Origin of the sequence: Kribbella sp. NPDC000426, from assembly GCF_040300265.1 — a bacterium.
Lineage (GTDB): Bacteria > Actinomycetota > Actinomycetes > Propionibacteriales > Kribbellaceae > Kribbella.
This window is the reverse complement of sequence record NZ_JBEPDK010000001.1, coordinates 1522503-1605450: the sequence shown is the minus strand read 5'-3', so window position 1 is coordinate 1605450 and position 82948 is coordinate 1522503. Positions and strand designations below refer to the sequence as shown.

Below are 82948 nucleotides of genomic sequence, written 5' to 3'. Positions count from 1 at the left end.
AGCCCTGCCACCTACGAATCAACCCACGCCACCCACCAACAGGTAGCGTGAACCAACCTCACACCAACCCTGTCCGTCGAACCGGGTCAACGCCAGGGTGCGTCCGCTGACCCACGGCCTGCTGTAGGCGAGCGGATACGGAACGCCGAACTCCGTGCGGAGGACGCCGATGAAGGTACGCAACTGCGACATCGGAATCTGCTTCCGGCGGCGGTATGCGCTGAGCCAGCCCGCTTCGATGAACTCTGCCCAGCTGACCGTACGACGACCGACGGGCTCGCTCCGGATGATCGGGTCATACTGCACACCGCTGCGCTGGCCACCCTCAAGCCAGTAGTGGAGCGTCGCCGCCGGCAGGCCGAGCAGGCGTGCTGCCTCGACCTCGGAGAACAGCTCGCGCTCGAGCGTAGAAGGTGCGGTAGCCACATTTCCAAGTCTGCCAGACAGATCGACGGTCACTGATGGCTCCTTTCTGGTGTCGAGGGCAACCAACGCTGTGGCTCGTGACTTAGGCGAGGTCGGACCATGGCGCGGGTGGGGTGGTGGTGAAGAAGTGGAGGATGTTGAGGAGGCGGCTGGTGGTGGGGGCGGTCCAGTGGCGTTGGGCGGGCCAGGGTGGGGCGGGGAGTTTGGCCAAGGCCCAGGAGAGGTGGAACCAGAGGATGGCGGCGGCGAGGTCCTGCTCGGTGGTGGGGGAATGGGCTGCGTAGGTGGGGAGGAGCTTGGCCACCTGGGTCAGGGGGAGTTTGGCGAAGTCCATGGCGCGTGGGGCCCAGGCGGCATCGCCCCAATCGATCAGGGCTCGGAGTTCGTTGTCGGGGCCGGCGAGAAGGTTGTGTGCGGCAACGTCTCCGTGGATGAGGACCTTGGGTCCACTGTCGTCGAAGCGTTCGGCGAGCCGGGTGAACCAGCCGGTCAGCCAGCTCGCGGTTGCCGGGTCCACGTAGCCGCGGGTGGCTAGGTCGTCGACCGTCCGCCACGGATCGCCCCAGTCGTCCTCCGGCACGCCGGGCAGTTCCACAACCCGTCCCGGCCGGGACGCGCGGCCATCACCGTGCTGGTCCAGTGCCCGTCCCGCCTCGGAGCCGCTGCCATCACCGCCCGCATGTGGTCGATCAGGATTCGTGCCAGGCTGCGGCGGACGCTCGAGTTGGTGGAGGCGGGCGAGTTCCTCGGCGAGGCCGGTCGGGACGTCGGTTGGCTCGGCGCCGTGGACGCGTTCCATCACGACATACGGAGCGGCGAGGAGGTGGTTGGTTTCGTCGTACTCGACGATCTCGGGGGTCAGGACGCCGACGAGCCGGGCAGCGGGGACGACGTGGGTCTCTTTGCGGAGGTCGTCCTCATAGCCGGGGCGGGAAGCCCGGAGGAACAGGTCGTCGCCGAGGACGAAGGCGCGGTTGGCCACGCCGCCCGCGACCTCTTTCACGTGTTCTGCGTCGACGCCGTGCCGGCGGGCGACAGCGGTCACCTGGTGCAGGAAATCGTGATGCTCGGGCAATCCACTTCTCCGTCGCGCGCGGGACTCGCCACTCATGCCCTCAGGGCGGGGTGAGGCGGCATCCACCGAGTTTGATGTACTGCGGGCGTGCGTGTCGATGTAGATCCGGAGACCGTCGGGCGACGAGAGTTCTACGCACTGCTGAACTCTGTGGTGGTACCGCGACCGATCGCGTGGGTGTCGAGCCGCTCGGCCGACGGCGTGCTGAACCTCGCGCCGCACTCGTTCTTCACGGTCTCGTCCGTCAAGCCGCCGATGGTGCAGTTCACCTCGGTCGGGCGGAAGGACAGCCTGAACAACGTCGAGGCAACCCGCGAGTTCGTGGTGAACTTCGCCGCGGAGCCCCTGTACGAGCAGGTGAATGCCTCCGGGACGAACTTCCCGCCGGAGGTCTCCGAGTTCGAGGCGATCGGCGTGACCACCGAACCGTCGCGAACGGTCTCCGTCCCACGCGTCGCGGAGTCCCCGGTCGCGATCGAGTGCACGCTGCACACCACCATCGAACTCGGTGACTGCACGCTCGTAATCGGACAGGTCCGGCACATCGCGGTCGACGCCGCGATGATGGACGGCGATCACCCCGAGGTACGTCGACTGCGCCCGCTCGCCCGTCTCGGCAAGGACGAGTGGACCACACTCGGCGAGGTCCGCTCGATCACGCGCATCCGCCATTCCGACTGGCCTGGTCACTTCACACCTCCTGGTACCAAGGATTAGTTGCTAAGGGCACCTGTCAGGCCCGCGACGGCGGCTCGGACGTGGCGAGGACCTTCGTGAGCGATTCGAGCTCAGCGGACAACCGCAATGGCGTGTAGTCCGGCGATACCGTCGTCGCCGGAAACCAACGGAAGTCCGGCGTCACCAGGAAGACCTCGGGTGACAGCGGGCCGGGGTCGTGGGCGTGGCTGCGCGCCGCAACGTTGAGCAGCAGACCCAGCGCAGGGATGACGGACAGGTCCCGAATTACGTGCAGCATGAGGGTGTCTCGCGCCGGCACAGCCGCGAGCACACCGTGTGGCGCATGATCCACACGCAGGGACTCGCGCAGAACGGTGTCCAGGACCAGCGCGCGCGAGGCTGCGAATGGCGTACCGGTGATGAAGTCGACCTGGAGATCCTCGTGGTCGACATGCTCGACGTGGTCGGTCAGGTCGCGCAGATTCGCGAGGCCGAAGCGCTCGGCATCGGCCCAGGTGATGCCCATGTCCGCGGGCTCGAGGAACATCGTCACGATCCCGTCGTCGGTCGTGGACGGCACGGACAGCAGACCGGGCAGGAAGTCGGGCCGGTCCGCGGTCCACTCGGCAGGGAGCGCGTCGCGGGGGACGAGGCGTTGGATCAGCTCGCGCTCGGGATCTGTCGGCGGTGTCGGTGGACCCTGCCGGAGCTGCTCCAGCAGTTGATCGAAGTGCTCCTCGACGAGCACCGGCCAATCGCCTTCGTCGAACTGGGCGACGATGCGGGCGAGGTTGCTCAGACCGAGCACCGGGTTGTCGGCGGAGCGATCGGCCGGCACCAGAGCCGCGCCGCCCTGGTACGCGAGATCGAGCCCGCGCTCGGCCGCCGTGGACAGGGCGAGGTGAACAAGTCGGTTGGCCTGGCGTCGGGACAGCGGTGTCAGGGTGGGGTCGGGACGGTCGGAGTTGTTGCCCTGGGCATATTCGGTGATTGCGTGGATGGTCATCGTGATCCTCCTTCTCGGCAGAGAAAGTACGAGGATCGGCGCCCGCCGGAGACTGTGATTCCGAATCTGTGGACAACTCCCGGGATACTCTGCGCAGACCCGTCCGGGAGCCCGAAGGAGCCTGTATGTCCAGCAGCCCGTCGTCGCGGCCGACCTCCGAGACCCGGCTGTCGCTGTCGCACATCACCGCCCAGAACGAGACCAACCTGCTGGGCACCGTGCACGGCGGGGTGATCATGACGCTGGTCGACTCGGTCGCGGGTGTCGTCGCCGCTCGGCACTCGGGCGGGCCCGCGGTCACGGCGTCGATGGACGAGATGGTGTTCCTCGTCCCGGTGCGGGTCGGCGATGTCGTGCATTTCAGCGCGCAGGTGAACTGGACCGGGCGCAGTTCGATGGAGGTCGGCGTCCGGATCACGGCCGATCGGTGGGACGCGGTAGGTCCGCAGATGCACGTGGCGTCGGCGTACCTGGTGTTCGTCGCGGTGGACGAGGAGGGCAAGCCACGCGAGGTGCCGCAGGTCGTCCCGGTGACGGACGAGGACCGGCGGCGGTTGCGCGAGGCCGAGATCCGCCGGAGTCACCGGCTGGCCCGCCGCGCGGCGATCATCGCCTCCCGCGAGCAATCGGACGAAGACGAAGCCGGTGGCAGATGAAGATCATCAGCGATGCGCGCCGGAACCCGTCGGCCGTGTTGCTCGTGGTGCAGTTGCTCGGCGTGCTGGTCTACCCGGCGATGGAGGGATCGCGGCCCGGCCGGGTCGCGTTCGAGATCCTCGGCATCGTCGTCCTCGTCCTCGCGGTCTTCTCCGTCCGCGCGACTCCCGGACTCACCTGGGTCAGCATCTGCCTCGGCATCCCGGCCGTCGGACTGTCACTGCTCGACGCGTTCGATCCGACCGATCCAGTGGTCGCGATCTCCGCCGTACTGCACGCGGCCTTCTACTTCTACGCGGCGTACAGCCTGCTCCGCTACATGCTGTCCGATCATGACGTCAGCGTCGACGAGCTCTTCGCGACCGGCGCGACTTTCACCTTGGTGGCTTGGGGTTTCGCCTACCTGTACGTGTTCGTGCAGGTCCTCGTCCCCGCCAGCTTCACCGCGGCAGTTGACCCGAGCAACGATCGCACCTGGATGGAGCTGCTCTTCCTCAGCTTCACCACGCTCTCGAGCACCGGCCTCAGCGACGTCGTCCCGATCACGTCCTGGGGACGATCGGTGGTGATGATCGAGCAGCTGGCCGGTCTCGGGTACGTCGCCATGGTCGTGTCCCGCCTCGTCGGCCTCACTCTCACAAAACGCAGCAACACCTAGACGCGCCGCCACCCGGCCAACAGATCGGCCGCTGCTCGTGCGGCGACTTCCGGCGCCTTGGTCATGGCGGCGACCCGGTAGCTGACTAGCGCGCCCTCGTGGAGCAGCAGAAGGCGATCCGCCAGCTCGCCCGGATCTGCGAGACCGGCGGCTCGGGCCTGCGCTTCGAACTCGGACCGCATCCACCGCTTCTGGCCAACGATCACCGGCATCGCCGGGTGGTCCGGCGCCGCCAACTCCACGCTCGCGTTGATGAATCCGCACCCGTTGCGCGATCCGGCCAGCCAGTCCGTCAGTGCCGCGAACAGTGTCATGATCACGTCTTCAGGCGTTGCCGGCCGCCGCGTGGCGAGCTGCTCGTCGAGGAACAGATGCCAGGCGCGGTCGCGCTCTTCGAGGTACGCCGCGATCAGCCGGTCCTTCGACCCGAACCGGTCGTACAGAGTCTTCTTCGTGACGTCCGCCGCCGCAGCGATCGCATCGACGCCGACCGTCCGGATGCCTTGCTCGTAGAACAGCGTCGACGCGGCTTCGAGAATCCGCTCGCCGGCGGGCGTCAGCCGGGGCGCTGCACGCACCTGCCGGTCCACGATCAGTCTCACCTGCTGGTCAAGCATACTGACAGTATACCGACCGGTGTGGTTACTGTCGCTGTCATGACCACGCACAAGGCGCTCACCCTGGCCGCCGGAGCCGGGTTCGTCGTGTTCTGGAGCTGCGGATTCATCGGTGCCCGGTGGGGTACGCAGTACACGAACGCGTTCGACCTGCTCGCCTGGCGATTTCTGGTCGCGGGCGCGATCGCCGCCGCGGTCCTTGTGGTCAGGCGGCCGCGGATCTCCGGCCGGGATCTGGCGACGCAGATCTCGATGGCGTTCCTGACCCAGTTCGTCTACCTCGGCCTGATCTTCACCGGGATCGACCACGGGATCACGGCCGGGGTGACCGCGCTCATCGGCTCGCTGCAGCCGCTGCTGATCGCGACCGTGGCCGGGCCGCTGCTGGACGAACGTGTCAGCCAACGCCAATGGCTCGGTCTGGTCCTCGGCCTGGCGGGTGTCGGTCTGGTTGTAGCCGACGACTTGGGTGCCGGTCACGGATCGCCTCTGTTGTTCCTCCTCCCGATCGGTGGCCTGCTAGGTCTCGTCGCAGGGACGTGTCTGGAGCGCTCTCGCAAGCCGAGTACGAGATCGCTGGATGCACTGGCCGTACAAAGTCTCGTATCGGCTGTTCTCTTCACCGCGTTGGCGACCTCGACCCACAGGATGACTGTGCCGGAGCAGCCCGGCTTCTACGGCGCAGTGCTTTGGCTGGTGCTGCTGGCGACGGGCGGTGGCTGGGGTCTGTACCTGGTCAACCTCAAACTCTCCGGCGCAACGCGCATCAGCTCGCTGCTCTATCTCGTGCCGCCGACCACGATGGTGTTCGCGTTCCTGCTGTTCCACGAGACGATCGGCGCACTCGCCGTCGCAGGCATGCTGGTGTGTGCGGTCGCCGTACTGCTGATCCGGATCGGTGAACAAGTACGCTGCGGGGATGGCGGAGACCCGGTGGCTGGACCAGCGAGAAGCACAGGCCTGGCGCGCGTACATCGCGGCGCAACGAGTAGTGAGTAGCCGCATCGAGCAACAGCTGCAACGAGATGCCGGAATTCCCCACACGTACTACGAGATCCTGGTCCGGCTGTCCGAGGCGCCGGGCAACCGGCTGCGGATGAGTGAGCTCGCGGTTGCGACACAAGGCTCGCGCAGCCGGCTCTCGCACGCGGTCAACCGTCTCGAGCAGAACGGCTGGGTCAAGCGCGAGGGCATCGAGTCCGATCGCCGCGGCCAGGTCGCGATCCTCACCGAGCTCGGCCGCCAGAAGCTGATCGACACGGCGCCCGGCCACGTGGAGGAGGTGCGCAAGTCGATCTTCGACGCCCTCACCGCGGAGCAGGTCGAGCACCTGTACGACGTCTGCGCAACGCTCGCCCGGCACTCCGGGGACACCGTGGACCGCGCCGCGTGGGAGCGAAACTGAGATGAGACGACCGGTCGCGCTGATCGCGCTGACTGCTCTCGCGGTCGCCGGCTGCGGCGACAGCAACTCACCAACCGCAGGGCCGAGCACCGTGCCGTCCTCGTCGACGCCTGTCGAGCTGCCAAGCCAGGAGCCCAGCACTCCAGCGTCCGAGACCCCATCCCCGACGGCGTCCGACACGCCCACCGACTCGCCGAGCTGCATCGACCAGAAGCTGCAGAGCCTGACGCTGCGCGAACAGGCGGCCCAGCTCATCATGACCGGCATCGACGCGAGCGGTATGACGTCCGCCCAGAAGGCCGTCGTGCAGAAGTCCGGCAGCGTCTTCCTGATGGGCAGCAGCGGCAGCCTCGCCCATACTCACACCGCCATGAGCGCAGTGAACACGGCGGCCACAGTGAAGGGCATCAGGCCGCTCATCGCCGCCGACCAAGAGGGCGGCCAGATCCAGCGTCTCAAGGGCCCTGGCTTCGACCGCATCCCCGCAGCAACCGTCCAGGGCACCTGGTCCAGCTCCAAGCTGACCGCGCAGGCGCAGTCGTGGGGCAGCCAGCTGAAGCAGGCAGGCGTCAACGTCGACCTCGCACCGGTGGCGGACGTCGTGCCCAGCTCGCTGAAGTCGCAGAACGCCCCGATCGGCCAGCTCGACCGCGAGTACGGCAACACGCCGGCGGACGCGAGCCGCGGCGTACAGGCCTTCGTGCAGGGGATGCGTCAGGCCGGAGTCGCCACGTCGGTCAAGCACTTCCCCGGTCTCGGGCGGGTGCGCGGCAACACCGACTTCTCAGCGGGTGTCGTCGACAACGTCACGGTGCGCGGTGATGCCTACCTGCAGCCGTTCGCCGACGGGATCAAGGCCGGTACGTCGATGGTGATGATCTCGACGGTCACCTACACCAAGATCGATCCGAAGAACCGCGCGATCTTCTCGCCGACGGTCATCCAGGGCATGGTCCGCGGCGACCTGGGCTGGCAGGGCGTCGTGATCACCGACGATGTCGGCGCAGCAGCCGAGGTCGCATCGGTCCCCGCCGGCGCCCGCGCGACCCGGTTCGTGGCGGCCGGCGGGGACATCGTCATCAACGCCAAGGCCGGGCTGACCACGACGATGGTGAACGCCCTCGTCGCCAAGGCGCAGGAGGACAAGTCGTTCGCCGCGAAGCTGACGAGTAGCGTGCGGCGTGTGCTGACGCTGAAACAGGATCACGGCCTGGTGAGTTGCGGATGACGGAGGAGGAGCCCGACTACCGCTTCACGCTGGCGAACGAGCGCACCTATCTCGCCTACCTGCGGACGTCGCTCGCCTGCTACGCCGGTGGACTGTCCGCCGTGCAGTTCCTCGACCTCGGCCCGGATCGCTGGCCGGCCCGGATCATCGGCGTGATTCTGGTCTGCGCCGGGATCGTCACGACGGCCGGGGCCTTCCGCCGCTGGCAGCAGAACCTGATCGCGATCCGGCGCGGCGGCGCGCTCCCGGTCACCCGGCTGCCGTTGATGCTCGGGGCAACGATCGCGGTCGTCGGGCTGATCGGCCTGCTGTTCTCACTGTGGCGATGAGCACACCGGATCCCGGCCGGCAGCCGGAGCGGACCTTGCTCGCGTGGCGTCGTACGGCGCTCGGACTGATTGCCAACGGCATCCTGCTGCTTGCCTCCGGCCACGGTTCCTCGGACGTCCGCACCGGGCTCGGAATCGTCGTACTGGTGCTGTCCCTGGGCTGCTGGACCGCTGTCAGCGCCGTCTACCGCCGGACCGCGGGCGGCGCGACCCACTTCCTCGGCCACCAGAACGTACTGCGGGTCGCGGCCGGTCTGGTCCTGGTCGTCGGGCTCTTCGATCTGTACGCCGTGGTAACACGATGAAACCGATCGGTTACCGACTGTGCAACGCTGCGCGGCCCAGTTCATCAACACGCGATACGTTGCCCCGGGCGGATGCCGCATCGACCGGATGTTCCCCCTAGCATGTTCACGGTTTGTCCCTCGTTCACCCGGAGCTTGAAGTGCCGTTACGTCTGCGTCCGAACGACCCGACGTTCTACGACCTTTTCACCGAGTCCGCCAACCACCTCGTGGACGGATCCCGGATCCTGGCCGAATTGCTCGGCAGTACGGCGGGCACCGGGCTGTCCGCGAGCCATCAGATCGCCGCCCAGATGAAGGACGCGGAACACGCGGCCGACGAGACCACCCACTCGATCATCCGCCGGGTGAACTCGACGTTCGTCACCCCGTTCGACCGCGAGGACATCTACCGGCTGGCCTCCGACCTCGACGACGTGATGGATTTCATGGAGGAGGCCGTCGACACGGTCCACCTCTTCAACCTGGAGAAGTTGCCGGAGGAGATCGCCGAGCAGATCGAAGTACTCCAGCGGGCCGCTCAGCTCACCGCCGAGACCATGCCCCGGCTGCGGACCATGAAGGACCTGGCCGAGTACTGGATCGAGATCAACCGGCTGGAGAACACCGGTGACGCGGTCCACCGCAGGCTGATCGCGAAACTCTTCAGCGGTGACTACGACGCGCTCACCGTGATGAAGCTCAAGACCGTGGTCGACCTGCTGGAGGCCGCGATCGACGCGTTCGAGCACGTGGCCAACACGGTCGAGCAGATCGCCGTCAAGGAGAGCTGAGCGTGGAGCTCGCGCTCGTCATCGCAGTCGTAGTCATCGCGCTGTCGTTCGACTACACCAACGGCTTCCACGACGCCGCCAACGCGATCGCGACCTCGGTCTCGACCCGGGCGCTCACCCCGCGGGTGGCACTGGCGATGGCCGCGGTGTGCAACTTCGTCGGAGCGCTGGCCGGCACCGAGGTGGCCGAAACCATCGGCGAGGGCATCATCAGCATTCCGGCCGGCGAATCCGGCCTGGTGATCGTGATCGCCGCACTGCTCGGCGCGATCACCTGGAACCTGATCACCTGGCGCCTCGGCCTGCCCAGCTCCTCGACGCACGCGCTGATCGGCGGACTGGTGGGCGCCGGACTCGCCTCGGCGAGCGTCGTGCAGTGGTCCGGGATCGTCGACAAGGTCGTCGTTCCGATGGTGCTGTCGCCCGTGATCGGCTTCGCCGGGGCCTTCGTGCTGATGATCGCGATCCTCTGGATCTTCCGGCGGCGCAACCCGGGCAGGACGACACGAGGCTTCCGGATGGCTCAATCGCTGTCGGCCGCCGCGGTCGCGCTCGGGCACGGTCTGCAGGACGCGCAGAAGACGATGGGCGTGATCTTCCTCGCCCTGCTCGCCACCGGGCACGTGAACGAGAGCGACGGCATCCCGCTGTGGGTGAAGGTCTCCGCCGCGACCGCGATCTCGCTCGGCACCTACTCCGGTGGCTGGCGGATCATGCGGACCCTGGGCCGCCGGATCATCCACCTCGACCCGGCCCGAGGGTTCGCCTCCGAGTCCGTAGCGGCAGGAGTCCTCTACGTGATGGCGATCGGCCTGCATGCGCCGGTCTCCACCACCCACACGATCACGTCGGCGGTGATGGGTGCCGGTGCGACCAAGCGGCTGTCGGCGGTCCGCTGGGGCGTCGCCAGAGGCATCGTCACCGCATGGGTGCTGACCATCCCCGCCGCCGGGTTGGTGGCCGCACTCGTCTACGGCGTTGCGCATCTGATCTTGCAGTAAGTCGCAGCCGAGAGTTCATTTCGAATTCACCCACTAGGCCTACCGTCGATCGACGGTATCCGTCCGTCCGCCTAGGGGGAGTGATCGCGATGGACCTCTCGTTCCTCGTCGTCGTGGTGATCATCACCGCGTTGGTGTTCGACTTCACCAACGGCTTCCATGACACCGCCAACGCGATGGCAACATCGATCGCCACCGGCGCCCTCAGACCCAAGGTCGCGGTCGCTCTCTCCGCGGTGCTCAACCTGGTCGGCGCCTTCATCTCCACCGCGGTGGCCAAGACGATCTCGGGCGGCCTCGTCGACGACTCGAAGATCACCGTGCCGATCATCTTCGGCGGCTTGGTCGGCGCGATCCTGTGGAACGTGGTGACCTGGTACTTCGGCCTGCCGAGCTCCTCGTCGCACGCCCTGTTCGGCGGCCTGATCGGCGCCACCTGGGTCGCGGCCGGCCGCGACGCGGTGAACTTCCAGAACGTGGTGCAGAAGATCATCATCCCCGCGGTCGCCGCGCCGGTCGTGGCCGGCGGGGTCGCGCTGCTGGGCACCTTCCTGGCCTACAAGATCACCAGGCGGGCCCGGAAGACGTCTGTCCACGACGGGTTCAGGAGCGGTCAGATCGCGTCCGCGTCGATGGTCTCGCTCGCCCACGGCACCGGTGACGCGCAGAAGACGATGGGCATCATCACGCTGGTGCTGATCGCCTCGGGCAGCCTCACGAAGGGTTCGGGGCCGCCGCTCTGGGTGATCATCTCGGCCGGCCTGGCGATCGCCCTGGGCACCTACTTCGGTGGCTGGCGGATCATCCGGACGATGGGCAAGGGCCTGACCGACGTCGAGTCGCCGCAGGGCTTCGCCGCCGAGACCAGCTCGGCCTCGGTTCTGCTCGCCTCGGCCCACCTGGGCTTCCCGCTGTCCACCACCCAGGTCTGCTCCGGCAGCATCCTCGGCTCCGGCTTGGGCCGGCGTCGCGCACAGGTGCGCTGGTCGGTCGCCGGGCGGATCGCGATGGGCTGGCTGTTCACGCTGCCGGCCGCCGCGGTCGTCGGCGCACTGTCCGGCGAGGTCGCCAACTCGGGCAACGCCGGAGTCGTCGTTGTCGCGGTCGTTTCGGTCGCCGCGGCTGGTGCCATCTACGCCGCGTCCCGGCGCAAGCCGGTGACGGCGAAGAACGTCAACGAGTACCCGAGCCGCGCGCCCGCCACGCCCGCCACGCCCGCCACGCCCGCCACGCCCGCCACGCCCGCCACGCCCGCCACGCCGGCCGACCCGGCCGACCCTGCCGCGGCCGCCTGAGAGGAGTACGGCGATGCACATCAACTGGAACGCACTGAGTCATGTCGCTCTGGTCAGCCTGCTCTTCGGGGCCGGGCTGCCGATCCTGTTCGCATTCGGTGTGGCCGCAATATCACGGCGGGCGGTGGCGATCGAGGAGAAGAAGCCGCCGTCGGTCGTGGACAGTTCGGTGGCCGCGTTCTGCTTCGCGGCCTGTGTGGCGGCGGTGCTCTACGGGCTCTACCTGATGATCCCGCAGTTCCACTGACACAGGCACGACCGTGTACGGACTCGCACATCTGATCTTGCAGTAAATTCCCCGGATCCATTCATTTCAAATTCACTCACCGGGCCTACGGTCGATCGACGTTGCTGACCGTCCGCCTAGGGGATGTGATCGGGATGGATCTGTCGTTCCTTGTCGTCGTGGTGATCATCACCGCGTTGGTGTTCGACTTCACCAACGGGTTCCATGACACCGCCAACGCGATGGCGACGTCGATCGCCACCGGCGCACTGAAACCGAAGATCGCAGTGGCCATCTCGGCCGTGCTGAACCTGGTCGGTGCGTTCATCTCCACCGAGGTCGCCAAGACGATCTCGAGTGGGATCGTCGACGACACCAAAGTGACCGTGCCGGTGATCTTCGGCGGCCTGGTCGGCGCCGTGCTCTGGAACCTGATGACCTGGTACTTCGGCCTGCCGAGCTCGTCGTCGCACGCGCTGTTCGGCGGCCTGATCGGCGCGACCTGGATCGCCTCCGGGAGCAGCGCCGTGCACTTCACCACCGTCGTACAGAAGATCATCATCCCGGCCGTCGCCGCTCCGATCGTGGCCGGCGTAGTCGCGCTGCTCGGTACCTTCCTGGCCTACAAGATCACCCAGCGGTCGCGGCAGAAGTCGGTCAACGACGGATTCCGGGGCGGCCAGGTCGCGTCCGCCTCGCTGGTCTCGCTCGCCCACGGCACCGGTGACGCGCAGAAGACGATGGGTGTGATCACGCTGGTGCTGATCACCTCGGGCAGCCTGGCCCCGGGCTCAGCGCCGCCGGTCTGGGTCATCTTGTCCGCCGGTCTGGCGATCGCGGCCGGCACCTACCTGGGCGGCTGGCGGATCATCCGGACCATGGGCAAGGGCCTGACCGAGATCGAGTCGCCACAGGGCTTCTCGGCCGAGACCACCTCGACTGCGGTCCTGCTGGCCTCGTCCCACCTGGGCTTCCCGCTGTCCACCACGCAGGTCTGCTCGGGCAGCATCCTCGGCGCCGGTCTCGGCAAGCGGCTGGCCCAGGTGCGCTGGACGGTGGCCGGCCGGATGGCTGTCGCCTGGGTCCTGACTCTGCCGGCCGCCGCGATCGTCGGCGCGCTGGCCGGCCGGGTGGCCGCCTCCGGCACCCTCGGTGTGGTGATCATCGCGATCCTCGCGGTCGTGGCCGGTGGCGCCATCTACGTGGCGTCGCGGCGCAAGCCGGTGACATCGGAGAACGTGAACGACTACCCGAGCTCCACCCCGGCCGCCACCACGGCCGCGGCGGCCTGAGAGGAGTACGGCGATGCACATCGACTGGAGTTCACTCGGCCAGGTGGCACTGGCCAGCCTGATCTTCGGGGTCGGCCTGTCGGTCCTGTTCGCGCTCGGGGTCAGCGCGATGGCGCGGCGTGCGGTCGCGATCGACGAGAAGCGGCAGCCGTCGGTCGCGGACACCGGCGTCGCGGCGCTCTGCTTCGCGGCCTGCCTGGCCGCAGTGCTCTACGGGCTGTACCTGATCATCCCGCAGTTCCACTGAGACCTGTCCAACAGCAGCTCTGAGAGGTACGACGGGCGGTCTGGCGGCTGCCCGTCGTACGGCTTCTCAGAGGCTCAGCGGTTCCAGCGCCGGACCGACTTGGCCACGTCCTTGGCCCGGATCGAGCCGAGGTTGTACTCCCACGCGGCCAGCAGCCGGTCACCCAGCACCTCCGCGTCGAGGTACATCCGCGGCCGTACTGCGACTGCCCACGTCGCAGCGGCGGCGTGGCCCTGCTGATGCAGCAGGTGGTCCACCGTCGCCTCGATGCGGCCCACCTGCTCGTCCCGCAGGCCGTCACAGGCCCACTCCTGCAGGATCCTGGGGTCGTCGGCCGTCATCCGGGCCAGATAGGTCAGCGGGCCGCGCCAGAAGCCCCTACTGCCGATGCTGTCCAGCGTCTCGAGCGGGAACCAGCCGTTCTGGTTGCGCCGGCCGTTGACCGCGGACTCGATCTCGCGGGCACGATCCTGGTTCAGCCCGCGGATCGCCCAGTCGACGAAGAACGCCCCGGCGTCCGGGATGTGTTCGGCCACATGCGGCGCCGGTGTCATCGCGCCCGGGTCGAACAGATGCAGCTCTTCCGGTGAATCGAACAAAACCTTCCCCGCCCGCTCGTGTCCGCGGGCCATCGGCACCCGCCGCACAGGGACCCCCCAGGTTCCTGCTCTCTCAACGAAAGCCTTCGTACCCTCGTTCCGCCCCGAGGGTCAAGGTCCTGTCCGCCGTCTTAACGGCGTTTGGCAGCCCGGCGGGCGAGCTCCTCCTGGTCCAGTCGCTCGGCCTCGGCCGGGGTCGGCGCGCTGCCGCCGTACGACGCGGGCAGCCACCAGGCGCCGGCCGGCTGCTCCGGGTACGCGCGGATGGTCTCGTCGAGCATCCCGGCCATCGCGGACCGCAGTTGCGCGGTCGCCTCGGCCGGGTCGTCGTCCCGGGTCACGGTCATCGGTGCGCCGATGGTGATCGAGATCGGGCGGTGCCGGGAGAAGTCCCGCGGATGGTCCTTGGTGAGCATCCGCTGCGTGCCCCACAGGATCATCGGGACGACCGGTACGCCGGCTTCCGCCGCCATCCGGACCGTGCCGGACTTGAACTCCTTCAGCTCGAAGGAGCGGCTGATCGTGGCCTCCGGGAACACGCCGACCACCTCGCCCGCGGCCAGGTACTCCAGCGCCTGCTGGTACGACGCAGCGCCCGCGTCGCGGTCGACCGGGATGTGGTGCATCCCGCGCATCAGGGGGCCGGAGTACCGGTTGCGGAACAGCACCTCCTTGGCCATGAACCGGACCAGCCGCTTGCTCGGCAGAGCGCCGTACCCGCCGAGGACGAAGTCGACGTAGCTGATGTGGTTGAGCGCGATCAGTGCACCGCCGGTCCGGGGCACGTTGTCCGCACCGGTCACGCGGAGCTTGAGGTCGAGGACCTTGAACGAGGTCCGCGCGAAGGCGATGACAGGCGGATACACAAGGTCGCGCATCCCTAGACGCTACAGGCTTCGTCTAGAGTGCTGGTGACAACTTGAGATCGCGGGAGCTCGCACCGTAGTGGGCTGAGAGGGCGGCTGGACCAGGATCTGACCTGGCCGGCGCCGCCGACCGCCGAACCTGTCCGGGTAATTCCGGCGTAGGGAGCACCAGCATGGTGAATGTCAGCACGATCCGTCCGGCCGTCACCACGGGTCCGATCTCGGGCTCGGAGAAGATCTATCGCGGGGAGCTCGGCGTACCGGCTCGCCGCGTGCATCTGACCGACGGCGAACACTTCGACCTGTACGACACCTCCGGCCCGTACACCGACGCGTCGGCGCGGATCGACGTACAGGCAGGGCTGCCGGCGTTGCGGCGGGAGTGGATCGCCGGGCGTCCGGACCTGACCCAGCTCGGCCACGCGCGAGCCGGGACGATCACCGAGGAGATGCGGTACGTCGCCGTCCGGGAGGGCGTCGATCCGGAGTTCGTCCGCGCCGAGGTGGCGCGCGGGCGGGCGGTCATACCGGCGAACCGGCGGCACCCGGAGAGCGAGCCGATGATCATCGGCAAGAAGTTCCTGGTGAAGGTGAACGCGAACATCGGTAACTCCGCCGTCACGAGCTCGGTCGAGGAAGAGGTCGAGAAGCTGGTCTGGGCGACCCGGTGGGGCGCGGACACGGTGATGGACCTGTCCACCGGGAAGAACATCCACGAGACGCGGGAGTGGATCCTGCGGAACTCGCCGGTGCCGATCGGGACGGTGCCGCTGTACCAGGCGCTGGAGAAGGTGAACGGCGATCCGGCCGCGCTGTCGTGGGAGGTGTACCGCGACACGGTGATCGAGCAGTGCGAGCAGGGTGTCGACTACATGACCGTGCATGCCGGCGTACTGCTGCGGTACGTGCCATTGACCGCGCGGCGCATCACCGGGATCGTGTCCCGGGGCGGGTCGATCATGGCGGCCTGGTGCCTCGCGCATCATCAGGAATCGTTCCTGTACATGCATTTCGCGGAGTTGTGCGAGATCCTGCGCGAGTACGACGTGACGTTCTCGCTCGGTGACGGGTTGCGGCCCGGGTGCATCGCGGACGCGAACGACGAGGCGCAGTTCGCGGAGCTGCGGACGCTGGGTGAGCTGACCCGGATCGCCTGGGAACACGACGTCCAGGTGATGATCGAGGGTCCCGGTCATGTGCCGATGCACAAGATCGCCGAGAACGTGCGGCTCGAGGAGGAGCTGTGCGGCGAGGCGCCGTTCTACACATTGGGGCCATTGGCAACTGATGTGGCGCCCGCGTACGACCACATCACGTCGGCGATCGGCGCCGCCCAGATCGGCTGGCTGGGTACGGCGATGCTCTGCTACGTCACGCCCAAGGAGCACCTCGGGCTGCCGGATCGCGACGACGTGAAGACCGGCGTGATCACCTACAAGATCGCTGCCCACGCAGCGGATCTGGCCAAGGGGCATCCGGGTGCGCAGGCCTGGGACGACACGTTGTCCAAGGCAAGGTTCGAGTTCCGGTGGGAGGACCAGTTCAACCTCTCGCTGGATCCGGACACGGCCCGCTCGTTCCATGACGAGACGCTGCCGGCCGACCCCGCGAAGACCGCGCACTTCTGCTCGATGTGCGGGCCGAAGTTCTGCTCGATGCGCATCACCGCCGACATCCGCGCGTACGCCGAGGAGCACGGCCTCACCTCGACCGAGGCGATCGAGGCCGGCTTTGCCGAGATGTCGGAGACCTTCAAGGCCGCCGACCAGAAGCTGTACCTGCCGCTGGCCGACTGAGAACCCTGGTCCGGCCCGGTTCACCGTCCTCCCGGGCCGGACACGGGGAGTAATCGGGTGAAGCGATTCAGGTTTTGTCCTTCACTCTACGTGAATAAGACTGTAGCCTTAAGCCGTTCAGAAGGAGGTGCAGGGCGATGGTCTTCGTTCTCACGGTAGATCAGCGTGGCAGCCGAAGCACGAGCGATCTCGTACCCGAGCTACTGAACTCCCTGAACCGCCGCCCGCGCCGGTCCGGACTGCTGCGGAAGTTCGAGCGGACCGCCGGCGACGAGGTGCAGGGCGTGCTCTCCGAGGCCCGGCCCACCGTCGACGTGATCGTCGAGCTGCTCCGCGCGGACTCGTGGTACGTCGGCCTCGGGGTCGGCGAGGTGACCGAGCCGCTGCCCCGCAGTACCAGAGCCGGCAGCGGTGCGGCGTTCGTCTTCGCCCGCGAGGCAGTGACGCGGGCCAAGTCCAGCCCGCACCATGTGAACGTGGTCGGCGCGGACTCGCGGGTCGCGGAGCAGGTGGAGACGGTGCTGTGGCTGATGGCGTCCGTACTGCGGCGCCGGAGCGAGCGTGGATGGGCAGTGGCGGACCTGTTGGCCGAAGGACTCACCAGGCGGGAGATCGGCGTGAAACTCGGCATCAGCCAGTCAGCGGTGACCCAACGTGCGCAGGCGGCGGGGTTCGCCGAGGAGCAGCGCGGACGGGTGCTGGCCGCGGATCTGCTCGGTGCTGGAGCCGCTGCGTGACGGCGCTGGTTCTGTCGTTGACGGCTGCGGGTCTGATCCTCGCTGTGCTCGCCTGGGTGCCCAGATCCGGTTCCAACCTCGAGATCGCGATCAGTGGCGTCATGCTGGCCTGTCTGGCCGCTGTCGGCGTACTGCTGCTCTCAGGTCACGGAGTGGCCGGCTGGGCCGAGCGCTGGTGGAATGTGCTGCTCCTGCTCGCAGGAGGACTGGCGGTGACGGGCGGCGGTCCGCTGACAACCTCTGTGCTCGCCTTGGTCGACCGGAACAACACCAGAGCCCAGTCGACCCAGAAGGCCGGCGAGGTACTGCGTGGAGGCGCGCTGATCGGGTCCCTCGAGCGGACCGCGATCTACGCCTCGCTTGTAGCGGGCTGGCCGGAAGGCATCGCCGTAGTACTGGCGATCAAGGGCCTCGCCCGCTATCCAGAGCTCCGCAGTCCGGACCAGCCTGCGTCGGTCACTCCGCAGGCCGTCGCCGAGCGCTTCATCATCGGCACCTTCACCAGCGTCCTCTGGGCAGTGACCTGCGCGGGTCTACTGCGCTCACACTGACGTCAGCCGCGGATGACGATGTCGCCTGCGACCTTGTCGTGCCAGGTCTGGCGTTTGTCGTCCCACAGCGGCCAGAGGACGTTGAGGACGCAGAGCTGGTTGAAGATCTGGGCGCAGACCTCGCGGCCCAGGTTCTTGCCCATGCCGATCAGCTGACCGGAGTGCGCGTCCACGACGCGCAGTCCGGTCACCTTCTTCCCGAACGACTGGCCTGTGCGGCCCTGCTGGACGATGCGGTTCCACACCCAGATGCCGAAGGCCACCAGGAATCCGGCGATCATCGCGATCCCGCCGCCGGCGCCCAGTTCTTCCTGGTCGCCGTCGATCACCAGTGCGGCCAGCACTCCGGCGACCGACGGAATCGCCAGGATCAGCGCATCGACCAGTGAGGCGCCGACCCGGATCGGCCAGTCCGCCAACCGGCCGGGCGGCGCGTAGCCGTACCCGCCGCCCGGAAAGCCTTGCCCGTAAGGGTTGTAGCCCTGCACGGGGTACTGACCAGGCGGCGGGTACTGACCGTCGTACGGCCCTGAGGGAGGGGTGCTCACGGCAGGTCAGAGCTTGATGACGTAGGTGTTGTTGATCTTGTCGGCGAACGTCTGCCGCTTCTCGTCCCACAGCGGCCACAGGTAGCCGATGTAGCAGGCCGCGCCGTCGAGGATGTGGGTCAGCTGACGCAGGAACGTCTTGCCCGCACCGATCGGCTGACCGGTGTCGGCGCCGACGAGCTTCAGGCCGAGCACCTGCTTGCCCACGGTCTGGCCGGTGCTGCCCTGGCGGATCAGGATGTTCCAGATCGCCAGGCCGACGCCGACCAGGTAGAAGATCACGCCGATGATTGCGAGCGCGGAGTTGTTGGTGTTACCGGCGATCGCGGAGCCGATGCCGCTCGGCACGCCGATGATCAGCGCGTCGACGAACCACGCGCCGACCCGGTTCGGCCAGGCCGCCAGGTTGCCGGGGGTGCCGCCGAAGCCCGGCTGGCCGTACGGCCCGAAGCCCGGCTGCTGGCCGTACTGACCAGGCTGGGCGTACTGACCCGGCTGACCGTACTGACCCTGCTGCTGCCCGTACTGACCGGGCTGCTGGGGATAACCCGGCTGCTGCTGCCCATACTGGCCAGGCTGGCCGTACCCCGGCTGCTGACCGTAACCCGGCTGGCCGCCGTACCCGGGCTGCTGCCCGTACTGGCCCGGCTGCTGCCCCGGCTGACCGTACTGGCCGGGCTGGCCGTACTGACCCGGCTGCTGTGGGTCCTGCGGGCCGTAACCCGGCGGTGGCGTCGGAGTGCTCACGACGATCCCTTCTACTGAAGACATATTGAGGAGTGAGTTGCAGGCTACGGGTCCGACGGCTCAGACCCGTCCACGGATCCCACCGGTTGGGAGTTACCGTTGTGGGGTGAGCGTCTCGCAGAGCGTCGTACTCCGGCCCGCCGGTCCGGTCCAGCCGTTGGACCGTCGGGTGTGGGGCCTGTCCGCGGTCGGTGTCGGCGGGTTCGCGCTGGCCGGGCTGTACCAGCTGTCCGGCGACCGGATCGGCGTACCGTGCATCCTGCACGCCACCACCGGCCTGAACTGCCCGCTCTGCGGGTCGACCCGGATGGCAGCCGCCTTGCTCCGCGGCGATCTGGACGCCGCCTGGCACTTCAACCCCGTGATCCTGGTGCTCGGCCCACTCGTCGGTGTTGCCGTCGGCTACCAAGTGCTTGCCTGGAGCCTCGAATCGCTCCGGCTGGTGCGGCTGCCCAGGCTGTCGATGAGCCCGCGGGTCGCCGACTGGCTGATCAAGGGCGTCATCGCCCTGCTCGTCGTGTACGGCGTCGCCCGGAACCTGAACTGACGCCGTCGCGGGGCCGGGCCGGCCCCGCGACGAACGAGGTCAGTTGGACGCGAGTCCGATGATGTAGAACAGCAGCCCGAGGCCGGTCAGGGCGGCGCCGCCGATCCACGCGACCTTCGCCAGCGTGTCCGAGCGGCCCTGCTCACGGAACTTGCCCTGGGCAATCAGGCCCAGCACGATCGAGGCCGGCGTACAGATCACCAGGCAGACGATGCCGATGATCGCCAGCGTCTGCGGGGTGTTGTTCTGCGGTACGGCGCCGCCGCCGTACCCGTAACCGCCCTGCCCGTACGCGCCGTACTGGCCGGGCTGCTGACCGTAGGCACCCGGCTGCTGCTGTCCGTAACCGCCTTGTTGCTGGCCATAGCCCGGCTGCTGCCCGTATTGACCGGGCTGCTGCTGGCCGTAGCCCGGCTGCTGCTGCCCATATTGGCCAGGCTGACCAGGCTGCTGGCCGTACTGACCCGGCTGACCCGGGTACTGCTGCTGGCCGTACTGCCCGGGCTGCTGCTGGCCGTACTGGCCCGGCTGGGGCTGGCCGTACTGCCCCGGCTGCTCGGGCTGGCTCTGGCCGTACGGATTCGGCTGACCGTACTGGCTCGGCTGTTCACCCGGGGTCTCGGGAGTGTCCTGCGGCCGGTTCTGGTCGTTCTGGTCGTCGCCGGGAGGTGGCGTCGGAGTGCTCACCGCGGTTCCCTTCTGAGAACGTCGAGGAATCCCCGAAGGCTATCTTTTCCACAGGTTCGCGGTCACGTCCCCACTCCGGTCCGTGGAACCCTTAGGGTCTCGTCTGTGACTGAGACCCCTCGTGAACCCGCGCCCGGTCAGGGCCCTGGCGGCGATCCCGACCGCCATCTCCCGGTGCAGTACCCGACGCCGCCCACTTTCGAGGCCGCCCCACCAGCCCAGCCAGGTCCCTACGGGATGCAGCCGGGCGCGTTCCCGCCGCCGGTCGGCGGTCCGTACCAGCCGCAGCAGCCGTCGCAGCCCCAGCAGCCGCCGGGCGCGTTGCCGGCCGGTCCGGTGCTGGTGACGATCGGCGACATCTCCGTGGAACAGCAGCGGATCGTCACGCCGGCCGGCGTCCTGCCCACCCACGGGACGAACTGGTCGGCGATGGACATGTCGCGGACCGAGGAGAAGATCCCCGGCTGGGCGATCGTGCTGGCGATCATCTTCGCGCTGGCCTGCCTGCTCGGCCTGCTTTTCCTGCTCTGCAAGGAGCGCCGGACCACCGGCTTCGTCCAGGTCACCGTGCAGAACGGCAACCGCACCCACAACACCCACGTCGGCGTGAGTTCGCCGCAACAGGTGGCCGACGTCCTGGCCCGGGTCAACTTCGCCCGTTCGCTCTGCGTCTGACCCAGGTCTGAAACGCCGACGGCCGCCGTGACGAGCTCGTCACGGCGGCCGAGGGTAGCGCAGATCAGCCGAAGCGGCCGGTGATGTAGTCCTCGGTGGCCTTCTCCGACGGGTTGGAGAAGATCTGCTTGGTCGGGGCCATCTCGATCAGCCGGCCCGGCTTACCGGTCGCGGCCAGGTTGAAGAACGCGGTCTGGTCCGAGACCCGGGCCGCCTGCTGCATGTTGTGCGTGACGATGACGACCGTGAACTGGTCCTTGAGCTTCTCGATCAGGTCCTCGATCGCCAGCGTCGAGATCGGGTCCAGGGCCGAGCACGGCTCGTCCATCAGGATCACCTCGGGCTCGACCGCGATCGCCCGGGCGATGCACAGCCGCTGCTGCTGACCGCCGGACAGGCCCGCGCCGGGCTTGTCGAGGCGGTCCTTGACCTCGTTCCACAGGTTCGCGCCGTGCAGGGACCGCTCGACCACCTCGGTCAGCTTCTTGCGGTCCTTGACGCCGTTCAGTTTCAGGCCGGACGCGACGTTGTCGAAGATCGACATCGTCGGGAACGGGTTCGGCCGCTGGAACACCATGCCGACCACGCGGCGGACGGCGACCGGGTCGACCCCGGAGCCGTACAGGTCCTGCTGGTCCAGCAGCACCTTGCCCTCGACCCGGGCGCCGGGGATCACCTCGTGCATCCGGTTCAGGGTCCGCAGGAAGGTGGACTTGCCGCAGCCGGACGGGCCGATGAACGCGGTGACCGAGCGGGGCTCGACCGTCATCGACACGTCCTCGACGGCCTTGAAATCGCCGTAGTAGACGTTGAGGCCGCTGACCTCGATGCGCTTAGCCATATCGACTCAGAACCTCTCAGACTATTTCGACTTGATGGTGCTGAACCGGGCGACGAGCCGGGCCAGCACGTTGAGGACAAGGACCAGCAGGATCAGCGTCAGCGCGGCCGCCCAGACGCGGTCGTTGGCCGGCTGGAGCGCCATGTCGTTGCGGTCCTGGTTGATCATCGTCGGCAGCGCGCCCATGAATCCGCTGAACGGATTCAGGTTGATGTTCTTCGAGTAGCCGACCAGGATCAGCAACGGCGCGGTCTCACCCATCACGCGAGCCAGACCGAGCATCACGCCGGTGACGATGCCTCCGAACGCGGTCGGCACGACGACCTTCAGGATCGTCTTCCACTTCGGTACGCCGAGCGCGTACGACGCCTCCCGCAACTCGTCCGGTACCAGCTTGAGCATCTCCTCGGTGGACCGGAGCACAACCGGGAGCATCAGCAGTACCAGCGACAGCGACACCGCGAACCCGACCCGGTTGAAGCCGAGCACCGTGATCCACACCGCGTAGATGAACAGCGCGGCGACGATCGAGGGGACACCGGTGAGGACGTCGATCATGAAGCTGACCACCCGGGCGGCCCGGGTGCCCTTGGCGTACTCGACCAGGTAGACCGCGCCGAGAACCGCGATCGGGACCGCGATCACGGCGGTGATCAGGCCCATGATCAGTGTGCCCATGATCGCGTGGTACGCGCCGCCGCCTTCGCGGCGGACGGTGATGCCGCGCTGCGACTGACTCCACCAGTCGGCGCTCAGCAGCAGGTGGTAGCCCTTGGAAACAACGGTGTAGAGGATCCACAGCAGCGGGATCATCGCCAGCACGAACGCCAGCGTCACCAGCACAGTGGCCAGGGTGTTTCGGAAGGCGCGGGAGCCTGACTTGCCGGTCAGATCCAGCGCCTTGCCCTCGAACGCCGCCGTGTCGGCGGTCGCGGTGGTCATGATCCAGCTCCTTCGGCAGCAGTGGCGCCGGCCTTGCGGTTGCGGCGCGGCCGCTTCGAGCCCGGAGCGCTGCGCTCGACGATGATCCGGGCCGCGGAGTTGACCAGGAACGTGACGACGAACAGCACCAGGCCGGCCGCGATGTACGCGCCGGTCTTCTCCGGCGAGTCGAACTCGGCGGCGTTGTTGGCGATCTTCGAGGCGAACGTCTCGCCGCCGGCGAAGATCGACGAGTTCCACGGGTCGTTGCCGTTCGGCACCGACAGGATGATCAGGACGGCGACGGTCTCACCGAGCGCCCGGCCGAGGCCGAGCATCGAGGCGCTGACCACGCCGGAACGCCCGTACGGCAGGACCGCCATCCGGATCATCTCCCACTTGGTCGCGCCGAGTGCCAGCGCGCCCTCGCGGTGCGAGATCGGCGTCTGCGCGAAGATCTCCCGGCTGATCGCGGTGACCACCGGCAGGATCATGATCGCCAGTACGACCGACGCCGTGAAGACGACGCCGACGTCGCCGCCGGCCGGCGCCTTGAACAGCGGTATCCAGCCGAGCGCGTCCGAGATCCCGCTGATCACCGGACGCAGGATCGGGGCGAAGAACAGGATGCCCCACAGGCCGTAGATGATCGAGGGCACGGCGGCGAGCAGGTCGACCGCGTGCGCGACCGGGGAGGCCAGCCGCTTCGGGGCGTAGTACGTGACGAACAGCGCCACACCGATCGCGATCGGGACCGCGATGATCATCGCGATGATGGAGCTGATCAGGGTGGTGTAGAACAGGGCCGCGATACCGAACTGCGGGTTGTCGCCGCCGGGCTGCCAGATCCGGGAGAACAGGAAGCTGCTCTTGTCGTCGGCCAGTGCCGGAATGGCCAGTGCCAGCAGGAAGATGCCGACGAACGCGACGATCAGGACCACCAGGCCGCCGGATCCGCGGGCGAGCCCGCCGAACAGCCGGTCGCCGAGATGGCCGACCGGGCCGAGTTCCATCTTCTTGCCCGGTTCCGCCGGCATCGTGGTCGCGGGCTCGAGGCCGGACTCGGTCATGACTTCGGCGGGTTGCTGTGCCTCGTGCTCGGCGTGTTCCTCGGCCAGGCCCTCGAACCGCGGGGCCGGTCCCGCATCCTCGTGGACCAGGTCCTCGATCGCGGGATGTTCCTGTCCGGCGGCCGTGCCGTCCGGCCGGTCGGGCGGTGCCGTGCCGTCTGGACTACTCATCGATGGTGCTCCAAGCGCCTCGGTCGTGAATCTGTCACGTCTGGATCTGACGAGGCGAGCCCCGGCCGTCCTCCGATGAACAATCGGAACGCCGGGGCTCGCATCAGTTACCGCTTCGAGGTCAGCTGATCGCCTGGATAGCGGCCACGACCTTGGTCTGGATCTCGTCCGGGAGCGGCGCGTAGTTCAGGTCGGTCAGCGATGCCTGGCCGTCCTTGCTCGCGAAGTAGCTCAGGAAGCTCTTCACCATCGCGGTCTTCTCGGCCGTCAGGCCCTTGGTGCAGGCGATCTCGTACGTGACCAGGACGATCGGGTACGCGCCCGGGGCCTTGGTCGCGTAGTCCAGCTTCAGGGCCAGGTCCTTGCCGGACGCGTCGGCGGGCTGGGCCGCGGTCAGCGCCTTGCCGGCGGACTCGGCGCTCAGCTCGACCGGAGTACCCGAGCCGTTGTCGATCAGCGCGATGCCGAGCTTGTTGTCGATCGCGTACGACCACTCGTCGTAGGTGATCGAGTTCTTGGTGCTCTTCACGGCCTCGGCGACACCGGAGGACTTCTCCTTGCCGGAGCCGGTGCCGGCCCACTTCTTGGCGGGCTCCTTGGTCCAGGCGCCACCGCCGGCGGCCTTGAGGTACTTGCTGAAGTTCTCGGTGGTGCCGGACTCGTCGGAGCGGAAGAACACCGAGATCGGAGCCGACGGGAAGGTGACGCCCGCGTTCAGCTTGGCGATTGCCGGGTCGTTCCAGGTCTTGATCGTGCCGGCGAAGATCTTCGCCGCCGTCGGGCCGTCGAGGACCAGCTTGTCCACACCGTCGACGTTGTAGGCGATGGTGATCGGGCCGACCACCATCGGCAGGTCGATGGCCGGGTTGCCGCCGCAGCGCTTGGTGGCAGCGGTCATCTCGTCGGGCTTCAGCGCCGAGTCGGAGCCGGCGAAGTCGACCTGGTTCGCGTTGAACTGCTTGATGCCCGCACCGGAACCGGTCGGGTTGTAGTTCACCGTGACGTCGGCGCACTTCTCGTTGTACTTGCTGATGACTTCCTCGATGGCGTTCTTCTGCGCCGTGGAGCCTTCAGCGTTCAGAGTGCCCTGCGGGCAGTCTGCACCGGCGGACGACGTCGAGGAACCGGGGCTCGAGGAGCCGGACGGCTCAGGGTCACTGCCACAGGCGCTCAGAGCGAGAACGCCGAGGGATGCCACGGCGACGGAGCCGACGCGGAGCAGGCGATTGACGGACACGAGAGTGTTGCCCTTCTGCGGGAATCAGACTTCTTGAACTTCCACAGACGGTAGGGAGAGCAGGTGACCGACCGGTCCGTCGCTGGTGAACGAGCGGTGAACGGTTCCAGTAGCGTGTGCGACGCCCGGCATGCCGACAGGCAGCCATTAGGTGAACTGAGTTAAGAGCCGTCACTCTCCGTCGATGTAAACGGCTGTTGGCTCACGTTCCGGTAACGCTCAGCGCACTGTCAACGTGAACGATCGACTGCCTGTCGTCTGGATCGGCAGCCCGTAGTACGTCATCCCCGGGACGGCAACACGGTACTGCGTGGTCGTGCCGCGCCCGGCGGCCCGGATCGACATTGTTGCCTTACCTTTAACAACCGGCACGGTCAGCACGCTGCGCCAGTACTTGCCGTCCCAGCGCTGCAGCGCGCCCTTCACGGTCCCGCCCGGCTTCACATCGACGGTCAGCTTCACCATCTGACCGACCTGCGCGGTGGACACGTTGAACCCGGCAACAGCGAAGTTCGCCAGCGTGGGGATGTACTTCGTCCCCGAGGTCGCTAGCGCCGTGACGATCGAATAGCCGTTCCAGGCCGGGGCGTAGAAGCGATACTCCCGGCCGCCGACCGCGACCGGCTGTGCCTGGAACCCGGACAGGTCGTACGAGGTGTAGCGCCCGGCGTACTCCCACGGCTTGGCGGAGTTCGCCCTGGTCTGCATCGTGATCGGGATCCCGGCCCCACCGAACAGCCGGCCCTTGCCGCAGTTGCCCGGGTCGTCGCACAGCAGCGCGCCCGCGATACCGGAGATCGTCATCGGCTTGCCGAACACGCCGTACGCCGGTCCGGTTCTCAGGGCGAACTTCATATCCGTGTAGTAGACGTCGTCGGGTGACGCCCCGCCCCACTCGTTCGTCGCTATCGCCCTGACCGACTGCGGACGCGGGAGCGGCGGCACGACCGCCGTCGTGGTGCCGAACGGGTGCGCGAACCGCTCCGTCTTGTCGGCGGGGTCGGACCAGACCGTCACGACGACCTCGCCGACCTTGCCGACCGGCACGTCCAGCGGATCGCCCGGGGTGCTGTCCTTCGGAGCGGGTGGGGTGGTCCAGGTGAGCCGCAGCGAACCGTCAGCCTGCGGAACCGCGGCAGTCACGGTGGGTGCCCCGGGAATGGTCGTGTCGAACCAGGGGGAGTACGCGGCTGGACTGTCGCCTGTCGCGTCGGTCGTCAGGACGGCGACCCGCGCGATCTTTCCCCACTGGACGGCCCAGCGGTGGTTGAAGTCGTTGTCCTGCGTTGTGAACCATTCCGTCGGAGCCGTGCCGTCCTGGTACTCGATGCGCAGCTTGTTGGCAGCCCCGGCGTCCGTCCACGTCACCCGCATCAAGCTGGTCGCCGGATCCGACCAGCTGACCTGCACATCGGTCGGTGGCGCCGGTGCGGCGTGGGCGGTGGTGGTCTGGAGCGCGGCGAGAAGTACGGCGGCGGTCGCGGTCGCGACGGTTCTGCGCATGGCTGAGTCCCCCAGGTGAAGTCGCCTGGAGGTCACCCCTGCCACCAGTGCGAGATCGGATCGTAGCGCACGGTGGATGTGAGGGTCAGCTGGAGAAATCCTCCGGGGCGACGCTGTCGAGGAACTGACGGAAACGTTCGAGCTCGGCCTGTTCCTCTTCGGGGGTGGCGATACCGGCCTCGCGGAGTACCTGTTCGGTACAGCGGATCGGCGTACCGAGGCGGACGGCGAGCGCCACCGAGTCGCTCGGTCTGGCGGAGACGCGGGCGCCGTTGGCGAGCACGAGTTCGGCGTAGAAGACGGCGTCGCGCAGCTCGACGATCTCGACTGCCTCGATGTGGACGCCGAACGCCTCGATCAGGTCGCGCATCAGGTCGTGGGTGAGCGGCCGCGAGGGACGCAGGCCCTGCTCCTCGTACGCGATCGCCGTTGCTTCGACCGAGCCGATCGAGATCGGCAAGTAGCGGTAGCCCTCGGTCTCGCGCAGCATCATCACCGGGGCCCGGTTGGGCGATTCCATCCGGATCCCGATCAGTGTCAGTTCTCGCATCATCGTCATGGTGCGCCCCGAACCTCTCCTCAGACCGGCACCCGGTGGGGCGCCGGTTCCTCGGGTAGGAACATACCCGTCACCTCCAGTGTCACCCGGCCGCCCCGTCGGGTGTGCCTGGATCGTCACCGAGCCGTGTCGCAGAGCTACGGCGGACCGAAGCGTTCATGCACCAGACGGCCGTCGGCGAGCCGGTGAGCGACCAGGAACGACCCGGTGGAGAACTTGCCCACCTTGAGCCCCAGCTCCCGGGACAGCGCCGGCAGCACCGGCCGGTGCGAGCAGACGACCGTCACCTTGCCTGCTCGCCACACCCGCTCCGCCAGGCCGCGCAGGCAGTCCGGGTCAGCGTCGTACCCGCGCTCCGAGATCTCCGGCCACAGGTGGATATGCCGGTCGATAGAGGCGGCGTACGGCGTCACCGTGGCGACACAGCGCTCCGCGTCGCTGCTGATGAGCCGATTCGCGCCCAAAGCCGCCAGTACGTCGGTCAGCCGCTCCGCAACCGCCGCACCGTTGCTGGTGAGCGGGCGGATCGTGTCCTTGGCGTCCCAGTCCTTCCGCTTCACCGCCTCCGCGTGCCGGACCACCACGACTGTGGCCACCACGGGTACGGCGTGCTCCAGTCCGTCGAGGATGTCCACGTCGCGCGGGTAGCTGAGCTTGTTACGGGCCTTGTCGACCGGGAGCCAGCTGATCTCGTCGACCTCGTCGTTCGGCTCGAAGTCGCGGTCGTCCACCGGTACGGCGGACCAGTAGTGGACCAGCTTCTCCGCGGTCCCGCCGTTCTTGCGTACGGCGTACCGCTGCACGCCGAGCGGGGGACCGAGCAGGACCTGGACTCCGGTCTCCTCCTCGATCTCCCGGCGCGCTGCGATCAGCACGTGCTCGTGGGCGGTCAGCTTGCCTTTCGGGAGGGACCAGTCGTCGTACCTGGGGCGGTGCACCAACAGCACCTCACGGGTGTCGCGGCGCTCTCGCCAGACGACACCACCCGCGGCGATAACGGTCGCCGGGTTGCTCATACCTTCACCTTAGGAAATGTGCTCCGTCGGTCAGCTGATTGGATCGATCGCCCGGCGGCGTCCGCGTGTCGCGATCAGGCGCTCCTGCAGGTCGCGCAGCGGCTGGCCGTCCGGGCCGTTCAGTTGCGGATCCCAGCTGTCGTCCGCCTGCAGCCACCAGGAGCCGGTGGTGTCGTCCATCGCCAGGTCGAACATCTCACCCAGCTCGATCACGTGATCCGGCTCCCGCAGCTGCACGAGCACCTCGACCCGGCGGTCCAGGTTGCGGTGCATCAGGTCGGCCGAGCCGATCCACACCTCCGGCTCACCGCCGTTCTCGAACAGGAACACGCGGCTGTGCTCGAGGAACCGGCCCAGGATGCTGCGGACGCGGATGTTCTCCGACAGGCCCGGTACGCCGGGACGCAACGTGCAGATACCGCGGATCCACAGGTCGATCGGAACGCCGGCCTGGGACGCCCGGTACAACGCGTCGCACACTGCCTCATCGACCAGGCTGTTCACCTTGAACCGGATGCGCGCGGGGCGACCGGCCAGGTGGTGCTGGACCTCGCGCTCGATGCGCTCGAGGAGGCCCCGCCGTACCGACTGGGGGGCGACCAGGATCCGCCGGTAGCCGGCGCTGCGGCCGAAGCCGGACAGGTGGTTGAAGAGCAGTGCGACGTCCTCGGTGACCACCTTGTCGCTGGTGAGCAGGCCGAGGTCCTCGTACAGCCGGGCGGTCTTCGGGTGGTAGTTGCCGGTCCCGATGTGCGCATAGCGGCGCAGGCCGTCCGGCTCGTCGCGGACCACCATCGACAGCTTGCAGTGTGTTTTGAGACCGATCACGCCGTACACGACGTGGCAGCCGGCGTGCTCGAGCTGGCGGGCCCACTTGATGTTCGCCTGCTCGTCGAAGCGCGCCTGGATCTCCACCAGCACCAGGACCTGCTTGCCGGCCTCGGCCGCGTCGATCAGCGCGTCGACGATCGGCGAGTCACCACTGGTCCGGTACAGGGTCTGCTTGATGGCCAGTACGTGCGGGTCGGCGGCGGCCTGCTCGATGAAGCGCTGGACGCTCGTGGAGAACGAGTCGTACGGGTGGTGGACCAGCACGTCGCGCTGCTTCAGCGCGTGGAACATGTCGGCCGGGTTGGAGGTCTCCACCTCGGCCAGATGCGGATGCGTCGACGGGACGAACCCGGGGTACTTCAGCTCGGCCCGGTCCAGGCTGGCGATCGTGAACAGACCACGCAGGTCCAGCGGGCCGGGGAGCTCGAACACCTCGGACTCGGTCACGCCCAGCTCGGACAGCAGCAGCGCCTTCACCTGCGGGTCGATCGACTCCTCGACCTCGAGCCGGACGGGTGGGCCGAACCGGCGGCGCAGCAGCTCCTTCTCGAGCGCGGCCAGCAGGTTCTCCGCGTCGTCCTCTTCGACCTCGAGGTCCTCGTTGCGGGTCACCCGGAAGGTGTGGTGCTGGGTGACCTCCATCCCCGGGAACAGCTGGCCCAGGTGGGTCGCGATGACGTCCTCGAGCGGGACGAACCGGCCGTCGGCGACCTTCACGAACCGCGGCAGCAGCGGCGGCACCTTGACCCGGGCGAAGTGCTCGCCGCCGGTGTCGGGGTTGCGGACCACGACCGCCAGGTTGAGGCTCAGGCCGGAAATGTACGGGAACGGGTGTGACGGGTCGACCGCCAGCGGCGTCAGCACCGGGAACACGCGCTCCCGGAAGAAGCGGGTCATGTCCTCGCGTTCGCTGTGCTCCAGCTCGTCCCAGCGGAGGATCTCGATGCCCTGGTCGACCAGCGCCGGCTGGACGGACTTGCGCCAGGTCTCGGCCTGGCGGTCCATCAGCTCGCGGCTCCGGGCCAGGCTGCGGTCGAGGACCTCGCGGGGGAGCAGACCACTGGCAGCCCGTACTGCGACGCCGGCCGCGATGCGGCGCTTCAGACCGGCGATCCGGACCATATAGAACTCGTCCAGGTTGCTGGCGAAGATCGCGAGGAACTTGGCCCGCTCGAGCAGCGGGATCCGGTCGTTCTCGGCGAGCTCCAGGACGCGCTGGTTGAACGCGAGCCAGCTCAGCTCCCGATCCGAGAACCGGTCAACGGGAAGATCGCCGGCCGCACTGATGTCGTACGGCGGCTCGACGTCGTACTCCCGGTTGTGGGATGCCAGCAAGTCTCCAGCCACGCTGACCAGGATCGCACCCTTTGGTGAACTCCGGGTAGCCGTCCGCGCGTTGGCCGATGTGACTTTTCCTGGCCCGTTCGTCGCTTGCGGAGGGCGCCCCGCGGCTGCGGTTGCTAGCGTCACTCCTTGTGAACTCACGACTGGATTCGGTACTGCGCGACACGGTGACCGGTTTGCAGGCCAACGCCCTCACCCCGCTCTACGCCCTGCCCGCGGCCGTCCGGCGCCGCCTCGCGGGCGCACCGATCCAGATCGACGGCAACATCCTCGACGCCGACCTCCAGTTGCTCCTCCGGGTCGACAACCTGTTGCCTCGCACAACCAAAACCGATGCGGCCACCGCCCGCGCCCACTTCCGCAGCCTCTGCCGACTGATCCCCGGCACCCCCGCGGAACTACAGCGCGTAACCGACCTGACCGTCCGTGGAGCCGACGGCCAACTGGGCGCCCGGCTCTACATACCGCGTGAATCCGGCCGGGGCCTGCTGGTCTTCCTCCACGGTGGCGGCTGGGTCGTCGGCGACCTCAACACCCACGACGGCCTCTGCCGCGCGATCGCCGCCGACGCCGGGATCCGAGTCCTGTCCGTCGACTACCGTCTCGCCCCCGAAGCCCCCGCCCCCACCGCTGCCGAGGACGCGATCGCCGCCTTCACGTGGGCCGTCGAACACGCCGACGACCTGGGCGTCGACCCTGCCCTGGTCGCTGTCGGCGGCGACAGCGCGGGCGGCAACCTGGCCGCCGTACTGACCCAGCAGACCGTACGCCGAGGCCTCCCGCACCCTGCCCTCCAAGTGCTCCTCTACCCATCGGTCGACCTGGTAGCCCGCCGCCCCAGCCGAGACCTCTTCTCCGAGGGCTTCATCCTCAGCGAGAACGACATCATCTGGTACCGCGACCACTACACCCCCGACCCCACCATCCGCCCCGACCCGATCGTCTCCCCCCTCCGCGCCGAGGACCTCACCGGCCTCCCACCGACGTACCTCACCACCGCCGGCTTCGACCCCCTCCGCGACGAAGGCATCGAATACGCCCAAGCCCTACGCGCCGCCGGCAACCACCTCACCCACCTCCCCCACCCCACCCTCTGCCACGGCTACGCCAACCTCCTAACCGTCCCCGGCAAAATCCGCCAAGCCCACACCCACCTAACCAACCACCTCAGAAACGCGCTGTATTAGCCCGTCTCGTCTTCCTTGATCTCCATCTCGTACATCACCCAGTTGCCGTCGCTCGGAGACAGGGAGAACTCCATCGTTCCGGTGCCACCTGCCTGTGGGACGGGCGAAGCGCCCGGCGAACTGCGCTCGAAATATGTTCCGGCTTTCACCGCGGCGGACCCACCCAACCGCCCGCCTTCGCCCCGATAGATCTCTTTGACGGCGACCAGGTGATCGGCATAGTCGCCCTCCAGGCCGCCGTTCTTCACGTTGATCTTCCGCGAGTAATCCGCAATGCCCCTGCAGCCCTCGCATCCCTTGTCGCTCTTGGCCAGGAGCGGGACCGTGTCCCCAGTCGCGTAGCCGTAGTTCAGCAACTCGACGTAATAGCCGATGAATGCCGCCCCGGCAGCCAGACTCAACCCGACCGCCTTCACTGGCCGCACCGGCACCGACGTCGGCAGTCCGCCACTCACGACTGCCGCGCTCGAGGCCCCCAAGGTCGGCGACGGCGACACCGTGTTCGCCTGCCAGGCTCCAGAACTCACCCGTCCGCAGGCCGCCAGGAGTGTGCAGACGCTCAGGCAGACGACGAGACGACGAGACTGCCTCTTGCGGAATCTCACCTGTGCAGGCCTTCCGTCCGCGCTCAGCTCAGCGCCCGGGATCCACAAGCACAGGCACAGCCTCACGAACCAGGAGCGGGGTGGCTGGTCCGGTGATGGCGACGGTGCCTTCGACGTACTGCCAACCTGTACCGGCTACGTTGAATCGGGCCGCGTAATCGGTAGTCACCGTGAGACTGACGTTGCCACGGTTCATGTACTTGTGAGTGATCTCCTTGGACGGGTACGGCTTCCCAGGAGTGCTGGTCGTCAAGGCAGGACTACCGTCCCCAAATCGCCAGGTGTAATTGATGGGCGTAGCCTCGACCACCACCGGGAAACCGAGGAGTGTGACGGTTGTCCGCGCCACCCCGTTGTCCTCGGTGTAGACGATCGTGTCCAGGTTCACCAACGTCCGCCCGTTCGGCTGCACCTTCACAGGAAGCCCTGGAAACATGATGTCCTTCGTCTCTGACCGGACCTCCTCCCAGGTGACATCCTGGGGCCTCGGAGTCACCACCCGGGGCTCACGGCGGCGAGACATGTTGCGCTCATCCACGCCCACCGGTTGACACCGACTGGGACCAGGCACAGTGCCGTCCGGCTGCATCCGACCACAGACACCGATGTTGAGCTTGATGTCGTCCCGATCCGAGATCGTGGTTGTCAGATCATCCTTGGAGCGGCGGGGTTTGCTGGTGCCTGCTGCCGGGTGTTTGGGTTTTGACGAGGTCTTCTTCTCGGGCTTGCCTAGATCCAGTCGGTTGGTCGTGCGTTGCGTCGCGCCGGCCGTCACCTTGTCCTTGTTGTTCTTGACCTTCACAACAGGAGGCTTGACCGGATCCCGCGTAGACGTCGTGGCCACCTGCGAGACGCGTGCCTGGTCAGGTGATGCCCAGACACTCACCGACGCCGTCAGGGTGGCGATTGAGAACGCGGCAATGCCGACTATCGCTTTCATTGCTTTGTCTGCTTCATCTCATACATGACCCAATTGCCGCCCTTGGCAAACAAGGCAAATTCGCGCGTGTATGTCGATGGCTTGCTGGCCAGCGGCGTATCGGCCTGCGTCTCCTTGCTCGTGTACGCGCCGACGCGCAGGGTGGCCGATCCACCAGCAAATCCAGGTTTTCCCTTGGTCAACTCCTGTACATCGGTAATGTGCTCGTGGTAATCACCGGCCAGCAGACCGTTCGCCGCGTTGGACTTCGCAATGAAGTCTGCATATGCCTGGCAATTCCCGCAGCCCGCATCGCTCGCGCTCAGCAGTGCGGCCGTGTCGCCCGTGTCGGCTGCATAATTCATCAGATCGCTGTAGTAGCGGACGAACTGGTCTGCTGCCGCGAGCGTCACCCCCTGCGCGGGCTTCGGTCGCTCCGGCGCAGTTGTTGGTGTCGCGGATCCAGATCCGGGACTCGTGGTGCTGGTCGGTGCGCTCGCGGATGAGCTACTACTCGTGCCGGCTGACGGGCTCGGTGGGGCCGTGTTGGGGCGGCCTGCTGCTGGGCTGCCGTTCGTGCAGGCGGTTAGGAGTGTGGTGGCGCATAGGCAGGCCAGGAAGGTGAGGGTTGGCCTGTTGCGGTGTGTCACGAGTGTCTGCCCTCCGTAGTCGAAATGATCGTAACGGGGGTGTGGGGCTCGGTTCGATGTCAAAAGGTGCAGTTGTGGATAAGTGGGTTGGGGGCCAGGAGCCGCCCGGCTGGGGGGTTAGAGGCTCGGACGGCTCCTGGTTGGTGGTGGGACGGGTGGGGGCGGGGGTTATGACGCGAAGTGAGGGGGTGACTTCGGTGTGAGGTCGTTCACAGGCATCTCGCGCAGGCGTCGTCGTGGGTTCGCGCCTTCCCCGGGACCTCGGTAGGTCGCGCTGGTAGGTCGCGTTGGTGGCTCGTGCCGCCGGCACCTCACGCAGGGGTGTCAGGCGATGGCGTCGGGCAGGCGCGCCACCCGGATGCGTCAGGTGGGGGCATTAGGCGGTGGCGTCACGGAGGCGCGCCGCGCAGGCGCGACACCCGGGGGGCATCAGGCGGGGGCGTTAGGCGGGCGTCAGGCGGGCGCGCCACGCGGGGCATCAGGCCGGGGGTGTCAGGCGGGTGGCGTCAGGCGGGGGCGTTATGCGGTGGGGTCAGGCAGGCGCGTCACACAGGCGCGTCACGAGGGCGGGCCACGCGGGGGCATCAGGCGGGGGCGTCAGGCAGGCGCGTCACGCGGGGGCATCAGGCGAGGGGCATCAGGCGAGGGGCATCAGGCGAGGGGCATCAGGCGAGGGGCGTCAGGTGGGCGCGCTGCACGGGGCGTCAGGTGGGCGCGCCGCGCGGGGTGTTAGGCGGGGGTGTTGGTGGGGGCGTATTGGACGTCTAGGGCGGCTGTGGTGAAGGCGAGGGAGGTGTAGAGGGCTCGGGCTGGGGTGTTGGTGCCGTCTACGTAGAGGACGATGGAGTCTAGGTTTCGGTCGTCCTGTAGGTGGTGGAGGCCTTGGAGGGTTAGGGCTTTGCCTAGGCCGGAGCCTTGGTGGGACGGGGAGACGCCTACTACGTAGACCTCGCCTACGCCGTCCTCGACCTTGGTCCAGTGGAAGCCGGCCAGGGCGTCGGTGGTCGCGTCGACGGCCAAGAAGAAGCCAGCAGCGTCGAACCAGGGTTGCTGGATCCGCTCGGTCAGGTCCTCGGCGGTCCAGCTGCCCTGCTCCGGGTGGTCGGCAAACGCCGCCGCATTCACCGCCAGCCAGGCGGAGTCGTCCTTGCCGGGGACAAACGTTCGTACGGCGATCCCGTCCGGCCACACCGGTTCCGGCAGCGAGGCCCTGGTACGGCGGAGGAAGTAGAGCTCACGTGTTACCTCCAGACCGAGTCGCCGGGCCAGCTCGTCCGAGCCAGGCAGGCGTCCGTGGGCCCAGACGCGAGTGCGGGAACCGCCGTGGTCGAGCAGCATGCGCAGCAGCGCCGTGCCGTAGCCCTGCCGACGGGCGGAAGGGGCGACGACCAGTTCGGCCGAGCCGTCGGGGGACAAGGCGGCGTACCCGACGAGGTTGCGGGCGCTCTGCAGGCCGGTGACCTCGATGGTGCCGGGATCGCCTTCGTACGCGAGGACGTGGACGTCCTCGGGGTGCTCGCCGTCGAGGTGCAGGAGGGTGCGTTCGGACAGCGGGTTCACGCCGTCGCTGTGTGCTGCCGCGCGGGCGAGTTCCGTGACGGCGGCGGCGGTGGCCGAGGGCAACGGTGAGGGAACGGCTTCGAGGGTCACCGGAACACAGTAAAAGAGTTCAGCTGAGTTCATTCTCAGGTTCTGGAAAGAAGGTTTGCTGCTCAGGTAACTTCAGCGGACTCACAACCACAACAACGGAGTTGACATGGCCCTGACAGGACGGGACAAAGCGCGGCCGGGGGGACGTCGAGCGGTGGGACTGCTCGCCACCGGGACGGCCGTGGTGCTCGCCTTGGCCGCGGGGGGATCCGTGAGCCAGGCAGCCGGCGCCGCACCGACCGGCACCCAGGCGGCCCAGGCCCAGGCGCAGGCCCAGGCACAGGCGCAGGCACAGGCACAGGCGCAGGCACAGGCGAAGAAGCCGAAGCCGACCCACACCCAGATCCAGCTGCTCGCGATCAACGACTTCCACGGCAACCTGGAGCCGGCGACGGGTTCGGGCGGCAACATCAACGGCATCCCGGCAGGCGGCGCCGCGTACCTCGCGACGTACCTGAAGGACCTGCGGGCCGCCGCGAAGGCGAAGGGCCAGGACTCGGTCACGGTCGCGGCCGGTGACCTCATCGGCGCCTCGCCGCTGCTGTCGGCCGCGTTCCACGACGAGCCGACGATCGAGGCGATGAACGGGATGGGGCTCGAGGCTGCGTCGGTGGGTAACCACGAGTTCGACGAGGGCTGGCACGAGTTGCTCCGAATGCAGACCGGCGGCTGCCTGCCCGACGGCGACGGGCAGAACAACCAGAACTCCTGCCCGGACCTGAAGCACCCGTTCACCGGCGCCAAGTTCAAGTACCTGTCGGCGAACGTGTTCTTCACCAACACCCAGAAGACCCTGTTCGCGCCGTACACGATCAAGACGTTCGCGGACGGCCAGAAGGTCGGCTTCATCGGTATGACGCTGGAGAACACCCCGAACATCGTCACGAAGTCCGGTGTCGAGGGCCTGACGTTCAAGGACGAGGTCGAGACCGCGAACGCGCTGGTCCCGGTGCTGAAGAAGAAGGGCGTGAAGTCGATCGTCGTACTGCTGCACGAGGGCGGTTTCCCGGCCGACCCGAAGGCGTACAACAGCTGCCCGGGCATCTCCGGGCCGATCGTCGACATCAACGCCGGCCTGGACCCGGAGATCGACGCGATCATCTCCGGCCACACCCACCAGGCGTACAACTGCTCGCTGACCGACAAGGCCGGTAAGCCGCGGCTCGTCACCAGCGCGTCGTCGTTCGGCCGCGTCGTCACCGACGTCCGGCTGAGCATCGACAACGCGACCGGCGACGTCGACCGGGTGAACACGCTGGCGAACAACCAGATCGTCACCCAGGACGTGGTGCCGGACCGTAAGACGGCCGACCTGATCACGAAGTACAAGACGCTGGTCGCGCCGATCGAGACCAAGGTGATCGGCCACATCACCACCCCGTCGGTGGTACGGACGCCAGACGACTCACTCGAGTCGCCGCTGGGCAACCTGATCGCCGACGCGCAGTTGGCCGACCCGTCCGTGGTGTCCGGCGGGAAGACCCCGGTCGCGGCGTTCATGAACCCGGGCGGCATTCGCGCGGACCTCGCGTCGAACGGCGGTGAGGTCACCTTCGGGCAGGCGTTCACCGTGCAGCCGTTCAACAACTTCCTGGTCTCGATGGACATGACCGGCGCGCAGATCAAGACCCTGCTCGAGCAGCAGTTCTCCGGCGTGAACGGTCCGGACGCGCCGAAGTTCAAGGTGCTCCAGGTTTCGGGTATCACCTACACCTGGAACCCGGCGGCCGCGGCGGGCTCGAAGATCGTGGCGGACTCGATCAAGATCGGCGGCCAGCCGCTGGTGGACGGTACGTCGTACCGCATCGTCACGAACAACTTCCTCTCCGACGGCGGCGACGGCTTCCCGGCCTTCACCACCGCGACGAACAAGTTCTTCGGCGGCCTCGACATCGACGCCTTCGCGAACTACCTGACCGCCCACGACCCGTACACCCCGGTCGCCACCGACCGGATCTCCATCGGATCCTGACCCGCACCGAGAACCGGTACGTCGCACACCCTGTGCGGCGTACCGGTTTTTCGTCCGCACCGACCTTCCTGGTACCTTGCGTGCTCAGGCACTTACGGAAGGTGAGTGAATGGCGCACGTTGCTCCGACCTCACATCGGCGGCCCGCTCGGGCGTCGCATCGTGGGCACCGCAGCGATGCAGGTGATGGGTCGGTTCGGACCAGCAGTTGGCTCGGGTTGGCGTTCGCGTTCGTGGTCGGCTGGCTGCTGACGTTCCAGGCGCACGTCGGGGTGCACGCGGCCGGGGTCACGTTGCTGGTGATGCTCGTGCCGGTCACGATCGGGACGTTCGTGGCGGGGTTCCGGCAGGGCGTGGGGTCCTGGAAGGCAGCGCTGTGCGCGGCGGCCGGCCTCGCTTTTACGCTGCTGAAGTTCTTCTTCTGAGCGGGCCGGGCTCAGGCCTTAGCCTCGGCGGGCTCGCGGGTGGTCGGCGGTACGACGAAGCGGTAGCCGACGTTCCGCACGGTGCCGATCAGCGACTCGTGCTCGGGGCCGAGCTTGGCGCGCAGGCGGCGTACGTGGACGTCGACGGTCCGGGTGCCGCCGAAGTAGTCGTAGCCCCAGACCTCCTGGAGCAGCTGCTCGCGGGTAAACACGCGGCCCGGGTGCTGCGCCAGGAACTTGAACAGCTCGAATTCCTTGTAGGTCAGGTCGAGCGCGCGCCCGTTGAGCTTCGCCGTGTACGACGCCTCGTCGATCACGACGTCGCCGCTGCGGATCAGCGTGGACTCGGGCTCGTCGTTCCGGGTCGCGGCGAGGCGGCCGATGACGAGCCGCAACCGCGCCTCGATCTCGGCCGGGCCGGCGGTGTCGAGCAGCACGTCGTCGGCGCCCCAGTCGGCGTTGACGGCGGTCAGACCGCCCTCGGTGACGACCAGGATGAGCGGTACGTCGATGCCGGTTGTGCGGATCAGCCGGGAGGCGCTCCGAACGGCGACCAGGTCGCGGCGGGCGTCCAGCAGCACGGCGTCAGCGTCCGGGGCGTCGACCAGCGCGGCGACCTCGGGCGGCAGGATCCGGATCTGGTGCGGGAGCAGGGCGAGCGAGGGCAGGACCTCGGTGGAGGCCTGCAGCGCGTTCGTCAGCAGAAGCAACGTGCTCACGCCGTCTCCTTGTGCTGATCATCGGATCCAGAGGATGCGATGCGGTCCTCGTGCACGTCAGGCCCCGGCGGCGTCGTTGCCGGGGGCCTGAGACACACTGGGCAGAACAGCAAGCTGACATAATAGCCGAAGACTTAACCGATTAGTGAGGCGCCGACCAGATGCCGGAAGTCACCATCAGGTACTTCGCTGCCGCTCGTTCAGCCGCGGGGGAGTCGTCTGCGACCGCCGAGGCAGGCTCGATCCGCGACCTGGTCAGCACCGTTTCGACGGACCGGCCGGAGCTGGCGCGGGTGCTCTCGATCTGCACGTTCCTCATGGACGGCGAGCGCGCCGACCCGGCCACGCCGCTGCGGCAAGGTGCCCTGGTCGACGCGCTGCCGCCGTTCGCCGGCGGCTGAGGAGAGCTTCCGCCGGGGTACATTCGGCGCCGTGGCGATGGAGTCGGGGACGCTACTCACTACGGTGGGGCGGGCGGGGGTCCTGTTCGGCAAGGCCTGGCCGCGCCTGTTCGCGGTCTTTCTGGTGGCCCAGCTGGCCCACCGCGGTCTGCAGTGGGTCGCCGTACAAGCAGGGGCCAAGGCTGAGGCTGCCGGTATCGCAGTACTCGCTCTGCTCGTCGTGGTCTCGCTCGCGATGTACGTGGGCATGTTCTTGGTGCTGCGTGGCGAGTTGCCGTTCCACCGGCGGGCTGTTGCCGAAGGCACCCTCGCACCGGACGGCATGGAGCCCGGCAACGAGCACAAGCCCCTCGACGCGCTGGCTGCGGCGCTGCTGCCGTTCCTGGCGTTCTACGCGGCGTACAAGTTCCTGCAGAACGAGGCGCTCGACTACGAGTACCAACTGGCGGTTCACAAGGTCAACGAGACCGCTGCGACCGTTCTGACCGGCGGTACGGTGCCGCAGCCGTCGGAGGGACTGCAGTCGTTGTCCACCTGGCTGTTCATCGGCCTCGGCCTCACGGCGTACCTGCTCCGCTTCGCATTCAAGAAGTGGAAGAAGGAGAAGGAAGGGCCGGTCCGCAAGCTGTTCGTCACCTACCTCGAGGCGCTGTGGATCTTCGTGGTGGTCTACCAGGCCACGTCGGTCATCCCGCCACCCATGACGTGGCTGAAGGAGCGCGTGGTCTGGCAATGGCTCCACGACGGCTACACCTCGGTCCTGGACCAGGTGCTCGGTGTCGACCAGGTCCGCGCGGTGTGGGACACGGTCACCGGCTTCGTCGCGGCGGGCATCGCCGACCTGTGGGACGCCGCCGTACTGCCGTTGATGTGGATCACCATGACCGCGGTCATCTACGGCCGCGTCGTGCAGAAGCTCGACGCACCACGCTGGAAGTTCGACCGGATCACGCATCGCTGGCAACAGACGCCGCGGATCGTCCGCATCGCCGGGAACTCGGTGGTCTCCGACTGGAAGGACCGCTGGATCCCGGTGGCCAATGCGTTCCGGCTGGTCGTCCGATCCGGGCTGCGGCCGATGCTGGGGTACTTCCTGGCCTGGGCGGTTGTCACGTTCGCAGCCAGTGCAGTGTGGATCGCGCTGAAGCTCTGGGTGCTCGGCCCGCACACGCTGCAGTTCTGGCTGGTCATCGACGAGCCCCTGAACCTGCTCACCGACGGGCTGAAGATCTCCCTGCAGGTCAGCCTGCTCGCCGCGGCGTACGACCGGATGATCGGCGGACTGGCCGGCTACCTGACGCCCCGGACCCGCGCTGTCCACGAGCAGTCGGCGGGAGACCACGGCGTCACCGACCTGAGTGCTGCTACCTCGGGAATGCCAAGTACTGAGGGAGCTTCGTAGCGAAGGTGATCGTCGGCTGCACGCTGCCGGCGACAGACGTCGGTACGACGAACACCGCGACCGTCTCGAACGGCTTCCCGGCGACCGGCTTCACGTAGTACTGCGCCAACTTCCCGCGCCAGCTCTCCGGCTTGTCGTCGTACCCGCCCGTGCAGCCGGTCGGACGGTCCTGGTAGTCGTCCGCGATCAACGTGTCGTCCCAGATACGGCCGTCCGGCGCGCGCAGGTGGAGCTGGCAGCCGCCGAGCCCGTCGAGCGCGGACAGCTGGTTCACCTGGATCCGGAAGTACACGCGGATCCGCGTGGTCCCGTCCGGCAGGGCGTCACCCGAACCGGCCCGCACCGGCCGGGGATCCTGCTCGACGCTCGCGCCGTACCAGATCGCGTTGTTGTACGACGTACCGCCGGCCGACACGACGACGGGGTCGCGGGGCTCAGCGTCGTACCAGGACTTGTAATCGCTCCGGGTGGTCCACCAGCCGGCGAGCGGGATCGCCAGCACCAGGGTCGCCAGCGCGGCCGTGTTCTTGCTGAACCAGCCACGGCGGGCCCGTCGCGCGCCGGTCATGTGTCGCTCGCAGGGGTCAGCTCCACGACATCCTGGACGTTGACCGTGTCGGGTCCGAGCGGGACGGTGACCTGCGGCTCCAGGTCGTTGAGGATCGACTTCTCCATCACCAGCAACGTTGCCCCCGGCACCTTGCCGGCCGGCATCTCGACCACGAACGACCCGCGGACCGGGATGTCCGGCGAGAGCTCGGTGCCGGTCAGGTCGACCTCGTCCAGACCGTTGCGGTTGGCACCGAGATACGTGACGCCGTCGGACGACCTGATCCGGACGTTCGCGACGTGGATCGGTTCGCGGGTGGCGGTGATCGTCGCGTCGACCACGACGAAGTCGGTGAGCGTGTCCCGGTCCGGCGTCGAGTGCGGGATGCGCAGCTTCTTGCCGACGCGGACGTCGTTGACGGTCAGGTCGAACCGCGGCGTCTTCACGGTGCGGCCGATGATGCCCTTCACCGGCGTGGGGTCCTGGATGTCCTTCTGCGTCGGGGTCAGGCGGTACAGGCCGACGATCGTGACCAGCACTGCCAGCGTGAGGCCGAGATTGAGTATCCTCCGCTCGGTCACCGGCGGATCACCTTCACGGTGCTGTCGGCAACCACCTTGTCCGGGAGCCACTTCTCGTGGTGATCGAGGATCGACTCGTCCTCGTGCTCGTAGCCCTGCACGGTCAGACTGACCTCGGTCGGGAGTTGCGTGGCCTTGGGCAACTTCCAGACGTACGCGACGTCCTCGCCGGCGTCGGGTGTGAGGACCGGGTTCATGGTCGCGTCACGCGCGTTGGTGGTGCCGAGCGGCGGATCGGTGTCCTTCACCCCCGGTACGCCGATCAGCCGGATCAGGTCCGACGGCGGCGTCGTACCGGTGTCGTCGGTCACCTTCAGCTTGGTCACGACCGCGATCAGCGCACCGCCGTCGTCCGGGGTGAACAGCGGCTTCAGGTCCTTCAGCGTGACGACGCGCTGGATCGTCACCTCGAACTGGCCGGCGTCGATCGCGGTGCCCGCGGCCACGTGCGGAGTCTCCGCTCCGGCCTTCTTCAGACCGCCGAACGCCGCGGAGACCGCCAGCAGCACGACGGCCGCGCTGACCGACCACGTCCGCAGTGAGCGACCGCGCACCTTCAGATCCTGGAACTCCGGGAGCTCTTCCGGCTCCTCTTGTTCCGACCCCCCGCTCCCCGTTTCCTGCACGGCGGAAGCGTAACCAGCCAGAGGGCCGCGTCAGTCGTCCGGGCGACCGCGCAGGCGCTTGGTCTGGCCGCGGCGCTTCTTGTCGTCCAGACGCCGCCGTACGGACGCCTTCGAAGGTTTCGTCGGCCGCCGCTTCCGGGGCGGCGGGGCGATCGCGTCACGCATCAGCGCGACCAGGCGCTCGCGGGCAGCCTCCCGGTTACGCCACTGCGACTTGTACTCCGAGGCCGCGATCGTCACGACCCCGTCCACCAGCCGCGACTCCAGCCGCTCGAGCGCGCGCGCCTTCAGTACGTCGCTCAACGCCGACGTCCCCGCCACGTCGAAGCTCAACTCCACCCGACTGTCGGTCGTGTTCACCGACTGCCCACCCGGCCCACCCGACCGCGAGAACCGCCACGCCAACTCCCCCTCCGGAATCACCACCCCGGCCCGCACCACCAACCCACTCTCCACATGCCCATTAAGACAGACGGGTTCTCAGTGGGTGAAACGGGTGGTTGAGAGGTGGATGAGGGGTCGTACCGTGGATGATTGTGAGTCTTGGAGTGTGGGTGCTGGTCGGGGCTGTGGCCGCCGGCGTGGTGCTGAGTGTGCTCAAGGCTTGGGTTGACGGACGGTTTCGTGGGAAGAGCGAGGACGACGTGGAGCGGGTGACGGCCGCGGAGGTCGGTGGGGAGCTCGGGGAGCGGGCGACGCTGCTGCAGTTCTCGTCGGCGTTCTGTGCGCCGTGCCGGGCGACCCGGCGGACGCTGGCCGAGGTCGAGAGCATGGTCGACGGAGTACGCCACGTCGAGCTGGACGCGGAGTCCCACCTCGAGCTGGTACGCCGGCTCGACATCTTGCGTACGCCGACCACGCTGGTGCTGGACAGCACCGGAGCCGTGGTGAAGCGTGCCAGCGGAGCACCGCGCAAGCCCGACGTGATCGCCGCGCTGGCGACCGCGATCGACCGCCAGGCGAGCTGACCACCGTCCGGTAGGTGCAACCGAATGGCGCATGCACCTGCAGGTAAGTAAGACTCTCCGCGTGAGCTCTCCAGCCGGTTGGTACGACGACCCCGCGGACCCGACCCAGCAGCGGTACTGGGACGGCAGCACCTGGACCGACCAGCGCCGCGCGCAACAGGGCCCGGCGCCGTACCAAGGGCAGTTCGGCGCCCCATCGCAGTACGGCCAGGCAGCCCAGCACGGCCAGGTGTACGGCGGTGGCGCTGCGCCCACGGAGCCGACCCGTCCGGCGCAACCGCAGTACGGCCAGTACGCCCCGCCGCACCAGCAGCCTCAGCAGCAGCCGCAGTACGGGCAGTACGCCGGACCGCAGCAGCCGCCGTACGGCCAGCAGTACCAGCAACCGCAGTACGGGCACCCGCAGCAGCAGGGTTACGGCTACCCGGGCAAGCCTCCGCACACCACCCCGGACGGCCAACTGCTCTCGGGCTGGTGGCGGCGGGTGTTCGCGCGGATCATCGACTCGATCATCGTCGGCATCGTCGGGCTGCCGCTCACCGGCTACTTCTACTACAAGTACTCGCAGGTCCTCTGGGACTACTTCAAGTCCACGATGGACGCGGCCGAGGCCGGCACCCCGACGACCTCGACCACGCTGCCGCCCGAGGTCTACAAGTGGATGATCCCGGCGATCCTGATCGGTCTCGTGGTGTCGTTCATCTACGAGTACCTGTTCCTGACCAAGAAGGGCGCCACCCCGGGCAAGATGCTGCTCGGGATCGCGGTCCGGCTGCGGGAGGTCCCCGGCAACCCGCCCGGCTCGGCGGTCGCCAAGCGGTACGGCTTCGAGATGGCGCTCAGCGTGCTCGGCGCGATCCCGCTGGTCGGCACGCTGGCCGGCTTCATCGCGCTGATCAACTACCTGTGGCCGCTGTGGGACGACAAGAACCAGGCGCTGCACGACAAGGTAGCGGCTACCAACGTTGTCCGCGTCTGATATCACCATGTGATCAGTTGTCTCAAGTAATGGGACCACGGTCGGCACACCCGGCCAGGTTCCGTACGCTCGATCCGTGGTTTACACGACATGGCTGACGAAGCGCAGGGCAGTGGACAACTGCCGGGTGCGCTCATCGCTGTGTCGACGCCGCTGACCAGGCGGCGTCCCGAGCGCTGCGGAACCGGTCGCTGAGCACGGTTCCGCGTACGTCGTCTCCCCGCACACCCGGGCGGGTCCGGCTCGACAGCCCTCCTCCTCGCAGGAGTTGTCATGTCCGAATTATCGGCGGCACAGAAGGTTGATCCGCGCGGGCTGCGGTTCGCGGCCGGGGTGACCACGGTCGTCCTGGCGTTGACGCTCGTACTGAACAACCCGTGGCCGCTGGCCGTGCAGGCCGTGGTGTTCGCGATCTCGGTCGCGTTCGGCGTGCAGGCCTCGCCGTACGGGCAGCTGTTCAAGCGGCTGGTCCGGCCCCGGATCGGCCCGCCGCAGGAACTGGAGGACGCGGCCCCGCCGCGGTTCGCCCAGCTGGTCGGCCTGGTCTTCGCGGTCGCCGGTCTGATCGGGTACCTGACCGGTGTCACCGTGCTGGGCGTGGTCGCCACCGGATTCGCCCTGGTCGCCGCGTTCGTGAACGCGGCCGTCGGGCTCTGCCTCGGCTGCGAGGCCTATCTGCTGATCCACCGCATTCGTACGCCAACCACCGCTACCAACTGAGAGGCAGCACACATGAGCAGGGAATCCGCGCTCGTCTCGGCCGACTGGGTCGAGGAGCACAAGAATGACGACGGCGTTGTCCTGATCGAGGTCGACGAAGACGTCTCGGCGTACGACGCCGGCCACATCGCCGGCGCGATCAAGCTGGACTGGAAGGACGACCTGCAGGACGCGGTCCGTCGCGACTTCGTCAACCAGGAGCAGTTCAGCGCGCTGCTGTCCGAGCGTGGCGTGAAGAACGACGACACGGTCGTGCTGTACGGCGGCAACAACAACTGGTTCGCGGCCTACGCGTACTGGTACTTCAAGCTCTACGGCCACGGTGACGTCCGCCTGCTCGACGGCGGCCGCAAGCGCTGGGAGCTCGACAGCCGCGAGCTGACCGACGAGGTCGTCAAGCGCGACGCGACCGAGTACGCCGCCAAGGCCCCGAACCTGGACATCCGCGCGTTCCGCGACGAGGTCAACGAGGCCATCGGCGTGAAGAACCTGGTGGACGTGCGGAGCCCCGACGAGTACGCCGGCCGGCTGCTCGCCCCGGCCCACCTCCCGCAGGAGCAGGCGCAGCGCGCGGGTCACATCCCGACCGCGGCGAACATCCCGTGGAGCAAGGCGGCCAACGACGACGGCACCTTCCGTGCCGACGACGAGCTGAAGACGCTGTACGCCGACGCCGGCGTGGACTTCGGCAAGGACACGATCGCGTACTGCCGCATCGGCGAGCGCTCGGCGCACACCTGGTTCGTGCTGCACGAGATCCTCGGCCAGGAGAACGTGAAGAACTACGACGGTTCCTGGACCGAGTGGGGCTCGCTGGTCGGCGTACCCGTTGCCCTCGGCGACGAACCCGGAAAGGCCTGACACATGTGCGGAGCAACGAAGGGCGGCCTCGACCTCAAGGGTGTCGACGTCGACAAGGAAGCAGTGATCCAGGGCCAGGTGCTGCGCGGCGAGGAGCCGGTCGGCGGCGCGTACGTGCGGCTGCTGGACTCCACCGGTGAGTTCACCGCCGAGGTGCCGACGTCGGCCACCGGGCACTTCCGGTTCTTCGCGGCGCCCGGCAGCTGGACGCTGCGGACGCTGGCCCCGAAGGCCGACCCGGTCGACCGCCAGGTGGTCGCGCAGTACGGCGAGGTCGCGGAAGTGGCCGTCACCGTCTGAGCAGTCGGTCGTTACACAAGGTGCCACCACCACCCATCGGTGGCCCACCCTGAAGTAAGCACGAAGGGCCCGGACCTTGCGCGTCCGGGCCCTTCGGCATGCCCGGGATCGCTTACCCGGCAGGGATTTGAGGTCATCGCATCCGGGTTACGGGTCGGCGGGGGAAATCTCGTGGGCCGAGCAGCAATGTAACGGTTAGGTCTCAGAGCGCGGTCGGCTCGTCACCTACCGCAATCGGCTGAGTTGTGTCTGTGTCCTGACCCGCGCTTCGGGTCACGTCATCACTCAGGGAGGAGGGGTCAATGCGACCCCGCATCGGATACAAGAAGCTCGCTGCCGTCGGAGTTGCGGCGGTCGTCGGCGTGGCTTCTACGATCGCGCTGACCTCGGGTTCGGCGTCCGCCTCGCCGGTTTTCGGATACAGCGGTTACTCGTACGGCACCGACGTCGAATCCGGCCTGGCGAACAGCGGTCCGCAGGTCATCAGCAAGTTTGGTTGCACCACTGACGCCACCAAGCACGACAAGAACGACCTGTCCACGGCGAACGTGAACAACCAGGCGATCGCACGCTCGGTGAAGACCGACACGCACGCGTTCAACAACAAGAGCGGAACGGGCGTCACCAGCACCGCAACGGCGGCCGACATCCGCGTCGGCAACCTGGTCACGCTGACCGGCGTGAAGACCACGACGACGGCCAAGTACTCCAAGGGCCAGCTGTCGTACACCGGCGACACGACGTTCGCGGGCGTGCGGATCGGCGCGATCTCGGTGCCGTCGCTGCTCAAGCCGAAGTGGAACACCAAGATCGCGGTTCCGGGTCTCGGTTACATCGTGCTGAACCGGGTCGGCGGCGTGAAGACCGCTTCCGGTATCTACTCGTACGCGCAGGCCGTTGTGCTGCACGCGACGGTGAAGAACCAGTACATCCCGCAGGGCGTCGACGTCGCGGTGCTGAAGACCCGCGCGGAGATCTCGAAGCCGGCGACCGCACTGGTCATCGGTGACGCCTACGGCACCAAGGCCACGGCCGACAAGCTGGTCGTCTCCGACGCGACGTCCCTTCAGACCACCTGCCAGGGCACTGAGGGCAAGACGGTCCGGGTCGCGGTCGGCGAGCTGAACATCCCGAAGGTCGCCTACGTCGGCGGTGTCTACACCACCAAGAACGGCGCCATCGGTGCGGACAAGTCCTACATCAACTTCACCTCGCACGTCGCGGGCGTGAAGGTGGGCAGCCTGTCCATCGGCGCGATCGAGTCCTCCGCCTCGGCGTGGAAGACCAAGGACAACAAGGCCGGCGTGAGCTCGTCCTCGACCATCGCCTCGATCCGGGTCGGCGGCAAGTCCTACGCGGTTCCGACCGGCGAGAACAAGACGCTGGAGATCCCGGGCATCGCCCGGCTGACCTTCAACCAGGTCATGCGGCAGAAGCGCTACATCTCGGTGAACGCGCTGGTTGTCGAGGTTCAGGGCCTGAACACCAAGGTCGTCGTCGGCCACTCGGCCGCGGGCGTCGTCAGCTGACCTCGGCAGACGCCATCTGAGTCGAACCTCACCGACCCAGAACACCCCGGCCCCCGGATCCCGCACGGATCCGGGGGCCGGTTCTTTATGCGTCCAGGATGAGCGTCACCGGGCCGTCGTTGGTGAGGGCGACGTCCATGTGGGCGCCGAAGCGGCCGCGTTCCACCTTTGCGCCGAGGGATTCGAGGGCGTCGCAGAAGGAGTTGTAGAGGGGTTCGGAGACGGGGCCCGGCGCGGCGTTGTTCCACGACGGGCGGCGGCCCTTGCGGGTGTCGGCGTACAGGGTGAACTGGCTGATCGCGAGGATCGGGGCGTGCTCGTCGGCGGCGGAGCGCTCGCCGTGGAGGATGCGCAGGGTCCAGATCTTCGCGGCCAGCGTGGCCGCCTTCTCGGCGGTGTCGTCGTGGGTGACACCCAGCAGGACGAGCAGTCCGGGCCCGTCGATGGCCCCGACCACCTCGCCGTCGATGGTGACCGATGCCCGGCTGACTCTTTGTACTACGGCTCTCATGAGGCCATCCTCTCCTGCCGGAGATCGTCCGGTGATCGGACCTCAGGACCGGCAAATATCCGCTTTCGCGACCGATCTGGCAGGATTCGTCCATGGCGTCGACTCTGATCACTGTTGCTCCCACCGGTGCCGAGACCGCGAAGGCGGACTGCCCGGCGTTGCCGACCACGCTCGACGAGCTGGTCGAGACCGCGAAGCGGTGCGAGGCCGCGGGAGCGGCGATGATTCACATCCACATCCGCGACGGGGAGCACAAGCCGACCCTCGACCTCGGCCGGCTGACCGAGACCGTCGCCGCGGTCCGGGAGAACACGGCGCTGATCGTGCAGCTGTCCACCGGCGGTGCGGTCACCGATCCGTACGATCACCGGCTGCGCGTGCTCGACGCCGTACCGGACTCCTGCTCGTTGACCATGGGCACGGTCAACTTCGGCGACGACGTGTTCATGAACCCGTGGCCGTTCGTCACCGAGCTCTACCAGCTCACCCAGGAGCGCGAGGTCGTGCCCGAGTTCGAGCTGTTCGACCTCGGCCATGTCGCCGCGTTGCACCGGCTCCTCGGCAAGTACGGCCTGCCGTACGGCGGGCGCGTGCACTGCGACCTGGTCATGGGCGTCCCCGGCGGCATGCCCGGTACGGCGGATGCGCTCGTTGCCGCGGTCAACGCGTTACCGGACGCCGTGACGTCCTGGTCCGCCACGGGCATCGGTCGTACGGCGATCACCGTCGCGCTGGCCGCGCTGTCGAAGGGCGGCAACCTCCGCGTCGGCATGGAGGACACGCTGACGCTCGCGAAGGGGCAGCCGGTCACTCACAACGCGGAGCTCGTCGAACGCGCCGCAGCCCTCGCCACGCTCGCCCAACGGCCGCCGATGTCACCGGACGAAGCGCGCTCCCTGCTGAACGTGAAGCGATGAAGTAGCTGACGATCCCGGCCGCGACAATCGTTGCCTCCAGCAATAACCAGTCGCGGAGGTAGTCGCGCGGCAGGATCGTCGGGTTCACACCTTTGCCCTGACGCAGCAGCAACGGGACTGCGATCAGGCTGGTGATGCCGACGTACAACAGCGTCGTCCGGACGGCGCCGATGGTCCGATGCCCGTCCGGTCTGCTCGCCCACCGCGTCACCAGCCAGCCGGCGGTGACGGTCAACGGCACCAGGAAGAAATCGTCTGCCACGACCGCTCCGGCCAGCCACAGCGGTAACCGGATCAGGCCGTGCAGGTCGACCGTAGTGGCCAGCTTCCAAACACCCCATAGGCCTAGCAGTACGCCGGCGCCTGCCAATCCGATCCGGGTCTTCATGCGATGACCTCCAGCCGATGAACCCACTTGGTTTGGAGTACGCCGGGCCGGTTGGGGGCGATGATCCGGGCCGGGAAGCCGTGGTCCAGCGCCAGCTCCTCCCCGTTCAGCCGCAGTGCGAGCAGCGTCAGCGGGTCGGACGCAAACTGCTCGGGGAGCTCACTCGTCGCGTAGAACCCGCCTTTCTCCATCGACACCACCCGCACTCGCGAGTCCGCCGGCGCGCCACACAGCTCGAGCAGATCCTTGATCCGCACGCCTTCCCAGCGTCCGCCCTGGCTCCAGCCCTCCACGCAGGCGATCGGCAGCGCCGAGCGGCTCTGCGGAAGCTGCTGGAGTTGCTCGAGGCTGAGCGAGAGCTCGCGTGCTCCTCCTCGGACCGTGAAGCGCCAGCTGTCGTCGATCCCGGTGACTCCGGCCGCTTCCGCCGTACGGTTGATCGGAAGTCCTTGTGGGCCGATGTTCGGCTTGCGTGGCGCGAGTATGGCGACCGGTCCGAGCGCGGGCACCGATTGGCCGACCGAGGTGATGCCTACCAACGTGGCGGCGCCGGCGACGGTACGGAACAGGCCGCGGCGGGTGAGGCCCGAGACTGCCGGGGGCAAGGAGGTCGGCACGATCTCGGCGATGCGCCGCCAGTTCGCCCGGATCAGCGGGAGCTTGACGGCGATGTGCACGAGGAGTGCGCCGACGATGATCCAGGCGAGTGCATAATGCGTCTGGCGGAACGGGAACGGCCACGGGTACCACTGCAGTGTGTTGAGGAAGCCGGTGAACAGCTCGAGGGCCATCGCCGACACCAGCACCAGGATCGATCCACGCTCGAGCATCGTCTCGAGTGCCTTGCGGCTCGGCGGCCACGGAAGCTTCGCGAACAGCTTCGGATAGACGGTCCACAACTTTGCCAGCAGCAACGGAACGGCGACGGTCCCGCTCAGTACGTGCAGGCCCTGCGTCACGCGGTACAGCGTGGCGGGGCGGCTGGGGATCGCGAGCCAGCTCGGCGTGTCCTGCTGGAAGTGGCTGTAGAGCCCGGTCAGGAAGCAGATCACGACCGCGGTGCCGAGCCAGCGGCCGATGACCGTCGCCACCCTCGGGTGGTGCAGGGACGACGGGAACGACTTCTCGGTCGGCGGCGCCGGGAGCTTCATGTTCCTACTACAACCCCGCCGGGGACGTCTGTACGGCGTACACCGGTTACTGCTCGCGAACGTCGTATTACTGGTCGCGAACGAGATCCGCCGGGAACAGTTATCCACAGGTCTGCGTCTGTACGGCGGATGGTGATACCGATCGGGGCATACTCTGAGCGAACTGATCGGTGGCTGGAGTGATTTCCGCGGGCTGATCCCTCTTGGCGGACGGGGCGAAAGGAGTGCGGCGGAGTGAAGACGCAGGAGCGGTCGTCCGAGGAAGACGAGCGTGCGATGGCGGACCTGGCCGAGGTCGCGGACTGGCGATCGGTCTGGGGCCCGCCGGACACCGGCATGGACGCGATCCGTGCGCTGGTGAACCGCGTTACCGCCGCCACCGGCTGGCGTCCGTGGGCGCCGGGCAACATCGACCCCGATCGGTACACCTGGGGTCTGGTGACTCAGCGCGAGACCGTGATGCTCGTGCTGCCGGACGCCGTGCTGCCGGAGAGCCCGCGAAGCGGCTGGTCGGCGTACGACATCGCTTCCGGTGAGCTGCCGCTGGCCGAGGACGGTCTGGACGACCATTGGCCGGGTCAGCTCGAGCTCGCCCGCCGGTACTGGGGGCCGCCGGTCTTCGTCGGGCCGGGGAGCGATCTCCGCGTTCCGCCGGAGTGGCGCAACCGCCGCCGGCACCTGGCCGTCTGGCTGCGTCCGGGAGCCGAGATCCACCTGTACGCGTCCCAGCCGAGCCCGGACGACACGGCTGCCGGATTCGGGTACTCCGTCTATGCCAGCGAGGTGGCCTGATGGCTGAGGAAGAAAGCGCCGAACACTACCTCCAGATCCTCGTCGCCAAGGGCCGTGAAATCTGGGACCAGTGGAAGCGGATGACCGGCGCCATCAGGGACAACTGGGGCCGTCGGCAGGGCACACGCGCCGTGGTCGAGGAGGGTCTCAGGCGACGGAGCTGGGACCAGGACCAGTACAACGCGACGCAGCAGCAGGACCCGCGCGAGCGCACCCAGGACTACGAGCGCACGGCCGCCGAGGTCCGCGCGGCCGAGGAGATGGCGGCGGAGAACCGCGGCCTCGAGCAGCAACGGCAGGCGCTCCAGGCCGAGGTGGACGACGCCCAGCAACGGCTCGATCAGCAGGACGCCCAGCTGAACAACGACCGCGACCGGGACGGCATCCCCGACGACTACGAGAACCGGACCGACCGCGACCGGGACCACCGCGACGACGCGACCGAGCGCCGTGACGAGATCGACGAGCAGAACGACGCCGCCAACGACCGCGACGGTGACGGCGTCGACGACGCGGTCGAGGATCGCGAGGCACAGCAGGCCCGCGACGACGAGGCGAGGCGGAAGCAGCAGGAGGAGGACCGCCGCCGCGATCAGCAGCGCGAGGAGGGCGTCGATGCCGCGGATGCCGTGCCGGCCGCCGTCGGCGCAGCCGAGGCCGCCAACGCCCTCGACGACGAACTGAACGACGAGCGCGCCGATGGTCTGCAGGAGCAGCCCGCAGCCGAGGCCGAGAACCTGCAGCAGGCCGAGACCGACGCCGCCGAACAGGACCAGGCCAACCCCGGCACGGCCGAGCAGGCCGATCTACAGCAGCAGGACCTCGGGACCGACGGCCAGCAGCAGAACGGCCAACTCCTCGACGAGAACGGCGCACTCCGCGACTCAACAATCGGCGCCGACCCCCAGCAGCAAGCCCCGGACCTGAACCAGCCCGGCGAATTCGTCGACCAGGACGGCGCCGTACGGAACCAAACGCTTGGTGCCGAGGCCGAGCAGCAGGGCACGGATCTGGACCAGGGCGGCGAGTTCGTCGACCAGGACGGAGCTGTGCGGAGTCAGACGATCGGTGCCGAGGCCGAGCAGCAGGGCACGGATCTGGACCAGGGTGGCGAGTTCGTCGACCAGGACGGCGCCGTACGGAACCAGACGATTGGTGCCGAGGGGCAGCAGGAGGATCTGACGCAGAGCCAGCAGACTGCTGGTCCGGATCAGCAGTTGTCGGAACCTGAGGTTGCTGCGCCGGAGCCGCAGGAGGCGCCCGAGCAAGGACAGCAGCAGGTGCAGGCGGCCGAGCAGGGGATGGGTGAGCAGAACGCCACCCAGGCGGGGCCGCGGGTGAACGCGCAGCAGGTCGGGAACGCCGCGCAGTCGGGCGTCGACCAGAGCGCGTCGCTCGGTTCCGACGAGCAAGGCCAGAGCCAGGGCGGTCAGGAAAGCCAAGCCCAAAGCCAATGGCGCCCGCCCGCCGAGGAACCACTGCTCGATCAACAACGTGCATCGAGCGGCCCGAACCAACCCGGCAGCGAGATCCCACCAGGCGAGCGCGACACCCTGACCCGCACCCAGCAGGGCCACGCACCCGCCGCCGGCGCAACCAGCCGCGAAGGTGGCGGCGTAGCCACCAGCGAACGCCCCGGGACCCCGTCCCAGCAACGCGGCCAAGACCGCAACCGCGCCGACCGAGGCCGAGACGACGGCGGCCGAGAACGCTAACTCACCCAACCACCATCGGTCCCCCGCCACGCACTACAGGCGGGGGACCGCCGCCTTTCCCGACCTCCCACCGACGGACCTCTCCCGGGCCCCTCGGCCGCCTCCGCGGATCAGCCTGAGTGCGTCGAGTCGTGGGAATTGGCTGCTAGGAATCGCCCATTTTCACGACTCGTGGTTTGGGGTGTCAGCCGAATGCCACGAGTCGGCGGGAGCGGGTGAGCTGGCCGCGTGGGGAGTTCAAAGGATTCGGCGCGGCAGAGTACGGCGAACCAGACGGCCTCGCCGGTCAGCCGCAGACCGTGGTGCCGGCTGCCACAGCTGGAGCGGCGACGGTGAAGGCCTGGTTGGCACGCTCGGCTTCCTAGGCGCCTGCGGTCAGTTGGATCACCAGCGTGCCTGACATCTCGCCACGCCAACCGAGCCTGCAGGAACCCGTTCGCGGGGGAGCGGGGTCCGGGGAGTCTCGTGCGGGAGGTCACGTCGTGGGGGGCGGGGTGGGGGGGAGGGATCCTCTAGAGTGGGGGCGTGCTGCATGTTGTGTTCACCTCGTTGCTGGTGCTGGTCTGTGTGTTCATGGGCTGGTTCTCGGCGTTTGTCGTCTATCGGCTGTATCGCGGCCGCCACGCGGGCTGAGTGATTCGATGGCGTTCGAGATTCCGCAGGACCTGCACCCGGACCTGATGCCGCTGGCGTGGCTGCTCGGTCGGTGGGAGGGGCGTGGGCACGGCGACTACCCGACGATCGAGAAGTTCGAGTTCGGGCAGCAGATCGACTTCAGCCACAACGGCAAGCCGTACCTGCACTACGTCAGCCAGACGTTCGTCGTCGGCGAGGACGGTACGAAGGTGCGACCGCTAGCGGTCGAGACCGGGTTCTGGCGGCCGCAGCCGGACAACAAGGTCGAGGTGATCCTGGCGCACCCGACCGGTTTCGCCGAGATCTGGTACGGCGACATCGACGGCGCCAAGATCGAGCTGCAGACGGATGTCGTCGCACGCACCGTCAGCGCGAAAGAGGTCACCGCCGGCCACCGCCTCTACGGCCTGGTCAACGGCGAACTGCTCTGGGCCTACGACATGGCCGCCGAGGGCCAAGCCCTCCAGCCCCACCTCTGGGCAACGCTCGTCCGCTCGTAGACCCCGTCCAGAGCTACCCGGCCTCGGCCGAGCACGAGCCCGGGCCAGGGCGTCGGCCCGGCCCGGGCTCTCGTCCTGCCCTCAGACCTTGGGGCGGCTCGGAGTGATGCGTGTCGCGAGCGAGGTCCAACTGACGATGTCGCCGCGCTTGTACTGCATCGGGTCACCGTCACCGTTGAGCGGTGCCGTGACCGTAGCGACCTCACGCAGACCGATGAACTGGCCGGTCTTCGAGTCGATGATCAGCTCCTTGCGGATACCCCAGAGCTCCACCAGACCGATCGCCCGGCCGGCCTTCCCGTCCAGATTGACCGTGTCAGGGAGGAGCTGGATGCCATGGATGCCCCGCAGCGCCTTGTACAGCGTGGCCCGCTGCTCTGACGTCGCGAACCCGGACACCAGGATGCTCCCGGCGCGCTCGAACGCCCTGTAGTCGCCCTGTGCCGGAGCATCCCCCAGACCCGGCCAGGCGTGGTCGTTCTTCCGCAGTGCCGCGAGCAGAGCGGCCGGGTCCCGGGGCAGCCCGGCGACGAAGGAGGTCGACGGGCTCAGCCAGCTGCCCTTGCAGTTGTTCGTCGCACCCTTCGGTTGCATCAGGATGCCACCGCCGGTCATGACGGCGCAGGCGTCCGCGGTCTTGATCTTCTGCGGCTTGATGTTCAGCGGATCTGTCCTGTGCCAGAGCTGCTCGGCAGCCTTGCTGGAGAACTTCTGCTCGGCGCCGAGTACCGAGATCGCGGTGAACGGCGGCGTCTGGGTGGAGGGGATCCACCAGTCGCTGACCGAGAGTCGAGTGCCGTGGTAAGCGTTTCGCGGGCCGAAGTTCCATCCCGCCAGGCTCCGCTGGGTGACCTGCCGGTACTGACCGGCCGGGATCGGCGCGTCCGGGGCGCCGGTCGACTGGTCGGCGGCGGTCGCCAGGAACGTGCCGGCGTCGGCCACCGCGCCGGGTGCCACCGTCCCGTCGTTCTTGGTGACGACGTCGTTGACGAGGAAGCCGACGGCGAGCGTTCCGGCGAGGGCGCCGGCGAGTACCATCCGGCGGCGTCCGATGGAGCGGCGTTCGGCGCGCCGCGGGGTCAGCGCCCGCTGACGGGCCTTGGCGAGGGCCAGCGGGGTGGCCGGCGGTACGTCGTCGTTCAGGCGCTTGAGCGCATCGATCTCGGTCATGAGAGGTCCTCCTGGAAGTCGGGGCCGAGCGCGGCGCGCAGGACTCGACGGGCACGGTGCAGGCGGGACGCAACCGTCCCGGCGGGGATTTTCAGGGCAGCGGCGATCTCGGGATAGCTGAGGTCTTCCCACGCGTAGAGCAGTAGGACGTCCCGGTCGGTCTGCCGGAGGCCGGCCAGTACGCCGGCCAGAGCGCGGGAGGTCGTCTCCGCGTCGACCCGATCGGCGACCTCGGCGGAGAGCGTGTCAGCTTCGGCTGACGCAGTGCCCGCATCCGAGCGCGAGTACGCGCGGTACTGACGGATCTCGTCACGTCGTCGGCGGCGGATCAGATTGGTCGCGATGCCGTACAACCACGGCAGCACACCGGACGACTCATCGAATCGGTCTCGGCGCTCGAAGGCGATCAAGAAGGTCTGGCCGACGAGGTCATCCGCCTCGCCGGTACCGAGCCGGCGAGCGATGTACCGATGGATCGCGGGCGCGTGCCGGTCGAACACCAGCGCGAAGTCGCCCGGCGTCCGAAGGCTCGTGGAAGCTGGTATCGGGGCTGGTATCGGGGCTGGTATCGGCGGCGGGCCATGGATCTCAGGTATGCGTTCGCGACCGAGCGACGCTGTCCGCGGTTGGTTCATATCTGCTGTTGCCCGATCCCCTCGCCGCGCTTCGCAGACGCTGAAATTGCGGACGATGCCCTAGCTCTCCGCCACCCAGGAGTACTCGACCTTCGGGCGGCCGCTGCGGCCGTCGTAGCGTTGGGTTCGCAGGGCTTGGCCTTGGTCGGCCAGGTGCTCCAGGTAGCGGCGGGCCGTGATGCGCGAGGTGCCGAGGGAGGTGGCGACCTCCTCGGCGGTCCAGCCTTCGCGGTCGGCGAGGAGTTGGACGACGCGGTCCAGGACCGAGCCGGCCAGGCCCTTCGGCACCGACGAGACCGTTGCTGGATGCAACAAACGGTCGACCTCGTCCTGATCCGCGACGACCTGGCCGGCCTCGGCGGCGCGGCGTTGCCGGGCGTACGCCGACAGCCGGTCCCGCAACGTCTCGAAGGCGAACGGCTTCAGCACGTACTGGACGACGCCGATCCGCGCTGCGGCCTGGACCGCGGCGACCTCACGGGCCGAGGTGACCGCGACGACGTCGGTTTGGTTGCCAAGAGCACGCATTCGCCGGACGACGTCCAGCCCGTGCCCGTCGGGCAGATGCATGTCGAGCAGTACGACGTCCACGTCGCCCCGGGCGAGCACCTGCAGCGCGCGTCCCGCCGTACCGGCGATGCCCACGCAGGCGAAGCCCGGCAGGCGATCGACGTACGTGCGATGGGCTTCCGCGGCGACGGGATCGTCCTCGACGACGAGGACGCGGAGGGGGTCAGGCACTCGCGCCCACCGCCCGCGGCAACCGCACCCGTACGGTCAGCGCCGGTACTTCGTCCAGCTCGGAATCCGGATCAACCATCAGCGAACCCTGCCACCGCTCGACCGTGCTCCGCACCAGCACGAGCCCCAACCCGTGCCCGGGCTCGGCCTTGGTCGACCACCCGCGCTCGAACATGTGCGCCAGCTCCACCGATCCCAGCTCGGCCCCGGTATTCGTCACGATCAGGTCGATCGCGTCGGTCAACGCCGCCGCCCGGAACTCCACCTTCCGCGGTGCCGGCCCGCCGCGCGCGGCCTCGATCGCGTTGTCCAGCAGGTTTCCGACCACGGTGACCACGTCCTGGGCCGGCAGCCGCGTGTTCAGCTGGTCCGGCCCGAGGTCGAGTGAAAGAACCACGCCGCGTTCCTGCGCCTGCGCCAACTTTGCCAACAGCAACGACGCCAGCACCGGATCGCCGACCGTACCGACGACCCGGTCCGTCATCGCCTGCGCGAACTGCAGCTCCGACACCGCGAACTCCCGCGCCCGCTCCGGCCGCCCGATCTCGATCAGGCTGACCACCGTGTGCAGCCGGTTCGACGCCTCGTGGTTCTGCGCCTGCAGGGATTCGGCCAGACTCCGTACGGCGTCCAGCTCGCCGAGCAACCGCTGCAGCTCGGTGTGGTCCCGCAGGGTGACGATCCGCCCGCGGCCCGACGGCTGCTGGTTGACAACGACCACGCCTTGCGCGCCGAGATGCAGCTCGTCGTACGCCGTACGCCCGGTCCCAAGCAACTCGGCCAGCGGAGCGCCGAGATGGAGCTCTTCCAACGGCGTACCCGCGGCGACTTCCCGCAATCCGAGCAGACGAAGGGCTTCGTCGTTCGCGAGCTGCACCCGCCCGTCGAGGTCGAGCAGGATCAGGCCTTCGCGCGCCGCGTGCAGCACGCCTTCGTAGAAGTCGAGCATCCGCGCCAGCGATTGCGTACCCATGCCGCGCGTCGCGCGACGTACCCGCCAGGTGACCAGGGCATTCCCGGCGATCGCGACCCCGAGCATCAGGCTAGCGATCCCGAGCATCGAGCGCAGGTCGAGCCGGGCCAGCTCCCACCAGCTCGGCGCGGTCAGGCCGGTGGCCGCCGCGTCCCGCACAGCCTGGGCCCGGGACCGGCTGACCATCACGATCCAGACCATCGCGATCAGGACGGTCACCGTGACCGTCTGCAGCCAGAGAACCTGGCGGCGCAGCTCCCACGGTCGGTGTCGCATGCGGACAGTTTGCCCCGAATCCGCACTGCGAACGATATGAACGAAATGAGCACTTCTCCTGTGCGTCACGTCACAGTTACTCACCAAGTACTCACCAAGCCTCTAACCGCCCCAACCACCCCTCCGCCAGGCCGATACAGGGAGTCCCACCAATGTCGAGCCCGACCGAACCCCGCCCGACTCCGGTTCGTAACGACCGGACCCATTTCCTCTACATCGCCGTCATCGTCGCCGTCCTGCTCGGCATCGGTGTCGGGTTCCTGTTCCCGGACTTCGCGGTCGAGCTGAAACCGCTCGGCACCGGGTTCGTGAACCTGATCAAGATGCTGATCAGCCCGATCATCTTCTGCACGCTGGTGCTCGGCATCGGCTCGGTCCGGCAGGCCGCGAGCGTCGGCAAGGTCGGCGGTCTCGCGCTCGTCTACTTCCTGGTGATGTCGACGGTCGCCCTCGCCATCGGTCTCGTGGTCGGCAACCTCGTGCAGCCGGGCGCCGGGCTCGACCTGACCGACAAGCTGCGCAAGACCGGCCAGGCCCAGGCGGCCGGAGCGCACGAGGGTACGACGGACTTCATCCTCGGCATCATCCCGAAGACGCTGCTGTCCTCGCTGACCGAGGGCGAGGTGCTGCAGACCGTACTGGTCGCGCTGCTCGTCGGATTCGCACTGCAGGCGATGGGTTCGAAGGGCCAGCCGGTCCTCACCGCCATCGGTCACATCCAGCGGCTGGTCTTCAAGATCCTGTCGATGATCATGTGGACGGCGCCGATCGGTGCGTTCGGCGCGATCGCGGCGGTCGTCGGTGCGACGGGCTGGGATGCGCTGGTCAGCCTCGGCAAGATCATGCTGGCCTTCTACATCACCTGCTTGCTGTTCGTGATCGTTGTCCTAGGCACCATTCTCCGAGTGGTCACCGGACTGTCGATCTTCCAGCTGTTGCGGTACCTCGGTCGTGAGTTCCTGCTGATCGTGTCCAGTTCGTCGTCGGAGACCGCCCTGCCCCGACTGATCGGAAAGATGGAACACCTCGGCGTCGACAAGTCGGTGGTCGGTATCACCGTGCCGACCGGGTACTCGTTCAACCTGGACGGTACGGCGATCTACCTGACGATGGCGTCCTTGTTCATCGCCGAGGCGATGGACCAGCCGTTCTCGATCGGTCAGCAGATCTCCCTGCTGCTGTTCATGATCGTGGCCTCGAAGGGCGCCGCCGGCGTCACCGGTGCCGGGCTCGCCACGCTCGCCGGCGGTCTGCAGTCGCACCGGCCGGAGCTGGTCGACGGTGTCGGTCTGATCGTCGGGATCGACCGGTTCATGTCCGAGGCGCGCGCGCTGACGAACTTCGCCGGCAACGCGGTCGCGACGGTCCTGGTCGGGCACTGGGTCGGCGAGTTCGACAAGGAGCAGGCACGGCAGGTGTTCGCAGGCGAGGACCCGTTCGACGAGGTCGCCTTCGCCGCCGGCGACACCCACGCCGGCGACGTCCCCGCAAGCGTCCCCGCCGCCCCCGCCGCAGCCCACCAAACCGACCACTAGGCGGCCCGACCACCTGCGGGCCGCCCACCTAGACCAACTTGCACCCCTCCACGCGCTGCCCGCCGGGCCACAGACCGGCGGGCAGCGCTCTGCAAACGGGCCACCGAGGACTGCTACTTCCCCGCGAGGAGATCAATCACCGGGGCGAAGTCCTCCAGGTAGCCGGCGTTCACGCTGATGTAGCTCGCGCCGATCTCCTCGCGTCGACGCTCGAGCTCATCGGCCATCTCCCGCGGAGTGCCACGGAGCAGCATCAGCGAGTCCATCGCCTCGAGTTCCTCAGGGTCGACGCCGGAAGCGCGCTTCGTCCACGGCGGCAGCGGCCGCGTCCCGGCGGCCAGCAGGTTCATCGAGAGCTCGATGTCGTCCGCGCGTGCCCCGGCCAGCTCACGCAGTTCACGAGCGACAGCCGCAACCTCCGAGCGGGGAGTAGTCGCGTCCTTGGCCAGCGAGACGATGTCCGCCCGCTCGGCCGCGAGCGCGAGCGCCTTCGGACCGCCGGCCGCCAGCAAGACCGGAGTACGGCGCTCGCCGTCGAGTCCACGCAGCAGGTCGAGGGTCTCGACAACCTGCTCCCGCCGCTCGCGGGCCGTTCCCCAGTGCAGCCCGACCTCGGCCGTCTGCTGCTCGGCGACAGGCCTGCCGGTCCCGATGCCGAACTCGAACCGCCCGTCGGTGAGCACGGTCAGGGTGTGCGCTTCCCAGGCGGTCTGCCGCGGTGTCCGGAGCGGAGCCGCCGCGACGTACGTACCCACCCGGATGTCAGCGACCGCAGCGGCGGCCGCGAGCGACGGGAACGGCGACGGCAACTGGAGCCCGTCGGGCATCAGCACGGTCGAGTACCCGAGGTCCGCCGCCTGGCGAACGGTCTTGATCCACTCTTCACCGGTCGTCGGACTGCCGACCACACCGAACCGGAATCTCATCGCCCTGTCCCTCCGTCGTTTGATGCCTCCAGCCTCCCTGCGCCAGGGGTCTGTCCACATCCCACGACGGGAGGCGTTCGCCGTACGCCGCGCGACGTACTCTGGTGACATGTCACGCAAGCGCAGCCCCCTGCTGGACCGGCCCGGCGCGGTCGAGGCCGACGGACTCGACGCCGGTGTCGCCGCGCACTACGGCTCCGACCTCCGCGAACAGCGGGCCCTGGTCGCCGGTGAGGCGTTCGTCGACCTGTCGCACCGCGACGTGGTCACGATCACCGGCCCGGACCGCCTGATCTGGCTGCACGCGCTGACCACGCAGTACTTCGAAGGCCTCAAGCCTGGTACGTCGACCACGGCGCTGCTGCTCTCGCCGACCGGTCACGTGGAGCACGTGATGTACGGCGTGGACGACGGCCAGACGTTCTGGCTGCACACCGAGCCCGGCGCGGCTGAGGCGCTCGTCGACTGGCTGCAGAAGATGGTGTTCATGTCTCGCGTGGAGATCGCGGACGTGACTGACGACTACGCGATCATCTGGCGCCCAGGTGCTGCGGAGGGTGAGCACCTGACCCGCAGTGGCGAGGACTCGCTCGGTGGGCACGAGGTGTTCCTGCCCCGCGCGGAGCTGGCGGGCCTCGAGGGTCAAGCGGCCGGTGTCTGGGCGTACGAGGCGCTCCGGATCGAGGCGGGTGCGCCACGGTTCGGGCTGGACACCGACGAGCGCGCGATTCCGAACGAGCTTGGTTGGCTCGGGGTCGGCGTACACCTGAACAAGGGCTGCTACCGCGGGCAGGAGACGGTCGCGCGCGTACACAACCTCGGCCGGCCGCCGCGGCGGTTGGTGCGGTTGCATCTGGACGGCTCGGTGGATCGCTTGCCGCAGCACGGCGACGCCGTACTGGCAGGGGAGAAGCAGGTCGGGGTGATCGGGTCGGCGGCTCGCCATCACGAGCTCGGGCCGATTGCACTGGCTGTCGTGAAACGCAACGTCGACCCCGAGCTCGTGCTCGATGTGGTGGCGGCGGACCAGCCGACGGTGAAGGCGAGCCAGGAGGTTCTCGTCGACCCCGAGGTCGGGCTGCACGTGCGCTCCCGGCTGTGAGGGGAATCATTCGCAACACGGCGTTTTGCACCTGTACAGTTCAGCCGTGACCGAACCTGTGATCCTGGCCGACGTCGTCCGCAGCGACTTCGTCGAAGGCCACCACCGCGGCTCTGTCGTGGTGACGCGTCCCGACGGCAGTGTGGACTGGGCCGTCGGCATCGTGGACGAGCCGATGTTCCCGCGCTCGTCCAACAAGCCCATGCAGGCGCTCGGCATGCTCCGCAACGGGCTGCCGCTCACCGACGAGCTCCTGGCGCTGGCCGGCGCGTCGCATTCCGGTGAGCAGTTCCACCTGGACGGCGTACGACGGATCCTCGCGACGGCCGGTCTGGACGAGGGCGCGCTGCTGACACCGGTCGCGTACCCGCTGGACGACGAGACCCGGGACACGTGGGTCAAGGCCGGTCACGGCAAGGAGCGGGTGGTGATGAACTGCTCGGGCAAGCACGCTGCGATGCTGCTCACCAGCAAGCTCAACGAATGGGACCTCACGACGTACCGGTCGCCGGATCACCCGCTGCAGAAGGAGATCCGGACGGCGATCGAGGACACCGCCGGCGAGAAAGCGTCGTACGTCGCGGTCGACGGCTGCGGCGCCCCGATCTTCGCGCTCACGCTGTCCGGCCTGGCCCGCTCGTTCGGCCTGTTCGCCGGTGCGGCCCCGGAGACCCACGAGGGCCGGATCGCCGACGCGTTCCGCGCGCACCCGGAGTACGCCAGCGGGAGTACCCGCGACGAGGCCGAGCTGATGCGAGCCACCGAGGGCCTGTTCTGCAAGGCCGGCGCCGAGGGCGTGTACGCCGTCGGTCTCGCCGACGGCACCGGGATCGCGCTGAAGCTCGAGGACGGTACGCCGCGCGCCCGCAAGGTCGTGATGGCCGCAACCCTCCAGCGCCTCGGCATCACCAACGAGACCATCGAGAACCACCTCCACTTCGACCTCACCGGCGGCGACAACATCGTCGGCGCAGTCCGCCCACACACCCCGACGTTCGCCTGACCAACGCGTCCTCCGACGGAGGGCCGCAGAGATACCTCGTACGTCGTACGCACGTGGACGCCTGCGTTCCTAAGGTGGATGGCATGGACGAGGCGATCGTGGTCGGGGCCGGGATCGGTGGGCTGGCGGCTGCTGCCGCGCTGGGGCAGGCCGGGTGGCGCGTACGGGTGCTGGCGGCGGCCGGATGACCGGGATCCACCGCCGCCGGCTGCACCAGGCGCTGGCGGACACGCAAGACGCGGACATGGTGCTCGGCGCGCGAGTGACCGCCGTCGAGCCCGGTACGCCGGGACGCGAGCGCGCCCGGGTCACGTGGGAGTCGGCCGACGGCGTACACAACGCGCAGGCGGACCTGGTCGTCGCCGCGGACGAGATCCGCAGCATCACCCGCAGCGCGCTCTTCCCGAACGCCTTGCGCTACAGCGGTTTCAGCTGCTGGCGGGCCGCGATCACGGACACGACCGTCGACGACCGGTTCGCGATGACGTGGGGTCCGAACGCGGAGTTCGGCGCGCTGCGGATCAGCGCCGACGAGGTCTACTGGTACGGGTACGTCGCGATGCCGAGCGGTCGTGTGATCACCGACGAGGTCCGCGCGGTCCGCGAGTACTTCGCTGCCTGGGCTCCCGACGTACAGGCGTTGACCGAGACGACGGACGAGGTCATCCGGCATGACGTGTGGGTGCTCGACCGGCCGCTGCCGCGGTACACGGTGGGACGGGTGGTGCTGATCGGTGACGCAGCGCATCCGATGCTGCCGACGCTCGGGCAGGGCGCGAACTCGGCGCTGGAGGACGCGGTTACGGTCGGGCTGGTCCTCTCGGCCGGCGGCGACCTTGCGGCAGGGCTGCAGCGGTACGAGGAGGAGCGCTATCGGCGTACGCGACGGCTGGTGAGCCGGTCGGCGCAGATGGGCCGGATGGGTGCGGAGGTCGGGCCGCGCGGTCAGGTACTGCGGAACGCGCTGCTGCGGATCACGCCCCCGCGGGCGGCGCTGCGGAACGGCACGCGGATCTTCGAGTGGATGCCGCCGCGGTCATTTGGCGCGTAGGCGGTCGACCGGGGGCGACGGGATCGGGAGCGACGCCGACGGCACGGGCAGGTCGTACCCGGCGTACAGGCGGCGGCGGATCGCCTCTAGCGGGAAGGTCTCGCGGTAGATCGCGAGCTTGACCGTCACGCCCTCCAGCGTTGCCCTGAGCAACATTTCCTCGATGGCGGGGTCGGCGGCGCCGCGGGCCGCGAAGACGTCGCGGATCGCGTCCTCGACCAGCGACAGCCGATCGGACTTGGCCTGCTCGACCCGGGCGAACACGTCGTGGGTGGTCGGCAGCATCATCAGGCTGATCGCGAGCCGCTGGATGTGCAGCGTGGTCGCGGCCGCCATCAGGGCGCCGTCGATGATGCCGGCCAACCGTTCATCCGGTGTTCCCTGGATGGTCAGGATGCCGGCGATACCGTCCAGCCAGCGGTCCAGGAGCTCGGCGGCGAGCTGTTCCTTGGTGGCGAAGTAGTACGAGACCAGGCCGCGGGAGACGCCCGCCGCGGTGGTGATGTCGGAGATCGAAGCGGCCTCGTACCCGTTCGCGGCGAAGACCTCCAGCGCGGCCGCCAGGATGCGCTCGCGGGAGCGTTCGCGCATCTCCTGGTTGACGGTGGCCGATCGCGGCACGGATTCCTCTCCTGGTCGAAGCCCTGAAGCGCCGGGCAACCCCCCATTCGCGTGCCCGGCGCCCCGGGGCTGACCCCCCGTGATTGCGGCCCCTCCCCAGGCGCCGTCTATAGACTGGACGTCCAGTCAACAAATGTCAAAGGTCTGCCCGGTTCGTGGGACACGCGCAGTAACCGGTAGGATGGAGGGGCTGCGCCCTGTGTCGAGTGGCACGTGAAACCAGCCGTAGCCACCGCCAGAACCCCCTGACTGCTTGGAGCGCTTCCTCATGTCTGTCCGTAACGACCTGCGCAATGTCGCGATCGTGGCCCACGTCGACCACGGGAAGACCACCCTCGTCGACGCGATGCTGTGGCAGTCCGGCGCGTTCGGTGCCCACCAGCACGTCGACGAGCGGGCGATGGACTCCGGCGACCTGGAGCGTGAGAAGGGCATCACGATCCTCGCCAAGAACACCGCCGTCCGGCACAAGATGGCCAACGGCGAGCAGATGACGATCAACATCATCGACACCCCCGGTCACGCCGACTTCGGCGGCGAGGTCGAGCGCGGACTGTCGATGGTGGACGCGATCGTGCTGCTGGTGGACGCCTCCGAGGGCCCGCTGCCGCAGACCCGGTTCGTGCTGCGCAAGGCGCTGGCGCGGAAGATGCCGGTGATCCTGGTGGTGAACAAGGTCGACCGTCCGGACGCCCGGATCTCCGAGGTCGTCGACGAGACCTACGAGCTGTTCCTGGACCTGCTCGACCACGACGCCGACCAGAGCGCGCTGGACTTCCCGGTCGTCTACGCGTCCGCGCGGGCCGGCCGGGCGTCGCTGACCCAGCCCGCCGACGGCGGGATGCCGGATTCGGAGGACCTCGAGCCGCTGTTCGAGACGATCCTGAACAACGTCCCGGCCCCGGAGTACACCGAGGACGCGCCGCTGCAGGCCCACGTCACCAACCTCGACGCCTCGCCGTTCCTCGGCCGGCTCGCGCTGGTCCGGGTGCACGAGGGCACGCTGAAGAAGGGCGCCCAGGTCGCCTGGTGCAAGCACGACGGGTCGATCGAGCGGGTCAAGATCACCGAACTGCTGGTCACCGAGGCCCTCGAGCGGGTGCCGGGCGAGTCGGCCGGCCCCGGCGACATCGTCGCGATCGCCGGTATCCCGGAGATCATGATCGGCGACACCCTCGCCGACCCGGAGAGCCCGAAGCCGCTGCCGCTGATCACCGTGGACGAGCCGGCCATCTCGATGACGATCGGCACCAACACGTCCCCGCTGGCCGGTCGCCAGAAGGGCACCAAGGTCACCGCCCGCCTGGTCAAGGACCGGCTCGACAAGGAGCTCGTCGGCAACGTGTCGATCAAGGTGCTCCCGACCGAGCGGCCGGACGCCTGGGAGGTGCAGGGTCGTGGTGAGCTGGCGCTGGCCATCCTGGTCGAGCAGATGCGCCGTGAGGGCTACGAGCTGACCGTCGGCAAGCCCCAGGTGGTCACCCGCGAGATCGACGGCAAGCGGCACGAGCCGGTCGAGCGGCTGACGATCGACTGCCCGGAGGAGTACCTCGGCACGGTCACCCAGCTGCTCGCGGTCCGCAAGGGCCGGATGGAGCAGATGACCAACCACGGCACCGGCTGGGTCCGGATGGAGTTCCTGGTGCCGGCGCGCGGGCTGATCGGCTTCCGGACCGAGTTCCTCACCGACACCCGCGGTACGGGCATCGCGCACCACGTGTTCGAAGGGTACGAGCCGTGGTTCGGCGAGCTGCGGACGCGCCCGAGCGGCTCGCTGGTCGCGGACCGGGCCGGCGCGGCGACGTCGTACGCGATGATCAACCTGCAGGAGCGCGGCACGATGTTCGTCGAGCCGACCACCGAGGTGTACGAGGGGATGATCGTCGGCGAGAACTCGCGCTCCGACGACATGGACGTGAACATCACCAAGGAAAAGAAGATGACCAACGTCCGGTCGTCCACCGCCGACGAGTTCGAGAAGCTGGTCCCGGCGCGCAAGCTGTCGCTCGAGCAGTCGCTGGAGTTCTGCCGCGAGGACGAGTGCGTCGAGGTCACGCCGGACGCGATCCGGATGCGCAAGGTCGCCCTCACCCAGATCGAGCGCTCCAAGCTGGGCCGCAAGAACAAGAACTGAACTGCTAGCTGGAAGTGAGACGCCGAGTCATGGTGGACCGCGCGGTTGTCGACGGGCTGTTTCCGCAGGACCTTCCGGAGCCGGAGCACTGGGAGCAGCAGTTCCCCCGGCGTGAGCTTCCGGAGGGGGCGAAGGTCACGCGGTTCGGGCCTTCGCCTACCGGGTTCGTGCACATCGGCGGGATCTACACGGCGATGATCGATCGCGATGTCGCGACCGATTCCAAGGGCGTGTACCTGGTCCGGGTCGAGGACACCGACCAGGCGCGTGAGGTCGAAGGCGCGCTGGAGCAGTTCGACCGCGCGTTCTCCTACTTCCGGATCAGCTCCGACGAGGACCGGCGTCAGGGTGCGTACGGGCCGTACGTGCAGTCGCAGCGTGAGCAGATCTACCTGACCTTCGTGCGGCACCTGCTCCGCCAGGGCAAGGCGTACCTGTGCTTTGCCACCAAGGACGAGCTCGCCGACATCACCGCCCGCCAGCAGGCCGCGAAGGTCCCCACGGGGTACTACGGGAAGTACGCGCTGTGGCGCAACGCGGATCCGGCCGACGTGCAGGCGAAGCTCGACGAGGGTGCGCCGTACGTCGTGCGCTTCCGGGCTCCCGACGACGCCGACGGGCAGCGGACCAGTTTCGTCGACGCGATCCGCGGCCGGCTCGAGCATGAGGCGAACCGCAACGACGCGGTGATCCTGAAGTCCTCGGACCAGTCGCCGCGCCTCCCGACGTACCACTTCGCGCACGCGGTCGACGACCACCTGATGCGGGTGAACCTGGTGATCCGCGGCGACGAGTGGATCTCGTCGGTCCCGCTGCACCAACAGTTGTTCGCGGCGCTGGAGTTCGACCCGATCACGTACGCGCACGTCGCGCCGCTGATGAAGCAGATCCCGGGCGGCAAGCGGAAGCTGTCCAAGCGCAAGGATCCTGAGGCCGGCGTCGACTTCTACATCGGCGCCGGGTACCCGGCCGACGCGGTGCTGTACTACCTGCGCGGCCTGGCCAACGGCCGGCTCGCGGAGATGCCGCTGGCGGATGCGCTGACGACGCCGATCGATCTGGCCCAGTGTGGCGTCGCTGGTCCGCTGGTCGATCTGGTGAAGCTCGAGGACATCAGCGCCGACTACATCGCGACCCTCAGCGGTCAGCAGATCCTCGACGCGGTGCGGGTGTGGGCGACGGAGTACGACGCGGAGCTCGTGCCCGTGCTCGACAACGAGCAGGAGCTCGCGCTGCGGGCGCTCGCGGTCGAGCGCGACGGCGTCGAGAACCCGCGCAAGGACCTGCGCAAGTGGTCGGACTTCCGCTCGGCGTACGGCTTCTTCTTCACCGAGCTGTTCGTCCCCGTCGACGGTCCGACCGACGAGCGCCTGATGCCGCTCGGCGTTGCGCCGGACGTGACCACTGCGTTCGCGGGCGATCTGGTGGCCGGGTACGAGCATCGCGACGACCCGCAGGAGTGGTTCGACCAGATCCGTTCGCTCGCCGCCAAACACGGCTTCGCGCCGAACGCCAAGGAGTACAAGAAGGATCCGGAAGCGTACGCCGGTTCGATCCGCGAGGCCTCGCAGCTCGTGCGCGTCGCGATCACCGGTGCGACGCGGAGTCCCGACCTGCACGCGACGGCGCAGGCCCTGGGCGAGTCCGAGGTGCTGCGTCGGCTGCAGGCGCTGGCCGGCAAGTAACTCCTGTGGCGTAAGTGGCTGCTGGGAAACGCGTAGGGCACGAAGTGGACACGGTGGCTCACAGTGCGCGACCGCAACTACATCGGTGTGATACATAATTCACGGTCGCCGGTGGGGGAAGAAGTTTTGATTCGTTACCAACCAGACGCCATGCGGCGACGTCTGTCTTGTGGAAGCACTCTTTGGGGGAAGGACAAGGGAAACATGGGCATTCTGCGTAAGGTCTGCGCAACTCTGACGGCCGTTGCGTTCGTGGGCGTCGGCGCGCTTTCGGCGACCACTTCGGCTGAGGCCGCGCCCCAGGTTGCGGGGTCGGCGCAGAAGTCGGCGACCGCGCCGAAGCCGGCGGGGCTGCCGCCGAAGGCGGTGACGAAGGCCCCCGCCTCGTCCACCAGCAAGCTCATCGCGAAGTACAAGATCGACCGGCGGTGTGTGACCAAGGGCCGGGTCCTCTGCATCAACAAGAAGACCCGCAAGCTGGTGTACCTGGTGAACGGCAAGCCGATCCAGGTCATGGACGTCCGGTTCGGCGCGATGAAGACGCCGACCCGCAGCGGCGTCTTCAAGGTCTACCGCAAGTCGAAGAACCACGTCTCTTCGCTGTACCACTCGAAGATGCCGTACGCGATGTTCTTCAGCGGCGGTCAGGCCGTGCACTACTCGTCGGACTTCAAGGCCCGCGGCTACAACGGCGCGTCGCACGGCTGCGTGAACGTCCGCGACAAGAACAAGATCGCCTGGGTGTTCGCCCGGGTGCACGTCGGCGACAAGGTTGTCGTCTACAGCAAGTGAGCTGAGCGTTCAGGACAGCGGCCGGGGAGCTACTCCCCGGCCGCTGTCGCGTTCCGGAACGCCTTGTACAGCCGCGGCTCCACCAGACAGAAGGTGCCCTGGGCAACATTTGTCGGCGTACGGCGCAATGTCTCGACCGCGATATCCGCCGCGGACTGCGCGGGCCACCCGTAGATCCCGGCCGAGACCGCGGGCAGCGTCATCGTTTTCACCCCGAGCTCGTCCGCGATCCGCAACGCGTTGCGGTAGCAGGACTCGAGCAGCGCCGGATCCCGCTGCCCGGCGAGATAGTTCGGCCCGACCACATGGATCACGTACGACGCCGGGAGCGCGCCGGCCGTCGTCCACACCGCCGTACCCGTGGGAGTGCCGTTCGGGTACCGCTCGATCAGCTCCGCGAGGATCTCCCGACCGCCGGCCCGATGGATCGCACCGTCGACACCGCCACCGCCGCGCAACGCGTGATGAGCGGCGTTCACGATCGCGTCCACAGGCACCGTAGTGATGTCGGCGGTGCTCAGCACGATCTCCATGAGTGCTTCCTCCGGTACGCTAGGCCAACCAAATGACCGGTGAGGACGTCCTAGAAGTGTAGGGACGTGGTCTGTTCAGAGGGGTGTCCGATGCGTGGGCTGATCATTCGCAAGGTTTTGAGCGGGTTGATCCTGGGCGGCTTGATTGCGACACTCCTGAGTTCTGGAAGTACGGCGACGGCGAGCACGTCCGATCTGAAGACGGTGCCGTTCGAGGTCAGCGGTGAGCTGCCGATCTACCCGAAGGCGCTGTGGAAGAACGGCTCCAGCGGGACGAACGTCCGCAAGGTCGAGGCGCGCCTGGTGCAGCTGAAGCTGCTCGAGAAGAAGTACCTCGACAACGACTACGGCACGATGACCCGGTCCGCGGTGAAGAAGTTCCAGAAATCCAAGGGCATCCCCGAGCTCGGGTACGTCGACCAGAACACGCTGGACCAGCTGGCCAAGGTCACCCACGTACCGACCCAGGCCGAGCTGTACCCGCCGGCGCCGGTGGTGAACGGCAAGAAGCTCGACGCGCGATGCGCGACCGGTGTGGCGCTGTGCATCGACAAGACCACCCGCAAGCTGCGGTATGTCGTCGACGGTGTCGTGAAGATGCAGATGGACGTCCGGTTCGGCGCGGTGAAGACCGCGACCCGGGAGGGCAGCTTCACCGTCGGCTGGAAGAGCCGGAACCACGTCTCGAAGCTGTACGACTCGAAGATGCCGTACGCGATGTTCTTCAGCGGCGGCCAGGCGGTGCACTACTCGTCGGACTTCGCGGCGCGTGGTTACAACGGCGCGTCCCACGGCTGCGTGAACGTCCGTGACCTGGCCAAGATCAAGGTCCTCTTCGACGAGGTCCACGTCGGCGACAAGGTCATCGTCTACCGCTCGTAACGCTCGTACCGCTTGGGCCTTCGGGTCAGAGCGGGCGGGGTCCGCGGCGGCGGCGCAGGCCCCAGCCGCCTCGGCCGCGGCCGGTGGCGGCGCGGAGAGCGGGGCGGGCGTCGACCAGGTAGACGGCGGACGCGACGATGCCGATCAGGCCGAAGAAGCTCAGCCAGCCCTGGAAGAACTGACTCAGCGTGAACACGACCAGGATCAGCACCCAGCCCGGCTTGGTCAGCTTGTCGGCGGCGATGAACACTGCGCGCGGCCGGAACGCCGCGTCGAGCAGCGCGACCAGCTTGAGGACAAGCAGCACCCACCAGATGACCGACAGTGGATCGCCGAACCCGGGGATCAGGTTCTGGAAGGTGATCATGCTATGAGCCTAACGGACAGACCGGGCGGTCCACCTCTGCTGAGTCGCAGCTGTGGACCGCCCGGCGTGGATTCACGCGAACAATCGGTGAATTGTCACCGTCAGTGGTGAGTCAGTCGCCGATCTTGTCGGCGGCGGATCCAGCCGCCTTACCGGCCGCCTTCGCGGTCTTGCGGGCGCTGGTCGCGGTCGCCTTCACGGTGCGGGTCGCGGTCTCGGCCGTCTTCTTCACCGTGGTCCGGGTCGCCTTGGCCTTGCTGACCGTGGCCTTGGCCTGGGTCTCCAGGTCCTCGGTGGCCTGCTGGTGGCGGATCCGCTCGACCAGGTCCTTGCCGCGGCCGGCCAGGTCCTCGTAGGTCTCCTCGGCCTGGCCGAGGACGGTGGTGAAGCCCGCCTGCGCGGTCTTCGGCAGCTCACGCAGCTTGGCCGGAGCGGTCTTCGCGTCGGCGACGATCGCCTCGAAGCGCTTGTTCAGCTCGACCTGGGCCTTGGTGAGCTCGGTCTGCAGGGTCTTCTGGTCCAGCTTGGCGAACCGGGCGGTCACGTCCTCGCTGATCGCGCGGAACTTCTCGACCGCGAGGTCGCCGGCGCCGGCGATCGCGTAGAACGGGGTAACAGGCGTACGGGTAGCCATCAGGCTTCTCCTCGGGGGGTTTTTCAGCAGGTTTCAGTCGGTGGTGCGCTTGCGGGCGGAGGTCTTCTTCGCCGGAGCCTCTTCCGGGGCGGCGTTCTCCCGGACGAACGACGTGTACACGTCCAGCAGGACGCGCTTCTGCCGCTCGTTCAGTGCGGGGTCGAGCAGGACGGCGTCGACCACGCCAGAGGCCTGTCGGCCCTCCTCGTTGTCATCCGGATCGAGGATGCCGGCCCGTACGTACAGCGTCTCCGCGGAGATCCGCAACGCCTTCGCGAGCTGCTGCAGCACCTCGGCCGACGGTTTACGCAGGCCGCGCTCGATCTGGCTCAAGTACGGGTTCGACACACCGGCCAGGTCCGACAACTGCCGCAACGACAACTGCGCTTGCCGCCGCTGCTCGGCGAGGTACTCCCCAACGGAGCCCACCGCCCCAGCCGCCCGATCACTCAACCTGGCCATACCCCCAGTGTGCTAGCAAGCCGCTTGCAATTGCAAGCACCCCGACCGTGAGGCGCCTCACGTGGCCGACCGGTGGAGCGGACTGCTGGGGTGATCAGCGCCGCATCGAGGCCTCGCCCGCACGTCGTGTGACTAGTACGCTCACTGCTTCTGTGATCCAGGGGGGATTGAGCAGATGGAAACGATGGTCGTCCGTAACGTCGGCGAACTAATCGAAGCTGTCGAGCAACTCGCAGGTCCGCGCAGCAGACCGCTGTGGTTTCGCGGGCAGCACGACGCGGAGTGGTCCGTGCAGCCCTCGCTGTTGCGGCCGCGACAGCATTCTGGGCCGTACTCGATCGCTGACGAACGGAATTTCACCCATCGGTTCCGCAGCCGGGCCGCGATCAGATATCCCAATACCCCCGACTATGGCGACCACGCTGGCTGGCTGAGCCTGATGCAGCACTACGGACTGCCCACACGGCTGCTGGATTGGAGCCGCTCTCCCCTGGTGGCGGCGTACTTCGCTCTCGAGCGCTATCTTCCGCGCGACCAAGACGACACTCGGCCAGTGGCTGCAGCAATCTGGGTTTTGGTTCCGCACGCGCTCAACTGGGGCTTGCACGGTCTGGATGTGACGCCGTCCATCAGTTCTGGCGAATGCAGCGCGCTCGTCGCCTCGGCCTTCGGCGACGGGATGCCTCGTCGGCGCTCACGCCGGCGTATGGACGGCGGTCGCATCCGTATCCCTTCCGAAGGTGTGCTGGCGGCGATGGCGTCAGAAACCGATCTGCGCATGTTCGTACAGCAGGGGTGCTTCACCATCCACGCCCGAGAGCAGGGTCAACTGGATCGGCTACATGGCGCCGACGATTTCTTGTTTCGCCTGGTTATTCCGGGGCACGCAGTACAGCAGTTCGCGCGACAGGTCGGGATCTGTGGCTATCGGCCAGGCGACATCTATCCCGACCTCGAACACCTCGCCAGTGAGTTGAGGGGGCAGTACCCGCCCAACACCGTCTACGGAATCAAAGGACTTATCTGACCCGCCCATCGTCCGTTCCTCCTGGCTACTGCTCGCGGAAGACCTTGTGTTGGGCGGCCTGGGCGCGGGGGCGGACTGTGATGCGGTCGAGGTTCACGTGCGACGGGCGGGTGGCGACGTACGCGACGATGTCGGCGATGTCGTCAGCGGTGAGGGGCTCGCGGACGCCGGCGTACACGGCGTCGGCCTTGGACTGGTCGCCGCCGAAGCGGGTCAGGGCGAAGCCTTCGCTCTGCACCATGCCGGGGGCGATCTCGGTGACGCGGACCGGCTGGTCCCAGAGCTCGAGGCGCAGGGTGTCGACGACGGCCTTCGCGCCGTGCTTGGCGGCGACGTATCCACCGCCGCCTTCGTAGGCGACCTGGCCGGCGGTCGAGCCCATCACGATGATCGTGCCGCGGCCGGCGATAAGGGCCGGGAGCAACGACTTGGTGACGGCCGCGACGGCGATCACGTTCACCTCGTACATCCGGCGCCAGGCGTCGAGGTCAGCGTCGGCGACCGGCTCGAAGCCGAACGCGCCGCCGGCGTTGTTCACCAGCACCTGCAGCTGGTCGCCGACGGCTGCGGTCAGCGCGGCGACGTCGTCGGCCGAGGTGACGTCGCACTGGACGGCGCGGCCGTCGATCTCCTTGGCCAGCGCCTCGATCCGGTCGAGCCGCCGCGCGGCGCAGATGACCTCGAACCCGGCCCGGGCGAGGTACCGCGCCGACGCGGCTCCGATCCCACTGCTAGCACCGGTCACCACGGCAAGAGGACGCTCGGAAGTCATAGCCCGAGTCTCTCAAACCCACCGGCCAGGTCCGTGGGCTGTCTCAGTCCTCCCCGGCTCGCCATACCAAACCGTTTGGTATGGCGAGCCCTCAGGAGCGGGCGGCCGGGGCCGGCGGGGTTGGGCCGGGTCGGCTGGGTGGGCAGAGTCGGCTGCGTCGGCTGGCCGCCTGACCGGCCTCGATCCGGTGCTGGCCGGGTCGGCTGGGTGGGCTGGGTGGGCTGGGTGGCGTCGAGTGGCTCGGGTGGTTGGGGCGGCGTGGTGCGGTGGGCGGTGGTGACGACGGCGGTCAGGGCTACGAGGGTGATTGCGGCAACGCCGGCCAGCATGCTGAGCGTTTTCGTGTCTGGGTGGATGAGGGACTGGCCGCGGAAGGCTTGCACCGTCACGGTTGCCATCAGGCCGGCGTACGCGAAGGCGGCGACGCCGATCAGGCGGGCGCGGATGCGTTCGGGGCGGAGCCACGCGACGCGGCGGGCGAGGAGGTGCAGGACGAGCAGGGTGATGAGCAGGAAGTGGATCGCGTGCAGGCCGACGAAGTGCGGGATGCGCAGGTCGCCGCCAACCGTGCTCCAGTGCGTGAGCGGCATGCCGGGACCACCAGGCTCGACGCCGATTCCGTGGCTGCCGGCGAGCGTGACCGGGTGGCCGTACGCGTCGGTGACCTGCTCGCGGCCGCTGTGCGAGCCGACCAGGTAGAACGCGATCGCCATCCCCGCGACCGCCAGGCCGAGGCCGACCCGGATGGCGCGGTTCAGCGGGGCATCGCCGACGCGCTGGAACAGCAGCATGATCGCGACCACCAGGCTCGCGCCGAACAGCCCGAGTACGCCGGACATGAAGACCTTCTGCCCGACCTGGTTGAACGTGTCGGTGTTGTCGTTGAAGTGGCTGAACGTTCCCCGCGCGGCCTGTACGGCGATGAACCCGACGTCGACGATCCCGGTGACCGCGAACACCGTGCCGGTCCACCACCCGAGGCGCCTCGCCTTCCGCAGCTTCGACAGCAGCCAGGCCAGCGTCGCGCCGTACAGGACGAACGCGATGCCGAACTTGAACGGCTTGAGCCAGACGGACTCGTTGAGGATCTCCCGGTTGTCGACCGCGAGGCCGATCCCCGACGCGACGACGAGACCCATCATGGCGAGCACCATCAGCATCAGAGGACGGTGCCAGGACTTGGCTTGCTCGAGGACTGTACGCATGTGATCCATGCTTTCGGCGCGGAGACGTCAACGCAGTGGGGCGAATCCGCCAACGCAGGTAGGGATAGACCCACCCTGAGAGAGACTCCGGGTATGACCAGGGTTGCGTTGCGGGCCGAGCGGATCTTCGACGGTGAACGGGTTCTCGAGGAGAACGTCGTACTGGTGGACGGCGCCCAGGTGGTCGATGTCGTCAGGGATGCCCCGTCGGACTGGGCGGTTCGCGACGTGCCCGGTGGGACGATCCTGCCGGGGCTGGTCGACGCGCATGTCCACCTGACCGCGGACGGCGGGGTCGGTGCCTTGGATCGGCTCGGTGTATCGCCTGCCGAGGCGGCGACGAGCGAGTACGCCGAGGCCATCGGCGCCACGATCGAGCAGTCGCTCCGGATCCACCTCGCCGCCGGCGTCACCACCGTCCGAGACCTCGGCGACCCCCACGACGCCGTACTCCGCTGGCGGAACGCCGCAACTCCCAGCCGAGCCGCAACTCCCGGCCGAGCCGCAACTCCCGGCCGAGGAGCGGCTCCGGGCTTGCCTACCGTGGTTGCTTCGGGTGCTCCGCTGACGAGCGTTCGTGGGCATTGCTGGGCTTTCGGCGGTGAGGTCTCCGGACCCGACCAGATGCGTGCCGCCGTACAAACACGAGCCGAGCGCGGCGCGGACGTCATCAAGATCATGGCCAGTGGCGGCGTCCTCACCCCCGGCACAGACACGATGAGCCCGCAGTTCAGCGTCGAAGAACTGCAGGCCGCCACCGACGCAGCTCACGACCTCGGCCTGCCCATCACCGCCCACGCCCACGCGTTGACCGCAGTCCAACAGGCCTTGAGCGTCGGCGTCGACGGGATCGAGCACTGCACCTGCCTGACTCCGCAAGGCGCAGTCGTCGACGACGAGCTCGGCCGTGCGCTCGCCGCATCCGGAATCGCCGTCTGCGGCACGCTCGGCTCGGACCGCTCGATCGTCGTACCGCCCGCAGTCCTCGAGCTAGCGGTGAAGGCCGGGATCGGGGAGGCCATCCTGCAAGAGGCCGTACGCCGGCTCTACACCGCAGGAGTCCGGCTGGTCGCCGGCTCCGACGGCGGCATCGGCCCTGCGAAACCGCACGGTCTCCTGCCTGCCACGCTCGCGGAGTACGTCGAGGCCGGCATCCCACCCATCGCCGCCCTCACAGCGGGTACGTCGTCCGCCGCCGACGCGCTCCGCGTCCAGAAAGGGCGCATCCGACCCGGTGCGGACGCCGATCTCCTCGTCATACCGGGCGATCCGACCGAAGACATCGCAACGTTGGCCACCCCAACGGCTGTCTACCTGGCCGGCCAGGACGTCACGCCTGACGCGTCGGCAGCGCGATGATCTGACGCAAGTTGACCGCACGCCGCCGGCTCACCGCGAACGTCACCACGTCCGCGATGTCCTCCGCGGCAAGCGGCCCGATCTGCTCGTTCATCGACGCGATCAGATCCTGACCGCTGCTGTCGAGGTGCGTCGCGAGCTCGGTGTCGGTCAGCCCCGGCTCGACGTTCGTCACGCGGACGTCGTACGGCGCGAAGTCCGCGCGGAGCGACGCCGACAGCTGGGTCAACGCAGCCTTGGTCGCCCCGTACACGGCGTACCCGGGGAAGACCACGTGTGCGCCGATCGACGAGATGTTCACCAGGTCGGCGGTCCTCCCTTTGCCGGCGGCCGAGAGCAGGTCGGGCGTGAACGCCTGGACCAGCCGCAGTACGCCGGTCACGTTGGTGTCGATCATCCGGGTCCAGTCGTCGAGTCGGCCGTCCTGGATCGGTGCGGCCAGCATCACGCCGGCGGCGTTCACGACGAGATCAGGCCGACCCAGCCGGTCGTGGATCTGCTGGACACCGGCATCGACCGAGGCCTGCGACGTGACGTCGAGGCTGACGCCGATCGTCCGCGGCCCGAGTTTGCCGGCCAGGTCGTCGAGCCGGTCCTGCCGCCGCGCTACCAGCGCGACCGACGCGCCCGCATCGGCCAATTGGGTGGCGATCGCAGCCCCGATTCCGCTTGCGGCGCCGGTGACGACGGCAACGCGGCCGGTGAGATCAGTCATGGTGTTCCTCCAGGTTTCGGTTGATGTCACCGATCCTGGAGCGGTCGCCGAGGCTTACCCAGGTGTCTGTCAAGCCTGGTTCTGGCAGGACCAGGTTGCGTTCCGGGCCGCCCTGGATACTGGAGGCATGGATCGTCGAGCGGAGCTGACCGAGTTCCTCAAGTCGCGCAGGGCCCGGGTACAGCCCGAGGACCTGGGGCTGAAGGTGTTCAACGGCCGCCGCCGCGTCCCTGGGCTGCGTCGCGAGGAGCTGGCGCAGGCGGCCGGGGTGAGCGCCGACTACTACGTCCGGTTCGAGCAGGGCCGGGCCGAGAACGTGTCCCAGGAGATCCTCGACGCGGTCGCCGACGTACTGCGTCTGACCGACGACGAACGCAAACACCTTGCCCTGCTGGCGAAACCGGCCCGGCGCAAGGCACGACGCCGTACGGCGGAACGCATGCGGCCCGGCCTGCAACGGCTGCTGGACTCGATGCCCGACGTACCGGCGTTCGTCCTGGGCCGGCGCATGGACGTGATCGGGTGGAACCGACTGGCGGCGGCCCTGATTGCGGACTTCGACAGTCTGGAGCTGAAGGATCGCAACATCCCGCGCATGGTGTTCCTCGACCCGGCGACGCGTGACTTCTACCCGCAGTGGGAGGCAGTCGCGGACGAGACCGTCGGCTACCTGCGGATGTACGCCGGCCGCTACCCCGACGACCCGGAGCTCGCCGAGCTGGTCGGTGAGCTGTCGATCCGCAGCCCGGAGTTCCGCGAGCACTGGGCGCGGCACGACGTGAAGGACAAGACCTTCGGTACCAAGACGCAGCACCACCCGATCGTGGGGGACATCACTGTGCAGTACGAGACGCTGCAGCCACCGGGCGAACCGGACCAGCTGCTCGTCACCTACACCGTCGAGCCAGGATCGACCTCCGAGCAGAATCTCCGCCTGCTCGCCAGCTGGACCGCAGCGGATAGGGAGAACTCCCGATTCCCGGCCGAGACCCCGGAGTTACCCTGACCCCGTGAAGAAACCCCTCCGGCGGGTCGCGATGATCAGCCTGCACACGTCGCCGCTCGACCAGCCGGGGACGGGGGACGCCGGCGGGATGAACGTGTACGTGGTCGAGCTGTCCAAGCAGCTCGCCGGTCTCGGGATCGAGGTCGACGTGTTCACCCGCGCGACCGCGTCGGTGCTCCCGGCGCGCGTCGAGCTGCTGCCGGGCGTAGTGGTCCGCAACGTCGCCGCCGGACCGTACGAAGGCCTGACCAAGAACGAGCTCCCGTCCCAGCTGTGCACCTTCGCCCGAGCCGTACTGCGCGCCGAGGCGATCCACGAGCCCGGCTGGTACGACGTGATCCACTCGCACTACTGGCTGTCCGGCCAGGTCGGCCTGCTCGCCCGCGACCGGTGGGCGGTCCCGCTGGTGCACACCATGCACACGATGGCCAAGGTCAAGAACGCCAGCCTCGCGGAGGACGACGTACCGGAACCGCCTGCGCGCTTGCTGGGCGAGGAGCAGGTGGTCGAGTCCGCGGATCGGTTGCTGGCCAACACCTCGGACGAGGCGCGAGAACTGATCGAGCTGTACGGCGCTCCGCCGGCGAAGGTCGGCGTCGTGAATCCTGGCGTGGATCTCGAGCTGTTCAGCCCGGGTTCGCAGGCAGCGGCCCGGGCTGAGGTCGGCCTGCCGGAGGATGCAGTCGTACTGGCGTTCGTCGGGCGGATCCAGCCGTTGAAGGCGCCTGACCTGCTGATCCGGGCGGCAGCGCGGATGCTGGAGCGGGATCCTTCGCTGCGCTCGCGGCTCGTGGTGGCGATCATCGGCGGGCCGTCGGGGAACGGGATGGAGCATCCCGAGTCGCACGCCGAGTTGGCGCGGGCGCTCGGTATCGAGGATGTGACCCGGTTCGTGAAGCCGATGGAGCGGGCGCGGCTGGCCTCGTGGTACCGCGCGGCCTCGGTCGTCTGCGTTCCGTCGTACTCGGAGTCCTTCGGGCTGGTTGCCTTGGAGGCGCAAGCCTGCGGTACGCCGGTTGTCGCGGCGGCCGTGGGCGGTCTGAGTACGGCGGTGGTGGACGGGCGGACCGGGTACCTCGTGCGCGGGCACCGGGTCGACGACTTCGCCGACGCGCTGGCCCGGATCGCGACGGATCCGGCCACTCGCGAGAGCATGAGCACCGCGGCGGTCAAGCACGCGCAGGGGTTCGGCTGGGAGGTGACCGCCCGGAAGACGTTGGCGGCGTACGGGACGGCAGCGGACACGATGGCGGCGGAGATCGCCGCGGAGGTGGCCGGGTGAGAGTTGCAGCGGCGGACGTGATCCGCCAGGTGCTGACCGAGAACGAGCTCGAGTTCACCGAGGCGTCCCCGGGCGCGTTCTCCGCGGATCTGCCAGGTGAGCGGAAGCTGAAGACGACGGTCACGCTGACCGTGGGGCCGCAGGCGGTTCAGGTGCACGCGTTCGTGGCCCGGCACCCGGACGAGAACCACGAGGCCGTGTACCGCTGGCTGCTCGAGCGGAACCTGAAGATGTACGGCGTCGCGTTCGCGGTCGATCATCTCGGCGACATCCACCTGGACGGGCGCGTCCCGCTGCACGCGATCACGCCGACCGAGGTGGACCGGCTGCTCGGCGCCGTACTGGAATATGCCGATACGTCGTTCAACACGATCCTCGAACTGGGCTTCGCGTCGTCCATCCGGCGCGAGTACGAGTGGCGGGTCGCGCGCGGTGAATCGACCCGAAACCTGGACGCTTTCAAGGGCTGGCTGGAGCCTCGGTAGTCTGAGCGCATGACCTATCGCCTGATCCTGCTCCGCCACGGCACGAGCGACTGGAACGCCAAGAATCTCTTCACCGGCTGGGTCGACGTCGACCTCAACGCCGGCGGTGTCGAGGAGGCCCAGCGGGGCGGTGAACTGCTGCGCGACCGCGACCTGCTCCCTGACGTCGTTCACACCTCCGTGCTGACCCGGGCGATCCGCACCGCGAACATCGCGCTCGAGGTCGCCGACCGCCAGTGGATCCCCGTCCGGCGCTCCTGGCGGCTGAACGAGCGGCACTACGGCGGTCTGCAGGGCAAGGACAAGAAGCAGACCCTCGAGGAGCTCGGCGAGGAGCAGTTCATGCTGTTCCGCCGCTCGTACGACACCCCGCCGCCGGCGATCGAGCGCGGCTCGGAGTACGACCAGGCCGGCGACCCGCGGTACGCCGGACTCCCGTCCGAACTGCTGCCCGCGACCGAGTGCCTCAAGGACGTCGTCGAGCGGATGCTGCCGTACTGGTACGACGCCATCGTCCCCGACCTCCGCGCCGGCAAGACGGTCCTGGTCGCCGCGCACGGCAACTCGTTGCGCGCCCTGGTCAAGCACCTCGACAACCTCGACGAGCAGACCGTCGTCGGCCTCAACATCCCGACCGGCATCCCCCTGTACTACGAACTCGACGACGACTTCAACCCGCTCACAACCGGCGGCGAATACCTCGACCCCGAAGCCGCCAAAGCCTCCATCGAAGCCGTCAAAAACCAGGGCCGCTAACCCCACCCCGCCAGCCGCGCCAAAGGCCACACCTTCGGCGCGGCTGTTCTGCTACCCGGGCTTCGCCGGGGAGCGAGACCCGAGCCAAGCGCCCGTCCCGGCCCAGACGGCTCCCGGGAAAAGATCATGCCTTCGGCTGGCTGTGTTGTTGCCCGCTTCGCCGGAGAGCAGGAGCGCTCGACCGGCACGTGTTCCGGTGTGGGCGATTGCCGGGGGCTGTCGCCGTACCGCGGCTTACACGCCTGGGTCGAGGTGCTTGGCGCGGAGTTGGGTCAGGCGGGCCTGGAGGGTGGGGTGGTCGGCCAACGCTTCTGCGTTGGCTTCGAGCAGGTCGCGTTCGGTCCGGAGGAGGTCTTTCATCCGGCGCTCGACCGCTGCCAGGTGGGCCTTCAGCTCGGTTGGGGTCAGGGCAGAGACGTCGGTGTTGACCAGGCGGTCGGTCTCGGAGGCGTCTGTCATGCGGCGACGATATCCGCCGCCCCCAGCAGCGAGTAGCCCCCGGCAACCATCCAACCGCCCGACTCCGCCGGCCCGACCTCACCAAGCCCCTCAACCGGCCATCGCTCATAACCTCGCGTCCATAGGCGGTTGTTTCACCGCTTGCACGAAATAACACGGACGCCGGCAAATGACCCGCTCTGACATCACCGCCTCCCGCTGCGGATGGTCAAGCGAGGCCGGGCCCCTCAGATGGTGGGTTGACCCCCAAGATTCTTGCGGCCGAACCCACCATGAGCGGGCTTGACCCCTCAGATTGCGTACGGCGATGCGCGGGGCGGCCGGTTGGGTGGGCGGCGGGGCCGATTCAGCTGTTGTGCTGAGGGCTTGGTTCGCGGGCGGATGCGGTCTCCGGCGGAGCCGGCAACAGGACCGCCGCGCTGTAGGCGCGTCGTTGCGGGCTCGGGTGGTTGCGCCGGGATCTCGGCTTGGCGGTGCGTTTCGTGCTCCGGTGGGCGGGATCAGTTGTTGCGGTGGAACGTCGGCGGGGTGGCCGAATGCGCTCTCCGGCGGAGCCGGCAACAAGACTGTCGCGCCGTAGGCGTGTCCTTTTATGCAAAACAGCCCTCGGCGACCTGCCGAGGGCTGTTTTAGTGGGTGGTTACTCGCCTACGAGTTGGTCGTAGTACGAGGTCTCGCGGACGGTGTCTACGCCGTTGAAGGTGACGTCGGGGATTGTGCCGTAGCCGGTCAGGGCGGTGGCGGCGCCGTTTGCCTTGCTCATGGCGTACAGGGTGCCGGTCTGGGTGTTGTTGTCGACGCCCACGATCAGCAGCCCGCCGCGGGTGCCGCAGTTCTCGACGACGAGGGACTCGAAGTTCTGCCAGCCGCCGGTGCGGATCCGCTTGAGGATCGGCTTGGTCGTGGCGGCGACCGGGATCCGCACGCTCCACAGTGCGCCGGCCGTGGTCGTCATCAGCAGGGTGTCGTACGCCGCGTTCTCGCTGATCACGGTCATCGTCTTGAATCCCTTGAAGCCCGGGAACGAGCCGTACGACTTGATGCCGGCGCCGGCGATCGCGTACCGGTACAGGCTGCCGTTGCTGTTCAGGCCGTACAGGAACTGGTGGCGGGCGTTGTAGGTGTTCAGGTTCGACGTGGCGATCGTCTTGAAGCTGGTCCAGCCGCTGCCGACCTTCTTGAACGTCGCGAGCGGGGCCCGGCCGTCCTCGTAGATGTAGGTCGTGTGCCGGTACAGGTTCCCGCCCTGCAGCAGGAGGCCGTAGTAGTAGAACTGGGTGAGCGCGGCGTTCGACGCCAGGTACCACGTCGCGTTGGCGCGGGTTCCGACGAACTTGAACGCGTCGTACTGCAAAGCCTCCGGCGGCCGTCCGGCGATCACGTCGGCCTCCGACACGGTGCCCGTCGCGCCCGGGAAGGCGGTCGAGATCAGGCAGGCCGAGCCGGCCTTGGTGGTGTTCGTCTGCTTGGTCCGGTCGGACCAGGGCTTCGAGCCGGTCGTACCGGCGGTGGCCGGCGCGGACACGACGGACGCAGCGAGCAGGCCCATCCCGGCCATCGCGAGGGCGAGTCGTTGCAGTCTCATGGGCGGATCCTCTTTCAGGAGAAGTCTTTCAGGTCACTCCTCGTCCCATCGCAGGCCGAACACCCGGCGTTACATCGGGAACCGTACGTGACCAGATCGAGACATCCCTTGAAAACGAACAACCCCCGGCAACCGACCAAATGGTTGCCGGGGGCTACCGAAAACTCAGTTGCCGTTCGGGTTGGGTGCGGAGGCGCCGGCGCCGGAGCCGGCCGCGGTGCCGCCGATGGCGACCGGGAGCTCGCCGGTGACCAGGTAGACGACCCGGCGGGCCATCGCTACCGCGTGGTCGGAGATGCGCTCGTAGTAGCGGCTGAGCAGGGCCATGTCGACGGCCACCTCGACGCCGTGCGGCCACTCGTCGTCCATCATCAGGCGGAACTGGTTGGAGCGGAGCTTGTCCATCTCGTCGTCGCTGGCCTCGAGCTTGCCGGCGGCCTCGACGTCGCGGGACGCGATCACGTCACCGGCCGCGTCGACCATCTTGCCGGCGACCGAGCCCATCGACTCGATCACGTCGTGCAGCTCGGTGGGGATCGCGGGAGCCGGGTAGCGCATCCGGGCGATCTTCGAGACGTGCGCGGCCAGGTCGCCCATCCGCTCCAGGTCGGCGACCATCCGCAGCGCGGCGACGAGCATCCGCAACTCGTTGGCGACC

The 82948-nt window shown here is 68.1% G+C and carries 94 protein-coding genes (1 of these 94 running past the window's edge); 49 read left to right on the top strand and 45 right to left on the bottom strand.

Going from position 1 to position 82948, the window contains the following annotated elements:
• Positions 1–18: 18 nt before the first annotated feature.
• Together ABT313_RS07815 and ABT313_RS07810 are read right to left on the bottom strand one after the other, a co-directional pair.
• The gene (locus ABT313_RS07815) at positions 19–459 is read right to left on the bottom strand and encodes a hypothetical protein (protein ID WP_350849812.1); all 441 of its coding nucleotides are present in this window, start codon (positions 457–459) and stop codon (positions 19–21) included.
• A gap of 49 nt (positions 460–508) precedes the next feature.
• Positions 509–1471 carry a phosphotransferase family protein gene (locus ABT313_RS07810; protein ID WP_350849810.1) on the bottom strand — a complete coding sequence of 321 codons (963 nt, stop codon included), beginning with the start codon at positions 1469–1471 and terminating at the stop codon, positions 509–511.
• 117 nt (positions 1472–1588) lie between these two features.
• Between ABT313_RS07810 and ABT313_RS07805 the strand changes: the two genes are divergently transcribed.
• Positions 1589–2218, top strand: a complete 630-nt coding sequence (locus ABT313_RS07805) for a flavin reductase family protein (protein ID WP_350849808.1) — start codon at positions 1589–1591, stop codon at positions 2216–2218.
• Between the two features lie 16 nt (positions 2219–2234).
• Here ABT313_RS07805 and ABT313_RS07800 read toward each other — a convergent pair whose 3' ends face one another.
• On the bottom strand, positions 2235–3185 hold the full coding sequence (locus tag ABT313_RS07800) for a DUF1444 domain-containing protein (RefSeq protein WP_350849807.1): 951 nt from the start codon (positions 3183–3185) through the stop codon (positions 2235–2237).
• Positions 3186–3310: 125 nt separating this feature from the next.
• Here ABT313_RS07800 and ABT313_RS07795 point away from each other — a divergent pair, with 125 nt between their 5' ends.
• Both ABT313_RS07795 and ABT313_RS07790 read left to right on the top strand, forming a co-directional pair.
• A complete protein-coding gene (locus tag ABT313_RS07795; RefSeq protein ID WP_350849805.1) occupies positions 3311–3841 on the top strand; it encodes an acyl-CoA thioesterase in 531 nt (176 codons plus the stop codon).
• Entirely contained in the window at positions 3838–4500 is a 663-nt protein-coding gene (locus ABT313_RS07790) for a potassium channel family protein (protein ID WP_350849803.1), read from the top strand. Before ABT313_RS07795 ends, ABT313_RS07790 begins: the two co-directional genes overlap by 4 nt.
• Here ABT313_RS07790 and ABT313_RS07785 read toward each other — a convergent pair.
• Positions 4497–5117 (bottom strand): TetR/AcrR family transcriptional regulator, encoded by a 621-nt coding sequence (locus ABT313_RS07785; RefSeq protein WP_350849801.1) that lies wholly within the window; start codon positions 5115–5117, stop codon positions 4497–4499. The genes ABT313_RS07790 and ABT313_RS07785 overlap by 4 nt on opposite strands.
• Before the next feature lie 39 nt (positions 5118–5156).
• On the opposite strand from ABT313_RS07785, the gene ABT313_RS07780 reads away from it, so the two are divergent.
• The 11 genes from ABT313_RS07780 (at position 5157) to ABT313_RS07730 (ending at position 13218) form a co-directional block, all read left to right on the top strand.
• A complete protein-coding gene (locus ABT313_RS07780; protein ID WP_350849800.1) occupies positions 5157–6116 on the top strand; it encodes a DMT family transporter in 960 nt (319 codons plus the stop codon).
• Positions 6109–6522 carry a MarR family winged helix-turn-helix transcriptional regulator gene (locus tag ABT313_RS07775; RefSeq protein WP_242000620.1) on the top strand — a complete coding sequence of 138 codons (414 nt, stop codon included), beginning with the start codon at positions 6109–6111 and terminating at the stop codon, positions 6520–6522. The genes ABT313_RS07780 and ABT313_RS07775 overlap by 8 nt, the downstream gene beginning before the upstream one ends.
• A 1-nt stretch (position 6523) precedes the next feature.
• Positions 6524–7750 (top strand): glycoside hydrolase family 3 N-terminal domain-containing protein, encoded by a 1227-nt coding sequence (locus ABT313_RS07770; protein ID WP_350849798.1) that lies wholly within the window; start codon positions 6524–6526, stop codon positions 7748–7750.
• Positions 7747–8079 (top strand): YidH family protein, encoded by a 333-nt coding sequence (locus ABT313_RS07765; RefSeq protein WP_350849796.1) that lies wholly within the window; start codon positions 7747–7749, stop codon positions 8077–8079. The genes ABT313_RS07770 and ABT313_RS07765 overlap by 4 nt, the downstream gene beginning before the upstream one ends.
• Entirely contained in the window at positions 8076–8384 is a 309-nt protein-coding gene (locus tag ABT313_RS07760; RefSeq protein WP_350849794.1) for a DUF202 domain-containing protein, read from the top strand. The genes ABT313_RS07765 and ABT313_RS07760 overlap by 4 nt, the downstream gene beginning before the upstream one ends.
• A gap of 140 nt (positions 8385–8524) precedes the next feature.
• On the top strand, positions 8525–9157 hold the full coding sequence (locus tag ABT313_RS07755) for a DUF47 domain-containing protein (RefSeq protein ID WP_350849792.1): 633 nt from the start codon (positions 8525–8527) through the stop codon (positions 9155–9157).
• Between the two features lie 2 nt (positions 9158–9159).
• Positions 9160–10158, top strand: coding sequence for an inorganic phosphate transporter (locus ABT313_RS07750; RefSeq protein ID WP_350849790.1), 999 nt, complete (start codon positions 9160–9162; stop codon positions 10156–10158).
• An 89-nt stretch (positions 10159–10247) separates the two neighbouring features.
• On the top strand, positions 10248–11453 hold the full coding sequence (locus ABT313_RS07745; protein ID WP_350849788.1) for an inorganic phosphate transporter: 1206 nt from the start codon (positions 10248–10250) through the stop codon (positions 11451–11453).
• A 13-nt stretch (positions 11454–11466) separates the two neighbouring features.
• Positions 11467–11700, top strand: coding sequence for a hypothetical protein (locus ABT313_RS07740; RefSeq protein WP_350849786.1), 234 nt, complete (start codon positions 11467–11469; stop codon positions 11698–11700).
• A gap of 134 nt (positions 11701–11834) precedes the next feature.
• Positions 11835–12971, top strand: a complete 1137-nt coding sequence (locus ABT313_RS07735; protein WP_350849784.1) for an inorganic phosphate transporter — start codon at positions 11835–11837, stop codon at positions 12969–12971.
• A 13-nt stretch (positions 12972–12984) separates the two neighbouring features.
• On the top strand, positions 12985–13218 hold the full coding sequence (locus tag ABT313_RS07730) for a hypothetical protein (protein WP_350849782.1): 234 nt from the start codon (positions 12985–12987) through the stop codon (positions 13216–13218).
• Between the two features lie 74 nt (positions 13219–13292).
• Here the strand turns inward: ABT313_RS07730 and ABT313_RS07725 are convergent, their stop codons facing one another.
• Entirely contained in the window at positions 13293–13817 is a 525-nt protein-coding gene (locus tag ABT313_RS07725; protein WP_350849780.1) for a hypothetical protein, read from the bottom strand.
• Positions 13818–13948: 131 nt separating this feature from the next.
• Complete coding sequence (locus ABT313_RS07720; RefSeq protein ID WP_350849779.1) at positions 13949–14695, bottom strand: lysophospholipid acyltransferase family protein; 747 nt, start codon at positions 14693–14695, stop codon at positions 13949–13951.
• Positions 14696–14856: 161 nt separating this feature from the next.
• Between ABT313_RS07720 and thiC the strand changes: the two genes are divergently transcribed.
• The 3 genes from thiC to ABT313_RS07705 all read left to right on the top strand — a co-directional run bounded on the left by thiC (position 14857) and on the right by ABT313_RS07705 (position 17767).
• Positions 14857–16479, top strand: a complete 1623-nt coding sequence (gene thiC / locus ABT313_RS07715; RefSeq protein WP_350849777.1) for a phosphomethylpyrimidine synthase ThiC — start codon at positions 14857–14859, stop codon at positions 16477–16479.
• A gap of 137 nt (positions 16480–16616) precedes the next feature.
• Positions 16617–17216 (top strand): helix-turn-helix domain-containing protein, encoded by a 600-nt coding sequence (locus ABT313_RS07710; protein WP_350849775.1) that lies wholly within the window; start codon positions 16617–16619, stop codon positions 17214–17216.
• Entirely contained in the window at positions 17213–17767 is a 555-nt protein-coding gene (locus ABT313_RS07705; protein WP_350849774.1) for a hypothetical protein, read from the top strand. The genes ABT313_RS07710 and ABT313_RS07705 overlap by 4 nt, the downstream gene beginning before the upstream one ends.
• Before the next feature lie 2 nt (positions 17768–17769).
• On the opposite strand, the gene ABT313_RS07700 is transcribed toward ABT313_RS07705, so the two are convergent.
• Both ABT313_RS07700 and ABT313_RS07695 read right to left on the bottom strand, forming a co-directional pair.
• A complete protein-coding gene (locus ABT313_RS07700) occupies positions 17770–18315 on the bottom strand; it encodes an RDD family protein (RefSeq protein ID WP_350849772.1) in 546 nt (181 codons plus the stop codon).
• A 6-nt stretch (positions 18316–18321) separates the two neighbouring features.
• A complete protein-coding gene (locus tag ABT313_RS07695; protein WP_350849770.1) occupies positions 18322–19086 on the bottom strand; it encodes an RDD family protein in 765 nt (254 codons plus the stop codon).
• Positions 19087–19168: 82 nt separating this feature from the next.
• Here ABT313_RS07695 and ABT313_RS07690 point away from each other — a divergent pair, with 82 nt between their 5' ends.
• Entirely contained in the window at positions 19169–19609 is a 441-nt protein-coding gene (locus ABT313_RS07690; RefSeq protein WP_242000622.1) for a DUF2752 domain-containing protein, read from the top strand.
• A gap of 39 nt (positions 19610–19648) precedes the next feature.
• On the opposite strand, the gene ABT313_RS07685 is transcribed toward ABT313_RS07690, so the two are convergent.
• Positions 19649–20296 carry a hypothetical protein gene (locus ABT313_RS07685; protein WP_350849768.1) on the bottom strand — a complete coding sequence of 216 codons (648 nt, stop codon included), beginning with the start codon at positions 20294–20296 and terminating at the stop codon, positions 19649–19651.
• Between the two features lie 105 nt (positions 20297–20401).
• Between ABT313_RS07685 and ABT313_RS07680 the strand changes: the two genes are divergently transcribed.
• Positions 20402–20971 (top strand): hypothetical protein, encoded by a 570-nt coding sequence (locus ABT313_RS07680; protein WP_350849766.1) that lies wholly within the window; start codon positions 20402–20404, stop codon positions 20969–20971.
• A 64-nt stretch (positions 20972–21035) separates the two neighbouring features.
• On the opposite strand, the gene pstB is transcribed toward ABT313_RS07680, so the two are convergent.
• The 8 genes from pstB to ABT313_RS07640 form a co-directional block, all read right to left on the bottom strand.
• Positions 21036–21812: a phosphate ABC transporter ATP-binding protein PstB gene (pstB, locus tag ABT313_RS07675; RefSeq protein ID WP_350849764.1), complete on the bottom strand. Its 777-nt coding sequence runs from the start codon at positions 21810–21812 to the stop codon at positions 21036–21038.
• Positions 21813–21833: 21 nt separating this feature from the next.
• Positions 21834–22754 carry a phosphate ABC transporter permease PstA gene (gene pstA / locus ABT313_RS07670; RefSeq protein WP_350849763.1) on the bottom strand — a complete coding sequence of 307 codons (921 nt, stop codon included), beginning with the start codon at positions 22752–22754 and terminating at the stop codon, positions 21834–21836.
• Positions 22751–23770, bottom strand: a complete 1020-nt coding sequence (gene pstC, locus ABT313_RS07665) for a phosphate ABC transporter permease subunit PstC (RefSeq protein ID WP_350849875.1) — start codon at positions 23768–23770, stop codon at positions 22751–22753. Before pstC ends, pstA begins: the two co-directional genes overlap by 4 nt.
• Positions 23771–24095: 325 nt before the next feature.
• Entirely contained in the window at positions 24096–25211 is a 1116-nt protein-coding gene (pstS, locus tag ABT313_RS07660; RefSeq protein ID WP_350849761.1) for a phosphate ABC transporter substrate-binding protein PstS, read from the bottom strand.
• A 219-nt stretch (positions 25212–25430) separates the two neighbouring features.
• On the bottom strand, positions 25431–26714 hold the full coding sequence (locus ABT313_RS07655) for a hypothetical protein (protein ID WP_350849759.1): 1284 nt from the start codon (positions 26712–26714) through the stop codon (positions 25431–25433).
• Between the two features lie 85 nt (positions 26715–26799).
• Complete coding sequence (locus ABT313_RS07650; protein WP_134105638.1) at positions 26800–27273, bottom strand: bifunctional nuclease family protein; 474 nt, start codon at positions 27271–27273, stop codon at positions 26800–26802.
• A gap of 137 nt (positions 27274–27410) precedes the next feature.
• Entirely contained in the window at positions 27411–28289 is an 879-nt protein-coding gene (locus tag ABT313_RS07645; RefSeq protein ID WP_350849757.1) for an NUDIX hydrolase, read from the bottom strand.
• Positions 28290–28319: 30 nt separating this feature from the next.
• Positions 28320–30407 carry an RNA degradosome polyphosphate kinase gene (locus ABT313_RS07640; RefSeq protein WP_350849873.1) on the bottom strand — a complete coding sequence of 696 codons (2088 nt, stop codon included), beginning with the start codon at positions 30405–30407 and terminating at the stop codon, positions 28320–28322.
• Between the two features lie 188 nt (positions 30408–30595).
• Here ABT313_RS07640 and ABT313_RS07635 point away from each other — a divergent pair, with 188 nt between their 5' ends.
• On the top strand, positions 30596–31651 hold the full coding sequence (locus ABT313_RS07635) for an alpha/beta hydrolase (RefSeq protein WP_350849755.1): 1056 nt from the start codon (positions 30596–30598) through the stop codon (positions 31649–31651).
• Here ABT313_RS07635 and ABT313_RS07630 read toward each other — a convergent pair.
• From ABT313_RS07630 to mshD, 4 genes are all read right to left on the bottom strand, one after another.
• The gene (locus ABT313_RS07630) at positions 31648–32106 is read right to left on the bottom strand and encodes a DUF6318 family protein (protein WP_350849753.1); all 459 of its coding nucleotides are present in this window, start codon (positions 32104–32106) and stop codon (positions 31648–31650) included. The two genes, ABT313_RS07635 and ABT313_RS07630, sit on opposite strands and share 4 nt — an antisense overlap.
• 178 nt (positions 32107–32284) lie before the next feature.
• Positions 32285–33058, bottom strand: coding sequence for a PKD domain-containing protein (locus tag ABT313_RS07625; RefSeq protein ID WP_350849752.1), 774 nt, complete (start codon positions 33056–33058; stop codon positions 32285–32287).
• A 134-nt stretch (positions 33059–33192) separates the two neighbouring features.
• Positions 33193–33825, bottom strand: a complete 633-nt coding sequence (locus tag ABT313_RS07620) for a DUF6318 family protein (protein WP_350849750.1) — start codon at positions 33823–33825, stop codon at positions 33193–33195.
• A gap of 729 nt (positions 33826–34554) precedes the next feature.
• Positions 34555–35475 carry a mycothiol synthase gene (gene mshD / locus ABT313_RS07615; protein WP_350849749.1) on the bottom strand — a complete coding sequence of 307 codons (921 nt, stop codon included), beginning with the start codon at positions 35473–35475 and terminating at the stop codon, positions 34555–34557.
• Positions 35476–35581: 106 nt separating this feature from the next.
• Here mshD and ABT313_RS07610 point away from each other — a divergent pair, with 106 nt between their 5' ends.
• Entirely contained in the window at positions 35582–37447 is a 1866-nt protein-coding gene (locus tag ABT313_RS07610) for a bifunctional metallophosphatase/5'-nucleotidase (protein WP_350849747.1), read from the top strand.
• A gap of 109 nt (positions 37448–37556) precedes the next feature.
• The gene (locus ABT313_RS07605; protein WP_350849745.1) at positions 37557–37871 is read left to right on the top strand and encodes a hypothetical protein; all 315 of its coding nucleotides are present in this window, start codon (positions 37557–37559) and stop codon (positions 37869–37871) included.
• Positions 37872–37882: 11 nt separating this feature from the next.
• Here ABT313_RS07605 and ABT313_RS07600 read toward each other — a convergent pair whose 3' ends face one another.
• Entirely contained in the window at positions 37883–38590 is a 708-nt protein-coding gene (locus ABT313_RS07600) for a winged helix-turn-helix domain-containing protein (RefSeq protein ID WP_350849743.1), read from the bottom strand.
• A gap of 161 nt (positions 38591–38751) precedes the next feature.
• Here ABT313_RS07600 and ABT313_RS07595 point away from each other — a divergent pair, with 161 nt between their 5' ends.
• Positions 38752–38991, top strand: a complete 240-nt coding sequence (locus ABT313_RS07595) for a MoaD/ThiS family protein (RefSeq protein ID WP_350849741.1) — start codon at positions 38752–38754, stop codon at positions 38989–38991.
• Positions 38992–39028: 37 nt separating this feature from the next.
• Positions 39029–40393 (top strand): hypothetical protein, encoded by a 1365-nt coding sequence (locus ABT313_RS07590; RefSeq protein WP_350849871.1) that lies wholly within the window; start codon positions 39029–39031, stop codon positions 40391–40393.
• Here the strand turns inward: ABT313_RS07590 and ABT313_RS07585 are convergent.
• From ABT313_RS07585 to arfB, 4 genes are read right to left on the bottom strand one after another with little or no spacing between them, the layout of a single operon-like run.
• Complete coding sequence (locus tag ABT313_RS07585) at positions 40356–40961, bottom strand: hypothetical protein (RefSeq protein WP_350849740.1); 606 nt, start codon at positions 40959–40961, stop codon at positions 40356–40358. The genes ABT313_RS07590 and ABT313_RS07585 overlap by 38 nt on opposite strands.
• Positions 40958–41524, bottom strand: coding sequence for a DUF4352 domain-containing protein (locus ABT313_RS07580; RefSeq protein WP_350849738.1), 567 nt, complete (start codon positions 41522–41524; stop codon positions 40958–40960). The genes ABT313_RS07585 and ABT313_RS07580 overlap by 4 nt, the downstream gene beginning before the upstream one ends.
• Positions 41521–42150 (bottom strand): hypothetical protein, encoded by a 630-nt coding sequence (locus tag ABT313_RS07575; protein ID WP_350849736.1) that lies wholly within the window; start codon positions 42148–42150, stop codon positions 41521–41523. Before ABT313_RS07575 ends, ABT313_RS07580 begins: the two co-directional genes overlap by 4 nt.
• A 30-nt stretch (positions 42151–42180) precedes the next feature.
• Positions 42181–42606, bottom strand: a complete 426-nt coding sequence (gene arfB / locus ABT313_RS07570) for an alternative ribosome rescue aminoacyl-tRNA hydrolase ArfB (protein WP_350849735.1) — start codon at positions 42604–42606, stop codon at positions 42181–42183.
• 80 nt (positions 42607–42686) lie between these two features.
• Here arfB and ABT313_RS07565 point away from each other — a divergent pair, with 80 nt between their 5' ends.
• The 6 genes from ABT313_RS07565 to ABT313_RS07540 all read left to right on the top strand — a co-directional run bounded on the left by ABT313_RS07565 (position 42687) and on the right by ABT313_RS07540 (position 47507).
• Positions 42687–43118 carry a TlpA family protein disulfide reductase gene (locus tag ABT313_RS07565; RefSeq protein WP_502883940.1) on the top strand — a complete coding sequence of 144 codons (432 nt, stop codon included), beginning with the start codon at positions 42687–42689 and terminating at the stop codon, positions 43116–43118.
• 61 nt (positions 43119–43179) lie between these two features.
• Complete coding sequence (locus tag ABT313_RS07560; protein ID WP_350849732.1) at positions 43180–44097, top strand: RDD family protein; 918 nt, start codon at positions 43180–43182, stop codon at positions 44095–44097.
• A gap of 273 nt (positions 44098–44370) precedes the next feature.
• Positions 44371–44817: a DUF4395 domain-containing protein gene (locus ABT313_RS07555; RefSeq protein ID WP_350849730.1), complete on the top strand. Its 447-nt coding sequence runs from the start codon at positions 44371–44373 to the stop codon at positions 44815–44817.
• A 12-nt stretch (positions 44818–44829) separates the two neighbouring features.
• Positions 44830–45678: a sulfurtransferase gene (locus ABT313_RS07550; RefSeq protein ID WP_350849728.1), complete on the top strand. Its 849-nt coding sequence runs from the start codon at positions 44830–44832 to the stop codon at positions 45676–45678.
• 3 nt (positions 45679–45681) lie between these two features.
• Positions 45682–45978, top strand: a complete 297-nt coding sequence (locus ABT313_RS07545; RefSeq protein ID WP_134105618.1) for a DUF1416 domain-containing protein — start codon at positions 45682–45684, stop codon at positions 45976–45978.
• A gap of 302 nt (positions 45979–46280) precedes the next feature.
• On the top strand, positions 46281–47507 hold the full coding sequence (locus tag ABT313_RS07540; RefSeq protein ID WP_350849726.1) for a choice-of-anchor P family protein: 1227 nt from the start codon (positions 46281–46283) through the stop codon (positions 47505–47507).
• An 85-nt stretch (positions 47508–47592) separates the two neighbouring features.
• On the opposite strand, the gene dtd is transcribed toward ABT313_RS07540, so the two are convergent.
• On the bottom strand, positions 47593–48018 hold the full coding sequence (gene dtd, locus ABT313_RS07535; protein WP_350849724.1) for a D-aminoacyl-tRNA deacylase: 426 nt from the start codon (positions 48016–48018) through the stop codon (positions 47593–47595).
• A gap of 92 nt (positions 48019–48110) precedes the next feature.
• Between dtd and ABT313_RS07530 the strand changes: the two genes are divergently transcribed.
• A complete protein-coding gene (locus ABT313_RS07530) occupies positions 48111–48935 on the top strand; it encodes a beta-keto acid cleavage family enzyme (RefSeq protein ID WP_350849722.1) in 825 nt (274 codons plus the stop codon).
• Here ABT313_RS07530 and ABT313_RS07525 read toward each other — a convergent pair.
• Together ABT313_RS07525 and ABT313_RS07520 are read right to left on the bottom strand one after the other, a co-directional pair.
• Entirely contained in the window at positions 48826–49323 is a 498-nt protein-coding gene (locus tag ABT313_RS07525; protein ID WP_350849720.1) for a hypothetical protein, read from the bottom strand. The two genes, ABT313_RS07530 and ABT313_RS07525, sit on opposite strands and share 110 nt — an antisense overlap.
• Positions 49320–50474 (bottom strand): molybdopterin-dependent oxidoreductase, encoded by a 1155-nt coding sequence (locus ABT313_RS07520; protein ID WP_350849718.1) that lies wholly within the window; start codon positions 50472–50474, stop codon positions 49320–49322. The genes ABT313_RS07525 and ABT313_RS07520 overlap by 4 nt, the downstream gene beginning before the upstream one ends.
• Positions 50475–50708: 234 nt before the next feature.
• Here ABT313_RS07520 and ABT313_RS07515 point away from each other — a divergent pair, with 234 nt between their 5' ends.
• From ABT313_RS07515 to ABT313_RS07505, 3 genes are all read left to right on the top strand, one after another.
• A complete protein-coding gene (locus ABT313_RS07515; protein WP_350849716.1) occupies positions 50709–51266 on the top strand; it encodes a hypothetical protein in 558 nt (185 codons plus the stop codon).
• On the top strand, positions 51266–52981 hold the full coding sequence (locus tag ABT313_RS07510) for a hypothetical protein (protein ID WP_350849714.1): 1716 nt from the start codon (positions 51266–51268) through the stop codon (positions 52979–52981). Before ABT313_RS07515 ends, ABT313_RS07510 begins: the two co-directional genes overlap by 1 nt.
• A 641-nt stretch (positions 52982–53622) precedes the next feature.
• Complete coding sequence (locus ABT313_RS07505) at positions 53623–54117, top strand: heme-binding beta-barrel domain-containing protein (RefSeq protein WP_350849712.1); 495 nt, start codon at positions 53623–53625, stop codon at positions 54115–54117.
• An 81-nt stretch (positions 54118–54198) separates the two neighbouring features.
• Here the strand turns inward: ABT313_RS07505 and ABT313_RS07500 are convergent, their stop codons facing one another.
• The 4 genes from ABT313_RS07500 to ABT313_RS07485 form a co-directional block, all read right to left on the bottom strand.
• Complete coding sequence (locus ABT313_RS07500) at positions 54199–55287, bottom strand: CU044_5270 family protein (RefSeq protein WP_350849710.1); 1089 nt, start codon at positions 55285–55287, stop codon at positions 54199–54201.
• On the bottom strand, positions 55284–55787 hold the full coding sequence (locus ABT313_RS07495; protein ID WP_350849708.1) for an RNA polymerase sigma factor: 504 nt from the start codon (positions 55785–55787) through the stop codon (positions 55284–55286). Before ABT313_RS07495 ends, ABT313_RS07500 begins: the two co-directional genes overlap by 4 nt.
• Positions 55788–55982: 195 nt before the next feature.
• The gene (locus ABT313_RS07490; RefSeq protein ID WP_130446299.1) at positions 55983–56663 is read right to left on the bottom strand and encodes a response regulator; all 681 of its coding nucleotides are present in this window, start codon (positions 56661–56663) and stop codon (positions 55983–55985) included.
• The gene (locus ABT313_RS07485; protein WP_350849706.1) at positions 56656–57912 is read right to left on the bottom strand and encodes a sensor histidine kinase; all 1257 of its coding nucleotides are present in this window, start codon (positions 57910–57912) and stop codon (positions 56656–56658) included. The genes ABT313_RS07490 and ABT313_RS07485 overlap by 8 nt, the downstream gene beginning before the upstream one ends.
• Before the next feature lie 152 nt (positions 57913–58064).
• On the opposite strand from ABT313_RS07485, the gene ABT313_RS07480 reads away from it, so the two are divergent.
• Positions 58065–59447: a cation:dicarboxylate symporter family transporter gene (locus tag ABT313_RS07480; protein WP_350849705.1), complete on the top strand. Its 1383-nt coding sequence runs from the start codon at positions 58065–58067 to the stop codon at positions 59445–59447.
• Between the two features lie 113 nt (positions 59448–59560).
• Here the strand turns inward: ABT313_RS07480 and ABT313_RS07475 are convergent, their stop codons facing one another.
• Positions 59561–60373: an LLM class flavin-dependent oxidoreductase gene (locus tag ABT313_RS07475; RefSeq protein ID WP_350849703.1), complete on the bottom strand. Its 813-nt coding sequence runs from the start codon at positions 60371–60373 to the stop codon at positions 59561–59563.
• 109 nt (positions 60374–60482) lie between these two features.
• Here ABT313_RS07475 and ygfZ point away from each other — a divergent pair, with 109 nt between their 5' ends.
• From ygfZ to ABT313_RS07455, 4 genes are all read left to right on the top strand, one after another.
• Entirely contained in the window at positions 60483–61475 is a 993-nt protein-coding gene (gene ygfZ, locus ABT313_RS07470; protein ID WP_350849701.1) for a CAF17-like 4Fe-4S cluster assembly/insertion protein YgfZ, read from the top strand.
• A gap of 46 nt (positions 61476–61521) precedes the next feature.
• Positions 61522–62478, top strand: coding sequence for an asparaginase (locus ABT313_RS07465; protein WP_350849699.1), 957 nt, complete (start codon positions 61522–61524; stop codon positions 62476–62478).
• Between the two features lie 83 nt (positions 62479–62561).
• Positions 62562–62666, top strand: a complete 105-nt coding sequence (locus ABT313_RS07460; protein WP_350849697.1) for an NAD(P)-binding protein — start codon at positions 62562–62564, stop codon at positions 62664–62666.
• On the top strand, positions 62663–63529 hold the full coding sequence (locus tag ABT313_RS07455) for an FAD-dependent monooxygenase (RefSeq protein WP_350849695.1): 867 nt from the start codon (positions 62663–62665) through the stop codon (positions 63527–63529). The genes ABT313_RS07460 and ABT313_RS07455 overlap by 4 nt, the downstream gene beginning before the upstream one ends.
• On the opposite strand, the gene ABT313_RS07450 is transcribed toward ABT313_RS07455, so the two are convergent.
• Complete coding sequence (locus ABT313_RS07450) at positions 63515–64150, bottom strand: TetR/AcrR family transcriptional regulator (protein WP_350849693.1); 636 nt, start codon at positions 64148–64150, stop codon at positions 63515–63517. The two genes, ABT313_RS07455 and ABT313_RS07450, sit on opposite strands and share 15 nt — an antisense overlap.
• 268 nt (positions 64151–64418) lie before the next feature.
• On the opposite strand from ABT313_RS07450, the gene typA reads away from it, so the two are divergent.
• The 3 genes from typA (at position 64419) to ABT313_RS07435 (ending at position 68761) form a co-directional block, all read left to right on the top strand.
• Positions 64419–66284 carry a translational GTPase TypA gene (typA, locus tag ABT313_RS07445; RefSeq protein WP_350849691.1) on the top strand — a complete coding sequence of 622 codons (1866 nt, stop codon included), beginning with the start codon at positions 64419–64421 and terminating at the stop codon, positions 66282–66284.
• A 29-nt stretch (positions 66285–66313) separates the two neighbouring features.
• On the top strand, positions 66314–67969 hold the full coding sequence (locus tag ABT313_RS07440; protein ID WP_350849689.1) for a glutamate--tRNA ligase: 1656 nt from the start codon (positions 66314–66316) through the stop codon (positions 67967–67969).
• Positions 67970–68173: 204 nt separating this feature from the next.
• Positions 68174–68761: a L,D-transpeptidase gene (locus ABT313_RS07435; protein ID WP_350849688.1), complete on the top strand. Its 588-nt coding sequence runs from the start codon at positions 68174–68176 to the stop codon at positions 68759–68761.
• Between the two features lie 29 nt (positions 68762–68790).
• Here ABT313_RS07435 and ABT313_RS07430 read toward each other — a convergent pair whose 3' ends face one another.
• Positions 68791–69294 carry a macro domain-containing protein gene (locus ABT313_RS07430; RefSeq protein ID WP_350849686.1) on the bottom strand — a complete coding sequence of 168 codons (504 nt, stop codon included), beginning with the start codon at positions 69292–69294 and terminating at the stop codon, positions 68791–68793.
• A 141-nt stretch (positions 69295–69435) separates the two neighbouring features.
• On the opposite strand from ABT313_RS07430, the gene ABT313_RS07425 reads away from it, so the two are divergent.
• A complete protein-coding gene (locus ABT313_RS07425) occupies positions 69436–70176 on the top strand; it encodes a L,D-transpeptidase family protein (protein ID WP_350849684.1) in 741 nt (246 codons plus the stop codon).
• Positions 70177–70201: 25 nt separating this feature from the next.
• On the opposite strand, the gene ABT313_RS07420 is transcribed toward ABT313_RS07425, so the two are convergent.
• From ABT313_RS07420 to ABT313_RS07410, 3 genes are all read right to left on the bottom strand, one after another.
• Complete coding sequence (locus tag ABT313_RS07420; RefSeq protein ID WP_350849683.1) at positions 70202–70543, bottom strand: DUF2516 family protein; 342 nt, start codon at positions 70541–70543, stop codon at positions 70202–70204.
• A gap of 112 nt (positions 70544–70655) precedes the next feature.
• Positions 70656–71177, bottom strand: coding sequence for a hypothetical protein (locus ABT313_RS07415; RefSeq protein ID WP_350849681.1), 522 nt, complete (start codon positions 71175–71177; stop codon positions 70656–70658).
• A gap of 33 nt (positions 71178–71210) precedes the next feature.
• A complete protein-coding gene (locus ABT313_RS07410) occupies positions 71211–71639 on the bottom strand; it encodes a helix-turn-helix domain-containing protein (RefSeq protein WP_350849679.1) in 429 nt (142 codons plus the stop codon).
• A gap of 175 nt (positions 71640–71814) precedes the next feature.
• On the opposite strand from ABT313_RS07410, the gene ABT313_RS07405 reads away from it, so the two are divergent.
• On the top strand, positions 71815–72666 hold the full coding sequence (locus ABT313_RS07405; protein ID WP_350849677.1) for an FRG domain-containing protein: 852 nt from the start codon (positions 71815–71817) through the stop codon (positions 72664–72666).
• Between the two features lie 25 nt (positions 72667–72691).
• Here ABT313_RS07405 and ABT313_RS07400 read toward each other — a convergent pair whose 3' ends face one another.
• Together ABT313_RS07400 and ABT313_RS07395 are read right to left on the bottom strand one after the other, a co-directional pair.
• Positions 72692–73438, bottom strand: a complete 747-nt coding sequence (locus tag ABT313_RS07400; protein WP_350849675.1) for an SDR family oxidoreductase — start codon at positions 73436–73438, stop codon at positions 72692–72694.
• Complete coding sequence (locus ABT313_RS07395; RefSeq protein ID WP_350849673.1) at positions 73435–74643, bottom strand: hypothetical protein; 1209 nt, start codon at positions 74641–74643, stop codon at positions 73435–73437. The genes ABT313_RS07400 and ABT313_RS07395 overlap by 4 nt, the downstream gene beginning before the upstream one ends.
• A 93-nt stretch (positions 74644–74736) precedes the next feature.
• Between ABT313_RS07395 and ABT313_RS07390 the strand changes: the two genes are divergently transcribed.
• Positions 74737–76002: a metal-dependent hydrolase family protein gene (locus tag ABT313_RS07390; RefSeq protein ID WP_350849671.1), complete on the top strand. Its 1266-nt coding sequence runs from the start codon at positions 74737–74739 to the stop codon at positions 76000–76002.
• Here the strand turns inward: ABT313_RS07390 and ABT313_RS07385 are convergent.
• Positions 75974–76717: an SDR family oxidoreductase gene (locus ABT313_RS07385; RefSeq protein ID WP_350849669.1), complete on the bottom strand. Its 744-nt coding sequence runs from the start codon at positions 76715–76717 to the stop codon at positions 75974–75976. The genes ABT313_RS07390 and ABT313_RS07385 overlap by 29 nt on opposite strands.
• A gap of 127 nt (positions 76718–76844) precedes the next feature.
• Here ABT313_RS07385 and ABT313_RS07380 point away from each other — a divergent pair, with 127 nt between their 5' ends.
• The 4 genes from ABT313_RS07380 to ABT313_RS07365 are packed head-to-tail and all read left to right on the top strand — an operon-like array spanning position 76845 to position 80246.
• Positions 76845–77723, top strand: a complete 879-nt coding sequence (locus ABT313_RS07380; RefSeq protein WP_350849667.1) for a helix-turn-helix transcriptional regulator — start codon at positions 76845–76847, stop codon at positions 77721–77723.
• 31 nt (positions 77724–77754) lie between these two features.
• Positions 77755–79005 carry a D-inositol-3-phosphate glycosyltransferase gene (mshA, locus tag ABT313_RS07375; protein ID WP_350849869.1) on the top strand — a complete coding sequence of 417 codons (1251 nt, stop codon included), beginning with the start codon at positions 77755–77757 and terminating at the stop codon, positions 79003–79005.
• A complete protein-coding gene (locus tag ABT313_RS07370) occupies positions 79002–79490 on the top strand; it encodes a type III secretion system chaperone family protein (protein WP_350849665.1) in 489 nt (162 codons plus the stop codon). The genes mshA and ABT313_RS07370 overlap by 4 nt, the downstream gene beginning before the upstream one ends.
• 9 nt (positions 79491–79499) lie before the next feature.
• Positions 79500–80246 (top strand): phosphoglyceromutase, encoded by a 747-nt coding sequence (locus ABT313_RS07365; RefSeq protein WP_350849663.1) that lies wholly within the window; start codon positions 79500–79502, stop codon positions 80244–80246.
• Positions 80247–80480: 234 nt separating this feature from the next.
• Here ABT313_RS07365 and ABT313_RS07360 read toward each other — a convergent pair whose 3' ends face one another.
• From ABT313_RS07360 to phoU, 3 genes are all read right to left on the bottom strand, one after another.
• Positions 80481–80705, bottom strand: coding sequence for a hypothetical protein (locus tag ABT313_RS07360; protein WP_350849661.1), 225 nt, complete (start codon positions 80703–80705; stop codon positions 80481–80483).
• Between the two features lie 640 nt (positions 80706–81345).
• Positions 81346–82290: a hypothetical protein gene (locus ABT313_RS07355; RefSeq protein ID WP_350849659.1), complete on the bottom strand. Its 945-nt coding sequence runs from the start codon at positions 82288–82290 to the stop codon at positions 81346–81348.
• Positions 82291–82455: 165 nt separating this feature from the next.
• A protein-coding gene (phoU, locus tag ABT313_RS07350) for a phosphate signaling complex protein PhoU (protein ID WP_350849657.1) crosses the window boundary here: on the bottom strand, positions 82456–82948 show its 3' portion. Its footprint extends 215 nt past the window's final position; 493 of the gene's 708 nt are visible here — the last part of the coding sequence; its start codon lies beyond the right edge, outside the window — the gene reads right to left on this strand; it ends in the stop codon at positions 82456–82458.

Excerpts from the sequence above, each read along its gene's own strand:
- ABT313_RS07410 (WP_350849679.1), bottom strand. The coding sequence starts at position 71,639 with ATGGCCAGGTTGAGTGATCGGGCGGCTGGGGCGGTGGGCTCCGTTGGG.
- ABT313_RS07550 (WP_350849728.1), top strand. The coding sequence starts at position 44,830 with ATGAGCAGGGAATCCGCGCTCGTCTCGGCCGACTGGGTCGAGGAGCAC.
- ABT313_RS07710 (WP_350849775.1), top strand. The coding sequence starts at position 16,617 with ATGGTCTTCGTTCTCACGGTAGATCAGCGTGGCAGCCGAAGCACGAGC.
- dtd (WP_350849724.1), bottom strand. The coding sequence starts at position 48,018 with ATGAGAGCCGTAGTACAAAGAGTCAGCCGGGCATCGGTCACCATCGAC.
- ABT313_RS07585 (WP_350849740.1), bottom strand. The coding sequence starts at position 40,961 with ATGACCGGCGCGCGACGGGCCCGCCGTGGCTGGTTCAGCAAGAACACG.
- ABT313_RS07740 (WP_350849786.1), top strand. The coding sequence starts at position 11,467 with ATGCACATCAACTGGAACGCACTGAGTCATGTCGCTCTGGTCAGCCTG.
- ABT313_RS07785 (WP_350849801.1), bottom strand. The coding sequence starts at position 5,117 with ATGCTTGACCAGCAGGTGAGACTGATCGTGGACCGGCAGGTGCGTGCA.
- ABT313_RS07510 (WP_350849714.1), top strand. The coding sequence starts at position 51,266 with ATGGCTGAGGAAGAAAGCGCCGAACACTACCTCCAGATCCTCGTCGCC.
- ABT313_RS07400 (WP_350849675.1), bottom strand. The coding sequence starts at position 73,438 with ATGACTTCCGAGCGTCCTCTTGCCGTGGTGACCGGTGCTAGCAGTGGG.
- ABT313_RS07475 (WP_350849703.1), bottom strand. The coding sequence starts at position 60,373 with ATGAGATTCCGGTTCGGTGTGGTCGGCAGTCCGACGACCGGTGAAGAG.
- ABT313_RS07525 (WP_350849720.1), bottom strand. The coding sequence starts at position 49,323 with ATGAAGACCCGGATCGGATTGGCAGGCGCCGGCGTACTGCTAGGCCTA.
- ABT313_RS07405 (WP_350849677.1), top strand. The coding sequence starts at position 71,815 with ATGGAAACGATGGTCGTCCGTAACGTCGGCGAACTAATCGAAGCTGTC.
- ABT313_RS07365 (WP_350849663.1), top strand. The coding sequence starts at position 79,500 with ATGACCTATCGCCTGATCCTGCTCCGCCACGGCACGAGCGACTGGAAC.
- ABT313_RS07595 (WP_350849741.1), top strand. The coding sequence starts at position 38,752 with ATGCCGGAAGTCACCATCAGGTACTTCGCTGCCGCTCGTTCAGCCGCG.
- ABT313_RS07455 (WP_350849695.1), top strand. The coding sequence starts at position 62,663 with ATGACCGGGATCCACCGCCGCCGGCTGCACCAGGCGCTGGCGGACACG.
- ABT313_RS07790 (WP_350849803.1), top strand. The coding sequence starts at position 3,838 with ATGAAGATCATCAGCGATGCGCGCCGGAACCCGTCGGCCGTGTTGCTC.
- ABT313_RS07720 (WP_350849779.1), bottom strand. The coding sequence starts at position 14,695 with ATGCGCGACCTTGTGTATCCGCCTGTCATCGCCTTCGCGCGGACCTCG.
- ABT313_RS07730 (WP_350849782.1), top strand. The coding sequence starts at position 12,985 with ATGCACATCGACTGGAGTTCACTCGGCCAGGTGGCACTGGCCAGCCTG.
- ABT313_RS07695 (WP_350849770.1), bottom strand. The coding sequence starts at position 19,086 with ATGTCTTCAGTAGAAGGGATCGTCGTGAGCACTCCGACGCCACCGCCG.
- typA (WP_350849691.1), top strand. The coding sequence starts at position 64,419 with ATGTCTGTCCGTAACGACCTGCGCAATGTCGCGATCGTGGCCCACGTC.
- ABT313_RS07355 (WP_350849659.1), bottom strand. The coding sequence starts at position 82,290 with ATGAGACTGCAACGACTCGCCCTCGCGATGGCCGGGATGGGCCTGCTC.
- ABT313_RS07520 (WP_350849718.1), bottom strand. The coding sequence starts at position 50,474 with ATGAAGCTCCCGGCGCCGCCGACCGAGAAGTCGTTCCCGTCGTCCCTG.
- ABT313_RS07605 (WP_350849745.1), top strand. The coding sequence starts at position 37,557 with ATGGCGCACGTTGCTCCGACCTCACATCGGCGGCCCGCTCGGGCGTCG.
- ABT313_RS07555 (WP_350849730.1), top strand. The coding sequence starts at position 44,371 with ATGTCCGAATTATCGGCGGCACAGAAGGTTGATCCGCGCGGGCTGCGG.
- pstC (WP_350849875.1), bottom strand. The coding sequence starts at position 23,770 with ATGCCGGCGGAACCGGGCAAGAAGATGGAACTCGGCCCGGTCGGCCAT.
- ABT313_RS07590 (WP_350849871.1), top strand. The coding sequence starts at position 39,029 with ATGGAGTCGGGGACGCTACTCACTACGGTGGGGCGGGCGGGGGTCCTG.
- ABT313_RS07610 (WP_350849747.1), top strand. The coding sequence starts at position 35,582 with ATGGCCCTGACAGGACGGGACAAAGCGCGGCCGGGGGGACGTCGAGCG.
- ABT313_RS07430 (WP_350849686.1), bottom strand. The coding sequence starts at position 69,294 with ATGGAGATCGTGCTGAGCACCGCCGACATCACTACGGTGCCTGTGGAC.
- pstA (WP_350849763.1), bottom strand. The coding sequence starts at position 22,754 with ATGACCACCGCGACCGCCGACACGGCGGCGTTCGAGGGCAAGGCGCTG.
- ABT313_RS07380 (WP_350849667.1), top strand. The coding sequence starts at position 76,845 with ATGGATCGTCGAGCGGAGCTGACCGAGTTCCTCAAGTCGCGCAGGGCC.
- ABT313_RS07655 (WP_350849759.1), bottom strand. The coding sequence starts at position 26,714 with ATGCGCAGAACCGTCGCGACCGCGACCGCCGCCGTACTTCTCGCCGCG.
- ygfZ (WP_350849701.1), top strand. The coding sequence starts at position 60,483 with ATGTCACGCAAGCGCAGCCCCCTGCTGGACCGGCCCGGCGCGGTCGAG.
- ABT313_RS07800 (WP_350849807.1), bottom strand. The coding sequence starts at position 3,185 with ATGACCATCCACGCAATCACCGAATATGCCCAGGGCAACAACTCCGAC.
- ABT313_RS07485 (WP_350849706.1), bottom strand. The coding sequence starts at position 57,912 with ATGCGACACCGACCGTGGGAGCTGCGCCGCCAGGTTCTCTGGCTGCAG.
- ABT313_RS07360 (WP_350849661.1), bottom strand. The coding sequence starts at position 80,705 with ATGACAGACGCCTCCGAGACCGACCGCCTGGTCAACACCGACGTCTCT.
- ABT313_RS07545 (WP_134105618.1), top strand. The coding sequence starts at position 45,682 with ATGTGCGGAGCAACGAAGGGCGGCCTCGACCTCAAGGGTGTCGACGTC.
- ABT313_RS07415 (WP_350849681.1), bottom strand. The coding sequence starts at position 71,177 with ATGGCTACCCGTACGCCTGTTACCCCGTTCTACGCGATCGCCGGCGCC.
- ABT313_RS07420 (WP_350849683.1), bottom strand. The coding sequence starts at position 70,543 with ATGATCACCTTCCAGAACCTGATCCCCGGGTTCGGCGATCCACTGTCG.
- ABT313_RS07530 (WP_350849722.1), top strand. The coding sequence starts at position 48,111 with ATGGCGTCGACTCTGATCACTGTTGCTCCCACCGGTGCCGAGACCGCG.
- ABT313_RS07745 (WP_350849788.1), top strand. The coding sequence starts at position 10,248 with ATGGACCTCTCGTTCCTCGTCGTCGTGGTGATCATCACCGCGTTGGTG.
- ABT313_RS07505 (WP_350849712.1), top strand. The coding sequence starts at position 53,623 with ATGGCGTTCGAGATTCCGCAGGACCTGCACCCGGACCTGATGCCGCTG.
- ABT313_RS07770 (WP_350849798.1), top strand. The coding sequence starts at position 6,524 with ATGAGACGACCGGTCGCGCTGATCGCGCTGACTGCTCTCGCGGTCGCC.
- pstB (WP_350849764.1), bottom strand. The coding sequence starts at position 21,812 with ATGGCTAAGCGCATCGAGGTCAGCGGCCTCAACGTCTACTACGGCGAT.
- ABT313_RS07390 (WP_350849671.1), top strand. The coding sequence starts at position 74,737 with ATGACCAGGGTTGCGTTGCGGGCCGAGCGGATCTTCGACGGTGAACGG.
- ABT313_RS07765 (WP_350849796.1), top strand. The coding sequence starts at position 7,747 with ATGACGGAGGAGGAGCCCGACTACCGCTTCACGCTGGCGAACGAGCGC.
- ABT313_RS07435 (WP_350849688.1), top strand. The coding sequence starts at position 68,174 with ATGGGCATTCTGCGTAAGGTCTGCGCAACTCTGACGGCCGTTGCGTTC.
- ABT313_RS07500 (WP_350849710.1), bottom strand. The coding sequence starts at position 55,287 with ATGACCGAGATCGATGCGCTCAAGCGCCTGAACGACGACGTACCGCCG.
- ABT313_RS07645 (WP_350849757.1), bottom strand. The coding sequence starts at position 28,289 with ATGAGCAACCCGGCGACCGTTATCGCCGCGGGTGGTGTCGTCTGGCGA.
- ABT313_RS07780 (WP_350849800.1), top strand. The coding sequence starts at position 5,157 with ATGACCACGCACAAGGCGCTCACCCTGGCCGCCGGAGCCGGGTTCGTC.
- ABT313_RS07440 (WP_350849689.1), top strand. The coding sequence starts at position 66,314 with ATGGTGGACCGCGCGGTTGTCGACGGGCTGTTTCCGCAGGACCTTCCG.
- ABT313_RS07795 (WP_350849805.1), top strand. The coding sequence starts at position 3,311 with ATGTCCAGCAGCCCGTCGTCGCGGCCGACCTCCGAGACCCGGCTGTCG.
- ABT313_RS07735 (WP_350849784.1), top strand. The coding sequence starts at position 11,835 with ATGGATCTGTCGTTCCTTGTCGTCGTGGTGATCATCACCGCGTTGGTG.
- ABT313_RS07760 (WP_350849794.1), top strand. The coding sequence starts at position 8,076 with ATGAGCACACCGGATCCCGGCCGGCAGCCGGAGCGGACCTTGCTCGCG.
- ABT313_RS07385 (WP_350849669.1), bottom strand. The coding sequence starts at position 76,717 with ATGACTGATCTCACCGGCCGCGTTGCCGTCGTCACCGGCGCCGCAAGC.
- thiC (WP_350849777.1), top strand. The coding sequence starts at position 14,857 with ATGGTGAATGTCAGCACGATCCGTCCGGCCGTCACCACGGGTCCGATC.
- ABT313_RS07395 (WP_350849673.1), bottom strand. The coding sequence starts at position 74,643 with ATGCGTACAGTCCTCGAGCAAGCCAAGTCCTGGCACCGTCCTCTGATG.
- mshA (WP_350849869.1), top strand. The coding sequence starts at position 77,755 with ATGATCAGCCTGCACACGTCGCCGCTCGACCAGCCGGGGACGGGGGAC.
- ABT313_RS07540 (WP_350849726.1), top strand. The coding sequence starts at position 46,281 with ATGCGACCCCGCATCGGATACAAGAAGCTCGCTGCCGTCGGAGTTGCG.
- ABT313_RS07650 (WP_134105638.1), bottom strand. The coding sequence starts at position 27,273 with ATGACGATGATGCGAGAACTGACACTGATCGGGATCCGGATGGAATCG.
- ABT313_RS07480 (WP_350849705.1), top strand. The coding sequence starts at position 58,065 with ATGTCGAGCCCGACCGAACCCCGCCCGACTCCGGTTCGTAACGACCGG.
- ABT313_RS07460 (WP_350849697.1), top strand. The coding sequence starts at position 62,562 with ATGGACGAGGCGATCGTGGTCGGGGCCGGGATCGGTGGGCTGGCGGCT.